This is a genomic window from Dactylosporangium sp. McL0621 (genome assembly GCF_049995355.1).
Lineage (GTDB): Bacteria > Actinomycetota > Actinomycetes > Mycobacteriales > Micromonosporaceae > Dactylosporangium.
Genome location: NZ_CP188259.1, coordinates 4,350,295 through 4,462,241, shown reverse-complemented (window position 1 = coordinate 4,462,241; position 111,947 = coordinate 4,350,295). Strand labels below are relative to the sequence as shown.

Annotated in this window: 108 protein-coding genes and 1 pseudogene (1 of these 109 running past the window's edge); 48 read left to right on the top strand and 61 right to left on the bottom strand. The window is 72.2% G+C overall.

Going from position 1 to position 111,947, the window contains the following annotated elements; all coding sequences use genetic code 11:
- Positions 1-97: 97 nt before the first annotated feature.
- The gene (locus ACPPVO_RS21230) at positions 98-352 is read right to left on the bottom strand and encodes a hypothetical protein (protein ID WP_426512942.1); all 255 of its coding nucleotides are present in this window, start codon (positions 350-352) and stop codon (positions 98-100) included.
- A 153-nt stretch (positions 353-505) separates the two neighbouring features.
- On the opposite strand from ACPPVO_RS21230, the gene ACPPVO_RS21225 reads away from it, so the two are divergent.
- The gene (locus ACPPVO_RS21225) at positions 506-1,330 is read left to right on the top strand and encodes a class I SAM-dependent methyltransferase (RefSeq protein ID WP_426512941.1); all 825 of its coding nucleotides are present in this window, start codon (positions 506-508) and stop codon (positions 1,328-1,330) included.
- On the opposite strand, the gene ACPPVO_RS21220 is transcribed toward ACPPVO_RS21225, so the two are convergent.
- The 3 genes from ACPPVO_RS21220 to ACPPVO_RS21210 form a co-directional block, all read right to left on the bottom strand.
- Entirely contained in the window at positions 1,312-1,812 is a 501-nt protein-coding gene (locus ACPPVO_RS21220; protein WP_426512940.1) for an SRPBCC family protein, read from the bottom strand. The genes ACPPVO_RS21225 and ACPPVO_RS21220 overlap by 19 nt on opposite strands.
- Positions 1,809-2,135, bottom strand: coding sequence for an ArsR/SmtB family transcription factor (locus tag ACPPVO_RS21215; RefSeq protein WP_426512939.1), 327 nt, complete (start codon positions 2,133-2,135; stop codon positions 1,809-1,811). Before ACPPVO_RS21215 ends, ACPPVO_RS21220 begins: the two co-directional genes overlap by 4 nt.
- A 120-nt stretch (positions 2,136-2,255) precedes the next feature.
- Entirely contained in the window at positions 2,256-2,969 is a 714-nt protein-coding gene (locus ACPPVO_RS21210; protein WP_426512938.1) for a TetR/AcrR family transcriptional regulator, read from the bottom strand.
- A gap of 100 nt (positions 2,970-3,069) precedes the next feature.
- Here ACPPVO_RS21210 and ACPPVO_RS21205 point away from each other — a divergent pair, with 100 nt between their 5' ends.
- The 5 genes from ACPPVO_RS21205 (at position 3,070) to ACPPVO_RS21185 (ending at position 6,777) form a co-directional block, all read left to right on the top strand.
- Positions 3,070-3,990: an NADP-dependent oxidoreductase gene (locus ACPPVO_RS21205; RefSeq protein ID WP_426512937.1), complete on the top strand. Its 921-nt coding sequence runs from the start codon at positions 3,070-3,072 to the stop codon at positions 3,988-3,990.
- Positions 3,991-4,025: 35 nt separating this feature from the next.
- Positions 4,026-4,397, top strand: a complete 372-nt coding sequence (locus tag ACPPVO_RS21200; RefSeq protein WP_426512936.1) for a DoxX family protein — start codon at positions 4,026-4,028, stop codon at positions 4,395-4,397.
- Between the two features lie 219 nt (positions 4,398-4,616).
- Positions 4,617-4,961 (top strand): hypothetical protein, encoded by a 345-nt coding sequence (locus ACPPVO_RS21195; protein ID WP_426512935.1) that lies wholly within the window; start codon positions 4,617-4,619, stop codon positions 4,959-4,961.
- Positions 4,958-5,827, top strand: a complete 870-nt coding sequence (locus ACPPVO_RS21190; RefSeq protein WP_426512934.1) for an NAD(P)-dependent oxidoreductase — start codon at positions 4,958-4,960, stop codon at positions 5,825-5,827. The genes ACPPVO_RS21195 and ACPPVO_RS21190 overlap by 4 nt, the downstream gene beginning before the upstream one ends.
- Positions 5,743-6,777: a Clp protease N-terminal domain-containing protein gene (locus ACPPVO_RS21185; RefSeq protein ID WP_426512933.1), complete on the top strand. Its 1,035-nt coding sequence runs from the start codon at positions 5,743-5,745 to the stop codon at positions 6,775-6,777. The genes ACPPVO_RS21190 and ACPPVO_RS21185 overlap by 85 nt, the downstream gene beginning before the upstream one ends.
- Positions 6,778-6,808: 31 nt before the next feature.
- Here the strand turns inward: ACPPVO_RS21185 and ACPPVO_RS21180 are convergent, their stop codons facing one another.
- Genes ACPPVO_RS21180 through ACPPVO_RS21165 form a run of 4 tightly spaced genes read right to left on the bottom strand, consistent with a single transcriptional unit; the run spans position 6,809 to position 11,813 of the window.
- Positions 6,809-10,531 (bottom strand): FtsK/SpoIIIE domain-containing protein, encoded by a 3,723-nt coding sequence (locus ACPPVO_RS21180; protein ID WP_426512932.1) that lies wholly within the window; start codon positions 10,529-10,531, stop codon positions 6,809-6,811.
- Between the two features lie 7 nt (positions 10,532-10,538).
- Positions 10,539-11,216: a WXG100 family type VII secretion target gene (locus ACPPVO_RS21175; protein WP_426512931.1), complete on the bottom strand. Its 678-nt coding sequence runs from the start codon at positions 11,214-11,216 to the stop codon at positions 10,539-10,541.
- Positions 11,206-11,526, bottom strand: a complete 321-nt coding sequence (locus ACPPVO_RS21170; protein ID WP_426512930.1) for a hypothetical protein — start codon at positions 11,524-11,526, stop codon at positions 11,206-11,208. Before ACPPVO_RS21170 ends, ACPPVO_RS21175 begins: the two co-directional genes overlap by 11 nt.
- Entirely contained in the window at positions 11,523-11,813 is a 291-nt protein-coding gene (locus ACPPVO_RS21165) for a WXG100 family type VII secretion target (RefSeq protein ID WP_426512929.1), read from the bottom strand. The genes ACPPVO_RS21170 and ACPPVO_RS21165 overlap by 4 nt, the downstream gene beginning before the upstream one ends.
- 188 nt (positions 11,814-12,001) lie before the next feature.
- Between ACPPVO_RS21165 and ACPPVO_RS21160 the strand changes: the two genes are divergently transcribed.
- From ACPPVO_RS21160 to ACPPVO_RS21140, 5 genes are all read left to right on the top strand, one after another.
- Complete coding sequence (locus ACPPVO_RS21160) at positions 12,002-12,910, top strand: vWA domain-containing protein (protein ID WP_426512928.1); 909 nt, start codon at positions 12,002-12,004, stop codon at positions 12,908-12,910.
- Entirely contained in the window at positions 12,907-13,758 is an 852-nt protein-coding gene (locus ACPPVO_RS21155; protein WP_426512927.1) for a protein phosphatase 2C domain-containing protein, read from the top strand. Before ACPPVO_RS21160 ends, ACPPVO_RS21155 begins: the two co-directional genes overlap by 4 nt.
- The gene (locus tag ACPPVO_RS21150; protein ID WP_426512926.1) at positions 13,755-15,287 is read left to right on the top strand and encodes a hypothetical protein; all 1,533 of its coding nucleotides are present in this window, start codon (positions 13,755-13,757) and stop codon (positions 15,285-15,287) included. Before ACPPVO_RS21155 ends, ACPPVO_RS21150 begins: the two co-directional genes overlap by 4 nt.
- A 98-nt stretch (positions 15,288-15,385) precedes the next feature.
- Positions 15,386-15,772, top strand: coding sequence for a hypothetical protein (locus ACPPVO_RS21145; protein WP_426512925.1), 387 nt, complete (start codon positions 15,386-15,388; stop codon positions 15,770-15,772).
- Positions 15,773-15,873: 101 nt separating this feature from the next.
- Positions 15,874-16,335 (top strand): hypothetical protein, encoded by a 462-nt coding sequence (locus ACPPVO_RS21140; protein ID WP_426512924.1) that lies wholly within the window; start codon positions 15,874-15,876, stop codon positions 16,333-16,335.
- A gap of 63 nt (positions 16,336-16,398) precedes the next feature.
- On the opposite strand, the gene ACPPVO_RS21135 is transcribed toward ACPPVO_RS21140, so the two are convergent.
- Together ACPPVO_RS21135 and ACPPVO_RS21130 are read right to left on the bottom strand one after the other, a co-directional pair.
- Complete coding sequence (locus ACPPVO_RS21135; RefSeq protein ID WP_426512923.1) at positions 16,399-16,911, bottom strand: hypothetical protein; 513 nt, start codon at positions 16,909-16,911, stop codon at positions 16,399-16,401.
- A 145-nt stretch (positions 16,912-17,056) separates the two neighbouring features.
- Positions 17,057-17,239: a hypothetical protein gene (locus tag ACPPVO_RS21130; protein WP_426512922.1), complete on the bottom strand. Its 183-nt coding sequence runs from the start codon at positions 17,237-17,239 to the stop codon at positions 17,057-17,059.
- A gap of 193 nt (positions 17,240-17,432) precedes the next feature.
- Between ACPPVO_RS21130 and ACPPVO_RS21125 the strand changes: the two genes are divergently transcribed.
- Positions 17,433-18,008, top strand: a complete 576-nt coding sequence (locus ACPPVO_RS21125; protein ID WP_426512921.1) for a dihydrofolate reductase family protein — start codon at positions 17,433-17,435, stop codon at positions 18,006-18,008.
- Here the strand turns inward: ACPPVO_RS21125 and ACPPVO_RS21120 are convergent.
- The 3 genes from ACPPVO_RS21120 to ACPPVO_RS21110 are packed head-to-tail and all read right to left on the bottom strand — an operon-like array spanning position 17,989 to position 24,034.
- Complete coding sequence (locus tag ACPPVO_RS21120; protein WP_426512920.1) at positions 17,989-19,155, bottom strand: ROK family protein; 1,167 nt, start codon at positions 19,153-19,155, stop codon at positions 17,989-17,991. The two genes, ACPPVO_RS21125 and ACPPVO_RS21120, sit on opposite strands and share 20 nt — an antisense overlap.
- 47 nt (positions 19,156-19,202) lie before the next feature.
- Positions 19,203-21,416, bottom strand: coding sequence for a DUF4832 domain-containing protein (locus ACPPVO_RS21115; protein WP_426512919.1), 2,214 nt, complete (start codon positions 21,414-21,416; stop codon positions 19,203-19,205).
- A complete protein-coding gene (locus tag ACPPVO_RS21110; protein WP_426512918.1) occupies positions 21,416-24,034 on the bottom strand; it encodes a fibronectin type III domain-containing protein in 2,619 nt (872 codons plus the stop codon). The genes ACPPVO_RS21115 and ACPPVO_RS21110 overlap by 1 nt, the downstream gene beginning before the upstream one ends.
- 172 nt (positions 24,035-24,206) lie before the next feature.
- Between ACPPVO_RS21110 and ACPPVO_RS21105 the strand changes: the two genes are divergently transcribed.
- Genes ACPPVO_RS21105 through ACPPVO_RS21085 form a run of 5 tightly spaced genes read left to right on the top strand, consistent with a single transcriptional unit; the run spans position 24,207 to position 29,327 of the window.
- Positions 24,207-25,151: a carbohydrate ABC transporter permease gene (locus ACPPVO_RS21105; protein WP_426514663.1), complete on the top strand. Its 945-nt coding sequence runs from the start codon at positions 24,207-24,209 to the stop codon at positions 25,149-25,151.
- Positions 25,152-25,177: 26 nt separating this feature from the next.
- A complete protein-coding gene (locus ACPPVO_RS21100; RefSeq protein ID WP_426512917.1) occupies positions 25,178-26,059 on the top strand; it encodes a carbohydrate ABC transporter permease in 882 nt (293 codons plus the stop codon).
- Between the two features lie 36 nt (positions 26,060-26,095).
- Complete coding sequence (locus ACPPVO_RS21095; RefSeq protein ID WP_426512916.1) at positions 26,096-27,436, top strand: ABC transporter substrate-binding protein; 1,341 nt, start codon at positions 26,096-26,098, stop codon at positions 27,434-27,436.
- A gap of 29 nt (positions 27,437-27,465) precedes the next feature.
- Complete coding sequence (locus tag ACPPVO_RS21090; RefSeq protein WP_426512915.1) at positions 27,466-28,953, top strand: glycoside hydrolase family 36 protein; 1,488 nt, start codon at positions 27,466-27,468, stop codon at positions 28,951-28,953.
- 35 nt (positions 28,954-28,988) lie between these two features.
- Positions 28,989-29,327 (top strand): DeoR family transcriptional regulator, encoded by a 339-nt coding sequence (locus ACPPVO_RS21085; RefSeq protein WP_426512914.1) that lies wholly within the window; start codon positions 28,989-28,991, stop codon positions 29,325-29,327.
- 268 nt (positions 29,328-29,595) lie between these two features.
- Here the strand turns inward: ACPPVO_RS21085 and ACPPVO_RS21080 are convergent.
- Both ACPPVO_RS21080 and ACPPVO_RS21075 read right to left on the bottom strand, forming a co-directional pair.
- Positions 29,596-30,102: pseudogene (locus tag ACPPVO_RS21080) on the bottom strand (GAF domain-containing protein); the annotation flags it as partial.
- Positions 30,103-30,675: 573 nt separating this feature from the next.
- Complete coding sequence (locus ACPPVO_RS21075; protein ID WP_426512913.1) at positions 30,676-31,779, bottom strand: glycosyltransferase; 1,104 nt, start codon at positions 31,777-31,779, stop codon at positions 30,676-30,678.
- Positions 31,780-32,198: 419 nt separating this feature from the next.
- Between ACPPVO_RS21075 and ACPPVO_RS21070 the strand changes: the two genes are divergently transcribed.
- A complete protein-coding gene (locus ACPPVO_RS21070; protein WP_426512912.1) occupies positions 32,199-32,999 on the top strand; it encodes a slipin family protein in 801 nt (266 codons plus the stop codon).
- 433 nt (positions 33,000-33,432) lie between these two features.
- Here ACPPVO_RS21070 and groL read toward each other — a convergent pair whose 3' ends face one another.
- Together groL and ACPPVO_RS21060 are read right to left on the bottom strand one after the other, a co-directional pair.
- Positions 33,433-35,004, bottom strand: a complete 1,572-nt coding sequence (gene groL / locus ACPPVO_RS21065; RefSeq protein WP_426512911.1) for a chaperonin GroEL — start codon at positions 35,002-35,004, stop codon at positions 33,433-33,435.
- 195 nt (positions 35,005-35,199) lie between these two features.
- Positions 35,200-35,769, bottom strand: a complete 570-nt coding sequence (locus tag ACPPVO_RS21060) for a DUF5994 family protein (protein ID WP_426512910.1) — start codon at positions 35,767-35,769, stop codon at positions 35,200-35,202.
- A 653-nt stretch (positions 35,770-36,422) separates the two neighbouring features.
- Between ACPPVO_RS21060 and ACPPVO_RS21055 the strand changes: the two genes are divergently transcribed.
- A complete protein-coding gene (locus tag ACPPVO_RS21055; RefSeq protein WP_426512909.1) occupies positions 36,423-37,166 on the top strand; it encodes a GAF and ANTAR domain-containing protein in 744 nt (247 codons plus the stop codon).
- Between the two features lie 84 nt (positions 37,167-37,250).
- Positions 37,251-37,997, top strand: a complete 747-nt coding sequence (locus ACPPVO_RS21050; RefSeq protein WP_426512908.1) for a GAF and ANTAR domain-containing protein — start codon at positions 37,251-37,253, stop codon at positions 37,995-37,997.
- Between the two features lie 104 nt (positions 37,998-38,101).
- On the opposite strand, the gene ACPPVO_RS21045 is transcribed toward ACPPVO_RS21050, so the two are convergent.
- The 3 genes from ACPPVO_RS21045 to ACPPVO_RS21035 form a co-directional block, all read right to left on the bottom strand.
- Entirely contained in the window at positions 38,102-38,992 is an 891-nt protein-coding gene (locus tag ACPPVO_RS21045; protein ID WP_426512907.1) for a sigma-70 family RNA polymerase sigma factor, read from the bottom strand.
- 288 nt (positions 38,993-39,280) lie between these two features.
- The gene (locus ACPPVO_RS21040) at positions 39,281-39,928 is read right to left on the bottom strand and encodes a hypothetical protein (protein WP_426512906.1); all 648 of its coding nucleotides are present in this window, start codon (positions 39,926-39,928) and stop codon (positions 39,281-39,283) included.
- Entirely contained in the window at positions 39,925-40,911 is a 987-nt protein-coding gene (locus tag ACPPVO_RS21035) for an MBL fold metallo-hydrolase (protein ID WP_426512905.1), read from the bottom strand. The genes ACPPVO_RS21040 and ACPPVO_RS21035 overlap by 4 nt, the downstream gene beginning before the upstream one ends.
- Positions 40,912-40,982: 71 nt before the next feature.
- On the opposite strand from ACPPVO_RS21035, the gene ACPPVO_RS21030 reads away from it, so the two are divergent.
- Positions 40,983-41,888: a helix-turn-helix domain-containing protein gene (locus tag ACPPVO_RS21030; protein WP_426512904.1), complete on the top strand. Its 906-nt coding sequence runs from the start codon at positions 40,983-40,985 to the stop codon at positions 41,886-41,888.
- Positions 41,889-42,260: 372 nt separating this feature from the next.
- Positions 42,261-42,416 carry a hypothetical protein gene (locus tag ACPPVO_RS21025; RefSeq protein WP_426512903.1) on the top strand — a complete coding sequence of 52 codons (156 nt, stop codon included), beginning with the start codon at positions 42,261-42,263 and terminating at the stop codon, positions 42,414-42,416.
- Positions 42,417-42,429: 13 nt separating this feature from the next.
- On the opposite strand, the gene ACPPVO_RS21020 is transcribed toward ACPPVO_RS21025, so the two are convergent.
- The 7 genes from ACPPVO_RS21020 to ACPPVO_RS20990 form a co-directional block, all read right to left on the bottom strand.
- Complete coding sequence (locus tag ACPPVO_RS21020) at positions 42,430-43,071, bottom strand: response regulator (RefSeq protein ID WP_426512902.1); 642 nt, start codon at positions 43,069-43,071, stop codon at positions 42,430-42,432.
- Complete coding sequence (locus ACPPVO_RS21015; protein ID WP_426512901.1) at positions 43,068-44,219, bottom strand: sensor histidine kinase; 1,152 nt, start codon at positions 44,217-44,219, stop codon at positions 43,068-43,070. Before ACPPVO_RS21015 ends, ACPPVO_RS21020 begins: the two co-directional genes overlap by 4 nt.
- A gap of 16 nt (positions 44,220-44,235) precedes the next feature.
- Positions 44,236-45,195, bottom strand: coding sequence for an ABC transporter permease subunit (locus ACPPVO_RS21010; protein ID WP_426512900.1), 960 nt, complete (start codon positions 45,193-45,195; stop codon positions 44,236-44,238).
- Positions 45,192-45,920: an ABC transporter ATP-binding protein gene (locus tag ACPPVO_RS21005; protein WP_426512899.1), complete on the bottom strand. Its 729-nt coding sequence runs from the start codon at positions 45,918-45,920 to the stop codon at positions 45,192-45,194. The genes ACPPVO_RS21010 and ACPPVO_RS21005 overlap by 4 nt, the downstream gene beginning before the upstream one ends.
- Before the next feature lie 123 nt (positions 45,921-46,043).
- Positions 46,044-47,057 carry a hypothetical protein gene (locus tag ACPPVO_RS21000; protein WP_426512898.1) on the bottom strand — a complete coding sequence of 338 codons (1,014 nt, stop codon included), beginning with the start codon at positions 47,055-47,057 and terminating at the stop codon, positions 46,044-46,046.
- Positions 47,058-47,345: 288 nt separating this feature from the next.
- Entirely contained in the window at positions 47,346-48,533 is a 1,188-nt protein-coding gene (locus ACPPVO_RS20995) for a SpoIIE family protein phosphatase (protein ID WP_426512897.1), read from the bottom strand.
- 71 nt (positions 48,534-48,604) lie between these two features.
- Positions 48,605-48,769, bottom strand: coding sequence for a hypothetical protein (locus ACPPVO_RS20990; protein WP_426512896.1), 165 nt, complete (start codon positions 48,767-48,769; stop codon positions 48,605-48,607).
- A 251-nt stretch (positions 48,770-49,020) separates the two neighbouring features.
- Between ACPPVO_RS20990 and ACPPVO_RS20985 the strand changes: the two genes are divergently transcribed.
- A complete protein-coding gene (locus ACPPVO_RS20985; protein ID WP_426512895.1) occupies positions 49,021-49,524 on the top strand; it encodes an ATP-binding protein in 504 nt (167 codons plus the stop codon).
- Between the two features lie 213 nt (positions 49,525-49,737).
- Here ACPPVO_RS20985 and ACPPVO_RS20980 read toward each other — a convergent pair whose 3' ends face one another.
- Positions 49,738-51,057, bottom strand: a complete 1,320-nt coding sequence (locus ACPPVO_RS20980; RefSeq protein WP_426512894.1) for a diaminopimelate decarboxylase family protein — start codon at positions 51,055-51,057, stop codon at positions 49,738-49,740.
- Between the two features lie 162 nt (positions 51,058-51,219).
- On the opposite strand from ACPPVO_RS20980, the gene ACPPVO_RS20975 reads away from it, so the two are divergent.
- Positions 51,220-51,663 carry a hypothetical protein gene (locus tag ACPPVO_RS20975; RefSeq protein ID WP_426512893.1) on the top strand — a complete coding sequence of 148 codons (444 nt, stop codon included), beginning with the start codon at positions 51,220-51,222 and terminating at the stop codon, positions 51,661-51,663.
- A 6-nt stretch (positions 51,664-51,669) separates the two neighbouring features.
- On the opposite strand, the gene ACPPVO_RS20970 is transcribed toward ACPPVO_RS20975, so the two are convergent.
- The 7 genes from ACPPVO_RS20970 to ACPPVO_RS20940 all read right to left on the bottom strand — a co-directional run bounded on the left by ACPPVO_RS20970 (position 51,670) and on the right by ACPPVO_RS20940 (position 60,199).
- A complete protein-coding gene (locus tag ACPPVO_RS20970; protein ID WP_426512892.1) occupies positions 51,670-52,359 on the bottom strand; it encodes a response regulator in 690 nt (229 codons plus the stop codon).
- Positions 52,356-54,932, bottom strand: a complete 2,577-nt coding sequence (locus ACPPVO_RS20965; RefSeq protein WP_426512891.1) for an ATP-binding protein — start codon at positions 54,930-54,932, stop codon at positions 52,356-52,358. The genes ACPPVO_RS20970 and ACPPVO_RS20965 overlap by 4 nt, the downstream gene beginning before the upstream one ends.
- 54 nt (positions 54,933-54,986) lie before the next feature.
- The gene (locus ACPPVO_RS20960) at positions 54,987-55,850 is read right to left on the bottom strand and encodes a potassium-transporting ATPase subunit C (protein ID WP_426512890.1); all 864 of its coding nucleotides are present in this window, start codon (positions 55,848-55,850) and stop codon (positions 54,987-54,989) included.
- 1 nt (position 55,851) lies between these two features.
- Complete coding sequence (kdpB, locus tag ACPPVO_RS20955) at positions 55,852-57,924, bottom strand: potassium-transporting ATPase subunit KdpB (protein WP_426512889.1); 2,073 nt, start codon at positions 57,922-57,924, stop codon at positions 55,852-55,854.
- Positions 57,921-59,582, bottom strand: a complete 1,662-nt coding sequence (gene kdpA / locus ACPPVO_RS20950) for a potassium-transporting ATPase subunit KdpA (RefSeq protein ID WP_426512888.1) — start codon at positions 59,580-59,582, stop codon at positions 57,921-57,923. The genes kdpB and kdpA overlap by 4 nt, the downstream gene beginning before the upstream one ends.
- Positions 59,582-59,671, bottom strand: coding sequence for a K(+)-transporting ATPase subunit F (gene kdpF / locus ACPPVO_RS20945; protein ID WP_260723139.1), 90 nt, complete (start codon positions 59,669-59,671; stop codon positions 59,582-59,584). The genes kdpA and kdpF overlap by 1 nt, the downstream gene beginning before the upstream one ends.
- Before the next feature lie 72 nt (positions 59,672-59,743).
- Entirely contained in the window at positions 59,744-60,199 is a 456-nt protein-coding gene (locus ACPPVO_RS20940; RefSeq protein WP_426512887.1) for a hypothetical protein, read from the bottom strand.
- Positions 60,200-60,369: 170 nt separating this feature from the next.
- On the opposite strand from ACPPVO_RS20940, the gene ACPPVO_RS20935 reads away from it, so the two are divergent.
- Positions 60,370-60,900 (top strand): universal stress protein, encoded by a 531-nt coding sequence (locus ACPPVO_RS20935; RefSeq protein WP_426512886.1) that lies wholly within the window; start codon positions 60,370-60,372, stop codon positions 60,898-60,900.
- A 161-nt stretch (positions 60,901-61,061) separates the two neighbouring features.
- Here ACPPVO_RS20935 and ACPPVO_RS20930 read toward each other — a convergent pair whose 3' ends face one another.
- The 4 genes from ACPPVO_RS20930 to ACPPVO_RS20915 all read right to left on the bottom strand — a co-directional run bounded on the left by ACPPVO_RS20930 (position 61,062) and on the right by ACPPVO_RS20915 (position 65,821).
- Entirely contained in the window at positions 61,062-63,080 is a 2,019-nt protein-coding gene (locus ACPPVO_RS20930; protein ID WP_426512885.1) for an APC family permease, read from the bottom strand.
- Positions 63,077-63,559 (bottom strand): hypothetical protein, encoded by a 483-nt coding sequence (locus tag ACPPVO_RS20925; protein ID WP_426512884.1) that lies wholly within the window; start codon positions 63,557-63,559, stop codon positions 63,077-63,079. Before ACPPVO_RS20925 ends, ACPPVO_RS20930 begins: the two co-directional genes overlap by 4 nt.
- Positions 63,560-63,660: 101 nt before the next feature.
- Positions 63,661-64,341 carry a response regulator gene (locus ACPPVO_RS20920; RefSeq protein ID WP_426512883.1) on the bottom strand — a complete coding sequence of 227 codons (681 nt, stop codon included), beginning with the start codon at positions 64,339-64,341 and terminating at the stop codon, positions 63,661-63,663.
- Between the two features lies 1 nt (position 64,342).
- Positions 64,343-65,821, bottom strand: coding sequence for a sensor histidine kinase (locus tag ACPPVO_RS20915; RefSeq protein ID WP_426514662.1), 1,479 nt, complete (start codon positions 65,819-65,821; stop codon positions 64,343-64,345).
- A gap of 229 nt (positions 65,822-66,050) precedes the next feature.
- Between ACPPVO_RS20915 and ACPPVO_RS20910 the strand changes: the two genes are divergently transcribed.
- Positions 66,051-68,024: a potassium transporter Kup gene (locus tag ACPPVO_RS20910; protein WP_426512882.1), complete on the top strand. Its 1,974-nt coding sequence runs from the start codon at positions 66,051-66,053 to the stop codon at positions 68,022-68,024.
- A 254-nt stretch (positions 68,025-68,278) separates the two neighbouring features.
- Positions 68,279-69,445, top strand: coding sequence for a D-alanyl-D-alanine carboxypeptidase family protein (locus ACPPVO_RS20905; protein ID WP_426512881.1), 1,167 nt, complete (start codon positions 68,279-68,281; stop codon positions 69,443-69,445).
- Between the two features lie 74 nt (positions 69,446-69,519).
- Here the strand turns inward: ACPPVO_RS20905 and ACPPVO_RS20900 are convergent, their stop codons facing one another.
- The gene (locus ACPPVO_RS20900) at positions 69,520-74,406 is read right to left on the bottom strand and encodes an NAD-glutamate dehydrogenase (RefSeq protein WP_426512880.1); all 4,887 of its coding nucleotides are present in this window, start codon (positions 74,404-74,406) and stop codon (positions 69,520-69,522) included.
- Positions 74,407-74,724: 318 nt separating this feature from the next.
- On the opposite strand from ACPPVO_RS20900, the gene ACPPVO_RS20895 reads away from it, so the two are divergent.
- Complete coding sequence (locus tag ACPPVO_RS20895) at positions 74,725-75,165, top strand: hypothetical protein (RefSeq protein ID WP_426512879.1); 441 nt, start codon at positions 74,725-74,727, stop codon at positions 75,163-75,165.
- Positions 75,166-75,180: 15 nt separating this feature from the next.
- Complete coding sequence (locus ACPPVO_RS20890; protein ID WP_426512878.1) at positions 75,181-75,528, top strand: hypothetical protein; 348 nt, start codon at positions 75,181-75,183, stop codon at positions 75,526-75,528.
- 69 nt (positions 75,529-75,597) lie between these two features.
- On the opposite strand, the gene ACPPVO_RS20885 is transcribed toward ACPPVO_RS20890, so the two are convergent.
- Positions 75,598-76,437: a helix-turn-helix transcriptional regulator gene (locus tag ACPPVO_RS20885; RefSeq protein WP_426512877.1), complete on the bottom strand. Its 840-nt coding sequence runs from the start codon at positions 76,435-76,437 to the stop codon at positions 75,598-75,600.
- Between the two features lie 85 nt (positions 76,438-76,522).
- Between ACPPVO_RS20885 and ACPPVO_RS20880 the strand changes: the two genes are divergently transcribed.
- Positions 76,523-77,461: an SDR family oxidoreductase gene (locus tag ACPPVO_RS20880; protein ID WP_426512876.1), complete on the top strand. Its 939-nt coding sequence runs from the start codon at positions 76,523-76,525 to the stop codon at positions 77,459-77,461.
- Positions 77,462-77,466: 5 nt separating this feature from the next.
- Here ACPPVO_RS20880 and ACPPVO_RS20875 read toward each other — a convergent pair whose 3' ends face one another.
- The 3 genes from ACPPVO_RS20875 to ACPPVO_RS20865 all read right to left on the bottom strand — a co-directional run bounded on the left by ACPPVO_RS20875 (position 77,467) and on the right by ACPPVO_RS20865 (position 80,250).
- Positions 77,467-77,748 carry a hypothetical protein gene (locus tag ACPPVO_RS20875; RefSeq protein ID WP_426512875.1) on the bottom strand — a complete coding sequence of 94 codons (282 nt, stop codon included), beginning with the start codon at positions 77,746-77,748 and terminating at the stop codon, positions 77,467-77,469.
- Between the two features lie 140 nt (positions 77,749-77,888).
- A complete protein-coding gene (locus ACPPVO_RS20870) occupies positions 77,889-79,373 on the bottom strand; it encodes a S8 family serine peptidase (protein ID WP_426512874.1) in 1,485 nt (494 codons plus the stop codon).
- A gap of 283 nt (positions 79,374-79,656) precedes the next feature.
- Entirely contained in the window at positions 79,657-80,250 is a 594-nt protein-coding gene (locus tag ACPPVO_RS20865; RefSeq protein WP_426512873.1) for a TetR/AcrR family transcriptional regulator, read from the bottom strand.
- A 68-nt stretch (positions 80,251-80,318) separates the two neighbouring features.
- Here ACPPVO_RS20865 and ACPPVO_RS20860 point away from each other — a divergent pair, with 68 nt between their 5' ends.
- Positions 80,319-80,723, top strand: a complete 405-nt coding sequence (locus tag ACPPVO_RS20860) for a hypothetical protein (RefSeq protein ID WP_426512872.1) — start codon at positions 80,319-80,321, stop codon at positions 80,721-80,723.
- A 203-nt stretch (positions 80,724-80,926) separates the two neighbouring features.
- On the opposite strand, the gene ACPPVO_RS20855 is transcribed toward ACPPVO_RS20860, so the two are convergent.
- The 3 genes from ACPPVO_RS20855 to ACPPVO_RS20845 form a co-directional block, all read right to left on the bottom strand.
- Positions 80,927-81,784, bottom strand: coding sequence for a cytochrome c biogenesis CcdA family protein (locus tag ACPPVO_RS20855; RefSeq protein WP_426512871.1), 858 nt, complete (start codon positions 81,782-81,784; stop codon positions 80,927-80,929).
- A 39-nt stretch (positions 81,785-81,823) separates the two neighbouring features.
- Positions 81,824-82,348 (bottom strand): TlpA family protein disulfide reductase, encoded by a 525-nt coding sequence (locus tag ACPPVO_RS20850; protein WP_426512870.1) that lies wholly within the window; start codon positions 82,346-82,348, stop codon positions 81,824-81,826.
- Positions 82,349-82,529: 181 nt separating this feature from the next.
- Positions 82,530-83,252, bottom strand: coding sequence for an SDR family oxidoreductase (locus tag ACPPVO_RS20845; RefSeq protein ID WP_426512869.1), 723 nt, complete (start codon positions 83,250-83,252; stop codon positions 82,530-82,532).
- 154 nt (positions 83,253-83,406) lie between these two features.
- On the opposite strand from ACPPVO_RS20845, the gene ACPPVO_RS20840 reads away from it, so the two are divergent.
- Positions 83,407-84,255: a helix-turn-helix transcriptional regulator gene (locus ACPPVO_RS20840; protein ID WP_426512868.1), complete on the top strand. Its 849-nt coding sequence runs from the start codon at positions 83,407-83,409 to the stop codon at positions 84,253-84,255.
- 264 nt (positions 84,256-84,519) lie between these two features.
- Positions 84,520-86,010, top strand: coding sequence for a pectinesterase family protein (locus ACPPVO_RS20835; protein WP_426512867.1), 1,491 nt, complete (start codon positions 84,520-84,522; stop codon positions 86,008-86,010).
- Positions 86,011-86,152: 142 nt separating this feature from the next.
- Here the strand turns inward: ACPPVO_RS20835 and ACPPVO_RS20830 are convergent, their stop codons facing one another.
- Both ACPPVO_RS20830 and ACPPVO_RS20825 read right to left on the bottom strand, forming a co-directional pair.
- Positions 86,153-86,983 carry a cytochrome c biogenesis CcdA family protein gene (locus ACPPVO_RS20830; RefSeq protein WP_426512866.1) on the bottom strand — a complete coding sequence of 277 codons (831 nt, stop codon included), beginning with the start codon at positions 86,981-86,983 and terminating at the stop codon, positions 86,153-86,155.
- A 2-nt stretch (positions 86,984-86,985) separates the two neighbouring features.
- Positions 86,986-87,564: a redoxin family protein gene (locus ACPPVO_RS20825; RefSeq protein WP_426512865.1), complete on the bottom strand. Its 579-nt coding sequence runs from the start codon at positions 87,562-87,564 to the stop codon at positions 86,986-86,988.
- Positions 87,565-87,740: 176 nt separating this feature from the next.
- On the opposite strand from ACPPVO_RS20825, the gene ACPPVO_RS20820 reads away from it, so the two are divergent.
- Positions 87,741-88,535, top strand: coding sequence for a polysaccharide deacetylase family protein (locus tag ACPPVO_RS20820; RefSeq protein WP_360383044.1), 795 nt, complete (start codon positions 87,741-87,743; stop codon positions 88,533-88,535).
- A gap of 16 nt (positions 88,536-88,551) precedes the next feature.
- Here the strand turns inward: ACPPVO_RS20820 and ACPPVO_RS20815 are convergent, their stop codons facing one another.
- Genes ACPPVO_RS20815 through ACPPVO_RS20805 form a run of 3 tightly spaced genes read right to left on the bottom strand, consistent with a single transcriptional unit; the run spans position 88,552 to position 90,500 of the window.
- A complete protein-coding gene (locus ACPPVO_RS20815; protein WP_426512864.1) occupies positions 88,552-89,148 on the bottom strand; it encodes a hypothetical protein in 597 nt (198 codons plus the stop codon).
- Between the two features lie 42 nt (positions 89,149-89,190).
- Entirely contained in the window at positions 89,191-89,511 is a 321-nt protein-coding gene (locus tag ACPPVO_RS20810) for a hypothetical protein (protein ID WP_426512863.1), read from the bottom strand.
- The gene (locus tag ACPPVO_RS20805) at positions 89,511-90,500 is read right to left on the bottom strand and encodes a hypothetical protein (protein ID WP_426512862.1); all 990 of its coding nucleotides are present in this window, start codon (positions 90,498-90,500) and stop codon (positions 89,511-89,513) included. The genes ACPPVO_RS20810 and ACPPVO_RS20805 overlap by 1 nt, the downstream gene beginning before the upstream one ends.
- Positions 90,501-90,643: 143 nt before the next feature.
- Between ACPPVO_RS20805 and ACPPVO_RS20800 the strand changes: the two genes are divergently transcribed.
- The gene (locus tag ACPPVO_RS20800; protein ID WP_426514661.1) at positions 90,644-91,432 is read left to right on the top strand and encodes an NPP1 family protein; all 789 of its coding nucleotides are present in this window, start codon (positions 90,644-90,646) and stop codon (positions 91,430-91,432) included.
- A 491-nt stretch (positions 91,433-91,923) separates the two neighbouring features.
- On the opposite strand, the gene ACPPVO_RS20795 is transcribed toward ACPPVO_RS20800, so the two are convergent.
- Genes ACPPVO_RS20795 through ACPPVO_RS20785 form a run of 3 tightly spaced genes read right to left on the bottom strand, consistent with a single transcriptional unit; the run spans position 91,924 to position 94,561 of the window.
- A complete protein-coding gene (locus ACPPVO_RS20795; protein WP_426512861.1) occupies positions 91,924-92,706 on the bottom strand; it encodes an ABC transporter permease in 783 nt (260 codons plus the stop codon).
- Entirely contained in the window at positions 92,703-93,644 is a 942-nt protein-coding gene (locus ACPPVO_RS20790) for an ATP-binding cassette domain-containing protein (protein WP_426512860.1), read from the bottom strand. Before ACPPVO_RS20790 ends, ACPPVO_RS20795 begins: the two co-directional genes overlap by 4 nt.
- A 23-nt stretch (positions 93,645-93,667) precedes the next feature.
- The gene (locus tag ACPPVO_RS20785) at positions 93,668-94,561 is read right to left on the bottom strand and encodes a DUF4097 family beta strand repeat-containing protein (RefSeq protein WP_426512859.1); all 894 of its coding nucleotides are present in this window, start codon (positions 94,559-94,561) and stop codon (positions 93,668-93,670) included.
- A gap of 66 nt (positions 94,562-94,627) precedes the next feature.
- Between ACPPVO_RS20785 and ACPPVO_RS20780 the strand changes: the two genes are divergently transcribed.
- Positions 94,628-97,720 (top strand): BTAD domain-containing putative transcriptional regulator, encoded by a 3,093-nt coding sequence (locus ACPPVO_RS20780; protein WP_426512858.1) that lies wholly within the window; start codon positions 94,628-94,630, stop codon positions 97,718-97,720.
- Here the strand turns inward: ACPPVO_RS20780 and ACPPVO_RS20775 are convergent.
- From ACPPVO_RS20775 to ACPPVO_RS20765, 3 genes are all read right to left on the bottom strand, one after another.
- Entirely contained in the window at positions 97,666-98,226 is a 561-nt protein-coding gene (locus tag ACPPVO_RS20775) for a cysteine hydrolase family protein (protein WP_426512857.1), read from the bottom strand. The genes ACPPVO_RS20780 and ACPPVO_RS20775 overlap by 55 nt on opposite strands.
- 62 nt (positions 98,227-98,288) lie before the next feature.
- Complete coding sequence (locus ACPPVO_RS20770) at positions 98,289-98,642, bottom strand: ankyrin repeat domain-containing protein (RefSeq protein WP_426514660.1); 354 nt, start codon at positions 98,640-98,642, stop codon at positions 98,289-98,291.
- A gap of 152 nt (positions 98,643-98,794) precedes the next feature.
- Positions 98,795-99,700: a helix-turn-helix domain-containing protein gene (locus ACPPVO_RS20765; RefSeq protein ID WP_426512856.1), complete on the bottom strand. Its 906-nt coding sequence runs from the start codon at positions 99,698-99,700 to the stop codon at positions 98,795-98,797.
- 139 nt (positions 99,701-99,839) lie between these two features.
- Between ACPPVO_RS20765 and ACPPVO_RS20760 the strand changes: the two genes are divergently transcribed.
- Complete coding sequence (locus tag ACPPVO_RS20760; protein WP_426512855.1) at positions 99,840-101,078, top strand: MFS transporter; 1,239 nt, start codon at positions 99,840-99,842, stop codon at positions 101,076-101,078.
- A 24-nt stretch (positions 101,079-101,102) separates the two neighbouring features.
- Positions 101,103-102,146 carry an alcohol dehydrogenase catalytic domain-containing protein gene (locus ACPPVO_RS20755; RefSeq protein ID WP_426512854.1) on the top strand — a complete coding sequence of 348 codons (1,044 nt, stop codon included), beginning with the start codon at positions 101,103-101,105 and terminating at the stop codon, positions 102,144-102,146.
- 8 nt (positions 102,147-102,154) lie between these two features.
- Here the strand turns inward: ACPPVO_RS20755 and ACPPVO_RS20750 are convergent, their stop codons facing one another.
- A complete protein-coding gene (locus tag ACPPVO_RS20750; RefSeq protein WP_426512853.1) occupies positions 102,155-102,493 on the bottom strand; it encodes an Imm51 family immunity protein in 339 nt (112 codons plus the stop codon).
- A gap of 46 nt (positions 102,494-102,539) precedes the next feature.
- Between ACPPVO_RS20750 and ACPPVO_RS20745 the strand changes: the two genes are divergently transcribed.
- The 6 genes from ACPPVO_RS20745 (at position 102,540) to ACPPVO_RS20720 (ending at position 106,896) form a co-directional block, all read left to right on the top strand.
- Positions 102,540-103,094, top strand: coding sequence for a hypothetical protein (locus ACPPVO_RS20745; protein ID WP_426512852.1), 555 nt, complete (start codon positions 102,540-102,542; stop codon positions 103,092-103,094).
- Positions 103,095-103,099: 5 nt separating this feature from the next.
- Entirely contained in the window at positions 103,100-104,131 is a 1,032-nt protein-coding gene (locus ACPPVO_RS20740) for a sensor histidine kinase (protein ID WP_426512851.1), read from the top strand.
- Positions 104,128-104,772 carry a response regulator gene (locus ACPPVO_RS20735; protein ID WP_426512850.1) on the top strand — a complete coding sequence of 215 codons (645 nt, stop codon included), beginning with the start codon at positions 104,128-104,130 and terminating at the stop codon, positions 104,770-104,772. Before ACPPVO_RS20740 ends, ACPPVO_RS20735 begins: the two co-directional genes overlap by 4 nt.
- A gap of 82 nt (positions 104,773-104,854) precedes the next feature.
- A complete protein-coding gene (locus tag ACPPVO_RS20730; RefSeq protein WP_426514659.1) occupies positions 104,855-105,547 on the top strand; it encodes an ABC transporter ATP-binding protein in 693 nt (230 codons plus the stop codon).
- A 153-nt stretch (positions 105,548-105,700) separates the two neighbouring features.
- On the top strand, positions 105,701-106,420 hold the full coding sequence (locus ACPPVO_RS20725; protein WP_426512849.1) for a hypothetical protein: 720 nt from the start codon (positions 105,701-105,703) through the stop codon (positions 106,418-106,420).
- The gene (locus ACPPVO_RS20720; protein WP_426512848.1) at positions 106,417-106,896 is read left to right on the top strand and encodes a hypothetical protein; all 480 of its coding nucleotides are present in this window, start codon (positions 106,417-106,419) and stop codon (positions 106,894-106,896) included. Before ACPPVO_RS20725 ends, ACPPVO_RS20720 begins: the two co-directional genes overlap by 4 nt.
- A gap of 202 nt (positions 106,897-107,098) precedes the next feature.
- Here ACPPVO_RS20720 and ACPPVO_RS20715 read toward each other — a convergent pair whose 3' ends face one another.
- Positions 107,099-108,583: a hypothetical protein gene (locus ACPPVO_RS20715; RefSeq protein WP_426512847.1), complete on the bottom strand. Its 1,485-nt coding sequence runs from the start codon at positions 108,581-108,583 to the stop codon at positions 107,099-107,101.
- Positions 108,584-108,739: 156 nt separating this feature from the next.
- On the opposite strand from ACPPVO_RS20715, the gene ACPPVO_RS20710 reads away from it, so the two are divergent.
- On the top strand, positions 108,740-109,135 hold the full coding sequence (locus ACPPVO_RS20710; protein ID WP_426512846.1) for a hypothetical protein: 396 nt from the start codon (positions 108,740-108,742) through the stop codon (positions 109,133-109,135).
- 221 nt (positions 109,136-109,356) lie between these two features.
- Here ACPPVO_RS20710 and ACPPVO_RS20705 read toward each other — a convergent pair whose 3' ends face one another.
- Positions 109,357-110,175: a hypothetical protein gene (locus tag ACPPVO_RS20705; RefSeq protein ID WP_426512845.1), complete on the bottom strand. Its 819-nt coding sequence runs from the start codon at positions 110,173-110,175 to the stop codon at positions 109,357-109,359.
- A 128-nt stretch (positions 110,176-110,303) separates the two neighbouring features.
- On the opposite strand from ACPPVO_RS20705, the gene ACPPVO_RS20700 reads away from it, so the two are divergent.
- The 3 genes from ACPPVO_RS20700 to ACPPVO_RS20690 form a co-directional block, all read left to right on the top strand.
- Positions 110,304-110,972: an RNA polymerase sigma factor gene (locus ACPPVO_RS20700; RefSeq protein ID WP_426512844.1), complete on the top strand. Its 669-nt coding sequence runs from the start codon at positions 110,304-110,306 to the stop codon at positions 110,970-110,972.
- Positions 110,969-111,682, top strand: coding sequence for a hypothetical protein (locus ACPPVO_RS20695; RefSeq protein WP_426512843.1), 714 nt, complete (start codon positions 110,969-110,971; stop codon positions 111,680-111,682). Before ACPPVO_RS20700 ends, ACPPVO_RS20695 begins: the two co-directional genes overlap by 4 nt.
- Positions 111,683-111,843: 161 nt before the next feature.
- On the top strand, positions 111,844-111,947 hold the 5' end (the start) of the coding sequence (locus ACPPVO_RS20690; protein WP_426512842.1) for an ArsR family transcriptional regulator. The gene runs 610 nt beyond the window's last position; only the first 104 of its 714 coding nucleotides appear in the window; it begins with the start codon at positions 111,844-111,846; its stop codon lies beyond the right edge, outside the window.

Below are 111,947 nucleotides of genomic sequence, written 5' to 3'. Positions count from 1 at the left end.
CCCAGGTTGCTACGTGGGACGTAGCATCGCAGGACGTAGCAACCACGTCAACCGTGAACCCATCGCACAGTCATCCGCTGCAGTTACCCGGCCTACGTCAGGTCGCCCACCAGAGCTTCGACGTCGCCAGGGCGTCCCCCTCAGGAACGGATTGATCCGCGCGCTTGAGATCATCACCGTTGGCCGGCTCAACGCTCGCCACCGGAGCAAGCGGACCGGACCAGTCTTGCGCAGGCGGGGCGTCATAGGAGTCGAGGCCGCCGTCGCGCACGAGAGCGGTGGGCCGCCCGTCTGAGAACCAACGATCGTCGTGCGACTCGAACGGGTCGCGGTACCAACCCTCAGCTCGCATGAGCCAAATTCTATGCGGAGGCCCACCCGACGGGTGCCCCGCAAGGCGGGGCGCGGCAAAGGGGACCACTGCTCTTCCCGGCAGATCCGGTCACCGTCTGACTGTTCGCGGCCTTCGGCGGTACCCGCCGGCTCGTGGGGTTGAATTGCGGTCATGACGGCACCTGAGCGCTACGGTGAATCGGTTCTCAGCCCTGAGTGGCACGGCGAGCGGGAACGGCTCGTCGCCATGGCCGAGGTGGCCGACGCCACGACCCTGCGAATCCTGCAGGACCTCGGGCTCGGCCCGGACTGGGACTGTCTCGAAGTCGGCGCCGGGGCCGGCACGGTCGCGGCCTGGCTGGCCGGCCGGGTGCCCGACGGCAGCGTCCTGGCGACCGACATCGACACCCGATGGCTGCAGGCGATCGGCGCGCCCACCCTGCGCGTCGCTGAGCACGACATCGTCTCGGACCCGTTGCCGGAGTCGGCGTTCCACCTCGTCCACGCCAGGTTCGTGCTGGAACACCTGCCCGAACGCGACGCGGTCCTGGCCAAGTTGTGCCGGTCCCTGCGCCCCGGAGGCGTGCTGATGATCGAGTCGATCGCGAGCTTCCCGATCGCCTCCGGTGCCACCCCGGCGTTTCGCGACGCCATGCATGCGGTCGAGTCGACGCTGGCCGCGACCATCGGCACGGACGCGAGATGGCCGCGGACCTTTCCCTCACCCCTGCTGGCGCACGGCCTGACCGGGGTGTCGGCCTCGGTGCATGTCCCGGCGACCGGGGGCCGGAACGCATCGGCGCGATGCTGGTCGTACACCCTCACGCAATTGCGCCCCCGCATCCTCGACCACATGCCCGAGGCCCGGCCGGCGGTCGACGAGGCCCTGCGTCTCCTGGACCGTCAGGAGTTCTTCGAGCTGGCATTCGCCACCGCGGTCTGCTGGGGCCGCAAGCCGGCGCCCCATCAGCAACAGACTTACGCCGCCAGCTTCTGATAGGAGGGCATGAGCTCCTCCCAGCGTGTCTTCGCGTCGCAGCGCTCACGACCGGCGAGGTGGGCGGCGAGATCCTCGACGTGGACCTGGACTCCGGCGCCGTACGCGGCGAGCTGGTCCACGGGCATCCCCCGCTCCTCCCAGGCCAGGATGGTCTGGTCGCCGGCGGCGGTCAGTGTGACCTCGATGAAGTGCTCGTCGGCCTGGCCGGGCTGCATGGTCTGCAGCAGCAGCCGGTGCGGGGGCTCGCACGCCTGCACCCGCCCGGTGCCTTCCCAGCCGCTGGCGAAGAAGCGGGCGCGGAACTCACCGCCGAGGCGGAGGTCGCCGTCTATCTCGCCCATCCAGCGGGCGAGGCGGCCCGGATCGGTGAGGGCTGACCACAGGTCGTCGATGTCGGTGTCGAAGCGGTCTTCGACTCGCACGACGCCCTTGTCCAGACTGCCCAGGATGCGGACGTCCTGGCGTGAGTTGCTGGTCATCTGCTGCTCCTTCGTTCGCGTTTGCCCCGGGCGACTTCGGTGTGCAGGGCGTCGAGCCGCTGCGTCCACAGGGCCCGGTACTGCGCCAGCCAGTCGTCGATCTCGGCCAGCGGTTCCGGGCGGAGGCTGTAGATGCGTCGTTGCGCCTCCTGGCGGACGTCGACCAGCCCCGCCTCCCGCAGGACCCGCAGGTGGCGCGAGACGCCGGGACGGGCGATCGGCAGCAGCGCCGCCAGCTCGCCCACGGTTGCCGGACCGCGAGCCAAGGTGTCGAGCATTTTCCGCCGGCTCTCGTCGGCCAGCGCCTGCAACACCGCTTCCACGCAGATGAATGTAACAGGTCGGGTACGTAACCGACAAGGTACATACGCACGGGCCGGGCGTCGTCGCTCGAAGCTCTGGTGCCGGCCCGATCGCAGGTGTCCGGCTCCGAGGGCGCCGGCCTACCCGCGAGTCTCGTGGGATGAGGTGCCTTTCGCCGGGCGTCGCTCACGCTGGTGCCGGGTGGCGCGGAGCATCGCCCGGTACATCTGCCGGGGCTGGGGCGGGTCGGGCAGCGCCTCGGCGGCGTGCGCGGCGCACGCCTGGATCAAGTACGCGACGAGCCTGCGCCAGGTGTCGGGGGCGGCGTCGACGGTGGCGGTGAGCACGCCGGCGTTGGCCATGAGGAACATCGGCATGTCCTCGGTGACGAAGTCCGCGCGAAGCTTCCCGGCGGCCTTGGCCCGGTCGACGAGGGTGGAGAAGTCCTTGTAGGCGCGGTCGCGGTCGGCCTCGAACTGCTTCGCCGTCGGGAACGTCATGGTGAGCACGGTGGTGAAGCCGCGGTCCCCGGCCTGCATGCCGCAGATCCGCTCGACATAGCCACAGAACCCGCGCCACGGGTCCGGGTCCGCGAGGGCCTGGCGCGCGGCGGCGGCGTAGGCGTGCATCTTCTCCTCGAACGCGGCGGCGATGAGGTCCCCACGGGTGGGGTAGCGCCGATAGAGGGTGCCGACCCCGACGCCGGCACGGCGGGCGATGTCCTCCATCGGCACCTCGAGCCCGAGTTCGGCGAACACCTCCCGGGCGGCGGCAATGACGCGCTGCCGGTTGCGTTCCGCGTCGACCCGAAGTCCGGCGACGGGCGGGGTGCGGGGCGCTGGCGGCGAGGTCACGCACATCACTGTACGTCAAGTGGAAGGCAGCGTCCACTTGCGTGCTACGGTGAGTGAGGTTAGTGGAGGGTAGCTTCCACTTCTTGCCTGGAGGTTTGTCATGCGTGCAGTCGTTCTTGCCGAGCAGAGTGCCCAGCCGGCGCTGACCGAGGTCCCCGCCCCCACCCCGGGCGCCGGTGAGGTCCTGGTCAAGGTGCAGGCGTCGTCGGTGAACGGCTTCGACCTGTCGGTCGCCGCCGGGCACGTGGCCGCGATGATGGAGCACCGCTACCCGGTCGTGCTCGGCAAGGACTTCGCCGGCACCGTCGAGGCGGTCGGCGAGGGCGTAACCCGCTTCGCGCCCGGTGACGCCGTGTACGGCGTGGTCACCAAGCCGCACCTCGGCGAGGGCGGCTTCGGCGAGTACGTCACGGTGCTCGAGGAGATCGGCATCACCGCGCTGCCCGCCGGCGTCGGCCCCGCCGCCGCGGGTGCGCTGGGCCTGGCCGGCACGGCCGCCGCCGACTCCCTCACTGCGACGTCCCCGCAGACCGGCGAGACGGTCGTCGTGTCCGGCGCGACCGGTGGGGTCGGCGCGATCGCGGTCCAGTACGCCGCCGCGGCCGGCGCCCGCGTGATCGCCACCGCCCGCCCCGGCGAGGAGGCCGACTTCGTCCGCGGGCTCGGCGCCACCCACGTCGTGGACTACACCGGCGACGTCGAGGCACAGATCCGCGAGATCAGCCCCGACGGGGTGGACGTGGTGCTGCACTTCGCCGGCGACGGCGCCGCCCTGGCCGCCCTCCTGACCGAGAAGGGCCGCCTGGCCAGCACCCTCGGCTACGGTGCCGACCAGCACCCGGCCGCCACGTTCATCATGGCCAACCCGACCGCGGACACCCTGGACCGGCTCGCCGCCGACGTCGCCGCCGGACGGCTGAACGTGCCGGTCGAGCGCACCTACCCCCTCGCCGAGGTCCCGGCCGCGTTTGCCGCGTTCGGCACCGGCACCCGCGGCAAGATCGTCATCTCGGTCGCCTGAACCGCCAACCCCTCGGTTCGGAGACCACGCTGCTCATGAACGTAACCCTGTGGATCGTCCAGATCCTGTTGGGCGCCGCCTTCGTCGTGGCCGGCGTCATGAAATCGACCCAGCCGAAGGAGAAACTGCAGCCCAACCTGCCGTGGGTGGAGGACTTCTCGCCCGGCACCGTGCGGCTCATCGGCGTCGCGGAGCTGCTCGGCGGCCTCGGCCTGATCCTGCCCGCCGCGACCGGCATCCTGCCGGTGCTCACCCCGATCGCCGCGACGTGCCTGGCCGTGGTCATGGTCATGGCCGCCGCCGCGCACGTGCGCCGCAAGGAGCCGTCCGGGGTCGTCATCAACGCGGTCCTGTTCGCGCTCGCCGCGGTCGTGGCGTGGGGCCGGTTCGGCCCGTACAGCTGGTGAACACGGTGCGGGTCACCGGCCCCGGCGGCACCTGCTGGGTCGGCACGCCGGGCACCGCGTCGTAGCAGTCCGTCCGGACCGCCAGGCCCGCGCCTGCAGCACGCAGACCTGGCGGTCCGCGGCAGCGCCCTTACCCGTGCCCAGCATCGCTTCCCCCACCCCCTCAACCAGAACCGGCAACCTGGACACCCGGACGAGCAGGCCGACATCGCCGTCGCGGTGCACGGCTACGTCGCCGGCACCACCGCCCAGGCCCACACCACCTACCTGGAGCACGAGCACCGGATGATGGCGGACGGCCTCGCCGAGCTCGGCCGGCCCGCCCCCAGCCGCACCGACCGGTCCGCCGCCTACGGCCCCGGCGGCATGGTCTTCGCCGGCCACCCCGACCAGGTCGCCGACCGCATCCTGCACCTGCATGCCCTGCTCGGCCACAGCCGCCAGATCCTGCAGATGGACGTCGGCGGCCTGCCGCACCGCGACTTCCTGCACGCCATCGAGCTGCTCGGCACCAAGGTGCTCCCGCAGCTGCACGCCGAACTGGGCAAGGACGAATCCGCATGAACGTCACCGTCTTCGGCGCCACCGGCGCCATCGGATCCCTGACCGTCGCCGAACTGCTGGAACGCGGCCACGAGGTCACCGCGTACGCCCGCAACCCGCAGAAGATCCCCGCAGCCTGGGCCGGCCGGGTGCGGGTCGTGATCGGCGAGATGTCCGACACCGGGGCCATCGACACCGCCGTCGCCGGAGCCGACGCCGTCGTCAGCGCGCTCGGCCCGAGCATGGACCGCAAGGCCGTCGGCCTGCCGCTGGTCGCCGGGACCGGGCACATCATCGACGCCATGCAACACCACGGCGTGCGCCGCTACATCGGTCACGCCACCCCCGCCGTCCTCGACCCACACGAGAAGCCGACCCCGGTCACCCGTCTCATCGGCTTCATGCCCCGCACCTTCATGCGCCGCGCCTACGACGAGATCACCGGCATGACGGGCCTGGTCACCGGCTCCGGCCTGGACTGGACTGGACCATCATCCGGTTCATCGCCCCGAAGAACACCCCGAAGCAGCCGAACGTCCGCACCGGGTTCTTCGGCACCGACAACCTCGGCTTCGCCGTCAGCCGCGCCGACATCGCCGCGTTCACCGCCGCGCAGGTCGACGACACCACCTACATCCGCCGCGCCCCCGCCATCAGCAACTGAACCCCGACCCCAACCATGGCGTTCCGCAGGCCGACGCCGGATACCACCGAGAGGTCGCGCGACGGGGAATGTCCAACTCCTGAACCCGCCTTCGGCCCCCGTGCAGGAGTGCCGGCTCGGTCGGGTAGACAATGCCTCGTGTTCGAACGGTTCACGGCCGAGGCGCGGCAGGTGGTGGCGCTCGTGCCCCACTACGCCGTCGCCGCCGGCCGGTCGGAGATGACCCCGGCCGATCTCGCCGCCGCGCTGGCCGCCCGGCCGGTCGGCAACACCGCCGGCATCTGGACATCGCCCCGGCCCGCGCCCACGAGCACCCAGGGTGGGCGCCTGCCGCCGGAGGCGCCGCACCGGTTCGATGCGGCGGCGCGAGCCGTCCTGACGCAGTCGTTGTATGTCGCGATGGCCGGGGCCGCCGCGCACATCGGCACCGAGCACCTGCTCGCCGCGCTCGTGCGCAGCGGGCCGCCGGACGTTGTGGCGGGGCTCGGCGCGCGGGGTGCGACGGCCGGGGCCGTTGATGCGCTGCTCGCCCGGCTGGCCGGAGGGCCGGGCACCGAAGGGCCGCCGGAGGAGCCGCGGGCCGCCGAGGGGGCGGGCTCGGCCCTGAGCTACACGCGCCTGACGGTCGACGCGCGCGCGGTCGTGCGGGAAGGTGCCGCGCTGGGCCGGGCCGCCGGGCGCGCCAACGTGACGCCGGTCGACCTGGCCATGGCGCTCGCCCTCTACGACGGCGGCAACGTGGCCCGGGTGTGGACCGCGCCGCCGGTACCGCCGCCGGAGCCCGCCGCGCCGATCGAGGACGTGGCCTCGCTGGCCGGGCCGGCCGAACGGGTACTCGCGGCGGCGGCGGTGATCGCGCGGGAAGCGGGCTCCGCGCAGGTGGGCACCGAGCACCTGCTCGTGGCGCTGATCCGGTACGACCATCCCGACGTCGTGACGCTGCTGGCCGAGCGGGGCGGCACCGCGGAGGCCGCCGACGCCCTGCTCGCCGAGCTGGCCGGCGGTCCCGGTGCCGAGACGCCGCCGGAGCCCGCAGCGGGCCCTCCGCCGACAGCCCGGCGGACCGCGCTGCGCCCGGTGACCGGACGGCAGGCGACCCTCGCGCTGGCCGCCCTGCTCGCGCTCCTCCTCGTCGTGGTGGTCTGCGTCCTGGGCCCCATTTTCGGCCCGTGATCAGGCCTCCGAGGCGTCCGGAGGCCCGTGATCAGGCCTCCGGACGCCTCGGCGGCAGGGTCTGGATGAGCGCCTCGCGCTCGCCGGGCCGCACGAGCCGGGCCACCGCGGGCGGCAGCAGCCGGCCGGTCGCCCCGGGCGGCGCCTCCGTGCGCAGCGCGGCCGAGAACACGACCTGCGCCGCCTCGGCCTCCACGGCGCGGGCGGTCAGCGTCTCGCGCATCGACGTGGGCACGGTCTGGTTGAGCACGAGGCTGAACCGCAGTTCCCGCCCCATCCGCAGCAGCGGCGCCAGGCTGTCGAGCGGGCCGTTGCGGGCCCCGGCCAGCGCCAGAACCAGGTCGTAGTCGTCGACGACGAGCAGCACCGGGCGGTCGTCGCCGCCGCCGTTGAGGCGCGGGTCGAGCCGGTCCTGGACCTTCCTGGCCAAGCTGCCGACGTCGGCGGGGGTGCGGGCCGCCCCTTCCGGCTTCGGGATCGCGGCGAGCAGGCCGCCGCGCAGGTCCACGACGTAGGCGTCGGCCAGGTCGCCGTCGTGGGCGAGGGTCAGCAGGCGGGCCAGGGAGCGGGTGCGGGCGGTGTGCTGGTCGCCGAGGTACAACAGGTGCCCGTCCTTCCCCGGCCGGAACGGCACGGGCGAGAACGCGGCCTCGTCGATGCCGAGGACGAGCGCACCGGCGGCGGGCGACGTGCGTTCGGCGGCGGCGAACCGGTCCGGGGTCAGGTCGTCGAGCAGCAGCAGCGGCTCGGCGCGGGCACCGTCGTGGCGGGCCGCCAGGTCGGCCCCGACCCGGTCGACGGTCTCGGCGAGCGCCTGCGGGCCGGACGGCGTGGCGCCGGCCAGGACCGGCGCGGCGAACTGGGCGACCAGCCCGCCGGGGGCGAGTGCGCGGCCAGGGCCGGCGGCGGCGAGCAGGGCGCCGCGGGCGCGGCCGTGCCGGGACTCGGCCGGGTCGTGCAGACGCAGCTCGAAGCGTTCGCCGACGGCGTCGAGGCGGCGCAGGCCGAGGTCGTTCCAGCGGGGCGTGCTCACGTGCAGGTGCAGACCGTGGGCGGCGCCCTCGGCGAGCAGCCGGTCGATCACCGGCAGATGCTCGGGGCAGCGGGCGGCGAACACGGCGAAGTTGTCGATGACGAGCACGATGTCGCCGCGGCGGCCGTCGCGGGCCCGGCGGTCGAGCTGGATCGGGATCTCGGCGACGATCCGGCCGACGCGGCGGGCATCCACCGGCGTCGCGTACGCGGCCACGTTCGGCAGCCCGCGGACCGGCGACAGCGCTCCGCCGCCGAAGTCAAGGACAAGATATTGCAGTTGGTACGCCGGGTGCGCCCGCGCCGCCCGCAGGATCTCGGTGGCCAGCAGCGCCGACTTGCCGGTCTGCGGAGCGCCGACGACGGCCAGGTGCCCACCGCCGGCGGCAACGTCGACCGTCAGCGGCCGCTGGGCCCGCCGGAGCGGGTCGTCGAGGAGCCCGACGGCGACCGGCAGCCCGTTCCCGGCGGCCGGTGAATCGGCGTCGAGGCGCGGGTCGTCGAGGCGCAGGTACTCCATCCGCCGCGGGTCGGGCAGCGGCTCGAGCCACAGCTTCGGCGCGGCCGGCAGCGGCCGGGTCCACGCCACGATCCGGGCCAGGTCGGCCGGGCCGCCGGGGTCCTGGGCCTGGAACACCTGGGCGGCCCGGAAACGCTGCAGCGTCCCGCCCGCCCGCACGAAGCCGTGGCCGGGCACGATCGGCAGGTCGGCGGCGACCCGCGAGCCGATCACCGCGACGCTGTCCTCGGGGGTGAACGTGCGGAGCGCGATACGGTACCCGAGATGGCCCTCCAGGCCGCGCAGCCGCCCGCTCTCGAGGCGCTGCCCGGCGAGCAGCAGGTGCATGCCGACGCTGCGGCCGAGGCGGGCGATGGAGACCAGGGTGTCGGAGAAGCCGGGGTCGGCCTCCATCAGCTCGGCGAACTCGTCGATGACGATGAGCAGGTACGGCAGCGGCTCCTGCGCCCCCGAACGCTCCCAGTAGGCGCGGATGTCGCCGATGTCGGGCCCGGCCGCGGCCAGCCGCCGCTGCCGGGCCACGAGCTCGCCCTCCAGCGCGGCCCGGACGCGGGCGACGAGCGCCGGATCGTCGAGGTTGGTGACGAGCCCGGCGCAGTGCGGCAGGCCGGTGAGCGCGTCGAAGGCGGCGCCGCCCTTGAAGTCCACGAACGCGACCCGCAGCCAGTCCGGGCTGTGGGTGAGGGCCAGGGAGGCGACAAGCGAGCGCAGCAGCTCGCTCTTGCCGGAGCCGGTCGCGCCGATGAGCAGCCCGTGCGGGCCGACGCCGCCCTGGCCGCTCTCCTTGAGGTCGAGCACGAGGCGGGTGCCGTCGGCGAGCACCCCGATGGTCGCGGCGAGCAGCCCGGCCGGCGGCGGCCACGCCCACCCGGGCGGGCCGGCCAGGGCGGCGCGGGCGCCGATCAGGTCGAGCAGCGGCTCGTCGCCGCGCTCGCCGGCGAAGGACAGGTCGGTGACGGGCCATTGCCCGTGGATCCGCGCGGCGATGGCCCCCGCAGCCTTGGCCGGGACGAGGTTCGGGGTGAACGGCGTCTCCGGTTCGGGGCTGCGGACGGGGCGCAGGACGCCGCGGCCGTGCGCGTCGAGGGTCAGCAGGACCGTGGACTCGGCCGGGCCGGTCACGCCCGGGCGTGCGGCGGCGAGCACGGTGACGCCGAGGGTGACGGCGTCGGCGAGGACTTCACGCAGCAGCGGTACCCCCTCCAGCACCGACAGCGGGCGGTAGTCGGCGACGACGACGAGCAGCAGCGGCAGCCCGGCTTCGCGGGCGGTGGTGCGGCTCTCGTCGCGCAGCCGGATACGGGGCGTGACCGCCCGGGCCAGCGCCGCGGCGAACGCCGCCGGGTCGGTCGCGACCCCGGCGACCGGCGCGCCGTCACCGGGCCGGGTCCAGCGCAGCGCATGCGGGAGCTCGGCGGCCCACGCCCAGTCGCCCGCGTGCGACTCGGGGGCGGCGACGAGCAGGGTCAGCTCGTCGGGGCCGCAGCACACGAGCGCCTCGAGCAGCATCGCGCGGGCCAGCCCGGCGACGGCGGCCCAGGGCCCCTCCAGACCGACGACGCCGGCCTCGCGCAGCGGCACGACGAGCGGCGCGCCGCCCAGCGCCGTCGCCGCCGCGGTGACGGCGCGGGCCTCGGCCTCGAGGTCCGGGTGGGGGTCGGCGTCGGCGGTGGTCGCGGCCACGGTCAGCGCCAGCCCGGACGGGATCCGGCCGGTGCCGGCGGCGACCGCGGCGAAGTCGTCGTCGGTGGCGCGGCGCTCCCACAGCCGGTCGGAGGCGGCCCACGCGTCGAACCGGTCCGGGGCGGGGTGGGCGTCGTCGAGGGCGGCGCGGACCGCGTCGCCGGCGGCGCGGACGTCGGCGGCGACGACGGCGAGCCGCGCCACGTACCGCCGGCGGCGCCGCTCGTCGCGCCGGCGGGCGGCCCGGATGTTGGCCCAGTAGGTGACGAAGGGCGTGACGACCGCGCCGAGGCTGACGAGCAGCCCGGTCCAGATGAGGTACTTCTGACCGGTGGCCAGCCCGATGAAGGCGACCGAGCCCGTGGTGAGGGCGGGCACGAACACGGTCGCCCACTGCGGCGGCCGCACGACCTCGGGGGCGGGTACCGCCGGCAGGTCGTAGGCGGTGGCGGCCGGGCGGGCCTTGAGCAGGCGAGGCCGGCGGTGGACGGGCCGGCGGTGCGGCTCCGGGGGCGTCACGGGTCCCCTAAGGCTTCCGGCCGGGGGACCGGCGGCGGCCGATCATGGCCCCGCCCAGCGCGGTCGCGAGGGCGTCGCCCGGCTGGAGGTGCCCGACCGGGTTGTGGTCGTCGTACACGACCATGCTCATCGCGGCCTGCCCGGCGAGGTCGGTGGCGAAGTTGATGGCGAGCAGGCGCACGGCCTGCATGGCGGTCTCGAGCGCCGCGGCGGCGATCGCGGCGGTCTCCTCGGCGATGCCGATGGCGACCATGAGCTCCTCGATGAGGCGTGCGAGGACGGCGACCTCGGACGCGCCGAAGCTGGCGACCGCGCTGAACAGCGCGAACACGCCCATGGTGGCGGCGCCGGCGATCGCGACGTCGTAGGCGAGCCGGGCGGCCTCGATGCCGTCGGCGGCCCCGCGCAGCGCCGTGGCCACGTCGGCGAGCTGCCCGGTGCCGTGCTCGACGGCGTTGGTCAGCTCGTCCCACCGCTGGTCGAACAGCACCCGGGCGTCGTGGTCCCAGGTGCCGCGGGCCGCGTCGACGCGGGCGCGGGCGGTGTCGAGGTGCTCCTGCAGCTGGTGGCCGGCGTAGTCCCACTGTGTCGCGGCCGCCCGCAGCTGCTCCGGGTCGCCGCCCGGGTAGTCCGGCAGGCGCCCGATGAGCTCCTCGGCGAGCCCGGCGACGCCCTCAGCGCCCATGGTTGCGATCCTTGGCCGGCGTGACGGCGGCGGCGCTGCCGGCCTCGCCCCGCTCGTAGTCGGTCGCGACGTCGGCGACGGCCACGGCCAGGGCGGCGAGGCCGGCGGCGAGCCGGTCGAGGCCCGAGACCCAGTCGTCGTGCAGCGAGGCGTAGCCGGCGGCGACGCGAGCGTCGCCGGACACGCCCGGGTGCTCCGGCTCGGTGATCGCGGCGACGATGCCCCGCACGGCGGCGACGTCGTCGCCGAACGCGGCGACGGCGGCCGACACGGCGTGGACGTCGGCGGTGGCGGTCCGGATGGTGGTCATCCGGTCACGCGCAGGACGGCGTCGTGACCCGCCGTCTCGTAGATGTCGGCGACCTCCCGCATCCGGGCGACGATCGCGGTGAGCGTCTCGTGCAGGTTGCGGGCGTCGTTGTCCCACTGCGCGTAGAGGTCCTGGAAGCGCTGCGAGGCGTCGCCCTCCCAGCTGTCGACCAGGCCGGCGACCTCGTTGCGCAGCGACTGCAGCCGCTGCTCGATGTCGGCGGCGCCGTTGTCGACCCGCGTGGCGGAGTCCCTGACGGCCTCGACGGATACCCGGATATCCACCATTGTGCGGCTCCTTCGGAAAGGCTTGCGCGACTGGCTACAGTCTACGTATACAACGGGCCGTCAAGCGCACGCCGAGGCATTCCGGAAAATGAGCCGGAATGGCATCCCCCGAAATGCCGACACGCCCGACCTACGGTGGAGTTGGAATGTTGCTACTCGCTCCTGGTGGAACGTCCGCAAAGGTCGACATGGCCCAGCATGTCCGGATCTCCACGCTCCGGGCGGAGATCGCCCGGGCGGTCGGTTTCCCGCCCGAGGCCAAATTCACGCTCCGGAAACGCGACGGCAGCCCGATCGACCAGCGCATTTCATTCGCCGAGTCCGGGATCGGCCGCGACGGGATCGTGCTGGTCGAGCAGAATGGCACCGGACCGCACTTCCCGGCCAATCTCCCGTGGCGCCGAAACACATTCCGGGGCCCGTCCGCCTATCGCGTTCTGCCGATCTACCTGGCCATTGACACGTCGTGGACGATGAACGTCGACATCATGGACCGGATCAACGAGGAGCTGGCCGAGCTGCGGCTCACCATGCTGCGCGAGCCCCGCCTCTGCGAGATCTGCCACGTGTCGGTGCTCACGTTCGACGACACCGCCCGGGTCGCGCTGCCGCTCACCGACGTCTCCCGGGTCGCGATGCCGCCCCTGCAGGCCGACGGGCGGGGCACCGCCTACGGCCCGCTCTTCGAACTGCTCCGCACCACGATCGCCGCCGACCTGTACGACCTGATGCGCTCCGGCCGCCGCCCGTACCGCCCCGCCGTGTTCTTCCTCAGCGACGGCCAGCCGACCGACGACGACCGCGCCTGGCGCGCCCGGCACAGCGCCCTCACCGACCCCCGCGGATTCCACGGCGCGCCCCACATCGTCGCGTTCGGCTTCGGCGAGGCCACCGCCGCCACCATCCGCGCCGTCGGCACGCTGCGGGCGTACCGGCGGCCGGCCGCCGAAATCACCTCGTTCATGGACGTGCTGCTCACGTCGCTGCTGCACTCGACCCGCCGCGCCGGCCCCGGCGACGACCCGTTCGAGCTCGACGACGACGCACCCCCGGGCTGGGAACGGCTCCCGGACGCCCCGCCCGAGGAGGACACGTGAGCGTATGGCGGCGCCGCCCGGCCCCGCCCGCCACGGTCGGCGCGGCGGTCCAGCCCGGCCGGGCCGCCGACTCGCTCGGCAACACGGCGTGGACGACCCAGCCCCGGCTCAGCGCCGACGGCGGCACCACCGGCGCGCTCACCGTCCGCGCCGCATCGGTGATCGGCCGCGCCCACGCCGCGGCCGGCCACACCCGCGAGGACGCGTTCGCGCTCGGGCGCACCGCCGACGGTACCGCCGTCATGGCCGTCGCCGACGGCCTCGGCGACCCCGCCGCCCACTGCTCGGCCCTCGGCGCCCAGCTGGCCGCCATGGAGGCCTGCCGGCTGGTCCGGGCCCGCCTCGACGGCGACGCCGCGATCGACGCCGTCGCGCTGTGCGCCCAGGTCGGCGCGGCGGTGCTGGCCGCGGCCGCGCGGATCGCCGGCACGTCCCTGCCCCCGCGGGCCCTGTCCACCACCCTCACGGTCGCCTGGGTCGCGCAGGACGGCCGCTACACCGGCGTGACGCTCGGCGACGGCGGCGCCTACGTCCTCGGCCGGCGCGGCCTCGACCGGGTCGGCGGCGAAGAAGACGGCTTCGACGGTACCGTCGCGCTGCCCGGCGGCCACGCGGCCGCGGCCGGGTTCACCGGACGGCTCGACCCCGGCGCCGCCCTGCTGCTCGCCACCGACGGCCTCGCCGGACCCGCCGCCGCACCCGACGTCCGCCACTACCTGAGGCGCAGGTGGCGCCGCCCGCCCGCGATCGCCGAGTTCCTCGGCGACCTGTCGTTCCACCGCCGCGGCGAGACCGACGACCGCACCGCCGCCGGCGTGTGGTTCCAACCCCGGGAGGACCCGCGATGACCGCACCCGAGCGCCGCCCGATCGGCCGCGGCGCCTCCGGCACCGTCTACCCGGTCGACGACCGCACGGTCTACAAGCAGTACCGCCGCCCGGTTCGTCCCGATCCTCTCGCCGAGCTCATCGCGTGGCGCGAATCCATGCCGCGCGGGGCTCGCGAGTTCCTCGACGCGCACTGCGCCTGGCCGATCCGGCTGCGCCTGGAGCACGGCCTCGCCACCGGCTACGAGATGCACCGGGCGCCGGGCGAGTTCTGGGCCGACATGCAGGGCGAGGCGCACACCGTCGAGCTGCAGCACCTGCTGCACCCGCGGCTGCCCGGCCTGACCGTGCCGCCGCCACAGTCCCCGCCGCGGCTCGCCCTGCTGCACAGCCTCGCCGGGCTGATGGAGCTCTTCGAAGAGAACGGCCTGGTGTACGGCGACGTCGGCGTCAAGAACGTCCTGTGGACCCTGCGCGGCCGGCCCCGCGTGTACCTCCTCGACTGCGACAACGCCCGCTTCACCGCCTCGTCCGCCCCGCCCGGCGACGTGGCCGCCCCCCGCGACGACTGGGCCGACCCGCGGCTGGGCCCCGGCGAACGCCCCGGCCCGGACAGTGACCGCTGGGCCCTGGCCCTGTTCTGCCACCGCGTGTACTACGGTGCCACCGACGCCCTCGACCCCGACCGCCCGCCCGCACCCCCGCGCGGCGAGGGCCGCCACCCCGAGCTGTACCGGCTCATGCTGCGGGGCCTGACCGGCGCGGACCGCCCCACCGCCCGCGAGTGGAAGGACACCGTCGACGGCATCCTGCACCCCGCGCCCCCTCCCCCGCCGGCGGCGCCCGCACCCGGCCCGTGGTGGCGCCGCCGACGGGTCGCGGTCGCCGCGGGCGCGGCCGCCGCGGCGCTGCTGGCCGGCGGCGTCGCCGTGGCCGTGAGCGGCCCGGACTACGAGACCCAGCCCGCGATTCCACTGGTGCTGCCCGGCACCTTGCAGTCGTGGGCGGCCGGCGGCGTACAGATCACGGTCCGGCACTACTTCGCCGCCGTCGACAGCCCCATGACCGTCACGAAGGTCGCCGGCTGGGTCGCCCTGCGCGTGCAGATCCGCAACGGCACGGCCGGACGGCTGGACCTGTCCGCCGCCCCGGACCACCTCGTCCTGCTCGCCGACACCGACCCGCGCGGCTTCAACGCCCCCGGCGTCGCCGCCGAGGGCGAAATCTCCGGACCGTCGGGCTTGAAGCTGTACACCATCGGCTTCATCGCCCGCCGCCAGAAACTCACCCACGACCAGCAGCACTACGACGCCGGCTGGGACGCCTACACCCTCGGCGCCGGCGCCGTCTTCAGCGCCTACGACAAGGGCCGCGACAGCGCGATCTACCTCGTCCCTCCACCCGCCACCCCGCCACCGGACGGCACCCTGACCCCCGGCGCCCTGCACATCCTCGGCGTCGCCTGGGTCGAACACGGCCAGGTCCTCGGCTTCACCCCGGTCTCGGCCTGGACGGGCCCGAACAGCTTCGGCGCCTTCATGCAGGCGTAACCTTTTCGGACCTGCGGCGTTGCCAAAGCCGTTCACGACTCTCCAAGGAACTGCCCCGAATTACGCGGTACCGCCCCGGCGCCTCCCGGTTCACCGTCATGGACCCGTCGGGAAACTCCATCATCTTCATCCAGCGCGACGAGCCGACGGACCTGGAGTACGGCGGCTCCAAACAGCTCCAAGGCCTCGCCCGGGTCCTGGACAACGCGCGAATCCTGCGCGAGTTCAAACATGACGACCGCGCCGCCTACCGGGCCCTGAACTCAGGCCTGCGCCGCCACGGCGACAGCGCGCCGGCAGTAGAACGCGCGCTGGCGCTGGCCGTACTCATCGAGGTGTCAACGGCACTGGAGGAGCTGGAACGGGTACCGGAATGGGGAGCCGGCCTCCGGCAACTGACCCTCACCAACGAGGAACGCCGTCAGGTCGAGTCCGCCGTCGCCGACCCCACGCTGATCGAGCCGTGGATGCCCACCGCGCCCTGACGCGCCATCCCCCTCTTGCGAACGTCGTCCGGCCGGTGATGTCCACCCTCGACAGCCGCCCCGGCGCCTTCCGCGTTCCGCCCGCCCGGCGTGGTGCAATAGTGGGCGTGTTGATCAGCGGAGCCGACGGTTGGCCACGGGGCGACGACCTCGATGACTTGTGCGCGTATGCGGCGGCCGAAGGCGCTCGAGGTTACGACGTCCATGAGGTGCGGTTGTGCCGGTGCGCAGGGTGCGGCGGCGACGTCTTCGGCATCCACGGCAATCTTGAGGAGCACGCCGCGAAGCGCGTTTGCCGCGGCTGCGACGCGGAGCATTTCATCGCAGACAGCGGCGAGTACTGGGACGACAGCCGGTCAGGCATCATGGTCTGCGAATGCGACGGTGACCGCGACACCGACAGCGAGGACTTCAACGTCGCGGTGGGCTACTCGCTCTACGACGGCGGCGACGGAGTCCGGGCGCTCGCCATCACCAGCCGCTGTGTCACATGCGGGCGCCTCGGCTACTGGGACGACTGGATGATCCGCGGCGGCGACATGCATCTACTGGATCTCGCCTAGGTACGGCCGAACCCCGTGCGGCAGCCGGCGGCGCGACTACGGCGGCGCTGAGCTACGGCGGTATCAGCGCGCATCATCCAGTCGGGCGGTGTTTGCGGCTGACCTGCGGCGCCGGACGGCGTTTTCCCATTTGATCGCCACCGGCATGACGAGGAAGATCGAGACGATCAACGTCATGAGCGCGACTACCAGCACGAGCAGGTAGGTCAAGACGGCCGTGCTCAAGGCGTCGGTGAGTCGCCATTGCTCCTCGGTGTGGCCTCGGGGAGGGTAGTGCACTGCCAATGTCGCGCCGAGAAACGCGATGACCCAGACGGCGGCAACCCGCCGACACCACTTGTTCACCGTGGAATCCCTGTCGTAGCGCCCGGCCCTCTCGGCCCGTTTGGCACTGGTGAGCCACCATGCGATGAGGCCGACGCTGGAGACGCCGAGCACGACACCGACAACTGTTGCTGCGGCCATCGGCCGTCCGAACGTCGACACGGCCACGACCAGCCGGCCGACATCGCCGTACGCCAACACTCCCGGCAACACCAGCAGGAACAGCCCGCAGAACATCGGATGCCGGTCCACAACGCTGCCTGAGCGAGCCCTCGCTGACACCAGCCGAGTATGTGCGCCGAGGTCAAGGTCCGGAACGGGCCGCGCCGGAACCGCGTGTCGTACGGTGAGGTCATGAGGGCCTGGCGGTAACGCCACGACCACAGTTCCGGGCCGCTCAGGCCGCTGTTGTACCCGCGGCTGCGAAGTCTTCCGGGCGCTCCAGCGGTACGAAGTGTCCACAGTCGACAGACGGGACCCGGACGCCGGCGAAGAACTGGTCCTTGCCGGGCACGGCCTCGTCCGTGTCGGCACTCTTGCCGTCGAGCGAGACGTACGAACTCAGCATCAACTTCCGCATTCCCGATTTCTCCATGTTTCACACCCTATGGAAGCGGCCCGCCCGGCGCCTCCAACCGCAGACCGATATTTCGTCTCCGCCTTCAGAGTGAGAAGTGCAGGTGTCGAGAACGTGATGCCGGCTCCGTCCCAGGGGCACGAGCGACCCCGACCGGCCGTTCGCGCACGTAACGAGACGAGGAGTGGTTGACGTCATGCGCAAGCTCATCGCCCAGCAGTGGGTCACCGTCGACAACATCGCCGCCGAGGAGGACGGCGGGCTCAGCTTCGTGTCCGGGGAGCCCATTTCCGAGAAGACCGATCCCGCGTTCAAGACCAGCGTGATGGCCCTCATCGAATCGGTCGACACGATGCTGCTCGGCGCGAACACCTACGTCCAGCACCGGGACTACTGGCCGCACGCCACCGAACAGGGCGAGTACGGCCAGTGGCTCAACGATCTCACCAAGTTCGTCGCCTCGACGACGCTGCACGACGCGCCCTGGGGTCACTTCCCCGCCGCGACTGTGACGCGCGACCCGGCCGCCACCGTCCGGGAGCTCAAGGCGCAGGACGGCCAGGACATCTGGCTGTGGGGCAGCCTGACGCTCATGCACTTCCTGCTCGACGCCGGGCTCGTCGACGAAGTCCGGATGATGGTCTGCCCGGTGTCGCGCGGCAAGGGGACGCGCGTCTTCGCGGATCGGCAGGACCTGAAGCCGGTCGAGGCCACCCTGTTCGAGAACGGGATCGCGCTGCTGCGGTACGAGATCAGCGGCGCGGGGCGATAGGGGCGCTCAGGCCCGCGGTGAACAGGCGGCGGTCGACCTCGTTCAGGGCCAGCCGCAGCGCGCCGAGAGCGACGGAGTCCGCGCCCAGGGTCGAGGCGCGTACCTCCGGCATGCGCAGGCACAGCTTGGCCAGCTCGCGCCGCAGGGTGTCCAGGACCAGGTCGGACGAGCGGGAGAAGCCGCCGCCGAAGATGACGACCTGCGGGTCCAGGGCCAGGACGAGGGCCGCGGTGCCGATCGCCAGGTCCTTCACGTACCGGTTCACGGCCGTGCGGGCGTCGCGGTTGCCGGCCCGCGCCGCGTTGAAGACCCACGCCGCGGCGTCGTCCGGGCCGACCGATGCCGGGACGCCCGGGCAGCGCTGCAGGTGCTCGGGGGCGGTCAGCCAGCGCACCGCGCGCAGGGCGCCGATCTCGCCCGCGGCGCCGCCGTAACCGCGGCGCAGGATGCCGTCGATGATGAGGCCCGCGCCGGTGCGCATGCCGGCCAGGACGTACACGATGTCGTTGGCGTCGTTGGCCGCGCCCTGCCAGCGCTCGGCCAAGGCGGCGAGCTTGCAGTCGTTCTCGACCACGATCGGGCAGGTGAAGCGGTCGCTCAGGTGGGCCGCGAGGTCGACGGTCTGCCAGCCGGGCAGCGGGGTGAACAGGGTCGTCTTGCCGGAGGCGTCGACCGGGCCGGTGACACCGACGGACACGGCCCAGATGTCGTCGGCGCTCTTCTCCCCCTCCTGCAGCACGTCGGCGAGCACGTGGTCGAGGGCGGCCAGGCGCTCGGCCGGGTCCGCGTCGGCCGCCACCGAACGGCGGGCGGTGTACACGACGTTGCCGTCGAGGTCGGCGAGCAGGGCGAGCACCTTGTGGGCGCCGACGTCGACGCCGATCACGTGGCCCGCCGTGGCGCGGAACCGGTAGCGGCGGGCCGGGCGGCCCACGACGCTGCTGCCGCCCGGCTCGACGATGGTGGCCCATCCCCCGGTGACGAGCCCCTGGGCGATCACGTCGACCGCGGGGCGTGACAGGCCGGTCAGCTTGGCGAGCTCGGTGACGGTGGCCGGGGGCTGGTCCCGCAGCGCCCGGACCACCGACAACGAGTTGAGCTCACGCAGCCGCGACAGGTCGGTACCGGTGATGACCTGATCTGTCACGGTTCTGCCCCTCCGCTCGCCAATATTGCTATGGACTTTACAAACTACTATTGGAAACTGATGCTGTCGACGGTGACCGTGCTGTTGCCGCCGTACCAGAAGCCGAGCGCGAGCTGGGACGGGCTCGCCCGGTTGATGCCGTTCGCGACCATCGGGAGCCTGATGTCCTGATACGCCGTCGTGATCGCCGGGTGGCCGCCGCCGTCGAGCGTGAAGTCGCCGAAGACCTTGGTGGTACCGCCGACGCTCAGGCTGAAGTGCGCCTGCTCCCCGCCGCTCGCGCCCTTGATGCGCAGGACGAGGTAGGTGTACCCGGACACGTCCTGGCCGACGTCGGAGCCGAACCAGCCGCAGTTGTTGTACTGCAGTGCCAGGGACCCGCCCGCCACGACGCCGTTGCCGCTCCCGTTGAGGAAGCAGTTGCCGCCGGTCCACCGCCCCAGGTCGTTCTTGGCCGCGGACGGGTAGGCGGGCGTGCCGTCGAAGTCGTCCAGGACCAGGCCCACCGGCGGCGGCTGGGTGGGAGCGTTCACGGTGACCGTGACCGGGTTGCTGGCCGGTGACTCGTACCCGGCCGCGTCCCGGGCCGTGACCGTGTACGTGTGCGACCCGGCGGGCACGTTCGTGTCCGTGTACGACGTCCCGGTCGGAGTCGCCACCGCCGTGCCGTCCCGGTACACGCGGTACCCCGTGACGCCCACGTTGTCCGTCGCACCGCTCCAGGACAGCGGCACGGACTGGCCGTTCACCGTGCCGGCGGACAGCGTCGGCACGGTCGGCGCCGTGCAGTCGCCCGTGCACGCCCCGACGCTCACGGCGCCGGCGAGCACGTTGTACCCCTTGGCCGCGTCCCACGTGCCGGTGTTGGCCAGCCGCACGGAGTACGCCGGGTTGGCCCGCAGCCCGGCGGCCTGGTCCGGCAGCCACAGCGCCAGCTTGTACGACCCGGACACCATGGCCGGGAGCGTCACGGTCTGCGTGGGCACCGTGAGCGCTCCCGGCTTCCACGTGCGCGGGTCGACGCCGGGCAGCGCCACGTTGTACCGGTGCGTGCCGTCGTCGAACACGAGGTACACGGGCCGCGGTTTGATGATCCCGGCGTAACCGTCGTTCGACAGGTGCGCCGAGAACGTGAACGCGGCCCCGGGCGCGGCCGGGCTGCTGAACGTCGCATCGGTGAGCCGCAGCCGGTAGCCGAGCTTGCGCTTGATGCGCGTGAACAGCGTCTCGGCCGGGTCGCTGCCCGCCGCCGCCACCGCCGTGCTCTTCCACAGGTCGGTGTTGACGGCCGCGTAGTCCTCGTTGATCTCGGTCCAGTGCTGGTGGCCGAGCTCGTACTGCGCGTTGACGCCGGCCGCGTCGTTGCCGCCGCTGGCGTTGCAGGTCTCCCCGCCGACGATCTTGTTGCCGCCGGTGGAGGTCGCGTAGTCGTACACCCACTGCTTCTTCTGGGCCACGTCGAACCAGCCGAGCCAGGAGTTCTGGTCGTACGTGCCCATGTCGGCCGAGTCGGCCAGGAAGCAGTCGTCGTGGAAGCCCAGCCGGTCGAGGTCCTGCGTCGTCATGGTCGTGCCGTGCGCGAACTCGTAGTTGAAGATGGGGTACCGGATGGCGACCGGCATCGAGGCCGGGGTGCTGGTCAGCAGCTTCTTCACCAGGGCCGCCCGGACCGGGGCCTGGCTCTCCTCGGATGAAGCGGTGTACGGGCTCGAGTGCCACTCGCCCCAGGCGCCGAAGAATCCGGCCTCCAGGTGCATGATGACGTCGGCGTTCGCGGACAGTACCGGCGCCAGCTGGTCGATGTGCCGCTCCATCTGCGGCTCGGTGACCGCCGAGTAGCCGTCCCAGACGTAGGCGACCCGCAGCACGATCTTCAGCCCCTGGGCCCGGATCGCGGCCAGGCCGGTGGTCAGGTTGTCGAGCAGGGGCTGCGGAAGGTCGCTGGTCTGGTACTTGTCGAGGTGGACGTAGGAGTGGATGAGCGTGTCGCCGTCGGCCTTGGCCCGGGCGAACGTCCGGTCGAGCATGTCCGGGTTGAAGCCCGGGATGGTGTTGCTGGCGTAGTCGTTGACGGCCGGGTCGTTGATGATCTCGTACCGGTTGTGGAAGCCCCGCTCGGGGTTCGTGAACACGGTGGCGTAGTCGCCGGTGAAGGCGACGGTGGCGGTGGCTGCGGCGGCCGGGCGGACCGGGCCGATCAGGGAGAGGGCCAGGACGGCCGCCGCCACGGCGGCCGCCCGGACCCGAAGGGTGTGCTGCATCAGTTGCTGAAGGAGAAGCTGTCGATGGTGATGGCGCTGTTGCCGCCGTACCAGAAGCCCATCGCGAGCTGCGCGGGGCTGGTGCGGCTGATCCCGTTGGCGGTCATCGGGATCTTGATGTCCTGGTAGGCGGTGGTGATGGCGGGGTGGCCGCCGCCGTCGAGGGTGTAGTCGCCGAACACCTTGGTGGTACCGCCGAGGCTCAGGTTGAACTGCGACTGTTCGCCGCCGCTGGTGCCCTTGACGCGCACGACGAGGTACTTGTACGCGGACACGTCGGTGTTGACGTCGGAGCCGAACCAGCCGCAGTTGTTGTACTGCAGCACCAGAGCACCGCCCGTCACGACGCCGTTGCCGCCGCCGTTGAGGAAGCAGTTGCCGCCGGTCCACTTGCCGAGGTCGTTCTGGGCCGAGGACGGGTAGGCGGGTGTGCCGTCGAAGTCGTCCAGCACGAGGCCGGCCGGCGTGGTGGAGGCCTGCGTCGTCACGGTGATCGACGACGAGTCCGCGGACGTGTTGCCGGCGGCGTCGTAGGCCCGCACGGTGTACGTGTAGGCCGTGGACGCGTTCAGCCCGGAGTCGGTGTACGCGGTCGTCGCCGAGGTGCCGACCTGGGTCCCGCCGCGCATGACCTTGTACCCGGCCACGCCGACGTTGTCGGTCGCCGCGTTCCAGGTCAGCGACACGCTGCTGGACGTCTTGGCCGGGGACGCGAGCCCGTTCGGGACGGTGGGCGGCGCGGTGTCGGCCGTGCCGCCGGTGGAGGTCGTCACGGTCAGGGCGGTCGAGGCCGCCGAGGTGTTCCCGGCGGCGTCGTAGGCCTGCACGGTGTACGTGTAGGCCGTGGACGCGTTCAGCCCGGAGTCGGTGTAGGCGGTGGTCGAGGTCGTGCCGACCTGGGTTCCGCCGCGCAGCACCTTGTACCCGGCCACGCCGACGTTGTCCGTGGACGCGTTCCAGCCGAGGGTGACGCTGCTCGACGTCTTCGCGGGCGAGGTGAGCCCGGTCGGGGCCGACGGCGGGGTGGTGTCGGCCGTGCCGCCGCCGACGCCGATGCCGCCCAGGCCCAGCCACCCGTCGGCGTTCTGGGTGGCGTTGCCGAAGCGCAGCTTCTTCGCGGCCGGGCTGAGCGCCTCGAGCGGGTTCTTGACCCGCAGGACGAGCTGGTAGGAGCCGCTGGCGACGCCGGCGAGGCTGACGTTGGACTGGAAGTACTGCGGGTAGCCGTAGTCGCGGTAGGTCGGGTCGGCGCCGACGTTCCAGTCGGGGAAGGCCCGGATCTTCAGCGGCTGGACCGTGCGCAGGTCCCAGGGGGTGTCCCAGGTCTTCACGACGGTACCGGCGGCGTCCTTGAGCCCGAGCGTGACCGTCCACGGGTAGTAGAACGGGGCGACGCCGTTGTTGGCGAGCGTGACGCCGACGGTGGCGCTGCCGGTCACGCTGTTGGTGTAGTACGCGTGGGTCGCGCTGAGGTCGTAGCCCATGAGGCGTACGGCCGCGGCGACGTTGGGGTCGGTGGGCGAGTAGCTCTGGCTGGTCTGGTTGATCTTCCAGGTGGTGTGCTCGAGCTCGATGCAGGCCTTCATGTTGTCGACCTGGCCGGAGCCGCCGGGCCACGACGTGAACGCCGAGCTCTGGATCTCGGGGCGCACCTCGCCGCCCATCGAGTCGGTGACCCACTTGTTCTCCACGCCCATGTTCAGCGCGCGCTGCAGCTGGGCGTAGTCGGCGCCGCCGAGGGACTGGGGCAGGGTCACGCCCTTGAGCGGTGAGCCTTCCTTGTAGCAGAAGGAGTCGTCGTGGTACCCGATGTCGCGGGCGTTGGCGGCGCCGCCGGCCGAGTCCGGGTACCGGATCTCGAGCTTGGTGGTGTTGAAGGCGTTGTCGAACGCGGTGACGATCTGGGCCGCGTGGGCGTCGGTCGGCATCAGGTTCGGGTAGCCGTCGGCGGTGTCGGTGTCGAACGGCCACGTGTGCCACTCGCCCCAGAGGCCGACGAGGCCGAGGTTGATGAAGCCGATGCGCGGGTCGCCGTCGTAGCGGGCGCCGAACGCGGCGATGAAGTTCGTGACGGCGCTGAGCAGGTAGGCGCTGTCGTAGTCGGGGCTGACAGTGCCCCAGTAGGTGTTGTTGCGGTAGGTGACGTGCCCGTCGAAGCAGTGCGGGATGGCGTTGCCGGGGTGGCTGCCGGTGCCGCCGGGGTACTCCATGTAGAAGCGGATGGCGGCCTGGTTGCCGTACGAGGCGATCTCGTTGAGCGCGTTGTCCACAATGGACCAGTTGTACGAGCCGCAGTCGGTCGCGCTGGTCATGACCTCGGAGAGGCCGAAGTAGCTCCAGGCGAGCGAGCGCGGATAGCCGGAGTTCTGGTTGTCGCCGGGGAAGTAGAAGCGGGCGAAGCCCTTGAGCGGGTTGTCCAGCGGGCTCGGGGCGGCGGTGAGCGGGTGGTCGGTCAGGCCGGGGCTCGGCGTGCCCGGCGGGGCCGGTCGGGCGGGGGCGCCGGCGGGCACCGGGGTGAACGCGGCCGCGTTGTGCGGGGCGAACACGAGCACGGCACTGGCGGCGACCGTGCAGAGTGCGACGGCGCGAGCGAGGCGCCGCCGCAGGGGTGTGCGCATGGATGAACCTCCGGTTCAAGGGGGCGGAGTCTCCTCGTTCGCCATATCGATACGAGGAGCTGTTGACAAACTTTCCATGAGCTTCATCATTATTAACGGCCACACACCCCCCGCCGCAAGACGCTAAATCTTGAAGATCTTCGATCAATGGAAACGAGGTCGGATCGTGACGATGCGTGATGCCGTTGCGGTACCCGCCGCGACGGCGCCCGATCCCCCCGCCGGGCCGGGCCCGCTCCGGCCGCGCCGCGCACGAGACGACCGCCGGGTCGCCTGGCTGTTCCTGCTGCCGGTGCTCCTCGGCTTCGCGGTGTTCTACCTGTACCCGACCGTGCGCGGGGTCTGGTACTCGCTCACCGACTACAGCCTGCTCAACACCCCGAAGTTCGTCGGCGCCGACAACTACGCCGAGCTCGTCTCCGACGGGCAGTTCTGGGACTCGCTGAAGGTGACCGCCTACTACGTCGTCATCAACATCGGCTCGCAGACCCTGCTGGCGCTCGGCCTGGCCGCGCTCATGCACCGGCTGACCCGCTCGGTTCTCGTGCGGGCGATGATGCTGCTGCCGTGGCTGGTGCCCAACGTGACCGTCGCCCTGCTGTGGATGTGGCTGCTGGACGCCGATCTGGGCTTCTTCAACCACCTGCTGGGCCTGGTCGGCGTCGAGCACCGCACCTACCTCAACTCGCCGCTCTGGGCCATGCCCGCCGTCGCGCTCGTCAACACGTGGGCGTACACCGGGTACACGGCGCTACTGCTCTACGCCGGCATGCTGCAGATCCCGTCGCACCTCTACGAGAGCGCGGCCCTGGACGGCGCCGGCGAGTGGCGGATGTTCCGGCGGATCACGCTGCCGCTGCTGCGCCCGATCCTGGCCCTGGTGCTCGTGGTGTCGCTGATCGGCTCGTTCCAGATCTTCGACACCGTCGCGGTGACCACGAAGGGCGGCCCGATGGGGGCGACCCGGGTCATCTACTTCTACATCTACCAGCAGGCGTTCACGTACTTCCACATGGGCTACGCCTCCGCCGTCGCGATGGCGCTCGTGCTGATCCTGGGCGTGCTCACCTTCGTGCAGATGCGCCTGCTGCGCGCCTCCCGATCCGACCTGACGTAACCCGACCTGATGCGAAAGGCGTCGCGATGAACCGCCGCTACACGCCGGGCCGGATCCTGGCCTGGTTCGCCCTGATCGCGTTCCTGGTGCTCACGATCGCGCCGTTCTACTGGATGGTCCGCACGGCCCTCACCCCCGCCGGCGACATCTACAGCGAGTCCGGGGCCCTGTTCCCGTCCCACCCCACGATGATCAATTTCTGGCGGATCCTCGGCCTCGTCGACGCGCAGACCGCGCGTGATGCCGGGGGCTCCGGGGCACAGATCAACTTCCTGCGGTACACCCTCAACTCCATCATCTACTGCGCACTCATCGCCGGCGTGCAGACGTTCTGCTGCGCCATGGCCGGGTACGCCTTCGCGCGCCTGCGCTTCCCGGGCCGCGACCTGCTCTTCGGGGTCATGGTCGCGGCGCTGATGGTCCCGCCCATCTTCACGCTGCTGCCCAACTTCACGCTCGTGAAGAGCCTCGGCGCCATCGACACGTTCGCCGGCATGGTCGCCCCCAACCTGCTCATGACCCCGTTCGCGGTGTTCTTCCTCCGCCAGTTCTTCCTGTCCATCCCGCGCGAGGTGGAGGAGGCGGCGACCATCGACGGGGCCGGCCGGTGGGGCGTCTTCTGGCGGGTCATCGTGCCGATGAGCCGCGGGCCGCTCATCACCATCGCCCTGACCACGTCCGTGTGGGCGTGGAAGGACTTCCTGTGGCCGCTGCTCGTCGGCCGCGGGGAGCAGACCCGGGTGCTCACCGTGGCCCTCGGGGTGTTTCTCCAGCAGTCCCCGAACACCCAGCCGGACTGGACCGGGCTCATGGCCGCCTCCACGCTGTCCGTCCTGCCGGTCCTCGCCCTGCTCATCTTCCTGGGCAAGCGGCTGGTGCAGTCCCTCAGTTTTACCGGCCTCAAGTGATTCTACCGGCATCAAGTGATCGTGAAAGGGAAACCGATGTCCAAACGATCCCGCACGGCGGCGGCGATGGTCACCGTCGCGGCGCTCGCCTTACCGCTGCTGGTCGCGTGCTCGGACGAGTCCGGCTCCGACGGCGGCAAGGTCACCCTCGAGTACTGGCTGTGGGACGACAAGCAGCAGCCCGCCTACCAGGCCTGCGCCGACGAGTTCACGAAGGCCAACCCGAACGTCACCGTCAAGATCTCGCAGACCGCGTGGGCGCAGTACTGGCAGAACCTCACCACCCAGCTGGCCAGCGGCAGCGCGCCCGACGTGTGGACCGACCACGCCTCGTACTACCCGCAGTTCGTGACGAGCAACCAGATCCTCGACATCCAGCCGTTCGTCGACAAGGACAAGGTCGACCTGGGCCAGTACCAGGCGGGCCTGGCCGACCTGTTCGTCAAGGACGGCAAGCGCTACGGGCTGCCGAAGGACTGGGACACGATGGCCCTGGTCTACAACAGCAAGTACGTCACCAACACCAGCGGCCTGGACAAGCTCACCTGGAACCCGGCCGACGGCGGCACCTTCGAGCAGGCGATCGCCAAGGCCACTGTGGACGCCAACGGCAAGAACGGGCTCGACCCGGCCTTCGACAAGACCAAGGTGAAGGTGTACGGCTTCCTGCCCGAGTGGGCCGACGGCTCGCAGGGCCAGAACGGCTGGGGCGACCTGGCGGTCTCGAACGGCTTCACGTACCTGGACAAGAACCCGTGGGGCACGAAGTACAAGTACGACGACCCCAAGCTCGCCGAGACCATCGCCTGGTTCAAGCACCTCACCGACGCCGGCTACGCGCCGAAGTTCGACAAGCAGTCCACCCTCGGCCGTGACGCCGTGATGGACGCCGGGCAGGGCGCGTTCACCATCGTCGGCTCCTGGACGATCAGCTCCTACCTGGGCACCGGGGCCAAGCAGCAGTACGCGTTCGCGCCGCTGCCCACCGGCCCGAACGGCCGCAAGACCGCCATCAACGGCCTCTCCGACGCCATCTACGCCGGCAGCAAGCACCCCAACGAGGCGTGGGCATGGGTGAAGTTCCTGGGCTCGTCGGCCTGCCAGGACATCGTCGGCGACAAGGCCGTCGTCTTCCCCGCCATCAAGTCCGCCGCCGACAAGGCCCTCGCCGCCCACAAGGCCGCGGGCCGCGACGTGCACGTCTTCACCGACGAGGCCGCAGCCTCCGGCGGCACGTTCTTCCTGCCGATCACCGACCACGGCAACGAGGTCAGCCAGATCGTGCAGGACACCCTGCAGGGCGTGATCCTCGGCCAGACCGGCCCGGCCGACGGCCTGAAGAAGGCCAACGACCAGGTCAACGCGCTCTTCAAGTAACCCTCGACGTTCTTCAGGTAAGGAGCACCATGGCACAGGTCGTCGAGCTCGGCGGTCGTCACTTCGCCCTTCAGCACACCGGCGACGGGACGCCCCGGCCCGTACCAGGAGGCATGCTGCTGCCGCCCGGCCGGGTCGCGATCCTGCACGGGCTCGGCGACGCCTCCTTCTACCGGCACGGCCACAACTCGTGGAGCCCGTGCGGCTGGCGGCGGCTCAGCGAGCCGCCGCTGCGCATCCCCAACCCGACCCGGCTCGTCACCGCGGACGACCCCGCGTTCGACGACCCCGCCCGCCACCACGGCTCCGCGGTCGCCGCCCTCCAGGGCCCCGACGGCGGCACACTGCTGCTCGGCGCCCTGGGCCTGGACACCCCGCGGCTCACCGCCGACCACGACACCCTCACCGGCTGGTACGCCACCGGCGGCGCCGAGTGGTTCCTCGCCTACGGCCCCGAGGAGGAGGTGTTCCGCGCCTACACCGACCAGCTCGCCCAGCGCTTCGGCACGGGCCGCCGCCGGGCCGGCAACGTCTGGTGCAGCTGGTACGCGTACTACGAGACCGTCACCGAGACCCAGCTGCACAAGGACATCCAGGACCTCGAGGGCCTGCCGTTCGACGTGGTCCAGATCGACGACGGCTGGGAGGAGCGGGTCGGCGACTGGCAGCCCAACGCCAAGTTCCCCAGCGGCATGCGCAGCCTCGCCGAGCGCATCACCGACGCCGGCTTCGTCGCCGGGCTGTGGCTGGCCCCGTTCATCGCCCTGCCCGGGTCCCGCGTGGTCGCCGAGCACCCCGAGCTCCTGCTGCGCGACGCCTCCGACCGGCTCGTCGTGGCCGGCTACAACTGGGGCGGCCCGTACTACGCCCTGGACCTGGCCCGCGCCGACGCCCGCGAGCACGTGGCCGCGCTCGTCCGCACCGTCGTGCACGAGTGGGGCTTCAAGTACCTCAAGCTCGACTTCATCAACGCCGCCGCGGCCTTCCTCCCCGGCCGCGACCGCGAACGCATCTACCGCGAGGCCCTGCACGTCATCCGCGAGGCCGCGGGCGAGGACGTGTACCTGCTGGGCTCCGGCGCCATCCTGCTGCCCTCCCTGGGCCTGCTCGACGGCCTGCGCAGCGGCCCCGACGTGGCCCCGATGTGGGACAACTACGCCTCGGTCGACCCGTCGGACGCGACCGCCCGCAACGCCGTCGTCAACAGCGTGCACCGGCTGTGGCAGACCCCGCTCGCCGAGGTCGACCCGGACGTCGTCTACTTCCGCAGCAAGCTGAACCTGCTCACCCCGCAGCAGCTGCAGTGGCTGCGCGACCTGGCCGACGTCTGCGGCTTCCGCGCCGTGTCCGACCCGCCGGCCTGGCTGACCCCGGCCGAGCTCGAGGAGCTGCGAACCTACCTCGAGGCGTCCCCGACGATCCGGCGGCTGAGTCGGTACCGTTTCAGCCTCGACGGCCGCGAGGTCGACTTCGCCCCCGCCGTCGCAACGGACGGGCAGCTCTACCCGATCTCGTGAAAGCTATCCCGTCTCATGAAAGGCCACCCGCTCTCATGACCGCCCCGCCGCCGTTGCTGCCGGCCGTGCGCCGGCACCGGATCGTGGAACTGGTGACCCAGCGCGAGTACGTCACCGTCGACGACATCCGCGCGGCGACCGGCGCCAGCCTGGCCACCACGCACCGCGACCTGCACGTGCTGGCCCGGACCGGCGCCGTGACCCGCATCCGCGGCGGCGCGACCCGGCCCCCGGACGCACGCGGCGAGGAGCGCCTCCTCGCCGCGTGCCTGACCCGGGTGCGGCAGGCCCTGGAGCGCAAGGACCTGACGACGGTGGAGACGGCGCTGCAGCAGGCGTTGGACGCCTGCACCCGCCTGCGCCGCGCATCCTGACCGGGTCAAGTGCCGATGAGGTCGACCAGCGACGGCGGATCGGTTCTTCGCGTATGACCGCTCGCGGGCGGTTCTGCTTCGGCACTGTTCCGGTACCGTCGATTGCCTCGCGTGAACCTGCGGCGGGTGTCGGGTTTGCCGGTGCCTTGATGTCCGTCCCACTGATCGGCAGACGGCCGGTGCTGTCGTCGAACCGCAGCCGACGGGCAACCACCTCGGCCGCGATCTCTTCCAAACCGTGTCCGGCTGCGAATGCGTAGGCCCGCAGCCGCACGAACGCCTCCTCCGCCGAGACGCCGAGCTGCACGCTGGCCATTCCGGTGGCCTGATGCACCACAGCGCGTTGCAGCCTGGAGTTGCGGTCAATGACGGCACGCTCGTCGCCGACACCACCCGATCCCGCTTCGATGTCCGACATCGATTCGGCCAGCAGAAGGTCGGTGATCGCCTCGGCGAACACCATTGCATCGGCCAGATCCTGCCCGGCCAGCATTCCCGGGCTGACCCGATACAGGTCCAGCACCCCCACCGCTGTCCCGTCGGCCCGCAGCGGCAGCGCGAACACCGCTGCAGCGTCGGCCTGCATTGCAGCTCCGGCAAACGCCGGCCATCGTCGCTGCCAGTGCGCATCGCGCAAGTCCTCGGCAAGTACCGGCCGGCCGGTGACGGTAGCGTCGCGGCACGGCCCCTCGCCCAGCAGCAGTTGCAGCTGCTCCACCTGGTCGCTTACCGCGTCGCTGGCACAGCGCTGCTGCTGGGCGGCAGTGGCTGCCATCATCGTCACACCGGCACCTGCGATGCCGGGCAGGTGCGCCACGCACGCAAGGCACAACGGCTCGACGTCCGGACCATGCACGGCGACCAGCCGCTCAATCCGACGCGGTCCGCGACCGCTAACCACAGCGGTCGCAGCTGGCCCGAGCATGCCCGCACACCGGTCGCCCACAATTGAGGGGCCCCCGTCCTGCCCCGGGGCCATCGATCGGATTCAGATCCGGCACCACAACCGTCGACATCAGACCGACCGGCACCGACCGGTTGCTCAGCAGATCTGCCTACACCCTACGCCCAGCGCCCGACCGGCGGACAGCCCTGTCACCCGGGAGCACCGGCCATGCCCGTCGAGGGCGATGAGGCCGATGGTCCCGCCGTCGCTGCGGCTTGGCGCGAGGTGCCGTGCCGGGCCACAGCACCCGCTGCTGCAGCAGGCTGTCGGCGGGAAAGGCGGTCGCATAGCTGTCGGCGTTGGAGCAGCACGGCGTCCTCGCCGGGCATGAACAGCTTGACGATCACACGCCGGGGGTCGTTACGAGCTCCAGATGGTTCCGCGTGGCCAGAACCGCCCGGCTCACCGCCGAGACCCGGCGGGCCGGGGCAAACGGCCGTGACCTGTCGCCGGTGCGGCCAGGAGTTCGGCCGCGAGCGCTGCGTATTGTGCCGCGACTGCCGGCCACCGCACGGCGGGCGTGCGGGACCGGGACAGCCGGGTGGCCATGGCAGGGTCTGTGAGGACCCGCCGGATCGCGGTCGCCAGGGCGGCCGGGTTTCGGTGGGGTACGAGCAGCCCGCGTCCGTCGCCGAGCAGCTCAACAGCGTGCGGGAACGTGGTTGCGACGACGGGGACGCCGGCAGCGACCGCCTCGGTGAGCACGCCGGACGTGACCTGTTCGGTCGAGTCGTAGGGCAGGACCACCACGTTGGCCGAGCGGATGAGGCGGCCCAGCGTCTCCTCGTCAAGGTACTCCGGCCGGTACTCCACGGCGTGCGCGATCCCGAGCTGTGCGCCGAGGCGGTGCAGACCGGCCCGGTACACCTCGCCGTGCCGTGCGATGACCTTGGGGTGGGTCTGCCCGGCGACGGTGAAGCGCAGCGGCGGGTCGAGGTCCTGCAGCAGCGCGACGGCCCGCAGCGCCCATTCGACGCCTTTGCCCGGTCCGAGCAGGCCCCAGGTGAGCAGGTGTGGCCCGGCCCGACGGGGAGCCGGGAGGTCGCCGTGTGCGGCGCTGCCGTGCGGGATGACCACGACCTTGCCCGGGTCGACGGCGTAGCCGTGCAGCAGCCGGGCGCGGGCGGTGCCGGTCATGGTGACGATCGCCCCGGCGGTGCGGGCGATGGCCTCCAGCAGCGACCGCTGGCCTGGGGTCGGAGTGCTCAGTACGGTGTGCAGGACGACGATGCTGGGCACCGTGAGCCGGCGCAACAGCGGCAGGATGTCTCCGCCGTCGGGGCCTGGGTAGATGCCGAACTCGTGCTGCACAACAACGATGTCGAAGGTCTGCAGTGTCTCCGCCGCATGCAGCCAGCCGGCTTCGCTGCCGGCCCGCCAGGTGTGCACCACGCCCGGGCCGGGGCGCAGGTCTTCGCCGGCGGCGACAACCCGCACGATCCCGCCGGACCCTCCGACGACGGTCAGCTGTTCGGCCAGGGCAGCGTTGAAGGTGCCAACCCGCATCGGGTCGGCGGGTGGGTACTGAGGAGTCCATACGTCACTGCCATTGCGAGTTCCGATCATCGTTCAATCGATGGGGAGCGAAGTCGGACAGGCGACGAGTCATACGCGCGGGGCGTCAGAGACCCCTCGACGGTGGGGACGAGTCAATGGATGACAGGTCAGCAGCCACCGGGGTCTGGAGCAGCGCACTGAGTGTACGCGTCGTGCCGAGCGACGCGGACACTCGATCGTGCCCCGTTCGACGCTGCAGCAGCGCGCTGTCCGCGTCCGGGCACCCGGATGGAGATTCGTGGCGATCCGGGTGAACCGGTGTAGCGTGACAGTGCTGCTCTGGACCCCGGTGGCTGACAATCCGTTACTCGAGGACGCGTCCCCCCGATCGAGGTCATCGCATGCCGTACGTGTGGATCGTCATCGCTGTGATCCTGCTGCTGCTCCTGCTGTTCTCACTCGCCGTACGGGTCGTCAAGCAGTACGAGCGCGGCGTGCTCTTCCGGTTCGGCCGAGTTATCGGTGTCCGGGAACCGGGCCTGACCGTCATCATCCCGCTGGTCGACGTCCTGCAGCGTGTGAGCCTGCGGATCGTCACGATGCCGATCCAGTCACAGGGCATCATCACCAAGGACAACGTGAGCGTCGACGTGTCCGCCGTGGCGTACTTCAGGGTCGCTGACGCGGTGAAGTCGGTCGTGGCCATTGAGAATGTCGGCGCAGCGATCAACCAGATCGCCCAGACCACCCTGCGAAAGGTCGTCGGGCAGCACACCCTCGACGAGACGCTGTCGGAGACCGACCGGATCAACGTCGATATCCGCCAGATCCTCGATGTGGCCACCGAGGAATGGGGCGTCGTGGTGACGCTGGTCGAGCTCAAGGACATCCAGCTGCCGGAGAGCATGAAGCGGGCGATGGCCCGGCAGGCCGAGGCGGAGCGGGAGAAGCGGGCCAAGATCATTGCCGCCGAGGGGGAGGCGATGGCCGCGGACGCGCTCGGCGCCGCCGCGGACGTCATGATGGCCCATCCGCTCGCGCTGCAGCTCAGGAATCTGCAGAGCCTGGTCGAGATCGGCGTCGACCGGAACACCACCGTGGTGTTCCCGGCCCCGTTGATGAGCACGATCGGCGAGCTCGGCGCGTTCCTGGCGCGTGAAGCTTCATCCGCGACAGCACCGGGGCCGGTGCCGCCCAATGGCAGGCCACTCCCGGCGAGCGCGCCCTGAAGCCGGTTCCTCCCGGATCATCGGGTTCGCTCAGCCGGCGCGTAGGCGATGGCGGATGAGCACGCCGACTGCCGGCGGCGGCATCGCCGGTGCTGTCTGCGCGCACAGCGGCCCATGAGCGGCAAGAGGCGAACATGACAATGCAGCCGTTCGCCATCCCCAGCTCTGCAGCGCCTGCCGACGTCAAGGCGTCACGGGCTCGCCGCCGCCGCGGCCCCGCCTGTCACACCCGGTCGGCGCGCCCGCCCTCACGCCGCCCAGTCGTCCGGCCCCGTCGGGCCGGCAACGCCAGTCCCGCAGCTTTAGTGAGACCGGATCAGGTTGGCCGGCACCACGGCCCACCGTGGGCCCGCCCGCCGCCCGCCCCGAGCGGGCCGGACGGGGCCGCCCAGCCGGCGACGGTGACGAGGCGGCATCCACTCGCCGCACACTGTCACGGCATGTCAGCGACAAGTACCTCGGTGGTCAGGAACAGCGCGGCGATCGACGCGGCGTTCTGCAGCGCGCAGCGCGTGACCTTCGTCGGCTCGACGATACCGGCTTCGATCATGTCGACGTACTCCCCGGTTTCAGCGTTGAGGCCGTGGCCCGGCGGCAGGGAGTTGACCTTCTCCACCACCACACCGCCCTCGAGGCCGGCGTTGATCGCGATCTGCCGCAGCGGCGCGGTGATAGCGGCCCGCACGATGTTCGCACCGGTGGCCTCGTCACCGGTCAGGTCAAGCTTGCCGAACGCGCTGGCCGCGGCGTTGACCAAAGCGACCCCGCCGCCCGGCAGCAGCCCCTCTTCGACGGCCGCCTTGGCGTTGCGGACGGCGTCCTCGATGCGGCGCTGACGCTCCTTGAGCTCGACCTCGGTCGCCGCGCCGATCTTGATGACCGCGACACCACCGGCCAGCTTGGCCAGCCGCTCCTGCAGCTTCTCCCGATCGTAGTCCGAGTCGCTCTCGTCGATCTCGGCGCGGAGCTGCTTCATCCGGCCCTGGATCTGCTCCGGGTCACCGCCACCGTCCACAATGGTGGTGGTATCGACGGTCACGACCACCTTGCGGGCCCGGCCGAGCATGTCGAGCGTGACGTTCTCCAGCGTGAGGCCGACCGCATCGCTGATCACCTCGGCGCCGGCGAGCGTGGCGAGGTCGGCCAGCATGGCCTTGCGGCGGTCACCGAACCCGGGCGCCTTGACCGCGACCGAGGTGAAGGTACGGCGCAAGTTGTTGACGACGAGGGTGCTCAGCGCCTCACCGTCCACGTCCTCGGCGATGATCAGCAGCGGCTTGCCCGCCTGCATGACCTTCTCCAGGATGGGGAGCAGGCCGTCCAGCTTCGAGATCCTGTTCTCGACGAGGAGCACGTACGGATCCTCGAGAACGGCCTCCATCCGCTCCGGATCCGTCATGAAGTACCCGGAGATATATCCCTTGTCGAAGCGCATGCCCTCGGTGAGCTCGAGCTCGAGGCCGAAGGTGTTGCTCTGCTCGACCGTGATGACGCCGTCCTTGCCGACCTTGTCCATCGCCTCGGCGATCATCTCGCCGATCACCGGGTCGGCGGCCGAGATCGACGCCGTAGCGGCGATCTGCTGCCTGGTCTCGACGTCCCGGGCCTGGTGGACCAACGCCTCCGTCACCGCGACCACGGCCTGCTCGATGCCGCGCTTGAGCGCGATCGGGTTCGCGCCGGCGGCCACGTTGCGCAGCCCTTCCCGCACCAGCGCCTGGGCGAGGACAGTGGCCGTCGTGGTGCCGTCACCGGCCACGTCGTCGGTTTTGCTGGCGACTTCCTTGACCAGTTGGGCGCCGAGCTTCTCGTAAGGGTCGTCGAGCTCGATCTGCTTGGCGATGCTGACGCCGTCGTTGGTGATGGTGGGGACGCCCCACGTCGAGTCCAGCACGACGTTGCGGCCTTTCGGGCCCAGCGTCACCTTCACCGTGTCGGCGAGGACATTCATGCCCCGCTCCAGGCCGCGACGGGCCTCTTCCCCGAAAACGATCAACTTGGCCATCTGCGTCGTCCTCTTCATCGTCGTGCCGGAATTGGCACCGCTCGGACCGACCTGCGATGACCGCGTCACACGGTCCCCATCCAGGGGTTTCATCTCATCCGGTTAGCACTCACACAGGGCGAGTGCTAACGCAAGTGCACCATCTACGCCCGCGGAATACAAGAGACGGCCTGACCGGTCCTCTCGCTTGGCTCCTCAGCTGGAGGCGGCGAGCGGATGAGGGCTGATCGGCGGCTGCTCGAACGCTTCGACCGGGTGACCCCCCTCGTTGTCCCACATCGGTATCGGGTCGGCATCGTCAGCTGCCGCGACGTCGGACGTGGGCATGGCGGTGAGGATGGCCGGCGCCCCCATGGTGTTGGCCGGGTCGGACGCGCACGCCATCACGGCGCGGGCTGCCGCCTCGGCCGTGCCGGGCGGCACGACGAGCACGTCGACCCGGTGGCCCCGATCGGTCGTCGCGATCAACAGCGCTGGGTCGAGGCTGGCGAACCAGCCGACGCGCACTACCTGTGGACCCACCGCCAGCCGGCGGAATCGGCTCTGCCAGGCGAGGCCATTGAGCATGATCTGGCGGACCGGGCCGTAGCGGGCGGACAGGGCCAGCACAAGACCGGGCAGTTCGGCCACCGGGTCCCACGAGCGCGGCCACCACGCCCCGTCCAGGACCGTGCGGCCGCCCGACGCCGGCGCCAGCGCTACCCGGGGCGTCGACGGCGGTAATGGCGCCACAACCGTGGCGCGTTGGACTGTGGTGGTGGGCATAGCAACCGTCCTTGGGTTGGGCTGGTGGCCGGAGCGTGGAGGTGGTCGGTGTGTTTACCCTGCCGGCTCGTCCGGCGGGGCGGCCGGCCTGTTCGGCTCAGCGGTCGGGGAACGGCCACCGTTACCGTGCCGGCGGCTCAACATCCGTAGCTGGAACCACCACCGCGCGGCGGTCCGGGAACTGTCGGCGGCGCCCGCGCTCCTCGCGCCGGCCTGCTGGCGGCTGCCTGGTGTCGGGGCCCGTCGAACCGACCTCGTGCGGAGGCGACGCTCCACCGGCGACGGACTGTCAGCCACCGGGGTCTGGGGTGACAATGTCACCTTACGCCTGATCGCATGCGATTACCCGCGCCGATATCACCACATACAGCGACGTACGACGGCGTGGAGGGCACTGCAGCGTCGATCTGCTCCTGTCGACCGGGCATGCGGAGACCAGCCTGTCCGGCTCGCAACGGCCCGTCGGGCCCGCGCCGCCGGGCCGTAGCGGGGGCGTAGGGTCGAAGGTGACCAGCCGCCGAGGAGTCGGGCGCGTTCGATCCGGACCCTGTCCTGCGCTGCCGCCCGTCGCGGCCGCACGAAACCGTTCGGGTATCGGAGGCGGCTCCTATGACCGCATCGTTGGCACGCGGACGTCCGGTTCGGACAGTCCGGTGAGCTCCGCCCGGCGGATGCGGCTCTGGCGGATGATCGCCGCGCAGGCGGGACCGCGGCCAGTGGCCCTCGAGCATGTCTGTGCCTCGGCGATTGCCGCGACCCGAACGGACGGAGCGGCCGTTGCCGTCGCGCTCGTGGCCAGCCCGCGTGAGACGTTGTACAGCAGTAGCCGGATCGCCTCGGAGGCGGAGGACCTCAGTTTGTCCGTCGGCGAAGGACCGTGCATCGACGCCCTCAGCGGCGCTCCGGCTCTGGCCCCTGATCTGCGCTCCAGCCAAAGCCTGGCGCGGTGGCCCGTCTTCGCACCCGCAGCCGTGCAGGCCGGCATCCACGCGGTCTTCGCGCTGCCGTTGCGGATAGGCGCGGTCCGCCTCGGAGTCTTGGACCTCTACCGAACCGAACCAGGTGAGCTGCATCGGGATCGGCTGCTCGATGCGCTGGTCCTGGCGGACACGGCCTGCGCGGTCCTGCTCGACACGGCCGAGCATGACCTGCCGGGGCCTGCCTCTGAGCCGATCGGCCTGCAACATCCTGAGGTACACCAGGCCACAGGCATGGTCAGCGTCCAGCTGGGGGTGACGGTGGCCCTTGCCTCGGCCCGGCTTCGGGCCCACGCGTACGCTCATGAACGGCGTCTGCAGGACGTTGCCCGTGACGTGGTCGCGCGCCGGCTGCGGTTCCATCGCGATGACACGGCCCACGGCAGTCGATTCGAAGGCGATGGACCCGATGAGGATTGACTGCTCATGTCGACCGTTCGCGGTCGGTTCGACACCGTATCGGGCCGAGAGCCGACGGCTCTATGCTTGACGAGGATGCGTGAGATGGCCAAGACCGCGCTAGCCGATGTCCTCGTCGAGATGGCGGACACGCTCGTCGACGACTTCGACGTGATCGATTTCCTGCACGTGCTGACCGAACGATGCGTGCAGTTGCTGGAGGTCTCGGCCGCCGGCATCCTGCTCACCGATCAGCTGGACACCCTGCAGCTCGTCGCGGCCTCGTCGGAGCGGACGCGACTGCTGGAGCTGTTCCAGCTGCAGACGGACCAGGGACCATGCGTCGACTGCTTCAAGACCGGACAGCCGGTGTCGGTGCCGGACATCCGTTCCGCAAGCCGCTGGCCCCGATTCACCGCCGCCGCGGCCGAGGTCGGGTTCGTCTCGGTTCATGCGCTGCCGATGCGCCTGCGCGCACAGGTCATCGGGGCGTTGAACCTCTTCGGCGTCGAACCGGGCGCGCTGGACGACGACCGGTTGCGGGCCGGAAAGGCCCTCGCCGACATCGCCACCATCGGGCTGCTCCAACAACGCGCCATCCGCCAGGGCGATATCGTCACCCTCCAACTACAAACGGCGCTGAACAGCCGGGTCGTGATCGAGCAGGCAAAGGGCGTCCTCGCCGAGCGCCTCCGGGTGGACCTCGACCAGGCGTTCACCCTGCTCCGTCACACCGCCCGCGACCGCAACCGTCGCCTCTCCGACCTCGCACAAGCCGTCGTCGATGGTACCGAACAGCTCCCCCGCCCAAGCCGAAACCCGCTCGCTGACGCCAGCGGTGAGCGACCGTAGTTCATCGCCACTTCATACCGAACGGCTGTCGCCGCGTCGCTGCGCGGCGCCCTGCCCTGCCGTGGCCCCGCGCACACGCTGCACGCGGCTGGCCGCAGTCCAGATCATGCCCGGGCGCTGACGGTCACCGGGGCGTCGGACGGGGCCGCGATGCCGGCCCGGAGCTGGTGCAGGGAGTGCCGCAGCAGGCGCGAGACATGCATCTGCGAGATACCCAGCTCGCCCGCGATGGACGCCTGAGTCATCTCGTCGGTGAACCGCATGGCCAGGATGCGCCGCTCGCGGGCGGGCAGGGCCGCGACGAGCCGGCCGAGCTGTCCGTGCGAAAGCCGCTCGTCCACGCCGGCGAACCGCGGGTCGACGACCCCCACCAGGTCGTTGAGTTCGATGCCGTCGCTGGCGGCCAGGCCCGCGTCGAGGGACTTGAGCCGGTACACGTGCGAGGCGCCGATCGCCTCGGTGAGCCTGGAGATGTTGACGTCCAAGTGTGTGGCCAGTTCGGCCAGCGTAGGGGTACGACCGCGCAGCTGTTCGAGGTCGCCGGTCGCTGTCCGCAGCTCGACCGTGAGCTGCTGGGTGGCACGCGGCACCCGCATGACCCACATGGTGTCCCGGAAGTGTCGCTTGAGTGCGCCGACGATGGTCGGAACCGCGTAGGCGACGAAGGACCCGGGCCGCGTGGTGTCGTATCCGTCGGCGGCCTTGACCAAAGCCAGGGCGGCGACCTGGACGAGGTCCTCGATGCGTTCTCCGCGTCCGGCATAACGGCACGCCAGCCGCCTGGCCAGCGGCAGCATTCCGACGATCGCCTGGGTGCGCAGTGATACCCGGACCGGATCGCCGACGGGAAGGCGATCACGGGCGCGTAGCAGCCGCTCGGTCGCCAGCGACGCGTCGGCCGAATGGGTTCGTCGGGTGAGCGCGGTGGTGGGTGTTACGAGACGTATCCCCGGCGAAGGGATCGTGGAGGGGACATCGGCAGGGATGCTCGACATGCGACAACCTCGGTCGGTGGGCGCTCGTCCATCGCGGATGGACCGCCGGCCACCGGGGTCCGGAGCAGCGTGGCCTACCCTACGCCTGTCCGGCCCGACCACACACGCCACGCCGGACAGGCGAGCGCGTCGAATGTTCGGCCTTCAGATGCACAATCCTGTCCGAGAGGCCCGCACCAGGTCCGCCTACCTCGTCGTCGAGGGCGGCGGACCTGGTGCCGCTGGCTGAGTCGCGACCGTCCCGACGGCCACGACGAGCCAGCGACTGGTCATCGTTCCTGACGAGGCTCAGCGCAGATCCAGCCGGGCAGTGAGCAGGTTGGGGTCGGTCTGGGTGTTGTACGCGGCACTCGCCACCCAGACGCGATTGCCGTGTACCGCGACAGCGGTCGGGCCCTGCAGCCCGTCCGCCGCGGTCAGCACGGTCCTCGCCGCGCGGCCGGGCGCCACCAGCGCAACCGTGTTCGGCTGGTTCAGGGCGGCGAGCACAGTGTCGCCCTGACCGGTGAGGGAGGCGCTGCCGGCGGCGTACAACGCGTACAGCACGCCAGAGCCTGACCGGACGAGACCGGTAGCGAGCGGGAAGTGCAGCACCGGTGTGTGCGCTCCCTCCTCCTCGGTCGGGGCGGGCAGCGTTGCCAGCACTCGTGTACGGCCGGTGGTGTCGACGCGGGCAAGCTGCCGGCTGGCAGCGAAAGTCACCACGACGCTGCCGCCGGGCTCGTCGACGATGTTCTCTGGCAGCTGGCCCTGCCCGAGGTCGAAGTGGGCGATCAGCGCCGGGCCGGACAGCGGCGGGCTGGCGGCGTACCCGGCCGCAACAGAGCCCGTCGTGACCGTCAACGCGACGACGAGCACGCCCGACGCGATGCGAATGGTCTTGAGCATGGATGCAGTCCCTTCGGCGATCAAGGCGCTGGGGCGGGGCCGGATCATCCGGTGACCGTGCTGGTCCGAATCGGCTCCCAACCGTCGATGGCCGGACGGCCATCACGGCGGGTGATCCGGGGCGCGCCGGTACCTCGGAAGTGCGCCGGCAGGATCAGGGAACGGCGGTCGGCCGCGTCTGCAAGGAAGCGTTCACGGGTGGCGGAGGCGCGCGCCGGGTCCTCACAGAAGCAGCTCGCGAGGTGCGGCTGGGACACCTGCAGCGGGCTGTGCAGCAGGTCTCCGGCAAACAGCGCGGACTCCTCCGCCGACTGCAGCGTCACCACGGCGGAGCCGGGGGTGTGCCCCGCGGCGAGGCACAGGGTGAGCGAGGCGTCGATGCGATGACGCTCGCCGTCCCACACTTGCAGCTGCCCGGCCGCGGCTACCGGGGCCACGCTGTCCTCGAAAGCGTTCTGATTGCCCCGCCCGAAGCCCGGGACGTGCGGACCCTGCGGGTCCCAGAACTCGTAGTCCGCCCGATGGACGTAGTACGTCGCGTTCGGGAACGTCGGCACCCAGTCGCGTCCGTCCAGTCGGGTGTTCCAGCCCACATGATCGAGGTGGAGGTGCGTGTTGACGACGACGTCCACGTCCGCAACGGCCACACCGAGCGCGGCCAGCCGTTCGATGTAGTCGCTGGAGTACCTGGACCACACCGGCACGTACGGACGTTCCTTGTCGTTGCCGAGCCCGGTGTCGATGAGCACCACCTTGCCCTCGCTGCGCACCACCCAGGTCTGCACGGCGGTACGCACCTGACCGTCGGGCCCCACGAAATCCGGCACCAGCCAATCGCTCGCCTCCTGCCACAGCGCCGGGTCCGAGCCGGGAAAGAACTCCCCTGTGCTGAGCCCTACCGGCGCGGAGAACTCGACGAGGCGGGCTACCCGCGCGTCACCGACCTGCAACTCATCCATCTGTCCACTGCCTCCGATCCGGCCGCCGCGGCGCGCGGCGACGGCTCCGAGGCTGCCCGGCTCGTCAGGCAACGGCCACGCCCCGCCGTGGCTATCCCTGCCCGGGGTTGGCTCCCACAGGCGTTGTGTCACACACTCGGGGAGTGAGTGATCCAGGACCCCTCGGCGCCTTCCTGGCCAGCCGACGCGCGCAACTGCAGCCGCCGGATGTCGGGCTGCTCACCTACGGTGAGCGCCGCAGGGTGCCCGGGCTCCGGCGGGAGGAGGTCGCGCAGCTCGCCGGGGTCGGATTCTCGTACTACTCACGGCTGGAGCAGGGACAGTCGCTCAACGCCTCCCCTGAGGTCCTCGACGCGATCGCCCGGGCGTTGTACCTCACCGAAACGGAGCGGCGTCATCTCCATGCGCTCGCCCGGCCGCCGCGGCCGGCGCCGGCACCGTCCCGCGGCGCGCCGGAGCGTGTGACCGAGGAGACACTGCACCTGCTCGCCGCGATCGGCGACGCACCGGCCCTGGTGCTCGGCCGCCGCAACGACGTGCTGGCCTGGAACCGGTGCGGCCATGCCTTCTTTGCCGGTCATCTACCGGTCGAGGCGCCGGGCCACGCCGGAAGCCGCCCGAACATGACGAGCCTGGTGTTCCTCGACCAGCACCTGCGCGACCTGTACGTCGACTGGCCCACCAAGGCGCGAGCAGTCGTCGGCAATCTCCGTCTTCTGATCGGGCAGGACCCGCAAGACCCGGCCCTGCGCAACCTCGTGGGCACGCTGTCGATCGAGAGCGCCGAGTTCGCGCAGCTATGGGCCGACCACCGCGTCCGCGACTGCGACATCGCCGACTACACCATGCGCCACCCGCTCGTCGGCGAGCTCACCGTCACCCAGCAGACCCTGCCCGTCCCGCTCGCGCCCGGCCAGCGCCTCGTCGTCGCGACCGCGGCCATCGGCAGCGACGCTGCGGTGAGCCTGTCTCTGCTCGCGCACCTCGTATCCAACCCGCCCGAGCGCCCGGTCGCTCCGGACAAGATGGCCGGCCGTGGCCGGGGTTGAACGGCCGATGGACGGCGTTACCCACGGCGCCAGACCCGGAGCGCGGATGAGCGATCGCCGCCCTCCGGACACCCGCCAGCTCGAGATCGGTCGTGAGCTGCCGTACGCGACCGGCTCTCCTGCGCCGGGACGGGTCGAGGTCCGCCGGCCGAAGCGACCTGGCTGCTGATCCGACGGCGGCCGTCCCGGTGCTGGTTCACTTCTTGCGACGAGCGGCTGGAGTGGTCCTGGGACACACGGACCGGCCCGCCGGCCTGACCCTCACCCGGCAGAACCTCCCCGTGCTGGACCGCGGACCGGACGGCTACGCCCCGGCCGACGCCGCCCGCGGGGGCTACATTCTCGCCGATACCGCCGGCGTCACCCCCGGACGTGATCCTGGTCGCCACCGGCTCCGAGGTGCAGATCGCGCTCGACGCGCGGGAGCTTCTGGCCGGCGACGGTATCGCGGCCCGGCGGCGTGCAGCAGCAGGCCACCCCGACGACCGGCGGGCACCGGCCACACCACGCCGTCCCTGTATCCAATGACGTCGGCGCAGCACTACACGAGCCGCGCCTGATACGCGGCGATCACCGCCTGGACCCGATCGCGCAGTCCGAGCTTGGCAAAGATGTGCCCGACGTGGGTCTTCACCGTCGCCTCGCCGAGCACCAGATGGGCCGCGATCTCGGCGTTGGACAGCCCCTGGCCGATGAGGGTGAGCACCTCGCGTTCCCGGGCGGTGAGCTGGTCGACGCCGCCGGCCCGCGCACGGCCAGGGGCCGCGCGGTTGTGCCGGGCGACCAGCCTGGTGGTAATGGCCGGGGCCAGCAGCACGTCGCCGGTCAGCACATGCCGGACGGCCGAGACCAGCCGCTCGGGCGGTACGTCCTTGAGCAGGAAGCCGCTCGCCCCGGCCTGCAGGGCCGCGTAGACGTACTGGTCGAGGTCGAAGGTGGTCAACATCAGGATCTTCCACGGCGCCGAGCCGGCCAGCAGTTCCCGGGCCGCGCTCAGGCCGTCGGTGCCCGGCATGCGGATGTCAAGCAGGGCGACGTCGGGCCGTTCCCGGCGTACCACCTCGACTCCCGCGGCGCCGTCGGCCGCATCGGCGACGACCGTGATGTCCGGCGCCGCGTTGAGGATGATGCCGAGGCCCGTGCGCACCAGCGGGTCGTCGTCGACGATCACGACACGGATCACGACTGCCCCGTGGGCCGCAGGGGCAGCGCGGCCCGGATCGCGTACGGCCGGCCCGGCCCATCGCTGATCGTGACCGTCCCGCCGTAGAGACCGACCCGCTCGCGGATGCCGATGAGCCCGCGGCCGTCGGCGGCCGCAACCTCGGCCCCGCCGTGGGGCGCCGGCGCGGTGTCCGCGATGTCCAGCGCGAGCCGGTCGGCGTGGAACCCGACGGTCACCGTGGTGCCCGCCCGGGTGGAGTGCCGCAGCGAGTTGGTGAGGGACTCCTGGACGATGCGGTACGCGGTCAGCTCGACACCCGGCGGCAGGTCCCGCGGTACACCTTCGACCCGGTAGGTGACCGGCAGGCCCGCGTCGGTGACGGCGGCGACGAGCGCGGGCAGCGCGGCGAGGCCGGGCTGCGGGTGCGGGCCGGCGTCGTCGTCGCCACTCGCGAGCAGGCTCAGCAGGCCGCGCAGCTCGGCCAGTGCGTCGCGACCGCCGGCCTCGACGGTCCGCAGTTGCTCGACGGCTCGGCCGGGCTCGCCGGGCAGCAACGTCCGGGCCGCGCCGGCCGCGATCACCATGACGCTGACCCGGTGCGTCACGACGTCGTGCAGCTCACGGGCGATCCGAGCGCGTTCGTCGCGCACGGCGTCGGCGTAGGCCGTGTCGCGCTCGTGGGCGGTGCGGGCCGCCTCGGCCCGCCACGCCTGCGCGGTGCGGGCCCGGGAGCGCACCGCGGCGCCGGCGAACCAGGCGGCGCCGAGAATCAGGAACGGCACTGCGAGCTGCGGTACGGGCAACCGGCTGCTCCGGGCGAACGGCGCGACCGCGGCGGCGAGCAGCAGCGGGCCGGGCCACGAAGGCCGGGCGTGGACGGCGGCGCTGTAGCAGGCCAGCACCAGGCAGGCCACCGTCACCAGCACGAGGCTGTCGGAGATCGGGCCCCAGAACGCCACGACGGTCCCGAGGCCGACCGTGGCGCACACCGCGGTCGGCCAGCCACGCCGCCATGCCGTCGCCGCCGCAGCGGCGAGGACCCCGAACGGGAAGGGATCGGTTCCAACGGCGCCCAGCACGGCCGCGACGACGAGCAGCACGCCGGCGGTGCTCGCGTCCGGCGGCGCGGACCCCGCCCGGCGGATCAGCCTCGCCAGTCGTGCCATCGCCGCGAGCATAGACTCAGCCGACCCGCCGTACGACCCGGATCGCCGCCATCGCCAGCAGGACCGCGGCGGCGGCGCCGAAGACTGCGGCGTCGAGCGCCTGCAGCTGCCAGAAGCGATCGGCCGGCACGAACCAGTCGACCTGCTGCACGCCGTGCGTGGCGAGGCACTCGCCGAGCCCGCCCTTGCCCGGCGGGACGGCGGCGCACCACTGCCGGATCTGGCCGTCGGGGACCGGCTGCCCGTCCGGGCCGGCGGTGCCGGTCAGGTCGAGCCGCCAATCCTGCCGGGCGACCGTGGCCGGACGGGCGGCGCCGATCGGGTACACGACCCGGACCGGCGACAGCAGCCGGTAGCGCAGCTGCTCCCAGCCGAGGCGCAGCGGTACGAAGACCGCCAGCGTGGCGACCATCGCGGGCAAGCTCCGGCGGGCGTAGGTGCCGGCCAGTACGCCCACCGCAAACGCGAACACCGCGAACACCGCCGGCCCCACCCCCAGCAGCCCGACCCAGTTGCGCTGCACCGGGCTGACGGCACCGGCCCGGAAGTACGGCTCCAGGAACCAGCGGTCGAGCGCGCCGACGGCCAGGCCCGCCGCGAGGCAGCCGGTGCCCAGCAGCGCCACCTTGGTCCACAGCCAGCGCCGCCGGCTGACCGCCTGCGTCCAGGCGAGGCGGTGCGTGCCGTGCTCGACCTCGCCGGCGACCAGCGGCGCGCCCCAGAACAGGCCGGCGAGCACCGGCGCGAACGTGAGGTACGGGAAGGCGTCGAGCAGGCCCGGGTACTGCTGTCGCAGCCCGCCGATGAGGTTGCCGCAGCCCTCCGCCGGCTGGGCCAGACACACGGCGAGCCCGCTGTCGCGCAGATACGTCATCAACGCACCACGCATCCCCAGGAAAGCGGCCGCGACCACCACGGCCACGGCCGCCGCGGCGAGCAGATGCAGACGGTGCTGCCGCCAGGCCATCCAGATCATGCCGCACCCCCGCCGCCGAGCACGGACAGCACGAAGGCCTCGAGGCCCTGCCCGGCGGGCACGAGCTCCGCGATCGCCCCGGCCCGCACCACCGTGCCGTCCTTGACGATCAGCAGGTGGTCGCAGGCCCGGTCCAGCTCGGCCACGTCGTGCGACGAGTGCAGCACGGTGATCCCCTGCGTGCGGGCCTCGTCGGCGATGCCGTCGAGAAACGCCCGGCGGGCCACCGGGTCCAGCGCGGCGGCAGGCTCGTCCAGCAGCAGCAGGCGTGGCCGTTTGGCCAGGGCGAGCGTGAGGGCCACCTGCGCCTGCGCGCCGCCGGACAACGTGTCCGCGCGCCGGCGCGGGTCGATGCCAAGCCCGGTGAGCCGGCCCGCGGCGTAGCGCTGGTCCCACCGGGCGTTCAGTGCGGCGCCCATGCGTAACAGCTCACCGACCCGGAACCGGCGGTACAGCGGCTTGTCCTGGGCCACGAACCCGACATCGCCGCGCGCGGTCGCGGCGACCGGCGACCGGCCGAGGACAGTCACCCGACCCGCGTCGGGTCGCGCCAGCCCGACCGCCAGGTGCAGCAGGGTCGTCTTGCCGGCCCCGTTGGGCCCGACGAGGGCCACCACGCTGTTCGCCGGGACGCGCACCGTCGCCGCCGACAGTGCCCACCGGCGCCCGTACCGCTTGCCGGCGTCGCAGGTCGCCAGCACCGCCGCTTCGTCATCCAGATCCATGCCGGCGACGCTACGAACCCCGCGGGGCGGCCGCGTCCGGCCCGGGTGGGAACTCCGTCCATCCGTGGGCGGATCTGCCCGCCGGCCTCCCCCGGCGGGCGGATACGACGACGAACCGCCGCCCTAGCCGAGGTCGATCGGGAAGTCCTGGGCCGCGGGCGCCTTCGCCCAGTTCGACGGGTACCGCACGTCGCGCTGGACGGCCTCGACCGTGCCGCTCGGCGCAATGTGCAGGGTCGCGGTGCGCAGCGAGTCGGGAACGTCGAACATCACGGGCGTCGCGGACGAGTAGGTACCCCCGAAGGTGGTTGTCGAGTCCTTGCCGGCGCGGGCCCGGATCTGCTGGCCGCCCGGCAGCACGAGGGTGTAGGTCGACGAGTTCTGGATGTCGAAGAACACGCCCAGGGTGCCGCCCTTGGTGTACCCGTCGAAGCCGTCGGAGGTCGCGGTCACGCCGAGAATCAGCCAGGCCCGGCCCGGTTTGGCCCAGCCGACCCCGGGCGCCCACGCCTCGAAGACCATCCGCCCCGCGCTGATCTTCACGTTGACCTGCACCGTCGCGCCGCCACGGGTGACCGTGCCCGTGCCTGCATAGCCGACGCTCGGGCGGTTGATGTCGCCGTGATACAGCACCGCACTGCCGGCGTGGACGGTCGCGCCCGTGCGCAGGTCCATCTGCTGGGTGATGCCCTGGTCGGTCAGCTCCAGGCGCACCGGCACGCCGTCGGCCGCGCTGACCAGGAAGATGGTGCCGATAGTGGGGCGGGGCGTCAGCAACTGCCGACGGTCGCCGACGACCAGGCGGACCTCCGCCTTGTCGGTGCCGCCCTCCATCATCGGGTCCTTGCTCCAGGAGCCGTTCATGCTCTGCGGACCGGTGTCGAGCTGAGCGACGACCAGCCGATGACCGGGCGCGGCCACCAGCGCCCGGTTGGCCGTGTCCTCATCGCTGACCCGCAGGTGCTCGTGCTCCAGCGGCTCGAGCCGGTCGGTGACCCGGGTCCGCTTCAGCTTCAGCTGCATGAACGGGCTGCGCAGCACGCCGTCGGCCGGCTGAGTCCCGCTGAGGTCCACGCCGCCGCCGTTGAGCGACTGGGCGTAATCGGCCGGCATCGCGAACGGCGGCCCGGTCGGCACCGTACTCGCCCCCGCGCTCGCGCTCGCATCGCCCGCGCCGCCACTCGACCCGGCCGTCGGTGCGGCAGCGGATCCACAGCCCGCGGCCAGCAACACCACGACAGAAAACACAGCAGCGAAGCGCACGCATGGAATGTACTCGATACCGCGCTGCTGACCGCCCGGGAAGCGACGCATCAGCGTTCTACGAGAGGAACGGCTTCAGGCCGGCCGGACGGATGGCGGTGTACATCCGCCCATGAGTACGGCGTGCCGAAGCCTCAGGTCTCGTGGCGTCCGTCGCCCGGTTCAGGCCGCGTCCGGTGGCGCCTCGTCGTTGGCGTGTCGTGGTCGCACGGACAGGGCCATGAGGGCAACGTCGTCGTCCAGACCATCGCCCAGGGTGGCCAGCAGTTCCACGAGGCGGCCGATGAGGTCCGTGGCGCTGCCGGCGGGCTGCCCGGTGGCGAAGGTCCGCAGGGCGCTGGGGCCGAAGCGGGTACGGCGGCCGGTTCGGGCCTCCGTCAGGCCGTCGGTGTACAGCAGGAGCGTGTCGCCCGGCTCGAGCCGGACGGTCCGGCTGGCGAAGCGGGCGTCGGGGAGCATGCCGACCACGGTGCCGCCGGGGGTGGGCTGGTATTCGGCGGTGCCGTCGGCGCGGATGAGCAGGGCGGGCGGATGGCCGCCGCTGGCCAGGGTGGCGGTGTAGCCGGTCCCGGTTGCGGTGAGGATGCCGAAGATGGCGGTGCAGTACCGGTGGGCGCTGCTGAGGTAGTCCTGGTACAGCACCTGGTTGAGGTTGGCCAGCGCCACCGCCGGGGTCGGGTCGTAGACCGCCGCCGCTCGCAGGGTGTAGCGCGCGGCGGCGGTGACCGCGGCCGCGTCGACGCCTTTGCCGCAGACGTCGCCGAGGAAGAACTCCCAGCGGCCGTCGGCGAGCGGGACGAGGTCGTAGAAGTCGCCGCCGACCTCGTCGGCGGAGGCCATGTGGTAGTACGCGGCGGTGTCCATGCCCGGCGGCGTGGGCAGGGCGGCCGGCAGCAGGCTGCGCTGCAGGTCCGCAACGAGCCGGCGGAGACGTTCCCGGTCGCGGTCGGCCTCCTGCCGGGCCCGCAGCAGTTCCTGCTCGTAGGCGCGGCGGTCGCGGGCGTCGAAGATGGTGGTGCGGATCAGCAGCGGCTGGCCTTCGGCGCCGGTCTTGACGGTCGAGGTGGCCAGGACCGGGAGCCGGCCGCCGTCGGCGGTGCGCAGCTCCAGGGCGATGCCGCGGATCTCGCCCTGCAGGTGCAGCAGCGGCGCGTAGTGCGTCTCGTGGTAGAGCCGGCCGCCGACGGTGAGCAGGTCGCTGAACCGGCGCCGGCCGACGAGGTCGTCGCGGTGGTAGCCGAGCCAGCCGAGCAGGGTGGCGTTGACCTTGGCGATGGTGCCATCGAGCAGCGTCGAGAGGTAGCCGCACGGCGCGTTGTCGTAGAGATCGTCCGTGTTGTCCTCCAGCATCGCCGTGAACGTGGCGTCCGGCGACGGGGAAGCCGGCTCGCATGCCGTCGGGGTGGTTCCGTCCGCCTCGCTCACAGGAGCGTGCCGGCGAACACCGCGACGGCGTGAGCGGTGGCCGGCGGGGGGCTGACCAGCGCGGAGTGGCCGGTCGCGTCGGTGGCGCGCGGCCCGACGAGGGCCGGCGTGCTGAACGTGGCGAGATCGGCCCCGTTATCGGAACCCGTCGTGGCCGCCATCACCACCGGACCGGCGGGGCGACCGCGAACGCGAACGCGATGTGATGCTGGGTACGCAGGTCCATCCGGCCATCCTCGCAGCATTACCGCCCGGCGTCACCAGCAGATGATCAGCCGCCCGCGATCCGACGCACGATGATGTGGCCATGCCTCCGGCCCTCGCCGTTGCCGTACACCGCCACGGCCCGTATGCGTGGCGGCCGATGATCCGGGTACCCCTACCAGCACAGCGAGCAGCGGAAGGGAGTGCCGTGGACGCCGAGCCCGACCTACCGGACACCCACCAGCAGGCCCATCCCTCGGACACGGCCGGCCGGTCTGCGCCGCGGGCGCGGCGCTCGGGTCGTTCGGCACGCTGGCAGCCGCAGCTCAGCACCGACATCGCGGGGACCGCAGCGGCCCGCACCTGGGTCCGGGAGGCCCTGCCCGGCCTGCTCGATCACCCGGCCGGCGCGGACCTCGCCGGCGACGTGGAGCTCCTGCTCAGCGAGCTGTGCACCAATGCGGTCCGGCACGGCGGCGGCCTCGAAGGGGTACACCTGGACTGCACCTCCACCACGCTGCGGGTCACCGTCCACGACGCCGGCGCGGGCGCCCTCGTCATCCGCAACAGCGGTGCCGAGCTCGACCACGGCCGGGGCCTTATCCTGGTCGAGGCGATCGCGGCGGGGTGGGGCGTCCAACTACACCCGGACGACGGCAAAGACGTCTGGTTCGAAGTCAACCTCACCGGCGCCGGCCGAGCCCCGCACTGATCCCCCCGCCGGCGGCCCGCCGCCACCGGCACGCCCGGCAGCGCCGGCGGTGGCGCTCAGGCGGCGCGCAGACTGATCAGCCGTGCAGGCATCCGCTGGCCCGAGCCGCGTCGGAGGTTCGGCGACCACCACCTCGCCGTCTCAGCCGAGGACGAAATACTGCTTCGTCACACGTGCCGCCGCCGATGCCACGACCAGCGTGCGCCGCAGGGCTCATCGAAGGTCGCGGGCGAGCAGGTCGTCGAGGGACTCGCGGCGGACCAGCACCCGGGCCCGGCCGTCGGCGGCAGCGAGCAGGGCGGGGCGCGCGACGAGGTGGAAGTTGCTCGCCAGGGCGTGGTGGTAGGCGCCGGTACCGGCGACGGCGAGCAGGTCGCCCGGGTGGACGTCGGACGGCAGCTCGGCATCGGGGACGACCACGTCGTCGGTGTCGTTGTGCCGCCCGACCACGGTTGCCGGGCCGACGTCGGCGCGGGCGGCGCGGCCGATGAGCACCGCGCTGTGCCGGCTGCCGCACAGCGCGGTGGCCGGGCAGTCGGACATGCCGCCGTCGACGGCCACGAGCCGCTCGCCGCCCTGCGTGCGGGCGATGGCCAGCACGCGGTAGACGGTGACGCCCGCGCGGGCGACGACGGCGCGGCCGGGCGAGACGGTCAGTCGCGGGGCGGGCAGGCGGTGCCGGCCGGCCTCGAGGTGCAGCACTGCGCGCATTCGGGTGGCGAACGCGTCGAGGGCCAGGTCGAGTTCGGCCGGGCGGTAGGCGACGGCGTGCCCGCCGCCGAGGTTGAGCTGCTCGAAGCCGGCGCCGTGCGCACGGTGCATCGCGGCGGCGAACTCGCACAGCCGGCCGATCTCGCGCTCGTAGCGGCCGAAGCGGTTGAGCTGGTGGCCGATCGAGCAGTCGAACCCGGCCAGCCGCAGCCGGGGCTGGGCCGCGATCCGGGCGACGGCCGCCGCGGCCTCCCCGCCGGCGACGCGCAGGCCGAAGCGGCGATCGTGGCCGCCGGCGGGCTCCGGCCCGGCCAGCACCCGCAGCAGCACCCGCTGGCCTTCCGGAGCGGCCGCGGCGAGCCGGGTGATCTCTCCCAGCGACTCCACCACGATGGTGCCGACGCCGGCGCGGTACGCGGCTTCGAGGTCCTCGGGGGCCTTCGCGCTGCCGTAGAGCGTCACGCGGGTCATGTCGAAGCCGGCGAGCTCGGCGACGCGGACCTCGCCGGCCGAGCCCGCGTACAGCGCCAGCCCTTCCTCGGCGACCCAACGGGCGACCTCGCAGCTGAGCAGCGCCTTGGCGGTGTAGGCGACAGCATCGGGACCGAACGCCGCGGCGTAGGCGCGGCACCGGTCCCGGACCGCGGCCTCGTCCACGACGTAGCCGGGAGTGCCGTGCTCGGCGGCGAGCGCGGCGAGGCTGACGCCGCCGACCTGCAGATCCCCGTCGGCGCCCCAGCGAGCGGTCGGCGGCCAGACACCGGCGTCGAGATGGGCAGGCAGCGACGAGCGCAGGGACGGCATGATGTGGGTGAGCGTCATGCCGGCAACGGTGGCACCGCCCCGCTGCCCCGCCAAGGGTCCTGACACAATCTCTACGCCGAAACGGTTGCGCCGTCAGGATTTCGTGAAGATCTGGGCGCGGGCATATGGATTCCGTCAGGACCGGTAGGCAAGGCGGCGGCCCGGTGGCACCGTGCGGGCGTGCCCTACCGTGCCTTCCTCTCCCCCGCCGCCCGGCTGCTGCTCGACGAGGCGGCCGACGCCCGGCCGCTGTGGATCGTGCTGCAGGACGGGGCAGCGACGCGTTCGCATTCGGCGCTGGACCACGCCCTGCGGCTCGTCGTGGACCCGGGGCCGCCCGCCGGCGTCGTGCCGGGGCGCGTCAACGGCGAGATCCGTGACGGGCGGCGGGTGCTGCGCACGGCGGACCGGGACGTTCCGGCGGCCGTCGTCGGCGTGCTGCTCGCCGCCCGCGACCACACGGGAGTGGTGCCGCGGCTGTCTTGCCCCTGGCCCGAACGGCACCTCGTCGCGGAGCTGGCCGGGCTGGCCAACCCGGCGGTCCTGTCGGTCCCGAGGCTGCGGCTGATGCTACGCCGCGCCGAGCCGGACGCGGCCCGGCGGCCGGTGGTGCACGTCTGGTGAGCCCGGTCAGGGCTGGAAGCGGTAGCCCATCGCCGGTTCGGTCAGCAGGTGTCGCGGCCGCGCCGGGTCGGCCTCGAGCTTGCGGCGCAGCTGGGCCATGTACTGCCGCAGGTAGTGGTGCTCCTCCACGTACGTCGGGCCCCACACGTGCGCGAGCAGCTCCCGGTGGCCGACCAGCCGGCCGGGGTTGCGCAGCAGCAGCTCGAGCAGCCGCCATTCGGTGCGGGTCAGGTGCTGCCGCCGGCTCGGGTCGTCGGTGCGGTGCACATCGTGCGCGGCAAGGTCGACCGTGTAGTCGGCGATGCGCACGGCCGATACCGGCTCGGACTCGATGCGGCGGCGGGACACGGCGCGCAGCCTCGCCAGGAGCTCGTCGACGCTGAAGGGCTTGGTCACGTAGTCGTCCGCTCCGGCGTCGAGGGCGGCGACCTTCTCGCTGCTGCCGAGCCGGCCGGACAGCACGACGACGGGCACGGGCGTCCAGGCTCGCAACGTCCGCAGCACCTCGATGCCGTCGAGGTCGGGCAGGCCGAGGTCCAGGACGACGACGTCGGGGTGCTCGTCGGCGGCCAGGCGCAGTGCGGTGGTTCCGTCGCCGGCGGTCACCACGTCGTACTGGCGGGCCTGCAGGTTGATCCGCAGCGCACGCAGCAGTTGCGGCTCGTCGTCGACGATGAGGATCCGGGTGCGGTTCATCGCTCGGCCTTTCCAGCGCGCCGGGTGTCGAGGTGTGTGAGCAGCGCGGGGTCGGCGCGGTCGGAGCCGGCGACGTCGGCGCTGGGCAGGGTCAGGGTCATGGTGAGGCCGCCGCCCGGCGTGTGCTCCGGTTGCAGTGAGCCACCCATCGCCTCGGCGAGGCCACGGGACAGGGCCAGGCCGAGGCCGACGCCGGTGGCGTTGTCGCGGTCACCGAGGCGTTGGAAGGGCTGGAAGACGCGGTCGCGGTCGGCGGCGGGGATGCCGGGTCCGTGGTCGATGATGCGGATGTCGACGAGGCCGGCGTGCTCACTGACACCGATCATCGGTGGGTGGCCGGGTGGGCTGTGCCGCACGGCATTGGCCAGAACGTTGACGAGCACCCGTTCGAGCAGGGCGGGGTCGGCGTAGACCTCGGGGAGGTCGTCGGCGACGCTGATGCGCACTCCGACGGCCAACGGCCCGAGGTCGTCGACGGCCCGCGGTATCGCCTCGCCGACGCCGACCGGTTCCAGCGTCATGGCGAGCGCGCCGGCCTGCAGCCTGGACATGTCGAGCAGGTTCTCCACCAGGCGGGTGAGTCTGTCCAGGGACTCCTCGGCGGTGGCCAGGAGTTCCTCGGTGTCCTCGGGCGAGAAGTCGATGTCGGGACTGCGGAGGCTGCCGACGGCGGCCTTGGCGGAGGCGAGCGGGGTGCGCAGGTCGTGGCTGACCGCGGAGAGCAGCGCGGTGCGCAGCTTGTCGACCTCTTCGAGGGTCTGCGCGGCGGCGGCCTGATGACCGAGGCGCTGATGGCGCAGGGCGATCGCGGCATGGGCGGCGAACGCCTCGATCAGGCGCCGGTCCGCGGCCTGCAGCGGGTGTCCGCGCAGGACCAGCGCGGCGTCGTCGTCGATGGGGACCTCGGTGTCGCCGTCGGAGGGGGCGGTGCAGGGTGGGCCGCCGACGGTGGCGGCGATGCGCCAGGGGTCGTGTTCGCCGCCGCGTTCCAGGAGCGTGACGCTGGTGAGGGCGAAGGACTCGCGGACCCGGTCCAGCAGGGCCTGGAGTGGATTGTCGCCGTGCAGGACGCTGCCGGCCAGGGTGGCCAGGGTCTGCGCCTCCGCGGACGCGCGGGCGGCATCACGGGCGCGGCGGGCGGCCTGGTCGACGACGGTGGCGACGGCGGCGGCCACGAAGACGAACGCGATGAGGGCGAGGACGTTCTCCCGCTCGGCGATCGTGAACTGGTACAGCGGGGGCGTGAAGAACCAGTTGAGCAGCAGGAACCCGCCGACCGCGCAGATCAGCGCCGGGATGAGGCCGCCGACGAGCGCGGCCGCGACGGCGAGGACCAGGTAGGCCAGGATGTCGCTGGGCAGCGCCATCTCGCCCCGCAGGCCGGCGAGGGCGGCGGTCAGGCCGGGCAGTCCGGCCAGTGCGACGCCGAACCCCAGCAGCCGGCGGCGCGGCGCCAGTCCCCCGCCGGGCCGGCCCAGGCGTAACCGGACGCGGTGGGCCTGCTCGTGGGTCACGAGATGCACGTCGATGGTGCCGGACTCGGCGGTGGTGGTCACGCCGACGCCGGGCGAGAACATCTGGGCGAGGCGGCCGCGGCGGCTGGCCCCCAGGACGAGCTGGGTGGCGTTGACGCCACGGGCGAAGTCGAGCAGCGCGCGGGGCACATCACCCCCGAGGACCTGGTGGTACGTGCCGCCGAGGGACTCCACGAGCAGGTGCTGGCGGGTGAGGCTGGCCGGATCGGCGCCGGCCAGGCCGTCGCCGCGGACGACGTGGACGGCGAGCAGGTCCGCGCCCTTGGTCCGGGCGGCGATCCGGGCGGCCCGGCGGATCAGGGTGTCGCCCTCGGGGCCGCCGGTCAGCGCCACGACGACGCGTTCGCGGGTTTCCCAGGTCGTGTCGATGCCGTGGTCGGTGCGGTACCGGTCGAGCTGCTCGTCGACCTTGTCGGCCAGCCACAGCAGGGCCAGTTCCCGCAGGGCGGTGAGGTTGCCGACCCGGAAGTAGTTGCCGAGCGCGGCGTCGATCTTCTCCGGCTTGTAGATGTTGCCGTGCGCCATCCGGCGGCGCAGCGCCTCCGGGGTCATGTCGACGAGCTCGATCTGCTCGGCCCGCCGGACCACGGCGTCGGGGACGGTCTCGCGCTGCGGTACCCCGGTGATGGCCTCGACAACGTCGTTGAGCGACTCCAGGTGTTGCACGTTGACGGTGGTCAGCACGTCGATGCCCGCGTCGAGGAGGGCGTCGACATCCTGCCAGCGCTTGGCGTTGCCGCTGCCCGGGACGTTGGTGTGGGCGAGCTCGTCGACCAGCACCACGTCGGGCCGGCGGGCCAGCACCGCGTCCAGGTCCAGCTCGGTGAAGTCACTGCCCCGGTACGGCATCGTCATGCGGGGCACGACCTCGAGGCCGTCGAGCATCGCTTCGGTGAAGGGCCGGCCGTGGGTCTCGACGAACCCGACGACGACGTCGGTGCCGCGCTCGCGGCGGCGGCGTCCCTCTTCGAGCATCTTGTACGTCTTGCCGACGCCGGGCGCCGCGCCCAGATACACCCGCAAGTGTCCTCGTGTCATCCGTGCTCCGTCCTGGTCGTGCGGCCCGCCGCCGGCGGCGGGCCGCACGGTTGATCAGCCGTGGACCGGGTGGTCGGCGTCCAGAGCAAGGTTCAGCCGCAGGACGTTCACGCCCGGCTCGCCGATGAAGCCGAGGGTACGACCGTCGGTGTACATGTCGATGAGCCGCTCGACGTCGGCGGTGGCCATGCCGCGGGCGGTGGCGACCCGCTTGGCCTGCAGCCGCGCATAGGCGACGCTGATGTGCGGGTCGAGCCCGCTACCGCTGGCCGTGACCGCGTCGGCCGGCACCGCCGGGCGGTCGGGGGCGTTGCCTCGGACCGGGGTCACGACAGCCCCGCTGTAGTCCTCGCCGGGCTCGGCGCAGGCGACAGGCCGGTTCTGGTACTGCTGGACAAACGGCGCGGCCGGGCAGGCCTCGTTGAGGCTGACGGCGTGGTCCGGGTAGACGGCCAGGACCGCGCCGACGCCGCCCGGCGTGCAGTACGGCCGGGACCCGTCCACGCCTTCGAGCTCGCCGACCGCCCGGCTGCGGGCGCAGACCTGCGTGAGCAGGCTTTGCTTGCCCTCGTCATCCTTGACGTTCGGGTCGGGCAGGGTGTCCACGACGTTCTCGGGGCCGAGGTTGCTGGCGCCGGTCGAGGTCGGGTCGTAGCCGTCGCCGGCGGCCGACGGGCGGGACTGGAAGTACTGCTTGAGCGGGATGCCGTTCCCGTCGGTGAAGGACTGCCCGATGAGGGCGCTGCCGACCAGTTTGCCGTCGCGGTCGACCATCGAGCCGTCGGCGTGGCCGGACAGGCCCGGAATCCGGGCCACGGCGACCATGAGCAGGGGGTAGGCGAGGCCGAGGACGATGGTCAGCAGGGCCAGGGTGCGCAGGGCGGCGAGGTGCTGGGCGAGCCAGGCTGGGAGGCGCATGTCAGATTCCTGGGATGGTCATGACGATGAGGTCGATGAGTTTGATGCCGATGAACGGCACGATGATGCCGCCGGCGCCGTAGATGAGCAGGTTGCGGCGGAGCATGGCGGCGGCGGAGCCGGGCCGGTACCGCACGCCGCGCAGGGCGAGGGGGATCAGCGCGATGATGACGAGGGCGTTGAAGATGACGGCGGAGAGGATTGCTGATTGCGGTGAGTGCAGCCGCATGATGTTGAGCCGGTCCAGGCCGGGGTATACGGCGGCGAACATTGCCGGGATGATCGCGAAGTATTTGGCGATGTCGTTGGCGATGGAGAAGGTGGTCAGTGCGCCGCGGGTGATGAGCAGCTGTTTGCCGATCTCGACGATCTCGATGAGTTTTGTCGGGTCGGAGTCGAGGTCGACCATGTTGCCGGCTTCTTTTGCGGCTGATGTGCCGGTGTTCATGGCTACGCCGACGTCGGCCTGGGCCAGTGCGGGGGCGTCGTTGGTGCCGTCGCCGGTCATCGCGACGAGTTTGCCGCCCTGTTGTTCCTGTTTGATGAGGGCCATCTTGTCCTCGGGGGTGGCTTCGGCGAGGAAGTCGTCGACGCCGGCCTCCTCGGCGATGGCTTTGGCCGTCAGCGGGTTGTCCCCGGTGATCATCACGGTGCGGATGCCCATGCGGCGCATCTCCTCGAACCGTTCCCGCATGCCTTGTTTGACGACGTCCTTGAGGTGGATGACGCCGAGGGTGCGGGCCGGTCGGCCGTCGACGCGCTCGGCGACGACCAGCGGCGTGCCGCCCGACGTCGACACCGCGTCCACAATGGACCCAACCTCTTCCGTCGGCCGGCCGCCGTTCTCCCGCACCCACTTCATCACGGCCGTGGCCGCGCCCTTGCGGACCTCGCGCCCGCCGACGTCGACGCCGGACATCCGGGTCTGTGCGGTGAACGGCACCCACACGGCGCCGGCGACGTCGCGCTCGCGCAGTCCGTGGTGCTCCTTGGCGTACACGACGATGGAACGGCCCTCGGGCGTCTCGTCGGCGAGCGATGACAGCTGCGCGGCCTCCGCGAGCTCGTCCGGTGTCACCCCGTCGACCGGCAGTAGGTCGCCCGCCTGGCGGTTGCCGAGTGTGATCGTGCCTGTCTTGTCCAGCAGCAGCGTGTTCACGTCGCCGGCCGCCTCGACGGCCCGGCCGGACATGGCCAGGACGTTGCGCTGCACGAGCCGGTCCATGCCGGCGATGCCGATCGCGGAGAGCAGCGCCCCGATCGTGGTCGGGATCAGGCAGACCAGCAGCGACACCAGGACGACGCCGGTGACACCGTTGACGTCCAGCGCGGCACTGTCCGGGGCGAACGCCTGCACGGCCTTCGAGTAGATCGCGAGCGGCTGCAGCGTCGCGACGGCGAGCAGGAAGATGATCGTCAGCGACGCCAGGAGGATGTTCAGGGCAATCTCGTTGGGCGTCTTCTGCCGGTTCGCGCCCTCGACGAGAGCGATCATCCGGTCGATGAACGACTCGCCGGGCTTCTGCGTGATCCGCACGACGATCCGGTCCGACAGCACCTTCGTGCCGCCGGTGACCGCCGAACGGTCGCCGCCGGACTCGCGGATGACCGGCGCGGACTCGCCGGTGATCGCGGACTCGTCCACGGAGGCGATGCCCTCGATGACGTCACCGTCGCCCGGGATGACCTGGCCGGCCTCGACGACCACGATGTCGCCCTGCTTGAGGTCGCCGGCCTTGATGGTCGTGCCGTCCTGCAGGTACGCCATGGTGTCCTGCTTGGCCCGGCGCAGGGTGTCCGCCTGCGCCTTGCCGCGGCCCTCGGCGACGGCCTCGGCCAGGTTCGCGAAGAGGACCGTGAGCCACAGCCACACGGTGATCGCCCAGGCGAACCCGCTCGGGTGGAAGACGGCCAGCACGGTCGTGAAGACCGAGCCCACCTCCACGATGAACATGACGGGGTTACGCCACAGGGTCGCGGGGTTGAGCTTGCGCAGGGCGTCCGGGGTGGACCGCCACAGCTGAGCCGGGTCGAGCAGGCCGCCGGCGATACTGCGTGGCGTCGGGGTGGTCATTGGATGCCTTCCGCGAGGGGGCCGAGTGCGACGGCTGGGAGGTAGGTGAGGAGGACGACGACGACGGTGACGGCGACGACCATGCCGATGAAGAGGGGTTGGTACGTTTTGAGGGTTCCGGCGGAGGCGGGGACCGGTTGTTGCCGGGCGAGGGAGCCGGCGAGGCCGAGGACGAAGATGATGGGCAGGAACCGGCCCAGGAGCATGCACAGGCCGAGTGTCGTGTTGTAGAAGGTGGTGTTGACGCTGATCCCGGCGAACGCGGAGCCGTTGTTGTTCGACGCCGATGTGTAGGCGTAGAGGACCTCGGACAGGCCGTGCGGGCCGGGGTTGGCCATCGCGGAACGCGCCGACGCCGAGCTCATCGCGGTCGCGGTGCCGACGAGGACCAGGGCCGGGGTCGTCAGCAGGTACAGCGACGCGAACTTGATCTCCCGTGCCCCGATCTTCTTGCCCAGGTACTCCGGTGTCCGCCCGACCATGAGCCCGGCCACGAACACGGTGATGACGGCGAGGATGAGCATCCCGTACAGGCCGGAGCCGACCCCGCCGGGCGCGACCTCGCCGAGCATCATGTTCAGCATCGTCACCATCCCGCCCAGCGCGGTGTAGGAGTCGTGGAACGAGTTCACGGCGCCGGTCGAGGTCAGGGTGGTGGCCGCGGCGAACGTCGCCGACTGCGCCACCCCGAACCGGGTCTCCACCCCTTCGGTTGCTGCCCCGGCCGCGGCCGGCACGGTACCGGCGTGGTGCAGCTGCAGGACGGTGAGCGCGATGGTGCTGCCGATCGCCAGGACCGCCATGATGCCCGCGATCGCCAGGCCCTGACGCCGGTCGCCGACCATCCGCCCGAACACCCGCGGCAGACTGAACGGAATCACCAGGATCAGCAAAATCTGCAGCCAGTTGGTCCAGCCGGTCGGGTTCTCGAACGGGTGGGAGCTGTTGGCGTTGTAGAAACCACCACCGTTGGTCCCGAGTTCCTTGATCGCCTCCTGCGACGCGACCGGACCCCCGGTCACGTGCTGACCCGCGCCGGCCAGGGTCGTCACCTCGGTCCCGGCCGACAGGTTCTGCACCACACCACCAGCGATGAGCACCAGCGCGGCCAGGACCGCGACCGGCAGCAGCACCCGCAGGCTGACCCGGACCAGATCGACCCAGAAGTTGCCGAGCTGATCGGTCCTCGACCGGGCGAACCCGCGGACCAGCGCCACCGCAACCGACACACCAACCGCCGCGGACACGAAGTTCTGCACCGCCAGCCCGGACATCTGCACCAGATGACCCATCGTCGACTCACCCGAGTACGACTGCCAGTTCGTGTTCGTCACGAAACTCACCGCCGTGTTCCACGCCTGACCCGGCCGGACCGGACCGAACCCGAGACTGAGCCACAACCGGTCCTGCAACCGCTGGAACACATACAGGAACAGCACCGACACCGCCGAAAACGCGAGCACACTGCGGGCGTAGACACCCCACGACTGCTCACCGTCCGGGTTGACACCGACCACCCGGTACACGAACCGCTCAGCACGCAGATGACGCGGGGCCGTGATCGCCCGGTGCATGTAGTCACCGAACGGCCGGTACAGCAGCACCAGGACCGCGACCAGCGACACGATGAACAACACACCCGCCACCGTGGGACTCATCAGAACCGCTCCGGAAACAACAGGGCCGCGACCAGGAACGCGGTCAGAGCGACCGCCAGGACCAGACCGACAAGGTTCTCGGCACTCACAGCCGCTCCACCGCCCGCACCGCCAGGCCGAGGACCACGAACACCGCGATCGTCAGCAACACAAACCACACATCAGCCACTGGGGCTCGCCTCCTTGTATGCACCAACCGACGACGCGAACCCGCCGCCATAGAGCCAGACGCGCATCCGGACCACGTCCCGCCGATTCCTGGCCACCCGGTACGACATGACACTCAGCCAGCCGGCCAGCGCCGCGGCGCACAGCACGGACAGGCGCACCGCATCCGCCCGGCCGTGCCAGGTCAGCTCGCCCAGCCGGTTCACCAGGAACCCGTTGAGCACCGCCCACGCGATCCCAGCCGTGGCCATGGCCGCGACCAGGTCGCCGCCCACCGCGCCCACCGACGCCACGCACACGGCCATCGCCGCGAGCCGGGCCATCGACTCCGAGGGTGCGATCACGGCCGCGGCGGGCAGTGCCGTGGCCACCACGGCGGCCGTTCCGGCGGCGAGGGTGATGCCGGTCGGTGCGGATCTCGGCCGCGCCAACCACCATGTCCCGTCCATCACTACCCCCTTCGAGGTCACGTCGTGGGCCCTCCGTCGGGCCCCGGTGCAAGTGAAATCCGGCTGGTTCGGCCTGCCCAGGTCCCTTGACGGAATCCATACGCCCCCTACCGGTTTTTTGACGCTTCCTTGATGCCGTCGGGGCCACGACGGCCGCTACCGTCGCAGCTGTGGTCGTACGCGAACGCCGCATCGTCGTCGGCGTATCCCAGTCCCTGGCCGGCCTGGCCGCCCTGCGGCACGCCGTCCGCGAAGCCCGCCACCGCGAGGCACCGCTGTACGCGGTCCGCGCATGGGCCCTGCCGTCGCACTGGCGCGGGCCCGCCGCGACCGCGTGGCAGCGGGAGCTGCGGGCCGAGGCCCGCCGTTACGTCGTCGAGGCGTTCCACGCCGCCGGCGCCGGCCCATCCGATCTCGACGTCCTCGTCGCGACGCCGAACGGGCGCGCCGACGAGGTGCTGGTCGAGGCCGCCGACCACGAGCGCGACCTGCTGGTGCTCGGCGGACCCGGCGGCCGGCTGGGCCGATGGCCGGGCTGGATCGTTCGCGGCTGCCTCGCCACCGCCGCCTGTCCCGTGATCGTCGTGCCGCCGCCCCACGTCCTGCGGTCGACCCGCCGCTTGACCCGGCGGCGGCTGGCCCGCGAACTCGACGGTCTGGGCGCCGACACCGGCCCGGCCCGCGGATCGCCGAACCGCTAGGGGCTGTATCGAAGTGGGGGTCGGAGCGAGGCGAGGCTCAGGCGTCGGCTGGGGCCGCGCCGGGCGCGCCCCGATACCAGGGTTGTATCGGGGTGTGACCGCTACGGTTCCCGGCGGCGTCTGAGTCCGCCGCAGCCCGGCCATCCACTTCGATACAGCCCCTAAACGTGCTCCGGATCGACTACGGCACCGTGCCGGAGCGAGCCGCGCGCGGCCTGTTGCCGACCCGCCCGGCCGAGCCGTTCGCCGCGGACTTCGGCGGAGGCGAGCTGCCAGGGCACGCTGGTGACCATGACGCCCGGCTCGAACAGCAGCCGCAGTTTGAGCCGCAGCGCGCTCTGGTTGTGCAGGAACTGCTCCCACCAGCGGCCGACGACATATTCCGGGATGTAGACGGCGATGATGTCACGGGGGGCGGCCGTGCGCAGGTCGCGGATGTGGTCCAGGATCGGGCGGGTGATCTCGCGGTACGGGGAGTCGATGAGGGTGAGCGGGATGCTGATGTCCCACTGGCGCCAGTCTTCTTGGAGTCGGCGCGTGTCCTCCTCGTCGATGCTCACGGCGATCGCGGTGAGGGTGTCGGGGCGGGTGGCTCGGGCGTAGGTCAGCGCCCGGACGGCGGGGCGGTGCAGCCGGCCGACCAAAACGAGGGCGTGGACCCGGGAGGGCAGGATCATGTCGGCGCGCTGCGGCAGCAGCTCCCGGCCGACCCGGTCGTAGTGGCGACGGATGGCGGACATCAGCAGCACCAGGACGGGTACCGCGATGACCACCAGGTAGGCGCCCTCGGTGAACTTGGTGAGCAGGACGACGCCCAGTACGACGCCGGTGAGAACTCCGCCGACGGCGTTGATGGTCTGTGAGCGGCGAGCCCGGCGGCGGGCGACGGGGTCGCGTTCGGCGGCCAGGGTCCGCTGCCAGTGGCGCACCATGCCGAACTGCGACAGAGTGAAGGCGGTGAAGACGCCCAGCACGTACAGGTGGATGAGCGCGTCGACGGAGGCCTTGTAGGCCAGCAGCAGCCCGGCCGCGGCCAGCGCCAGGGCAAGGATGCCGTTGCTGAAGGCGAGCCGGTCACCGCGGGTGTGCAGCTGGCGGGGCAGGTAGCGGCGCTGGGCCAGCAGCGCGCCGAGTTGGGGGAATCCGTTGAAGGCCGTGTTGGCCGCCAGGACGAGGATCAGCGCGGTGGCCGCCTGGATGGCGTAGAACGGGATCGAGCCGGCCCCGAAGACGGCGGCGGCGAGTTGGGCGATGACGGTGCGCTGCGGCGTGGCGGCGCAGTTGCCGGCGAAGCCGACGAGGTCGCAGGTGTTGTCGGCGTAGCGCACGTGCGCGCCGATGGCCAGCAGGGTGATGCCGCCGAACATGACGATCGCGATGACGCCGATGAGGCCGAGGGTGATCGACGCGTTGCGGCTGTTGGGTCGGCGGAAGGCCGGTACGCCGTTGGAGACGGCCTCGATGCCGGTCAGGGCGGTACAGCCGGAGGAGAACGCGCGCAGGGTGACGAACACCAGGGCGAGTCCGGCAAGGCCGGCGGCGTGGGGCGCGATCGTGTACCGCGCACTTTCGGCGACCGGCGGGTGCCCGTTCAGGTAACGCAGGGCGCCGACGACGATGGTGGCGACGATGCCGGCGATGAACGCGTAGGTGGGAACGGCGAAGGCCTTGCCGGACTCCTTGACCCCGCGCAGGTTCACCGAGGCCAGAACGAGGACGGTGGCCAGGGCGATCGGCACGCGGTACGGGTTGAGCGCCGGCGCGGCCGAGATGACGTTGTCGATGCCGGAGGCGACCGAGACCGCGACGGTGAGGGTGTAGTCGACCATGAGGGCGCCGGCGACGACCAGACCGGCGAGCGGGCCGAGGTTGCGCGAGGCCACCTCATATGAGCCGCCGCCGCCCGGGTAGGCGTGCACGACCTGCTGGTAAGAGATGGCGACGACGCCGAGCAGTACGACGACGCCCAGGGCGACCCAGGGGGTGAGGTAGAGCAGCGCGAGCCCACCGACGGCGAGGACCCGCAGAATCTCCTGGGTGGCGTAGGCGACGCTGGACAGCGCGTCGGAGGCGAAGATCGGCAGGGCCAGCCACTTGGGCAGCAGGGTGTGGCCGAGCCGGTCGCTGCGCACGGGACGGCCGACGATGAGGCGCTTGGTCAGCCCCGGCACGGAGGTCACGCCCGTCCGCCGGGGTCGCGACGGCCGGTCGGCGTGTACTCCCGACGACTCCTCGACGCGCGATCAGCGCCGGGCGCCGGGACGTCGTCGAGCAGCATGCGGAACGGATGCATGAGCCGACGTCGGCGCCAGGCCAGCCGGGCCTGGCCCAGCGACAGACCGAGGGCGGCCCCGCCGAACAGCGCGAGGGTGAACGGGTAGTCGATGGATGCGCTCCACACCAGGTTGCCGGTGTGGTTCTGCAGGAAGCCGTTGCCGAGCGCGAACGCGAGTGCGGCGCAGCCGAGGGCCGTCCGCGCGTCGACGGTGCGTTCGGCGACGACGGTGACCGCCACGGCGAGCAGCGCCAGTCTCGTGCCGGTCGTGTCGACCAGCCACGAGTCGAGGCAGATGAACGCCGTCAGGGTCAACGCGGCGGTAAAGAGGTTGATGGCCCACGCCGCGTCGTCGGGGGTGGTGTCGGGCGTGCTGGTGCTCACACGCCAAGCGCAACACCCCGGGCCCGCCACCCGGCGGTTCCTAACGCCGTCTTGACGGCGGCGGCCCGGATTTTGACACTTTCTTAATGCCGGTCTCGCGATCAGGGTTCGAAGCGGTACCCCATGCCCGGCTCGGTGACCAGGTGCCGGGGCCGGGCCGGGTCGGCCTCGAGCTTGCCGCGCAGCTGAGCCAGGTACACGCGTAGGTAGTTGACCTCGGTCTCGTACTGTGGCCCCCACACCTCGCGCAGGAGCTCACGGTGGGTGACGATCTTGCCGGCGTTACGCACGAGGACCTCCAGAAGGTGCCACTCGGTCGGAGTCAGGCGGACCGGCGCGCCGTCGCGCTGCACCCGCTTGGCCGCCAGATCGACGGTGAACGCGTCGGTGCGCACGACCGGCTCGTCGGCGTCGACGACGGGAGCGCCGCGGCGCAGCGCGGCCCGGACGCGGGCGAGCAGTTCGTCGATGCCGAACGGCTTGGTGACGTAGTCGTCGGCGCCGGCGTCCAGCGCGTTGACCTTGGCTTGTTCGGCATGCCGGGCGGACAGCACGACGATCGGGACGCCGGACCAGCCGCGGATGCCGGTGACGACGTCGATGCCGTCCAGGTCGGGCAGCCCGAGATCGACGATGACGAGGTCGGGGCGGTGCTGGCCGGCCATCGCGAGGCCGGAGCGGCCGTCGGGGGCCAGCAGCACCTTGTAGCCGCGGGCGGTGAGGTTGACCCGCAGCGCACGCAGCAGCTGCCGGTCGTCGTCGACGATCAGGACGGTGCTCAACTCACGCCTCGCCGGTGGCGGCGAGGGGCAGTTCGATGGTCATGGTCAGGCCTCCGCCCGGGGTGTCCGAGGGGTACAGCCGGCCGCCCATGGCGTCGGTGAAGCCGCGGGCGATGGCCAGCCCGAGACCGAGCCGCCCGTCGGCGGACTGGTCACCGAGGCGCTGGAACGGCGCGAAGATCCGCTCCCGCTCCTCGGCGGGAATGCCCGGGCCGTGGTCGACGACGGCGAGGCGCACGGTGTCGTCGTGGACGGCGGCGCGCAGCGCGATCCGGTCTTCGGCGCGCAGCGCGATCCGGTCTTCGCCGCCGATGGGGTCTTCGCCGCCGATCCGGTGTTCGCCGCCGATCCGCACCGCGTTGTCGACCAGGTTGGCGATCACCCGCTCCAGCAGGCCGGGATCGGCGCGGACCCACGGCAGGTCATCAGGGACGTCGACGGCGAGCCGGCCGGGGCCGACGCTCAGCGCCGCGCGGGCGACGATCTCGTCGAGCGCCACGGGGCGCGGCTGCGCGGACAGGACCCCGGCCTGCAGCCGCGACAGGGCAAGCAGGTTCTCGATCAGATCGTCGAGCCGGTCGGCGGACTCCACGACGGTGGCCACGAGCTCGGCCCGATCCCCCTCGGTGAACGTCACGTCCGGGCTGGCCAGGCTCGACGCCGCCGCCTTGATCGCGGCGAGCGGGGTGCGCAGGTCGTGCCCGACCGCCCGCAGGATCGCCGTGCGCAGCCGATCGACCTCGGCGAGCTGCTCGGCCCGGGCCGCCCGCACGGCGAGGCGCTGAGCTTCCAGGGTGCGGGCCGCGCCGGCGGCCAGGCGGGCCAGCAGCGCCCGGTCCTCCCCGATCGTCGCCGGGGACTCCGCGACCAGCAGCAACCGGTTGCCGGCGCCGACCCGCAGCGTCGGCGGCCCGGTGAACGCCGGCCCCGCGTGCGCGACCGGTTCATCGCCCTCCCACAACGCCAGGGCCGTGAACCCGAACGTGGCGCGCAGTCGCTCCAGCAGCCGCTGCAGCGACTGCTCCTCGACCGGCTCGGCGGTGATCCGGGCCAGCAGCCGGGCCTCAAGGCCGCTGCGCACCGCCGCGGCCCGCTGGGCGGCGGCCAGGTTGACCAGCACGCTGACCGTGACCGCGACCAGCACGTAGACGACCAGCGCGGTGACGTTCTCCCGGTGGGCGACGGTCAGGGTGTGGTACGGCGGCGTGAAGTACCAGTTGATCAAGGCGTCGCTGGCGACGGCGGCCGCGATCGCCGGCCATGTCCCCCCGACGACCGCGACGACCACGACCGCGACCAGGTACACCAGCACCGCGGAGGGCAGCGCGACACCGGCGCTGTCGCGCAGCCGCAGGCCGATGACGGTCACCACGCTGAGCATGACCGCAGCCGCGAGCAGGCCCCAGCCGGGCCGCGGCCGCCAGATGAACCCCGCCGACGGCCAGGTGGCGGCTTCGCGCAGACTCCCCTCCGCCAGCATCACGGTGCACTCCCTCCCCGGGCCGCCACGACCCCTGTCCACGATCCTACGAAGCGGCCCTCAACCCCCGACTGTTGCTTACCGTCCTCCTGGACGCGCCCACCGCGGAGCACGGTGGACGTTAAGAAGTCGTCAAGATCCGACCGCGGCCCGCTTCGGCCAGGCAAGGTGATTGGAGCAGCCCCCGCACCAGGCGGGGCGGAACTGCCGCATGGAACGTGGACGGAGCGTGTCGAAGCTGACCAGCACCAGGCAGGGCAGGCCCACCACTGCGGATCGCGCCGAATCCACGCCACGCCCGGCGCGCTGGGCCTCGACCCGCCGCGGCGCCGGGCTGGCATTGACGCTGGGCGCGCTGGGTGTGGTCTACGGCGACATCGGCACCAGCCCGCTGTATGCGATGCAGACCGTCTTCGCCCTCGACGGCGGCATCGTGCGCCCGACCGCGGCGGACGTCTACGGCGTGGTGTCGCTCGTGTTCTGGTCCATCACCCTCATCGTGTCGATCAAGTACGTGGTGTTCATCCTGCGCGCCGACAACGACGGCGAGGGCGGGGTGATGGCCCTGGCGGCCCTCGCCCGTGACGTACTGCACAGCGCCAAGGGGCGGCGCCTGACGGCGGTGATGACGCTCGGCGTTCTCGGCGCGGCCCTGTTCTACGGCGACAGTGTCATCACCCCCGCGATCTCGGTGCTGTCGGCGGTCGAGGGGCTGGAGGTCACCTCATCCGGGCTCGAGGTCGTAGTGCTGCCGGCCGCCGCGGTGATCCTGACCGTGCTGTTCGCCGGTCAGCGCTGGGGCACCGGGCGGGTCGGTGCCGTGTTCGGGCCCATCATGGTGATCTGGTTCGGCTGCCTCGGGCTGACCGGCGCCGTGGAGGTGCTGCGCCACCCCCGCATCCTCGCCGGGCTGTCGCCCAGCTATGCGGTCCTGTTCATCGTCGACCGGCCGTTCATCGCGTTCGTCGCCGCCGGAGCCGTGGTACTGGCGATCACCGGCGCGGAGGCGCTCTACGCCGACATGGGCCACTTCGGCCGCGCCCCGATCCGCCGGGCCTGGTTCGCCGTGGTCTTCCCCGCCCTGACCCTGAACTACCTCGCCCAGGCCGCGCTGATCCTGCGCGCCCCGGACAGCCGCAGCAACCCGTTCTTCCTGCTGCTGCCCGTCTGGGCCCGGCTGCCGATGGTCCTGCTCGCCACCGCCGCCACCGTGATCGCCTCCCAGGCGGTCATCTCCGGAGCGTTCTCCGTCTCCCGCGAGGCGATGCGCCTGGGCTTCCTGCCGCACCTGCGCATCCGGCAGACGTCACGGCGCGAGTACGGCCAGATCTATGTGCCCGGCGTCAACTGGGGCCTGTTCGTGGCGGTCCTGGTCGTCGTGTTCGCGTTCGGCTCGTCCACCCGGCTCGCCACCGCCTACGGCGTCGCGGTCACCGGCACGTTCCTGATCACCACCACCCTGTTCCTCGTCGTCGCCCGGGCCCGCTGGCGGTGGCCCAAGTGGCGGGTCGCCCTCATCGGGGTGGTGTTCGGCAGCATCGAACTGACCTACTTCGTCGCCAACCTCACCAAGGTGGCCCACGGCGGCTGGCTCACGCTGCTGCTCGGCGCGATCGTCTTCACCGCGATGGTCACCTGGCAGCGCGGCCGGCAGCTCGTCACCGCCCGCCGCGTCGAGCTCGAAGGCCCGCTGCCGGAGTTCATCGACCAGCTCCACGAGGCAAACGTGGTCCGCGTCCCGGGTACCGCGGTGTTCCCGCACCCGAACAAGGACACCACCCCGCTGGCGCTGCGGGCCAACGTCGCCCACAACCACGTCCTGCACGAACGCGTGGTGATCATTTCCGGGCGTACGGCGAACGTCCCGCACATCCCGTGGGACGAGCGACTGGTCATCGACGACCTCGGCGACCCCCACGACGGGATCATCCACATCGCGGCCACCTTCGGATTCCAGGACCCCACGGACTTCCCCGAGGTGCTGCGCCGCGCCGCCGGCCACCCCCTCGCCGAGGGCCTCGACCCCGAGCGGCCGTCCTGGTTCGTCTCGAAGATCACGCTGCGGCGCACCGCCCGGAAAGGGCTGGCCACCTGGCGCAAGCGGCTGTTCATCGCCCTGGCCCACAACGCCTCGAGCCAGGCCGAGTTCCTGCATCTGCCCGAGGAGCTCACCGTCATCCTCAGCACGGAGGTTCCCGTCTAGGCAGACCCTTCGGCCTCCAATGCGTGTCACGCCGCCAGCTTCCGGAGAGCCGGGAGCCGACGGCTCGCTCAAGACGTTAGCCAGCGGTCAGATCGGGTAGGGCGCATCGCCGCCTTCGTGCGCGGCTTGCCTGTTTGAGCGATCGTCCGTGGGAGTTCGGGTTGACCAGTAGTACCGAAGTGGGGCCTGAGGCGGTCGTGGTGCCGCCGCCCGCTCGTCGTCAAAGGCTGTGGTTGTGGCTGTCCGTCACTGCGGTGGTCACGGTCCTGGCCGCCGGCGGGTTCGTCGCGTTCATGCTCAGCCGCCCGGTGCCGGCGCCGCGGGTGGTGCAGACCGTTCCGCAGATGTACGCGATCCCCGGCGCCACGCCGGCGTTGCCGTGGCCACAGGCCGGGCAGGCCGCGCTCGAGGTCGCCGGGCTCGGCCGGCTTGGCGGCTCCGGCGGTTCGCGGCCCGTGCCGATCGCCAGTGTCGCCAAGGTGATGACCGCGTATGTCGTCCTGCGTGACCATCCACTGCGCGTGGACGAGGACGGCCCTACGCTGACCGTCACGGCCGCGGAGGCCGCCGCCTACCCGGCCCAGCTCGCCGGCGGGGAGTCGCTGATCCCGGTGGCGGCCGGCGAGGAATTCACCGAACGCCAAGCGCTCCAGGCCTTGCTGCTGCCCTCGGCCAACAACATCGCCCACATCCTCGCCCGCTGGGACGCCGGCAGCGATACCACGTTCGTGACCGAGATGAACCAGGCCGCGGCCAAGCTCGGGATGGCCGACACGCACTACACCGACCCGGCCGGGCTCGACCCGGCCACGGTCAGCACCGCCGCCGATCAGGTCACCCTCGCCCACGCCGCCATGCAACTGCCGGTGCTGGGCCAGATCGTGGCGATGCCGCAGGCCACACTCCCCGGAGTCGGCCCGGTCAAGAACGTCAACACCCAGCTCGGCAAGGACGGGATCGTCGGCATCAAGACCGGCTCCACCGATCAGGCCGGCGGCTGCCTGCTCTTCGCGGCCGAGATCACCGTCGAAGGGCAGCGGCTGAGGATCCTCGGCGCCGTGCTCGCACCCGGCCCGAACATGGCCGACGCGTTCGACGCCAGCCGCCACCTGATCCAGGCCGTCACCGGCCTGCTGCACAAGTACCAGGTGGTGCGGGCCGGCGAGGTCGTGGCGACCGTCCAGGGACTGAGGAACAGACGCACCGCACTCGCGGCGACCGGCGATGTGGACGTGCTCGGCTGGCCCGGCCTGACCTACCGGATCGAGACCCCGACGGCGGTACCGGGCCGGATCGCCGCGGGCGCCGGTGTCGGCACGCTCAAGCTCACCGCCTCGGACACGACCGTAACCGGCGCCCTGCGGGCCACCAACGCGCTCACATCACCCAGCCGGTGGGAGCGAATCGCCTACGGAAGGTGATGAACGCCGGAACGTCCCGGCGCAGGGATCCTCAGCGACCATCACGAACGAGACGAGCGAAGGATCAGGGACCGTCAGGCGGCGGACGTGCGGACCAGGGTGCGGATCTGGTGGAGCAGCACCGAGGTGGCGGCCAGGTCGCCCCGGGACTCGCCGAACTCGCCGATCGCGTTACTGGTGCGGGCGATCGACGCGGCGTTGCTCTGCTCCCACTCGTGGACCCGGGCCTCGGCGTCGTCGTCCGGCGCCGTCGCCTTGAGGACCTCCGCCGTCAGGGCGGCCAGCGCGGCGTAGAGGTCGTAGCGCAGCGCCATGCGGGCCAGCGTCTGCCAGCGGTCCTCGCGCGGCAGGTTGGAGATCCGCGACAGCAGGTCGTCGACGCGGAACCGGTCCGACAGCACGTAGTAGACCGCGGCGACCTCGCCGACCTCCCAGCCCGTCTGCAACGCGACCTCGACGATGTCGAGGAGACCGAAGCCGTACATGATCCGGGTTGTCGCGTCCGCGATCTCCGCCGGCAGGCCCAGCCCGCGCAGCATGGCCGCGTTGGCGTGCAGCGCGTCGCGCTCCTGCCCGCGGAACAGCGTCTCCAGCTGCGGCAGCAGGCGCGAGATGCCGGGGCCCAGCCGGGCGATCTCACCCGGGACGTCGATCGGCAACCGCCGGTTGGAGACCAGCCAGCGGACCGCCCGGTCGAGCAGCCGCCGGGTCTCCAGATAGACCGCCGTCTCCACCTCCGGCGGGACCTGGTTGTCGAGGGACTCGACGGCGCGGCGCAGCCCGCCCAGGCCGTACACCTCCTGGATCACCACGTAGGCCCGGAGGATGTCCGCGGCGCCGGCCCCCGTCTCCTCGGCGGCGCGGTAGAAGAACGACGTGCCGCCGCGGTTGACGGCCTGGTTGACCACCTGCGTGGTGACGATCTCCCGGCGGAGCGGGTGTTCGGCCATCGCCTCCACGAAGCGCTCCCGCAGCGGAGTCGGGAAGTAGTCGACGAGCACCTCGTTGGTCCAGTCCTCGTCGGGCAGGTTGGACTCGAGGATCCGGTGCTCGATGACGATCTTCACGTAGGACAGCAGGACCGCGAACTCGGGTGAGGTCAGGCCGACCCCCGCCTCGGCGCGCGCGTCGAGCTCCTCGTCGGTCGGCAGGTCCTCCAGCGCGCGGTCGAGCTGGCCGCGGCGCTCCAGGTCGGCGATGAGCCGCTTGTGGACCGGCAGCAGCGAGCGGGACTGCGCGCGGGCGTTGCCCAGGGCCGTGGCCTGGTCGTGGTTGTCCTTCAGGACCAGCTCGCCGACCTCGTCGGTCATCCCGGCGAGTAGCGGGTTGCGGTCCTTCGGGTCGAGCACGCCGTCGAGGACCGCGCGGTCGAGCAGGATCTTGATGTTGACCTCGCGGTCGGAGCAGTCGACGCCGGCGGAGTTGTCGATGAAGTCCGTCGAGATGCGGCCGCCGTTGAGCGCGTACTCGATCCGGCCCCGCTGGGTCAGGCCCAGGTTACCGCCCTCGCCGACGACTTTGGCCCGCAGCTCACGGCCGTTGACCCGGATGTGGTTGTTGGCCTTGTCGCCGACGTCGGCGTGGGACTCGCCGGTGGCCTTGACGTATGTGCCGATGCCGCCGTTCCAGAGCAGGTCGACGGGGGCCGACAGGATCGCGTGCATCAGCTCGTTGGGCGTGAGTGCAGTGACCGACGCCGGGATCCCCAACGCGGCCCTCGCCTCCGGCGAGATCGGGATCGACTTCGCCGCCCGCGAGTAGACACCGCCGCCGGCCGAGATCAGCGACTCGTCGTAGTCGTCCCAGGAGGACCGGGGCAGCGCGAAGAGCCGGGCCCTCTCCTCGAACGATGTCGCGGCGTCGGGACGGGGGTCGATGAAGATGCGCCGGTGGTCGAACGCGGCCACGAGCCGGATGTGCGGCGAGAGCAGCATCCCGTTGCCGAAGACGTCGCCGGACATGTCGCCGACGCCGACGACGGTGAACTCGGTCGTCCGGGTGTCGACGCCGAGCTCGCGGAAGTGCCGCTTCACGGACTCCCAAGCGCCCTTGGCGGTGATGCCCATCTTCTTGTGGTCGTACCCGGCCGACCCGCCGGAGGCGAAGGCGTCGCCGAGCCAGAAGCCGTACCGCATCGAGATCTCGTTGGCGATGTCGGAGAACGTCGCGGTGCCCTTGTCGGCGGCGACCACCAGGTAGGGGTCGTCGGGGTCGTGGCGCACCACCTCGGGCGGCGCGACGACCTTGCCGCCGTCGAGGTTGTCGGTGACGTCGAGCAGGGCCGGGATGAACAGCTGATAGCAGGCCACGGCCTCGTCGCGGTCGCCCGGCTTCTCCTTGAGGACGAACCCGCCCTTGGCGCCGGTCGGCACGATGACGGCGTTCTTCACCATCTGGGCCTTGACCAGGCCGAGGATCTCGGTGCGGAAGTCCTCGCGCCGGTCGGACCAGCGCAGCCCGCCGCGGGCCACGGAGCCGAAGCGCAGGTGTACGCCCTCGAAGCGGGGCGAGTAGACGAAGATCTCGAACCGCGGCCGGGGCGCCGGCAGATCGGGGATCGACTGCGGGTCGAGCTTGAAGGCCGTGTACGACTTCGGGCGCCCGGTCTCGCCGCGCTGGAAGAACGACGTGCGCAGGGTGGCCTGGATCAGGTGCAGGAAGGAGCGCAGGATGCGGTCCTGGTCGAGGCTGGTGACCGTGTCGAGGTCCTCGTTGATCGCCGCGACCATCTCCTTCGACCACTCCGACCGCGCCGTCTCGGACAGGTGCAGCCGCGGGTCGAAGCGAGCCGTGAACAGGTCCACGAGTTTCGCGGCGATCGCGGGATAGGCCAGGAGCGTCGTCTCCATGTAGTCCTGCGAGAACACCGTGCTGGCCTGGCGCAGGTACTTCGCATAGGCCCGCAGGATAACGACCTCGCGCCAGGTGAACCTGGCCTTGAGCACGAGGGTGTTGAAGTTGTCGACCTCGGCCTCACCGTGCCAGGTGGCGGAGAAGGCGTTCTCCAGGTTGGGGCGGACCTCGACGATCGCCCGCGAGTCTGGCGGCAGTTGCAGGCCGAAGTCGTAAAGGTAGATGGTGCCATCGGAGCGGACGATCTCGTAGGGCCGCTCGTCGGTGACCGTCACGCCGAGGGAGTGCAGCACCGGCAGGACGGCGGAGAGGATCATCGGCTCGCCGTAGCGGAACACCTTCAACCGGATGTCGCTTTCGGCCTGACGGCGCAGGTAGACGTGCATCACGAGCTGGCCCGGCTCGTCGAGCAGCTCCAGCTTGGCGACGTCCTTCACCGCTTCGTTCGGCGTGTGCTCGTCCTTGTACGTGTCCGAGAGCGCGGCGCCGTAGCGCTGGTGGAGTTGCTTGGCCTGGTGCTCGTCGTTGAGGTTGCGCTCCAGCACCAGGCGGAAGTCGTCGTCCCACAGCCGGGTGGCGTCGGCGAGGCGCTCGGTGAGACGGTCGACGTTGATGTGACCGGGCGGGTTGCCGGGCTCGGTGCGGACGATGAGGTGTACGCGGGCGAACTTCGACTCGCTCACCCGGACGGTGTAGTCGACCCCGATGCCGTTGAGCTCCGCCAGCAGGATCTGCTGGATGCGCAGCCGGTTGGCGCTGGTGAACCGGTCACGGGGCAGGTAGACCAGGCAGGAGATGAACCGGCCGTAACCGTCCCGGCGCAGGAACAGCCGCAGCTGGCGACGGCCGGCCAGACGCAGGACACCCATGACGGCCCGGTAAAGCTCGTCGGTGGTGGTCTGGAACAGCTCGTCGCGCGGGTACGTCTCCAGCGTCTCCAGCAGGTCCCGGCCGGAATGGCTGCGCGGCGACAGCCCGGAACGCTCGACCACCTCGGCGACCTTGCGCTTGACGACGGGGAGGTCGCGGACGCTGGTGCGGTACGCCGAGGAGGAGAACAGCCCGAGGAAGCGCCGCTCGCCGATCACGTTGCCGTCGGCGTCGAACATCTTGAAGCCGATGTAGTCCAGGTAGGCCGAGCGGTGCACGGTGGCCCGGGAGTTGGCCTTGGTGATGATCAGCAGCCGCTTCTCCAGCGCCTTGGCGTAGGCCTCCGCGGTCATCGAGCTCAGCACGAGCGGACGGGTCTGGTCGGACCGCAGGATGCCCAGGCCCGAGCCGAGCACCGCCTGCAGCAGCTCCTCCCCGTCGTCGCCCCTCGTCAACCGGTACTCCCGGTAGCCCAGGAACGTGAAGTGGTCGTCCACCAGCCAGCGCAGCAGCTCGACAGAGTCGGTGATGTCCTTGTCCGGCACCGGCAGCTGCGCGGAGCCGAGCTCGTCGGCCAGGGTGAGCGCCTGCGTGCGCATCCTGGGCCAGTCCTCGACCGCCTCGCGCACGTCGTTGAGCACCCGGGCCAGGTCGTCGCGCAGCCCCTCGACATCGGCCTCGTCCCGGACCCGGTCGACCTCAATGCGGATCCAACTCTCGACGATGTCACCCGGCGCGGCGTCCTCCGGCTCCAGGCCGACGCAGACCTCCTCCAGCGCGCCCAGCGGCGCCCGCCGCACGACGATTAGCGGGTGCACCAGCATGTTCACGTCAAGATTGCGCGCCGACAGCGCACTCGTGACGGAGTCGACAAGGAACGGCATCTCGTCGGTGACGATCTCCAGCGACGTGCCGCCGGCAACACTCATGCCCAGGCGCACCTTCAGCTCGCCGGGCACCCGCTGCTGGGTCAGCTCCAAATGCGACCGCGTGGCGGCAACCATGTTCGCCACCTCGCAGCCGGCGAGCTCCTCGTCCGGCACGAGGCGCCAGTAGCGCGCGACCAGCTCGGGGTCGGCGTCCTGGGCTGTCGCCGCGACCACCGCCTCCGCGACCAGACGCTCCGCATCGGGCACGTGCTGCATGGCTAACCCGTCGTCCTCGACCGCAGGTCGGCGGGGCTGTCGCTCACCCGGGTAGCCGCAGGCCGGTTCATCGGTTGTTCTCCCCTCACCCACGACGCTGTCGGTGGTCCATGGACAGCCTCAGTAGCACACCGATTACCCGGCCAAAGTCGGGGTAATCCGGGGTGACGGATCTGTACTCAAACATCTGTTCGAGATCGAAGGTAACTGTTTCACGAGAATGCGATGCGGCGCGGAGCCGCTGGCGGCAAGGAAATGTAGTTGACGTCCCTGGTGCCGAATTCCCGTCGCCACATCCCCGATGGCGTCCTGCGGTGTTCACGTGTTCGTAAGCGAGCCTGGTCGGGACAGCCGCGCACGATTCCCGAATCCGGGGAAACGTCGCCGCAGATAGGGCTCACCATGCCCGAGATGATCTTCCCGTTGGGCGAGGTCCTCGTCCTTGTCGAACACGCCGCGGCCGCCCCGGCCAACGCCGAGCCCGTCGCCGACGAGGCCCCCGGCCCGGCGCTGCTGCTGGTTGCCGAAGACGGCATCTATCTGCTGTCCAACGGCCTGCCACAGCTCGACGCCGCACCCGGACAGCCGCAGGTGTACGGCATGCGCGCCGTCTACGCCGAAGGTTGCGGCCCCGGCACCCCGGCCGCCGTCCGTACCGCCGCGATCGGCTTCGCCGGCGCGACCCTCACCGGAGTTCCCATCCCGCTGGCCGTCCTGTTCCGTCTGCGTGCCGCCACAGCCGACTACGACCTGTTCACCATCACGCTGTCCGCTACCCGCGCCACGATCTGCGCAGCGCGCCGCCGTCCCGGCGGCGCCGCGCACACCACGCCGGCCGACGGAGGCGGTTAGCCGGACAGACCTTTCGTGCGTCTCAGGTGCCGGGCCGTTCCTCGACGAAGACCCGCACGTCCCACTCGGACAGGTCGGTCGTCGTGCCGGCCGGGATCTCCTTGCCCGTGCGGGGCCCGCGGCTGCCTGCAGGCGTACGCCGGGCTGCCGGCCGTCCTGGGCGACCACCCGGCGCCGGCCGGCACCACGCCGGAGGCGGCGATCGCCGAGCGGGCCGACGCCGGCGACGTGGCCACGCTCGCCGCGCTGGACTCGGCGGGCACCGTGCTGCTGGGCGGCAGCCTCTCGCTCCTGTCCTCGTGGCTGACGGCTGGGCCCCGTTCACCCTGCGCCCGGCGCTGCTCGGGCCGGACGGCGCCGTGATCGGGGCCGCGCTGACCTCCGTCGACCACGTCCGGCCGACTGGCTGCTGCGGCCCGGCCGGTAGCCCGCTCAGCCGACGCGCTGCGCCCCGATGACCGCCAGCAGCTGGAGCTTCTCGTGGCTCTCGCTGCCGGGCACCGCCGTGTACACCAGCAGGGAGTGCGACTGGTCGGGGTCGACCAGGGCCTGGCAGCTCAGCTCGAGCAGGCCGACCTCGGGGTGGATGAAGCGTTTGACGTCGTTGTAGCGCACGCCGATCTCGTGCTCGTTCCACACGGCCCGGAACTCCTCGCTGTGCGCGAGCAGGAGCCGCTGGAGGTGGGCGGCGTACGAGTCGGGCCCGCGCAGCGTGACCCGCGCCCGCAGCCCGGCGGCGAAGACGCGCGAGTGCAGCGGGTGGTCGTCGGGGTGGTACAGCGCCCGGCAGGCCGGGTCGGTGAACCACCGATAGCCGATGCTGCGGGCCGGCCCGGTGTACCGCGTCAGGTCGCCGGTGAGCGCGACGCCCAGCGGGGTCTGCCGCAGCGTCTCCCCGACCTCGGTGACGACCTCGGCCGGGGTGTCGGCGAGCCGGTCGAGGATGCGCAGCAGGCCCGGGCTGATGTGCGCGCTCGTCGTCCCCCGCGCCGGGGGCCGGTGCCCGGCGAGGCGGAACAGGTGGTCCCGCTCGTCGAGCGACAGGTGCAGGCCCTGCGCGATCGAGGCGATCATCTGCTCGGACGGGTGCGGCCCGCGCTCCCGCTCCAGCCGGCTGTAGTAGTCGGCGGAGATGTGGCAGAGCGTGGCCACCTCCTCCCGGCGCAGCCCGGCGGTCCGGCGTCGCTGCCCCCGCGGCAGGCCCACGTCCTCGGGCTGCAGCGACTCGCGACGCCGGCGGAGGAACTCGGCCAGCCCGGCACGGTCGATCATGTGTCGGTTCTACCACCGCCGCCGGCGCGCAGCCTGGGATTGACAGGCCGTGGATGCCGCCGCGGATCGGGTCCACCGTGGTGGCATGACACGCCAACGACCGGACATCACCGTTCCCGACCTCACCGGCAAGCTCGCCGTCGTGACCGGCGCCAGCGACGGCGTCGGGCTCGGCCTGGCCGCCCGGCTCGCCGCCGCCGGCGCCGAGGTCCTCATGCCGGTGCGCAACCGCCGGAAGGGCGAGGCCGCGGTGGCGCAAATCCGGCAGCGGTACCCGAACGCCGCCCTCTCGCTCCGCGAACTCGACCTGTCGTCGTTGCGCTCGGTCGCCGCGCTCGGCACCGCGCTGCGCGACGAGGGCCGCCCGATCCACATCCTCGTCAACAACGCCGGCGTGATGACCCCGCCGGACCGGCAGACCACCGCCGACGGGTTCGAGCTGCAGTTCGGCACCAACCACCTGGGCCACTTCGCCCTCGTCGGCCACCTGCTGCCCCTGCTGCGCGCCGGACGCGCCCGCGTGACGTCCCAGATCAGCATCGCCGCCAACCAGAACGCCATCAACTGGGACGACCTCAACTGGGAGCGGTCCTACGACGGGATGCGCGCGTACAGCCAGTCGAAGATCGCCTTCGGCCTGTTCGGGCTCGAGCTCGACCGGCGCAGCCGGGCCGGCGACTGGGGCATCACCAGCAACCTCGCGCACCCCGGCGTCGCCGCCACCAGCCTCCTGCAGGCCCGGCCCGAGGTCGGACGGGCCCGGCCCACCGCCGGCGGCCGCCTCATCCGCGCCCTCGGCCGCCGCGGCATCCTCTTCGGTACTGTCGACACCGCGCTCCTGCCGGCCTTGTACGCGGCCACGTCCCCGGACGCCCGCGGCGGCCGCCTCTACGGCCCCGGCGGCTTCCAGCACATCTCCGGCGCCCCGGCCGAGCAGGAGCTCTACTCCCGCCTGCGCGGCGAGGACGAGGCCGGCCGCGTCTGGCGCGCCTCCGAGCAGCTCACGCAGCCGATCGCGGCCTGAAACCCTCAGTACCGGAACCGCTGGACGGTGCGGCGGAGGTCCCCGGACAGCTCGGCAAGGGTGGCGACGGAGCCGTGACTCGCGTCGACCGTCGCCTTGCCGGCGCTGGCGGCGTCCGCGATCGCGGTGACGTTGACGGCGATCTCGGCGGCGCTGGCCGCCGTGTCGTCGACGTTGCGCTGCATCTCGGCGGTCGTCGCGGACCGTGCCGCGGCGATCCCGGTCCACGACACGACCCCGGTGCCCACGACGGCCACCGCGACCGGAAGCAGGATCTTGGTTCGCAAGCGTCGGTCCCGCAACCATTTCGCCATTGGTACCTTCCCACGCCGGAATGGCTGCCCACGATCAGTAGGCAGCCATTCCCATCGGCGGTGCGGTCGCGGATCTGCGACAACACGGTCACCGCGACCACCACCCTGGTCGTTCAGCCCCAGGCGGTCGCCGACCACCCGTCGCTGGACCAGGTGCGACCCGACCAGGTGCCGGCCGACCACGTCCGGCCCGACCAGGTGCGCCCGGACCAGGCGGGGTCGCTCCAGCCGGCGGCGGCGCTGCCGGCCCACGGGGCCGCGGTCCAGGTGCCCGCCGCCCGCGTCCGGGCCGCCCACGAGGTGCCGGTCCAGTCGTCGCCGGCGAGGCGGTAGCCCAGCCACAGGCCACCGCTCCAGGCCGGCGTGGTCGACTTCGCCCACTGCGAGGTGCTGAAGCTGCCCCAGATCGTCCTCTCGCCGGTGAGCTTCACGCCGTCGAGGGTCAGGCTCGCGGTACCGCGGGCGCCCTGCAGCGACCCGATCCCGCTGGACAGCTGCACCGTCGGCGCGGCGACGGCGGTACCGGTGCGGGCGAGCGCGCCGTTGACGTTGAGCGCCGCCAGGCCGAGCGTCTTCTCGGTACCGGTGGTCAGCCCGGTGCCGCCCTTGACCAGCCAGTCCTTGGCCTGGTCGGGGGTGGCGGCGGGCTTGGCCTGCAGCAGCAGCGCCGCGGCGGCGCTGACCACGGCGGTGGCCTGGGACGTTCCGCTGCCCTTGAACAGGGTGGTGCCGACCCGCGCGTCCGGGTACAGGTTGTCGACGTTCGAGCCGGGGTCGCGCAGCGACGCGATGGACGTGCCCGGAGCGAGCAGGTCGACCTGTCCGGTGGTGCCGGTGGCGAGGTTGGTGAACGGGGCGAGGGTGTCGTCGGCGGTGGTCGCGGTGCCGTTGGTGGCGGTCGCGCCGACGGCGAGGATCGAGTCGTCCAGCGCCGGGTTGGTCAGCGCGCCGGCCGCGTTGCCGTTGTTGCCCGCGGCCGCGACGACCACGATGCCGGCCTTCCACGCCTTCTGCACCGCGAACAGCAGCGGGTCGGTCCACGTCTGGGTGCTGCCGCCCGAGCCGTAGGACAGGTTCAGCACCCGGATCGGGTTCGCCGGGTCGTCGCCCTTGTGCTGCACCACCCAGTCGATCGCCGCGATCATCTGCGACACGTCGACCGCGCCGGTCGCGGTCCCGATCTTCACCGAGGTGAGCTTCACGTCCGGCGCGATGCCCTTGCTGCCGGAGGTCGTGTCGTTGCCGACGATGATGCCGGCCATGTGCGTGCCGTGCCCGTACGTGTCGAGGTAGCGCAGATTCGCCGCCTGCGACTCGAACGACAGGTCCGGCCCGTTGGCGATCTGGGCCGCCGGCAGCCCGGGCACGGCCGCGACACCGGTGTCGATGAGCGCGACGCCGACCCCCTTGCCGGTCAGGCCCGCCGCTGTGCCGGTGTCCGCGCCGATGCTCGAGCGGACCTGGGCCAGCGTCGTCGCCGATGTCGCGGTACCCGCCGGCGACACGACCGCGCCCGCCGTACCGCCGGTGCCGGCAAGCGCGGCGGGCACGGCGAGCGCGCCGGCCACGACCGCCCGCAGTCTCTTAGCTCTGGTCACGAATGGTGCTCCGTCCCTGGAACAACTGGATCAACAAACCAACCGTGACCCCTCGCCGCCCGCCCGTCACCGTCCGCGACGCGAAACCGTCCGGTCACCCGACACGAACCATCCGGGTGGTGTCCGCCGTCCGGGCAGGCGCTGACCGGCCCGCAACCGGCCGGCACCCGGTCCTCCTGTTACCACGGACATTTCGCGGGTTCGGCGGTCAACCAGGGTGACCGTGCCGAGCGGTTCTCCCGCTGTGTTGCAGGCACGGCCCGGGAGGTGCAACGGGGCCGCGTCACGGCCGTCGGGTGCCCGCGGTCACCCGCAAGGCGGCCTCGCTGAACGCCGCACCGGCGTCGACCGTGTTCATCCGGCCGGCGATCACCTCGGCCCCGGCGGCGTGGCCGAGGGCGATGATCGCGCTCACCTGCCACTGCACCGGCGGCCCGGCCTGGAACTCACCGCTGCAGCGCCCGCGGTCCAGGATTCGCCGCAGCGAATCCATGATCGGTACGTGTCGCTCGTAGTCGCCGGCGTCGCTGGCGGCCGCGATGACGCTGGTCAGCAGGATCGGGTACCGGTGGATGAGTTGCCAGCTGCGGGTAAGCCACGCGCCCAGGGCGTCTGTAGCCGCGCCGGCGTCGACGTCCACCGACTGGAGCTCCGCGACGGTCTCGGCGGTGAGCCGGTCGACAATGGCGGCGATCAGCGCATGCCGGGCGGGGTAATGGGCGTAAACGGTCTGCCGCGCCACCCCGGCGGCCGCGGCGATGTCATCCATGCTCGCCTCGGGCTGGCGTCCGAGCAGCTCGATGGCGGCGTCGAGAACCTTGGCCTGGCTACGTTCCGCGTCGGCACGTCGGCGGCGCCGGGCCGGTTTCTCTGACACGGTTGTCAAGGATAACGGATGCCGTTATGTTGGACGCAGTTGTCAGAGTTATGAACGGGGAGGTCCGGATGGATCTGGTGGAGTACCTGACGCGGTACCCGCAGGACGTCACGCTCGGCGACGAGGCGCCGGAGACGGTGTTCGACCGCTACCATGCGCCGGAAGTCGTGGTGCGCAGCGACGGCATCGACCTGGATCGTGAGCGACTACTGCAGCACGTGCGGCCCGCGCGTAAACGCGTCTCCAGCGTCCACACCGAGGTCCGCGACGCGCTGAACGCGGGCAAACGGATCGCCGCCCGGTACACGCTGACGGCCGTCATGCGCAAAGGGCAAACGGTGACGACGGAGATCTTCATGTTCGGCGAGCTGGCCGACGACGGCCGGCTGCTACGCGTCGAGCAGGTCACGCGGACGGCCCAACCTGCCGGCGCAGCAGATCAATCCGGCCGTCCGGCAGAAGGTATCCAGTAGGCGGGGAGGTCGACGTCCGCCTGCAGACAGTCGAGCGCCGGCGGAGCGCAGCAGGTTGGTGAAGTCGCGCAGGACTCCGAAGAGGCGTGAATCCTGCAGCCGGGCACGCAGGTCCCACGGCGCGATGTCGACCGCGGACAGGGCCATCGAACCGGTCGCCTCGTTGCCGGCCAGTTACGCGGCCGGTTCGGTCGCGGCGACGCTCACTGCTGTGGGCGCCGTCGGGTCCGGGACCACCACATCGCGGCGCCGGCGCCGAGGACGACGACGGCGAACGCGGCAACGACAGCGCCGACCCCCAGCCCGGCGATCGTGCCGGAGAGCCGGGCCTGGACCGCGAGGCCAGCGCCGACAACGGGGTCGCTCACCGATCCGCCGCGCAGAATCCGCAGTTCGTACCAGCCGTAGTAGGCGACATAGGCACCGGCGACGGCCACCAATCCCCCGCCGGCCCGCGAGATCACCGGGGCGAGCCGGCGCATCCGGCCGATCGCCGACACGCGTGCCAGCGCCAGCGCCAGCGCCGCGGTGCCGACAACCATCCCCATGCCCGCGGCGTAGCCCAGGAACAACAGCACGCCCGCCGGGACGGAGCCGGCGCGGAAGCTCGACACCACTATCGCCAGGAACGGCCCCACCGTACAGCCGAGGGACGCGAGCGCGTACCCGGCGCCGAAGACGATCATCGACGGCACGGTACGGGTCACCGCCGGACCCCGGACCGCCAGCCACCTGATACCCGGCACGTGCCGCCCGGCGATCATCCAAGCGCCGAGACCGGCCAGCGCCAGCCCGAGCACGATCGTGAACCAGGGCAGGCGCGCCTGCACCAGTCCGGCCACCGGGGTAAGCGCGAGGCCGAACAGCGCGAACACCGCCACGAACCCCGTGACGATGGCCGCCGTGCTGGCCAGCGCCCGGGCCACGGCGTCCGTTCGCGAGCGGTGCTCGTCCCCGGCGACGAGCACCGTCAGATACACCGGCAGGAGCGCGAACCCGCACGGGTTCAGCGCCGCGAGGGTTCCCGCGGCCACGGCGAGCGCGAAAGGCACGTCGTCCATGTCAGCCGCCGACGGTCGGCGAGCGGGCCCCGGCCGGCATCACCGGCCCTCCAACAGGGCCGCGACCTTGTCCGGTATCGCGTCGGCGGCCAACGGCCCGTGGCCGGTGACCCGGCCGGAGGCGTCGACGAGGACGAACGTGCTCTGTTCGGTGATCCCGAAGTGCTTCCACACCACGCCGGGCTCGTCGGCGAGATGGGTGATCGATCCGACCTTCGCCAGCTGGACGAACTCCGGCATCGCCTGGGTCTTGTCGAGCCCGGCGACGCCGATGAAGTTGACCCGGTCGCCGAATCGTTCGGCGGCGGCCCGTACCCCCGGCGCCTGCTGCAGGCACACCGGGCACCACGGCGCCCAGAACCACAGCACCGCCGGCTTACCCGCCAGCGAGTGCCCGTCGAAGGCCTTGCCGTCGAGCGTGGTGCCGGTGAAATCCAGCGGCGAACCGCCCGGGCTCGACGCCCGGGCGGAGGCCCCGGCATCGATGTGGCCGCTGCCGGCGTCGCAGCCGCCCACCAGCAACACCACGAGGACGAGCAGCCGACTCAGTCCACGCCCCACCATCGCCACTCCATCCGTCGCGGTCGACAGACGATACGCCCGATCGCCGGTCATCGACCCTTACAGGATGGTGAAGGCTCACCGGGCGGCGTCCGTGGCCGGCTCGATCTCGGCATAGCGGCGGGGTCGTAGAGCCGCCGGCCGAGCCCTCGGGCACCGCCCTGAGCCGGATCGGCCGTGCCTGCTACATGAAGCCCATCTGGCGTTCGAACGCCGCCGGGTCCTCGCACCACGCCCGGTGGCCCTGCTGCGCCATCGGGTCGGGGTAGATGTACTCGTCCCCCGCCTCGACCCCGTCGAGGATCGCCGCGGCGACGTCGGCCGGGCTGGTCTTCGGGATCGGGAAGTCCCGGATCATGTCGGTGTCGACGGCCCCCGGGAAGACCCCGTGCACCGTGATCTTCCGGTCGACGAGCTGCGCGCGCAGCGCCTGGGTCGCCGACGCCGACGCGGCCTTCGACGCGGCGTAGCCGCCCATCGCCGGCACCGATCCGAGCACGACCAGGCTGAGCACGTTGACGATCGCGCCGCCGCCGTTGCCCTCCAGCACCGGCACGAACGCCCGGGTCAACGCGAGCGGGCCGACGAAGTTCGTCCGCAGGTCCACGTCGATCGCGGCGAGGTCGCCGGCCAGCGGGTCGGCGAAGTTCAGCGAACCGCCGTTGTTGATCAGCAGGGTGGCGTCGCCGGCCACCGAAGCCGCCCCCGCGACCTGCTCGAGGTCGGTCAGGTCCAGCTGGACCGGGACCACACGCCGGTCGGTACCGGCCAGATCCGCCACGGTCTCCACCCGGCGGGCGGCCGCGTAGACCTTCTCCGCGCCCCCGGCGAGCAGCGCCGTGACGAGCGCGCGGCCGAGGCCCCGGTTCGCCCCGGTCACGAGCGCGATAGTGCCATTGACCTGCATTCGGGTCTCCCGTTTCGATGAGTGTTCGCGTCCGGGAACCACCATTGCCCGGTCGGCGGTCGGCGCCCATTGCCCTGTTCGACCCTGGTCGCGCCCGAAGGTAGGTCTGGCAGAACCAGGCGGCCGCGATTCCGGCCCGGCCATACTTGGCGACATGGACCGACGATCGGAGCTGGCCGAGTTCCTCCGCTCGCGCCGCGCCCGGATCGACCCGGTGACCGCCGGCGTCCCGCCGTACCACGGCCGCCGGCGTGTCAGCGGGCTCCGGCGCGAGGAGGTCGCCCAGCTCGCCGGCGTCAGCGTCGACTACTACGTGCGCCTCGAGCAGGGCCGCGCCACAAACGTCTCCGAGGCGGTCCTCGACGCGGTCGCCCGCGCGCTGGGCCTCGACGCCGAGGAGCGCGCGCACCTGCGCCGGCTGCTCCGGCCGGCCCGCGGCGTGAGACGTCCGCCTCAGCGGGTCCGTCCCCAGGTACAACATCTGCTGGAGGCCATGACCGACGCCGCCGCGTACATCGTCGGCCGCCGCACCGACGTGCTCGCCTGGAACCGGCTCGGCGCCGCCCTGATCGCCGGCCTCGACACCGCGCCGCCCCGGCAGCGCAACTTCGCCCGGCTCATGTTCGGCGACGAGCCCTCCGCGCGGGCGCTGTTCGCCGACTGGCCGGCCAAGGCCCGCGACCTGGTCTCGTTCCTGCACGTCGACGCCGGCCGCCACCCGGACGACCCGGCCCTGGCCGAACTGATCGGCGACCTGTCCCGGCACAGCGAGCTGTTCCGGCGGCTCTGGGCGGAGCACCCGGTCCACGACAAGGGCCACACCACCGCCACGCTCCGGCACCCGCTGGTCGGCACGGTCGAGCTGGCGTACGAGGCGCTGCGGCTGCCCGACGACCCGGAGCAGATGCTCGTCACCTACAGCGCCCCACCGGAGTCCGACGCCGCCGCCGCGCTGCGCCTGCTCGCCTCCTGGCACGCCACCCCGCCGGCGAAGCGCACCTGATCCCCCGTGCCGCGCCTCCCGAATGGGACCGCAACGTTGTGAGCGCCACCCGGGCGTGCTCGGCTCGCCCGAGGGCCGGCCGCGACTCCACACCCGCCCGTAGGGCCTCGACACCTGATCCCACTGGGCGATTTGACGAGCCCCACCTGAAAGTTTCCCGGCGCGCTGAGACCCCGGACATCCGTCGCGAACTATTCGTTATGCCGACACCGAAGGAGGCACCTACCTATCGACCGAACTCCACACCCCCTCGGGAGGATCCCCGTGCAACCACCAGAACCGGCGCGGCGACGCCGGCTCGCCGTCCGCATCGGCGGCGCCGTCGCGGCGATGCTGGCCGTACCCGCCGCGGTGCTCGCCCTGTCGGCGTGGCCCTCGGAAGCCGCGAGCACCCCCGCGGCCGGGGGCGTGTACACGCTGGCCAGCGGGGCCAGCGGCAAGTGCGTCGACGTCGCCGGCGCGTCCACGTCCAACAGCGCGCTGCTCGTGCAGATCGCCTGCAACAGCGCGGCCACCGACCAGCAGTTCTCGGTGATCACGCAGGGCAGCGCGTTCAACCTGGTGAACACCAACAGCGGTAAGTGCGTCGACGTGCCGTCCGCGAGCACCACGTCCGGGACGCAGCTGTGGCAGTACACCTGCGGGGTCAGCACCAATCAGCAGTGGACCTTCACCGCGTCCGGGGCCGCCGCCGGGAAGTTCGTCTTGAAGAGCGTCTCGTCCGGGCTCTGCCTGAGCGACAAGGACGGCTCCACGGCCGGGAACAACCCGATCGTGCAGGAGACCTGCTCGGACATCGCGCGCATGCAGTGGTCGTTCAACTACGTCTCCGGCGCGACCACCGGGCCGCCCCCGACGACCGGTGGCGGCGGCACGCCCACGGTCGCGGCGGACGGCAGCGGGAAGTACAAGACGGTGCAGGCGGCCATCAACGCGGTACCGGCGAACAACACCAGCCGGGTCACCATCACCATCAAGGCGGGCACGTACCGGGAGATCGTCACCATCCCGGCCAACAAGCCCTACATCACCCTGCAGGGCCTCGGCTCCGCACCGGCCAGCACCGTCATCGTGTTCAACCACTGGGCCGGGGGCGGCTTCCCCGGGGGCAGCGCCACGATGTTCGTCAACGGTCACGACAGCGTGCTGACGAACCTGACGGTCAGCAACGACTTCGACGAGAGCACGCAGACCAGCGGCCAGCAGGCGGTGGCGCTGCAGCTGGACGCCGACCGCTCGATCCTGCGCAACGTGCGGCTGCTCGGTGACCAGGACACGTTCCAGATCAACGACAATGCCCGGCTGTACGTGGTGAGCTCCTACATCGAGGGCACCGTGGACTTCATCTACAGCGGCGGCACCGCGGTCTTCAACGCCTGCTCGATCTTCGAGAAGCGCAGCACCGGCGGACCGATCACGGCCGCCAGCACGGACCCGGGCAAGATGTACGGGTTCCTGTTCTACAAGTCGACGATCACCGGCGCCTCGAACAACGTCACGCAGCTGGGCCGGCCCTGGCGGCAGGGCGCCCAGGTGCTGTACCGGGAGTCGAGCCTCAGCGCCACCATCAAGCTCGCCCAGCCCTGGAACGACATGGGCGACGCGACGTGGAAGAAGGCCCGGTTCTTCGAGTACAAGAACACCGGGGCCGGGGCCACCGTCAACGGCAACCGGCCCCAGATGAGCGACTCGCAGGCCGCGAGCTACACCCCGCAGAAGTACCTGGCCGGCTCCGACGGCTGGAACCCGATCTGACGCACTGAGGTTCGCGCCCGCCGGTCGGGAGGCCGGCGGGCGCGGGGCTCAGGGATCGAACCGCAGGGGGTCGTCGTCCACCCGGCCGCGGAACAGCGGACGGTCCTCGGCGTAGTGCTGGCGCAGCCGCCACGGTGCCCGGTCAGCCCGGGCGGCGGCGGGTCAGGGCCAGGCCGGCCACCAGCAGCGCCGCGAACACGACCGACACCGCCGTCATCCCCGCGGCGTCGAGGCCGCCGGCCAGCCACTGCTGGACGGTGCCGGCCGCGCGCACGACCGGGTCCCGCAGCGCGCGCGGGCCGTCGCTCGCGAGCCGGAGCTCGTACCAGCCGTAGTAGGTGACGTACGCGCCGGCGAGCAGGGTCAGGACGCCGGCGGCGCGGGCGAGCGCCGGACCGGACCGGCGGACCCGGGTGAGCAGCGACGTGCGCAGCAGCGCCACGGCCAGGGCGGCGGCGCCGACGACCAGACCCATGCCCGCGGCGTACGCCAGGAAGAGCGCGATCCCGCCGAGCGCCGACGACGCCTGCAGGCTCGACCCGACGATGGCCAGGAACGGGCCGATCGTGCAGCTCAGCGACGCGAGGGCGTACGCGGCGCCGAAGAGCACCATCGACGGTAGCGTTCGGGTCAGCGTGGGCGCCCGCGCCGGGCGCCAGGGCAGCGCGGGCGGGCGCCGGCCGGCCGCGAGCCAGCCGCCGAGCCCCACGAGCACCAGCCCGAGGCCCATCGTGAACCAGGGCAGCCGCGCCGGCAGCCAGGCGACCGTCGAGGCGAGGACCACGCCGACCAGCCCGAAGACGCCGGCGAACCCGGCGGTCAGGCCTAGCGTCGCCAGCAGCGCCCGGCCGATCGCCCGGCGCCGGCCCGCGTCGTCGTCCACGACCAGCAGCGAGAGGTACGCCGGCAACAGCGCGAAACCGCAGGGGTTGACCGCGGCGAGCGCACCGGCCGCAAGCGCCAGGACCAGCATGCTCAATGCTCGTCCAGGTAGGCGACCCACTTACCGAGCGTGACCGTGTCCTGGTACCCGTTCTGCATCACCTTGCCGGACCGGTCGATCATCACGAAGACGCTCTGCTCCTTGATCCCGAACTTCCGCCAGACCACGCCGGCCTGGTCGTTGAGGTGTGTGACGTTGCCGACCTCGCCCTGCGCGACGAACTCGTTCATCGCATTCGTGCTCTGGTCGAGCCCGGCGACGCCGATCATGGCGACCTTGCCGTCGTACTGCTTGGCCAGGTCGCCGACCGTCGACGCCTGCCCGAGGCACACCGCGCACCAGGGTGCCCAGAACCACAGCACGACCGGGCCGCCGGCGAACTTCGCCGCGTCGAACGCCTTGCCGTCGAGCGTGGTACCCGTGAATTTGAGCGAGTCGGGAACGACCGCGGGTACGACCGGCTGGGCCCGCGAAGCCGACACAGCGGGCAAAGCGGACGCCGTGGCCGGCGCGGCGGCCGCCGGCACGGCCGGCCCGGCAACGCCGCCACAGCCGGCGGGCAACAGCGCCAGCAGGGCGAGGAACGGAACCATCATTCGCCTGACCCGCATGCGAGCCCCCTTCGATGAGCCTCCACGGACTCGTACGGAGCACCGCTCGCGAGGGTTCAGCACCGTACGATTGCGGATCTTCGGATGAATTCGAGGCGAATGACGGGTGTCTGGAAACGCCGCCCACGTGATCGAATACGGCGGTCGGAGACGTTGAGGCAACGGGGGATCAGATCTTGAACAGGCGTGCACTGTTCCGACGCGGCCTACTGCTGGGCGCCGGCGCTGCCCTCGGGGCGTCCGCCGTGACGGTCCCGCAGGTGTGGCCCCGGCGTCACCTACCGTTGGACGGCGGCTACGCACCGGCCGCCGACCGCGCCGAGTACGACGTCCACGGGCGCGTGTCGGTAACCTGGCACGTGGAGACGACCGAACCGGTGGTCGCGTTCACGTTCGACGACGGCCCGGGCCCGAAGTGGACCTCCGAGGTGCTCGACACGCTCGAACACTTCCAGGTGCCGGCGACCTTCTTCCTGGTCGGCCAGAACGTCGCGGCCCACGGCGACCTGCTGCGCGGCCGGCTCGACCGGCACGAGGTCGGCAACCACACCTGGTCGCACCCGGACCTGGCGACGATGGACGCCCCGGCGATCGGCAAGGAGCTGACCCGCGCCCACGACACCATCCGGGCCGCGACCGGCCGCGAGCCGAAGCTCCTCCGCCCGCCGTACGGCCACCTCGGCGGCTCGACCCTCATGGGCGCCGACCAGGCGGGCTACGACGTGGTGCTCTGGTCGACGAAGATGAACGAGGACCTGTACGTGAAGAACCCGCCCGGGCAGGCGCAGGACATCATCGAGCACGCCCGGCCCGGCCAGATCATCCTGGCCCACGACGTCGGCTCGGCCAACCGGCACGTGGCGCTCAGTCAGCTCGGCGCCATGTTCACGGGGCTGCGCCAGCGGGGCTACCGGTTCGTCACCGTGTCCGAGCTGATGGCCCTCAGCCAGCCGACCCCGCCGAAGGGCTGACCGGGCGGTCGAGGACCTACGGCAGGCGGTGGCCGCTGAACGACGCGATCGGGGCGGTGTCCCGATCGATGCCGCGCAAGAGCCTGAGGTGGTCGCCGTACCAGCTGTCGTCACCGTCGAGCACCGGGACGGCGAACCGCAGCCGGTCGCCCTCCGGCGCGAACGCCAGGGCCTCCGGCTGGTACAGCCCGTTCCCGGCCCGGACGGACAGCCCGGCGAAGAACGCGCGGACGGCGGCCTCCACGCCTTCCCGGGCCGCGGCCGGCAGCGGCGCCTCGAACACGATGAGGTGCCACTGGAGGTACCGCGGCTGCTCCCGCTCACGCCGCAGCGTCGCGGCGACGTCCACCGCGGCGACGCCCGGCCAGGCGGCCACCGCGGTGGGACCGGACCGGGCGTCGACGATCGCGCGTACGACCGGCCGCCCGAGGGCGTGCGCGACCGCCAGGTACTTGTGCGCGCGCACGACCACGAGCATGCCGCCGCGCACCGTCGCGTGCACGGGCGGAATGGTCCCGGCGACGCGGTAGTGGTCGATCAGATGATCCAGCACGTAGGTCCGGTCGCGGTCCGGATGCCGCGCCTCGTCCACGACCACGCGCTCAATCGGCACGTCGAACACTTCGAACTCGATATCGCACCTCCCTCGCGGCAGTCACTTGGGGCGGCCGGCGGAGCAGAGCGGGCAGGTTTCGGCCGGGCCGCCGAGGCGTTGCCTGTGGTGCAGTACCGCCTCCGTCCCGTCCGGGGCGATGACCTCGACGTGCGCGGCGCCGGGATGGTCGACGTACCACCAGCGCTCCTGCTGCCCGTAGTACGAGAACCCGCCCGGGCCCTCCGGGGCGGCCAGGATGCGGGTGCCGTCCGCCTTCACGACGACGATCGTCCAGCCGTCGGCGGTCCCGCCCGGGGGCAGGACCACGTGCAGGTCGGCGTCGAGGTCGTGCCTGAACTGCAGGTCGTCCGGGGTCGTCATCAGTCGTCCGCCCAGTTCAGGCCCAGTCCGAAGGCGTCGAGCCGGTAGCCGTTGTGGGAGCCGGCGCGGTAGCGCAGCTCGTCCGGGCCGATCAGGTTCCACGAGTGGATCTCGGCCAGGGCCAGCTCGGCGATGTGCAGGCCGTCCTGGGCCGTGGGGTTGAGGATCTGGACGCCGGCCTGTTCTTCGCCGCGCTCGCTCGCGCGGCGCCAGTCGTTGCGCGTCTCGATCACCGCCAGGCGGTCGCCCTGCTGGGTGCCGAAGTGGCCCTGCACGTACTCGTCGCGGCCGTCGGCCGGCTCGATGACCCAGGTGACCTCCCAGGCGTACCCGTCCAGCACGGGCAGGTCGACGGGCAGCGTGGCGAGCAGCTCCGACAGGTTGCGCTCGAACTCGCTCCAGTCCTCGGCCGGGCGGTGCGCGTACGTCATCATCCCGAGCAGCGTCCCGTGGGCGGGGTTGGGGTGCGGCGCCGTGGAGCGCCAGCTGTAGAACGGCGCCCAGTGCTCGGCGTACTCCCCGTTCTGCCGGTCGTCGCTCTCGGTGCCCTCGCGCGGCATGACCGTCAGTGCCAGGCGCGAGCGCGGGTAGGCGGCGACCCGGGCCGGCTCGGCCCCGCTGAGCTCCACGATCGTCTGCGGCAGCCGCCAGCGCGCCCAGGGGCCGGGGCCGCCGACCAGGCCGGGGTCGCCGAGGACCGCTACGACGTCGGCGAGCGCGGCCCGGTACGCGTCCGCGTGCTCCTCCGCCGCCACCTCCCGGCGCACCTCCAGCGACGTGTACTCGCCGAAGTACCCGCGGTCGTCCCACGATCTCCGGCGGTCGGCGCGCACCTGGTACGGCCCGTCGGTCTCGACCAGCGTCGTGCGCCACTTGTCGTCGGCGCCGAGCCACCAGCCCAGCCCGGTCGCCACGCGGTCGACGTCGTCGCGGCCCCAGGCGCCGAGGTCCGCCTGCAGCAGGGCGCTCAGTTGCTCCGTCGGTATCACACCGCAATCTTGGCAGCCGCCGGTCACGGGATGTTCACACCGGGGCGGTCGCGCCGCATACTCGTATCCGTCGATATTTGCGGTGGCCGCCGCGATCCGGGGGCCGACGAACGTCGATCATCGAAAGGGAAGCCTTGGAACACGTGTCCTCGCCGCCGGTTCGCCGGCGTCGCCGCGCCGCGTCCTACGTCGTGGCCGGGCTGGCCGCGCTCGCCGTCCTGCTGCCCGCGACCGCGGCCTACGCCGAGTCGCTGCCCAACCTGCCGCAGAACGCGGGCGGCCTCGAGCAGTCGTTCTCCCCCGCGTACGACTACGACACCGACGGTTGCTATGCCGTCGCCGCCATCAGCCCGACCGGCACCCTCAACGCGGGGCTCAACCCGACCGGGGCGCTCAACGGCAACTGCCGGGACCAGTCCGACCTGGACAAGTCGCAGACGTACGCCCGGTCGAAGTGCAACAACGGCTGGTGCGCGATCGTGTACGCCAGCTACTTCGAGAAGGACCAGGCCCTCCCGGGCATCAGCCTCGGCGGCCACCGGCACGACTGGGAGCACGTCATCTCCTGGGTCAACCAGTCGACCAACCAGGTCGAGTACGTGACCACGACACAGCACAGCAGCCAGGTGACGTACGCGCGTGCCCAGGTGCGTTTCGACGGTACCCACCCCAAGACCGTCTACCACAAGGACGGCGCGTCGACGCACTTCTTCCGGCTCGCGAACTCCAACGACGAGCCGCCGGAGAACCACTACCACAACTGGCGGTACCCCCCGCTTGTCGACTGGAACGGCTGGCCCACCACGGCGCTGCGCGACCGGCTGATGACCGCCGACTTCGGCTCGGCCACCATCAAGATCAACGATGGCCGGTTCGTGCCGCTGCTCACCGCGTCGAAGCCCACCGGCATCCCGTTCGACCCGAACGCCTGACCTGAACCCGGTGCCGCGCGGCCCGCGCCGGGCGGCACCGGCGGATCAGCGCCCCGACCAGGCCAGGCCGGCCCCGAAGTCGTCGAGCCGGTAGCCGTCGTCCGACCAGGCCTGGTAGCGCAGGCCGTCCGGCCCGGACAGCTCCCAGGAGCGGATCTCGGCCAGCGCCAGCTCGGCGACGCGCAGCCCGTCGTGCCCGGTCGGCGTGCTCCGTTGCGCTCGCGGCCTCGGGCGCGCCCCGGTGAACCGTCAGGGACGTGTACTCCCCGAACCACCCCGGTCGTCCCACGCCGGCCGCGGACGGGCCGTCACTCGCAACGGCCCGTCCGCCTCGTCCGGGTCGAGCCGCCAACCCAGCCCGGACTCACCCGCTCCACGTCGTCACGGCTCCAGGCGCCGAAGTCCGCCTGCAGCAGTGCGGTCAACTGACCGGTCGATATCACGCCGGCAATCTTGACAGCCGGCCATCGCCAACCGGCTCGGCCCGGTGTTCAACGCGTGGACTCGCGGTTGAAGAGCTTCTTCGACCACAGGTAGCCGCCGAGGGCGATCGCGGCGCACCAGGCGACCGCGATGATCGCGCTGTTACCGATCGGCGTGCCCATCAGCAGGCCGCGGATGGTCTCGATGAGCGGGGTGAACGGCTGGTACTCGGCGAACCAGCGCAGCGCGGTCGGCATCGAGTCGGTCGGGACGAAGCCGCTGCCCAGGAACGGCAGCAGGATCAGCGGCATGCCGACGTTGCTCGACGACTCCACGGTCTTGCTGGCCAGGCCGAGCGCGACCGCCAGCCAGATGAAGGCGAACGCCATCAGCGCCAGGACCCCGAACAGGGCGAGCCAGTCGAGCGGGCCGGCCGTGGGCCGGAAACCGATCAGCAGCGCGACACCGGTGACCACCGCCATGCCCAGCATCGCCTGCACGAGGCTGCCGACGACGTGCCCGGTGAGGACCGAGACCCGGGCGATGGCCATGGTGCGGAACCGGTCCACGATGCCCTCGGTCATGTCCATGGCGACCGAGATGGTCGTGCCCTGCACCACGGCGGTGATCGTCATCAGGATGATCGCGGGGGTGACGTAGTTGACGTACTCCGAGCGCCCGCCCGACGGGCCGCCGAGCCCGGCGCCGAGCGTCCCGCCGAAGACGTAGACGAACAGCAGCAGGAACACGATCGGCATGCCGACGAGCGTGATGGTCATTCCGGGGTACCGCAGCATGCGCTTGAGGTTGCGGCGCACCATCGTCGCCGAGTCGGTCAGTGCGTAGCTCATCGCGAGGCCACCTTGTCGTTGTCGGGGTTGCCCGTCAGGGCGAGGAAGACGTCGTCGAGGTCGGGGGTGTGCACGCTCAGCGAGTCGACGGCGACGACGTCCTCGTCGATCCGGTTGAGCAGGGCCTTCAGGGCGCGGAGGCTGCCGTCGTGCGGCACCCGCAGCGTGAGCGCCTCGCTGTCGCGGGACGCCTGTCCCACGGCGCGCGCGGCGGACTCGAGGCCGGCGGGGTCGGCGAAGCGCAGCTCGACGTGGCCGCCGGGGATGCGCCGCTTGAGCTCGTCCGCGGTGCCCTCGGCGACGATCCGGCCGCGGTCGAGCACGGCGATGCGGTCGGCGAGCTCGTCGGCCTCCTCCAGGTACTGCGTGGTGAGCAGGATCGTGACGCCGCCCGCGACCAGGTCCCGCACGATCTGCCACATGGCGCGGCGGCTGCGCGGGTCCAGACCCGTCGTGGGCTCGTCGAGGAAGATGACCTCGGGCGAGCCGACCAGGGTCATCGCCAGGTCGAGCCGCCGGCGCATGCCGCCGGAGTAGGTCGAAGCCGGCTTGCCGGCCGCCTCGACCAGGTCGAACTGCTCGAGCAGCTCGGTGACCCGGCGCCGGCCGGCCGCGCGGCCCAGGTGGTGCAGGTCGGCCATCAGGGCCAGGTTCTCGCGGCCGTTGAGCAGGTTGTCGACCGCGGAGAACTGGCCGGTGACGCCGATCGCGGCACGGACCGCGTCGGGCTCGGTGGCCACGTCGTGGCCCGCGACCCGCACGGTGCCGCCGTCGGCCCGGATCAGCGTGGACAGGATCTTGACCGTGGTGGTCTTGCCGGCGCCGTTCGCGCCGAGCAGCGCGAAGATCGTGCCCTTCGGGACGTTCAGGTCGATGCCGTCGAGCACGACGTGGTCGCCGAACGACCGCTGCAGCCCGGTGGCGGAGATGCTCATCATGGTGTTTCCCCTTCTGGCGGAGGTCAGGCGCGGTGGATGGTGATGTCGCCGAACCCGGTGTGGGCCCGGACCTCGACGGTGTGCACCGGCTCGGCCGGCAGGCCGTTGCTGACCCGGCCGTGGCCGGTCTTCAGGTCGAGCCGCGCGGCGGCGCCGGCGGCGACGCCGACCTCGAGGTCGCCGGCCGAGGTCTGCACGCTTACCGAGTCGCGGGCCACCTCGCCGATGCGGATGTTGCCGTTGGAGGTCTTCGCGTCCACGCCGGCCTCGGCCCGCTCGACGCTGATGTCGCCGTTGGCCGTGCGCACCCGCAGCGCGCCCGTGACGGTGCCGAGGTCGGTGGGGCCGTTGGAGTTCTTCACGGCCGCGGCCCCGTCGACCTCGCCGATGCGCACCCGGCCGCTGCCGGTGCTGACCTCGGCGTCGCCGACGACCGCGTCGACCGTGACGTGCCCGGTGGTGTCCAGGCGCAGCCGGCCGGTCCGGGCCAGGCGGAAGTGCCCGACCGAGGTCTTGAAGCGGTACTCGCCCAGCACGCCCGTGCTGTCGATGTACCCGACCGCCATGTCGCCGTGCACCGCGGAACCGGTGGGCAGCTCGACGTGCACGGCGACCGAGCGCGTCTTGCGGGAGAAGTCGAAGATCGGCGACCGCGGACCGCGCACGGTCAGCGTGCCGTCGGCGAACCCGACCTGGGTCTGCGCCGCGGCCTCGACGTCGGAGTCGTCGGCGGCGTTGCTCGGCCGCACCTCGATGACGGTGTCGGTGCGGTCGCTGGCGACGAGCGTCACGTCGCCGACGGACAGGTCGATGGTGAGGGAGATGGGCTCGGGGGTGGTGAAGGTCGGCACCGGGTGCTCCTCGGGTTCGGCGGGCTCGTTCGGGTACACAAGGAAGATGACCGGCGCCGCGGACACGGCTCTGACAGCCGGCCAACACGGCGGCGGACACCGTGTCAGCGGACGGTCTGCGATCATGCATCGGTGCAGGTTGTGTTGCTTGGTCCGGTGTCGGTGGTGGCGGTCGACGTGCCGGGTGTGCGGTTGAAGATGCTGCTGGCGCGGCTCGCCCTCGAGGCGGGCCGGCCGGTGCACGCCGACACGCTCATCGACGACCTGTGGGGCGAGGAGGTGCCGGCGGGGGCCGCCGCGGCGCTGCAGACGCTGGTGTCGCGGCTGCGGCGGGCGCTGGGCGGCACCGGCTCGGTGGAGCTGGCCGCGGGCGGCTACCGGCTGCCGGTGAGCGCCGCCGACGTGGACGCCCACCGGTTCGAGGAGCTGGCCGGGCGGGGCCGCCGGGAGCTGGCCGCGGGCCGGGCCGCCGAGGCCGCGTCCGTGCTCCGGGCGGCGCTGGAGCTGTGGCACGGCCCGGCCCTGGCCGACGTGCTCGAGGCGCCGTTCGCCCGCAACGCCGCCACCCGCCTGCAGGAGCTGCGGGCCGGCGTCGCCGAGGACCGTTTCGAGGCCGAGCTGCAGCTGGGCCGGCACGCGGAGGTGCTGGCCGACCTGGGCGCGGCGGCGGTGGAGCGCCCGCTCGGCGAGCGGCTGGCGGTGCTGCGCATGCGGGCGCTGTCGGCGGCCGGGCGGCAGTCGGACGCACTGGCCGTCTTCGAGGAGATGCGGGGCCGGCTCGGCGAGGAGCTGGGCGTCGACCCGTCGCCGGAGCTGCGGGAGGTGTACCTGTCCCTGCTGCGCGGCGAGCTGGACCACCCCGCGGAGCAGCCGGCGCAGGCCCCGCCCAGCCGCCTCCCGGCCGGCGTGACCAGCTTCGTCGGCCGCGAGGACGAGCTCGGCGCGCTGGCCCGGCTGATGACCGCGGCCCGCCTGGTCACCATCGTCGGGCCCGGCGGCGCCGGCAAGACGAGGCTCGCGCTGGAGGTGGCGGCGCGGGAGCCGGCCTACCAGCGGGGCCGGCTGTGGTACGTGCCGCTGGCCGGGCTGAGCGAGCCGGACCGGCTGGCCGACGCCGTCCTCGGCGTGGTCGGCGCCTCGGACGGGCGGCTCTACGACGGCGGGCAGCCGCGGCTGGGCGCGGTCGACCGCGTGGCCGAGCTGCTCGACGTCGGCGACGCGGTGCTCCTGCTCGACAACTGTGAGCACCTCGTCGACGCCGCCGCCGAGCTGGCCGACGCGCTGCTGGCCCGGCTGCCGCAGCTGCGGATCCTGGCCACGAGCCGGGAGCCGCTGGCGATCAACGGCGAGGCGCTGTGCCACCTCGGCCCGCTGGCGCTGCCGACCGGCTTCGCGCTCGAGGAGGCGGCCGGGGCCGCGGCGGTGCGGCTGTTCGTCGAGCGGGCCGCCGACGTCCGCCCCGGCTTCGCGCTCGACGAGTCGACCGTGGACGCCGTGGTGGAGATCTGCCGCCGGCTCGACGGCATGCCGCTGGCGATGGAGCTCGCCGCGGCGAAGCTGCGCTCGATGCGGGTCGAGCAGGTCGAACGCCGCCTCGACGACCGGTTCCGCCTGCTGACCTCGGGCAGCCGCGCCGCCCTGCCGCGCCAGCGCACCCTGCTGGCGATGGTCGAGTGGAGCTGGGACCTGCTCGACGAGGCCGAGCGGACCCTGGCCCGCCGCCTGTCGGTGTTCCCCGGCGGGGCGGACCTGGCCGCGCTGGAGGACGTCTGCTCAGACGCGGCGCTGCCGGCCGCGGACGTGCTCTACGTCGTGGACTCGCTGGTGGAGAAGTCCATCGTGCAGCAGGCCGGCGACCGGTACCGCATGCTGGAGACCGTCCGCGCCTACATGGCCGACCGGCTGGCCGAGGCCGGCGAGGACGTCGCCCCGCGGTTCGCCGGCTACTACCTGGCCCTGGCCGAGCGGCACGAGCCGCGGCTGCGCACCCGGGAGCAGCTGCAGGCCATCGCCGTGTTCGACGCCGAGCAGGACAACCTCGTCGCCGCGCTGCACGCCACCCTCGACGCCGGCGACGCGGCCCGGGCCTATCGGCTCGTGCGGGCCCTGTTCTGGTACTGGGCCAACCGCGGCCTGAACACCCAGCTGGAGACGTTCATGGGCGCGCTGCTCGAGCTCGGCGACGCCGTACCCCCCGAGGCCCGCCGCGCGTTCGACCTGCTGCACTCCGCGTCGGGCGCTCGTGAGGTACACCCGGCGCGTCTGCTCTTCATTTCCCAGCGGGCCTTCTCCGCCGAGGCCACCGACGTCCTGGGCGCCCTGGCCGCGGCGGACCCCTGGGTGCGCGCCACGGCCAACTGGGCGCACAACTTCACCCTGGTCGAGGCCGGCGACCTCGACGGCGGCGCCAAGGCCCGCGACGTGGCCCTGCGCGGCTTCGAGGAGGTCGGCGACCGCTGGGGCCTGGTGATGAGCCTGCTCGCCCTCGGCCGCGGCCCGTCACTGCGCGGCGACTTCGCCACCTCGATCGCCGCGTTCGAACGCGCCGTCGCGATCAGCGCCGAGCTGGGCACCGAGGAGTACCTGTACTGGACCCGCAACCGCCTCGCCCGCGAGCGCATGCGCGCCGGCGACCTGGAGGGCGCGGGCCGCGACCTGCACGCGATGCGTGAGCGGGCCGCAACTCTGGGCCACCGCCGCCGCGCGGCGAGCCTGCAGTTCAGCCTGGCCAACTGGCACCGCCGCGCGGGCCGGCTGGACGAGTCCGAGGAGACCCTCGACTCGCTGGAGGGTCAGGTGCAGCGCCTGCCGTACCCCGAGCAGATGGCCCGGGACCTGATCGCCGGCACGAGGATGATGAACCGCCTCATGGCCCGCTCGGCCGCCGAGGCGCGCGCCCTGCTGCCCGGGGCGGTCCGCCCGAACTTCACGCGCGCCCAGAGCAACGGCCTGGCGTGGGCCGCCGAGCAGGTGGGCGAGCTGCTCGCGCTGGAGGACCGCCCGCGGGATGCGGCCACGGCCCTGGGCCTGAGCGAGGCGATCCGCGGCGCCTTCGACCACGGCGAGCCGGTGCTGCGCACGCTGGTCTCCGCGCTCGTCGCCGACCTCGGCGAGGACGCCTACCGCTCGGCGTACGCCGAGGGAGCCCGGCGGCCCCGGCCGGATGCCCTTCAGCGGCTGGCCGAGCTGACCGCCCAGTCCGCGACCGAGGTCACGTCGGCCTGACGGGGGAAGACCTTCTCGGTCAGGACGCGGTGGACCTCGGGGTCGTCGTCCAGGCAACCGTCGGCCAGCACCGTCAGCCCGAGGTCGAGGTCGGCGGCCTGGCGCAGCGTCGAGAGCACCACCCCGCTCGTCGCGATCCCGGTCAGCACCAGGTGCTCGATCCCGCCCGCGCGCAGCACCACGTCCAGGTCACTGCCCGCGAAGGCGCTCACCCGGCGCTTGGTGACCAGGATGTCGCCCGGCTCCGGGGCCACCTCCGGCTGGATCTCCATCGCCGCGGTCTCGGCCGGCGACACCGGGGCGCCGGCCAGACGGCCGAACATCTTGTTGCGCGGGCTGATCTCCGGGCGACCGGGGCGGAACCCGACCACGACGTAGATCACCGGGGTCCCGCCGGTGCGGGCCGCGTCGATCGCGGTGCGCAGGCGGGGCAGGTAGGCGGGGTCGGGGTAGCGCGCGACGACGGCGCGCTGGACGTCCATCACGAGCAGAGCACTGGTGGGCACGGCATCTCCTACAAGTCATCACGTGATTACTTGTGTACCGTAGCCGCCGTGGCCGTCCCGAGTTACTGATGCGTCCCGCGCAGCAGCGCGGCCATCTCGGGAAGCTTGAAGTAGTCCGCGGTGGCCGCCGCTGATGGCGTTCCACCGTCCGGGTCGGCGCCGGCGGCGAGCAATGCCCCGACCGTCTCGGCGTTCTGCCGGAACACCGCGGCCGAGAGGGCGGACTGGCCCCGGTCGTTCACCCGGTTCGGGTCCGCGCCCCGCTGCAGCAGCTCCGTCACCGTTGCCGCATGGTTGTGGTACGCCGCGAGGATCAGCAGCGTGTCGCCCTTGTCGTTGGTGAGGTTGACCGGCAGGCCGGCCGCGACGTTGCCGGCGAGCTCCTCGGTGCCGCCGGAGCGGGCGAGGTCGAACATGCGATGCGCGAACGCGACCGTCTCGTCATCCAGCTCCGCCACACCGGAAGCCTACCCAGCCCAGGATGCCGGCGCTCAGGAGGCGAGCAGGGTGAGGGCGTGGGCGGTGGAGGAGCCGGGCTCGGCGCTGTCGCGCCTTCCGGCTCTGAGCGTCAGCGATGGTGGGGCGTGCGCTCCGGGGCGGGGGCCGGGGTCGCGGCCCAGCTGGCGAGCAGCTTGAGCCGTTCCTCCGCGGTCGTGCCCGGCTCGGCGGTGTAGACGGTGAGGTCGTGGACCGCCCGGCCGGCGATGGGCAGATCCAGCGACTGGTAGGTCAGCTCGAGCTCGCCGACGTCGGGGTGCCGCAGCCGTTTGCTGCCGTCATGGCGGATCCGGACGTCGTGGGCGGCCCACTGGCGGCGGAAGTCGGCGCTGAGCGTGGACAGCTCGCCGACGAGCTCGCGCAGGGCCCGGTCGTGCGGCTCGCGGCCGGCCTCGGCGCGCAGCAGCGCGGTGGTGGCGACGCCGGCGGCCTCCCAGTCGACGAAGAACTGCTCGGAGCCGGGGTCGAGGAAGATGTAGCGGGCGATGTTGGCGCGGCCCCGGTCCCGGGTCGTGACGCTGTCGAACATCGGTGCGTGCAGGGCCAGCGCGAGCGCGTTGGTGGCCACGACGTCCATCCGGCCGTTGCGCACGAACGCCGAGGACATCGTCATCGAGTCGAGCAGCCACTGCACCCGCGGCGGGATCTCGACGTCCCGGCGGCGCGAGGGCGCCTGCTGGGCCGGGCGGGACGCGCGGGCCAGGTCGAACAGGTAGGTACGTTCGTCCTGGTTCAGCTGCAGCGTCCGGGCGACCGCGTCGAGCACGTCGTCGGAGACGCCGGCGATGTGGCCCTTCTCCAGCCGGGTGTACCACTCGGTGCTCACGCCCGCGAGGACGGCGACCTCCTCGCGGCGCAGCCCCGGGACCCGGCGCCGGGCGCTGGTCGGCAGCCCCGCCTGCTCCGGGCTGATCTTGGCGCGCCGGGAGGCGAGGAAGTCCCGGATCTCGTCGCGGTTACCTGGCCGGCTGTCCATGCTCCCCACGGTATCCAGGTCACCGCACGGATGGGGGGTTGCGCTGGTACCCCCATAAACGCGACCTTCTCCCGCACCCGCGAAGCCCTTTTCCTGGAATCGGCGGCACGAACCCGACACCCGGTATGGAGATGAAAGCATGAGCGCGAGCGCAGCGGTCCTGGACAACCCGGGCGTCACCGGCACCGGACCCGCCGAGCGGCGGGCCGGCCGGCTCCCGTTCGTCGTCTACGCGCTGGCGCTCGGCACCTTCCTCATGATCATGACCGAGTTCGTGGTGGCCGGCCTGCTGCCGCAGATCGCGAACGATCTGCGGGTCAGCGTGGCCCGGGCCGGGCTGTCGATCACGGTGTTCGCGGCCGGGATGATCGTCGGCGCGCCGCTGATGGCGATGCTCACGCTGCGCCTGCCCCGGCGGCTGACGCTGATCCTGGCGCTGGCCGTCTTCGCGGCCGGGCACGTCGTGGCCGCGCTCGCGTCCGGCTTCACGCTGCTGCTGGCGGCCCGGTTCCTGACCGCGCTGGCGACCGGGGCGTTCTGGGCCGTGGCCAACGTGGTCGCGGCGCGGGCCGCGGGGCCGGCCGCCGGTTCCCGCGCGCTCGGTCTCGTGGGGGCCGGGGGCATGCTCGCCACCGTCATCGGTGTGCCGCTCGGCGCGCTGGCCGCGCAGGTGACGGGCTGGCGGGGGCCGTTCTGGGCGCTGGCCGCGCTCGCCGCGGCGGCCATGGCGCTGATCGCCCGTCACGTCCCGCACGACCGCCCGGCCGATCAGGTGGTGTCGACCCGGGCCGAGCTGGCCGGGCTCCGCTCGGGCCGGCTGTGGCTGACGCTGGCGGCCTGTGCCACCACCACCGGAGGCGTACTCGCGGCCTACTCCTACATCGCCCCGCTACTGACCGGCCGTACCGGGCTCGCCGCCGGCCTCGTGCCGCTCGTGCTCGCCGGCTTCGGCGCGGGCGCCCTGGTGGGCTCGCTCGTCGCCGGCCGCCTCGGCGACGTCCGGCCGTACACGACGACGATCGCGGCGGCCGCGGCGACCACGGTGGTGCTGCTGGCCATCTGCCTGCTCGCCGGGTTCGCCGCCCCGACCATCGTCCTGGTCACCCTGCTGGGACTGTTCGGGCTCGGCGCCAACCCGGTGCTGATCGCCCTGGTCGTCCGCTTCGCCGGCCGGGCGCCGACGCTCGGCTCCGCGCTGAGCGTCTCGGCCTTCAACGCCGGTACCGCCGCCGGGTCCTGGATCGCCGGCCTCGCGCTCGGCTCCACCCTCGGGGTCACCGGCCCCGCCGTGGTCGGCACGGTGATCGCCGCCCTGACCCTGATCCCCACGATCGCCATCGCCGGCACCCGGCACCGCAACCCGTCAACCGTCAGCTGACCAACCAACCTCGGGAGATCATCCATGCGAGCCACCATCATGTACGGCGCCGGCGACGTCCGCGTCGAGAACGTCCCCGACTCCGTCGTCAAGCTGCCCACCGACGCCCTCGTCCGCGTCACCGCCTCCTGCATCTGCGGCAGCGACCTCTGGCCGTACGCCTCGAGGTCCGCGCACGACACGCCGGCCCGGATGGGCCACGAGTTCGTCGGCGTCGTCGAGGCCGTCGGCGCCGACGTGACCACCGTCAGGCCCGGCGACCTGGTCGTCGCGCCGTTCGCCATCTCGGACGGCACCTGCGAGTTCTGCCGCGAGGGCCTGCACACGTCCTGCGCCCACGCCCAGGCCGGCTTCTGGGACGGCCTGAGCGACGAGGGCGGCCAGGCCGAGGCGGTCCGGGTCCCGCTCGCCGACGGAACCCTGGTCAGACTCCCCGTCCCCGCGGACTCGGCGCTCATGCCGTCGCTGCTGACCCTGTCCGACGTCCTCGGCACCGGCTACCACGCCGCGGTGGCCGGCGGCGTCAGCGAGCGCACCCGCGTCACCGTCATCGGCGACGGCGCCGTCGGCCTGCTCGCGGTCCTCTCGGCCAAGCTCCTCGGCGCCGAGCAGATCGTCCTCATGGGCCGACACAAGGCCCGCACCGACCTCGGCCGCGAGTTCGGCGCCACCGACGTCGTGGCCACCCGCGGCGAGGAGAGCATCGCCGCCGTACGCGAGCTCACCGGCGGCCACGGCACCCACGTGGTGCTCGAGGCAGTCGGCACCATGCCCGCCTACGAGCAGGCCGTCGGGGTCGTCCGCCCCGGCGGTGTCATCAGCCGGGTCGGCGTTCCGCAGTACGTGGAGGCGCCGATCGGGTTCGGCAGCCTGTTCCGCCACAACGTGCGCCTCGCCGGCGGCCCGGCGCCCGTCCGCGCCTACATCGAACGGCTGATGCCCGCCATCCTCGACGGCACCATCGAGCCGGGCAAGGTCTTCGACGCCACCACCGGCCTCGACGGCGTTCCCGCGGGCTACCGGGACATGGCCGGCCGCACCAGCCTCAAGGTCCTCATCCGATCCTGACCGCGCTGTCAGTCGTCGAACTCGACGCCGCGCTCCTCGGCCAGCACAACGACCTCACGCATCCGCGTGGGGTCGTTCGCCACGGCCGCCAGGAGGGTGCCGAGCCGTTCCAGGGCGGCCAGGTCCGTGCCGTAGGCGACGAACATGCCGCCCTCCGGGTCGTACCCGAAACGGCCCTCCAGCTCGGGCGCCTCGGTGGCGACGAGCAGCCGGGCGACCCCCTCCCAGAAGTACCCGTTGGGCTCGTGCCCGAGCTCCTCCACGACCTCGTCGACAGCGGTCGAGCCGGCGTTGAGCAGCAGCGAGTGATTCCCCGGGCGGGTCTCGACGATCTTCAACGGATTCACGCCCTCAGCATATGATCGGAGCCGCCCGAGTCACGGGGAGGTCGGCATGCCGCTCGAGGCGCTCGTGGACGGTCTTTCCGCCAACCCGGCATTGCCGTCGGCGATGGTCGAACGGCTGCTGCGGTACGGCCAGGGCTTCGGCCGTGTCGCCGGGCGGCCCGACCTCAGCGCCGGGCAGGTCGAGGCGATCCTGGGGTCCACGCACCCCTGGCTGCGGCGCACCCTCGCGCTCAACGAACACCTCGACGCGGCGGTACGCCTCCGGCTCGCCGCCGACGACGACCCCGCCATCCGCCGCGCGGTGGCGGGCCGCGCCCCGGCGTCGGCGCGCGAACTGTTCGAGCGCCTGATCCGCGACCCCGCGCCGGACGTGCGCCGCGAGCTCGCCCGGACCGACAGGGTGCCGCACGACCTGCGGGCCCGGCTGGCGCACGAACCCGACCCCGACGTGCGGGCCGAGCTCGCCAAGTGGTGGACGCAGGCCCCGGAACCGGCGCGCCGCACCCTGCTCACCGACCCGGAGAACCGCGTACGGGCGGCCGCCTCCCCGGCCCTTCCGGCCGCCGAGATGGAACGCATCCTGACGCTGGCGGGGGTCTGACGCCCATGGGCCGGCGTTTCCGGCTCGACCTGGCCGTCGCCGTCGTGGTGGTCGGCGGGTTCTGGGTGCCGCCGGCCCTGACCGCGGGCGGTGCGCGGGCCGTGGCCGGGCTCGCGCTCGGGGCGCTCGCGGGCGCGGCGGTGCTGCTGCGGCACCGGGCACCGGTGGCGGCCGTGCTCGTGGCGGCGGCCGTGACCGTGGCCGGCGGGGTGCTCGGCGTGAGCCAGGACCCGATGCTCGCCGCGGCCTGGTGCCTGTACCCGGTCGCGGCCGAGCGGGCCGGCCGCGCCCGTGGTGCGGCCGTCGGGGTTGTGTGCGGGATTGCGGTACTCGGGGCGACGGTCGCGATGCCGGAGGGCACCACGCGGCTGTTCGTGGCTGCGTTCGTGCTCGGCGGGGCGTGGCTCCTCGGGACCGCGGCCGGGCGGCAGGCGCGCGCGGCCGAGGCGCTGGAGCGGGCCCGGGTGCAGGCCGAGGTCGCGCGGGACGTGCACGACGTCGTCGGGCACGCCCTCGCGGTCATCGCGGCCGAGGCCGGGGTCGCGCGGATGCTGCCCGACGCCGACGAGGTTGAGCTGCGGCAGAGCCTCGCGGACGTTGAGGGGCATGCGCGGGGGGCGCTGCAGGAGGTACAAACCCTGGTGCGGGCGCTCAGAGATCTGCCCGCGCCCGTCGTGCCCGCCCGGGAGCGGCTGCTGGCCGTGCTCGCGGCGAGCCGGGCCGCGGGGATCACGGTCGACGAACGGATCGACGGGGACCTGCCCGAGCCGGCCGGAACCGTGGTGGTGCGGGTCGTGCAGGAGTCGCTGAGCAACGCGCTGCGGCACGCGCCCGGGGCGGTGTGCCGCGTCCAGGTGACGGCACGGGCGGACGCGGCGGTCGTCGAGGTGCACAGCGCCGGTGGTCTCCGGCCCGCGCCCGGCACCGGGGTCGGCCTCGAGGGGCTGCGCGAGCGCGTCGGGCTGGCCGGGGGCGAGGTGCGGTGGGAGGAGCCCGCGGCCGGGGAGTTCCGGGTGCTCGCGCGGGTGCCGTTGTGATAGGCGTGTTCCTGGCCGACGACGACGAAGCGTTCCGGCGGGTGTACCGCAAACTCTTCGACCGCACCGAAGGCTTCCGCGTCGCCGGGGAGGCCGCGGACGGCCCCGACGCGGTCCGGTTGGTACGCGCGCTCAGGCCGGCCGTCGCCCTGCTCGACGTGCAGATGCCGGGCGGCGACGGGCTCGCGGCGGCCGAGGCGATCCTGGCCGAGGGCGCGACCCGGGTCATCGTGCTCACGACGTTCGACCTCGACGAGTACGTGTACCGGGCGCTGTCGCTGGGCGCGTCCGGCTTCCTGCTGAAGAACGCCGCCCCGGCCGAGGTGCTGCGGGCCGTGCGCGCGGTGCACGACGGTCACGCGATGCTCGCCCCGGAGGTGACCGCGCGGCTCGTCCGGCAGTTCGCGCCGCCGGCGAAGGCCCACCCGTTCGCGACGACCGTACTGTCCACAAGGGAGCTGCAGGTGGCCCGGCTGGTGGCCCGCGGGCTGTCGAACCAGCAGATCGCGGACGAGCTGCGGTTGAGCCTGGAGACGGTGCGCACGTACCTGCGGCGCATGTTCGCCAAGCTCGGCGTCAACGACCGCACGCACCTGGCCGTGCTCGCACACGAGGCCGGTCTGCTGCACGATCCGCGCTGAGTTTCTTTGGGGTTTCCTCTCGGTCTCCTTTCGGGGGACGCGGGCCCGTTACGCCCACCGCCAGGCTGGGCCGGTGATCGAAGTGACGGGCTTGCGAAAACGCTACGGATCTCTGCAGGCGGTCGACGGCATCGGTTTCGTCGCCCGCCCGGGACGGGTGACCGGGTTCCTCGGGCCGAAAGGGGCCGGCAAGTCCACGACGCTGCGCGTGCTGCTCGGCCTGGCTCGCGGCGACGGTGGCCTGGCCACCATCCACGGCCGCCGTTACGCCGACCTGCGCCATCCATTGCGGACCGTCGGCGCCCTGCTCGACGAGGCGGGCCCGCTGCCCGAACGCCGCGCCGTCGACCACCTGCGGTGGCTGGCCCTGTCCAACAGCATCCCGCGGCGCCGGGTCCGCGAGGTGCTCGAGCTCGCCGGCCTCGCCGCGTCCGCCCGGCGGCGGACCGGCCGCTACTCCCTCGGCCTGCGCCGCCGGCTCGGCATCGCGGCCGCCCTGCTCGGCGACCCCGAGGTGCTGATCCTCGACGAGCCCGCGAACGGCCTCGACCCGGACGGCATCCGCTGGGTGCGGCGCCTCGCACGGGAGTCGGCCGCCGAGGGCCGTACGGTCCTGCTGTCCAGCCACGCCATGGCCGACGTGGCCGAGACCGCCGACGACGTCGTGATCATCCATCGTGGACGGATCGCGGCCGACGGTCCATTGGGGACGGTGGCGGCGGGGCACGGTACCCTGGAGGCCGCCTTCTTCGCACTGACCGGCGAGGCCCGGTGAACACGCTGCGCGCGGAGCTGGCGAAGCCGCGCACGAACGGCGTGGCGCGGGTCAACCTGCTGCGCGCCCCGCTCGCGAGGCTGCACACGCACGGCGAGGTCCGGTGAACACGCTGCGCGCGGAGTTCCTCAAGCTGCGCGCCTCCCGCAGCGCGTGATCGCGACCGGCGTCCTGCTCGCGCTGCACGTACTGGTGCAGTGGCAGGCGCTCGGCCTGACCCGCCACGCGGTCGACGCGATCGCGGCCGACGGCACCATCGAGGTGTTCATCGGCGAGCGGCAGCCGGCGGCCCGCGCGATCCTCGACCTCACCGCGGGCTCGTCGCTGCAGATGTGCCTGTTCCTGCCCGTGCTGGGCGCGATCCTCGGCGGCCACGAGGCCCGCCGCCTTGGCGCGGCGCTGCTGGCCGTGCCGCGGCGGACCGTGCTGTTCGCGGCCAAAACGGTGGCCGCCGCGGCCTGGCTGGCGTGCACCTGTGCGCTGGTGTCGCTCGGATCGCTGCTCTTCACCTGGCTGGCGATCCGCGGGTGGAGCCCGGGCCTGCTGCGGACGGCCGTGGTCCCGCAGCTCCAGTTCGTCGGCTACGCGCTGCTGTACTCCCTGCTCGGCTACGCATTCGCCCTCGCCGGCCGCGGCGTCCTGGCCGGCCTGCTCGGCATCGTCGCCGTCACCGCCGCGACGATGACCCAGGCCGCGCCGCACTGGCTCGACGCGCTGCTCCCCCTCAGCGCCGGCCGCAACCTCCTGCTCGACCCGCACGTCGACGGCACGCTGAGCTCCGGCCCGGCCGTGGCCGTGCTCGTCACGGTCGGGTGGGCCGTGCTGACACTCACCGCCGCCGGGCTGGTGCTGTACCGCCGGGACGTACCGTGACGGCGGAGTTCTACAAGCTCGCGACGCTGCCGGTGACGTGGGTGCTGCTCGCCGCGTACGCCGCACTGGAGCTGAGGTCCGCGCCCCTCCTGGCCGCGCACGCGATGGCGACCATCGCCGCGGTGGCGGGCGGGCGCGACAACGTGGCGGCGAGCCTGTGCGCGGTACCGTCGCGGCATCGGCTCTTCGCCTTCAAAGTGCTGACCGTGGCGCTGTTGAGCGCGGCGCTGTCGCTGTCGGCCCGGTGCCTGCTGCTCAGCCTGTTCGCGCTGGGCCTGGCCCTGCTGACCCGGGGAGTGATCTGGCCACTTGCCTTCTTGGCGGGTGTACCGATCCTGCTCACACCCATACTGCGGGCGGTCATACCCACGGTTGAGCCGTACCTGCCGCACGAGGCCACGGCGCCCGTGCTGGCCGGATGGGCCGCGACCGCCCTCGCCGCCGCGTGGCTGACCCTCGTGCGGCGCGACGCCTGACCGCATTCACGACCGCGTGCGTTCACTCTCGTGCGGCCGTGCGCCGACCCGGCCCGGGAACGCTCCCGGTGCCGCCGCTCGAGTGGACACCGTGCGCTGTATCCGTCCCGGGAACGCTCCCGGTGCCACCGATTGAGTGGACACCGTGCGCTGATCCTGTCCGGGAACGCTCCCGGTGTTCACTCAGCCGGCGGCCCAGTGACTACAGGCCGATCACGTCGATGTAGTCGAGCTTGTTGTTGCTGCCGCCCGGGGCGTTGGTCACGGTCAGACGGCCGTGGGCGACCGTAACGGTCGTGGTGCCCTCGACGAAGTGGTCGGCGGCGGTCGGGGTGCCGCTGATGGTCAGCGTGCCTTCGACCGAGATGCGGTACGTGCTGTCCGTGAACCCGGGATCGCCTGCGGCGATGTGCACGAGGTACCGGCCGTTCGGCACGGCGAGCTCCCACGTGTTCGCCGACGTCGGATGCTGGGAGTGGATCAGGGTCTGGTAGCGCAGGTCGGGCGCCCCCGCCTCGGGACGGAGCCGGGTGTATGCGGCGTCGTCGGCGCTCCAGCCGTAGGTGGCACCACCCGTGCGGGCCGCGTAGACGGCGCCGGCGTCGGCGGTGTAGCCCGCCGGGGTGGCCGACGAGGCCGGCTGGAAGTTCACGTTGGCGTGGAACCGCGGGACCAGCAGGAACGCGTGGGACCTGCCGCCCAGCACGCCGCGGCCCACGATCTCGCCGCGGTCGCTGATGCCGTTGGCTTGCTGCAGCTGCCATCCGGAGCCGGCCGGGATCAGGGTGTCGAGCGCGGCGATGGTGCCGCCGGGCTGCCACACCCAGGCCTTGGGCGCGGCGCACGGCTGGCACATCGGATCGGCGGTCCCGACCACCTGGCCGGCGGCGTTCACGGCGTTGCCCGTGCTGTACGCGATGCCGTCGACCGTGCCAATGTCCGTGCCGATGGGTGCGCCGTGCTCAATCACGTCGCGGGCGTTCCAGAACACGGCGTGCGAAAGGCCGTCACCGATCGGGGCGGAGCCGGTGACCTGGTCGCGGACGTTGATGGCGTTCACGGTGACGACGTCGCCGTCGAAGTACCGCAGACCGGGCATCTTGAACCGTGCCCCGTTGTCCCAGATGACATACCCAGGGTTGGCGGTGATGTGGCCGCGCGCGTTGATGCCGGTGGCGGCGTACAGCGCGTCGGGCGGGTCGGCGAGGTACCGGGAGCTGCCGTCGGGCTCGTAGATCGTGGCCAGCGGCGAGCCCTCGGAGTCGGCGGGGCGCTGGCCGCCGACGATCCGGCCGTGCCGCTCGATGGCGTTGGCGGCGCCGAGCCGGTTCGTCACGGGGCCGCCGAGGTCGGTGATCGCACCGGACGCGCTCCACTTGACCGGGTAGCCGTAGCCGCCGGACGAGCGGTCGGCGGTGCCGGCGACCTGTCCGGCGTCGTTTATCGCGTTGGCGACGCTGCTCGCGCCGCCGGGCAGGGTGCCGAGATCGGTCATGACGCCGCCGGCCCAGCGGAACGCGTGGCGGCCCGTCGGGGTGTCGCGGTAGCCGACGACCACATCGGCGTTGTTGATCCCGTTCGCGCCGCTGTCGGGCGAGCCGAGGTCGACGATCGTGTAGCGGGACGGGGTGGCGGCCGCGGCGACCTGCGGAACGGCCACGGCGACGGCCACCAGAAGCACGGTCACGGGGGCGGCACGGCTGATCAAAAGTCGCACGATGGCCTCTTCCCGGGGCGGCGAGAGAGCGCTTTCTTGACCCGGGTCGAGCGTAGGGCAACAACGACAAATGTCAATGCCGACCGTGGCCGGAATTGCGGACCGAAGCTGGCCGAGAGCACCGACGTGATCGCGAACCACCACCGCGACCTCGAGGCGGCCGTGGCCGCGGCGACCGACGACTGGACGGCGCTGCGCATCCTGTTCCCGGCCATCAACTCCCTGGCCTTCGCCCAGCAGCTCGCCCACGGGGATGTCATCCGCGCGCCGTACCCGGATTCGAGCACGGTCGCTGGGCACGAGCACGACGTCACCGAGGCCGCGGTGACCGCCCTGTCGCAGGACGGCCACCGCGGGAAGGCTTACGACGTGACCGGGCCGGCCGCGCTGACCCAGGCGGATCAGGTGGCCGTGCTCGGCACGGCGCTCGGCCGGGAACTGCACGTCGAGGGCGTCGACCCCGCCGCGTCCTCGAACAGCTCGCGCAGTTCATGGACCGCGGCTTCGCCGACGCCCTCCTGAGCACGATGGAGCGCGCCACCAAGGCCCCGGCCCCGGTCACGTCCACAGTGGAGGACCTGTCACTCTGCCCCGGCGAGAGGCCCGACCACCAGACCAGTAGTCCTCTTCAGCGCCGAGCGGTCAGGAGCCGCGGCGGTGAGCACCACGTCACCGCGCCGAGTCACATCGGATCGTGCGCGGCGCCCGGTCCGTCGTCCAGGCCGCCAGCGTCTCGCCCGGTGTCAGGGCGCCGAAACCACGATTCGGTCGAGTGACGGTGCGCGGCCGTCGGAGTTGCCGAACGTCAGGCTGTTCGGGCCCTTCGCCAGGTTGATCGTCGCCACGGTGCGGACGCAGCAGTCGGTACCACCGGTCGCGGTGACGCTCACCGACCCGCCCGCGACGGTGATCACGACGGTGCCCGCGGCGTCGGGGCCGGAGTTCACCAGGTACAGCGTGAGCGTGTACGCCCCGTCGGCCGGCACGGTGACGTCCGGGAAGGTCAGGGTGCCGTTCCGCTTGGCGCCCGGGCCCTGGCGGCCGAGGTTCTGCACGATCCGGCCGCCCGACGCGCCGGGGTAGGCGACGATCTCGGCTGGGCCGGCGAGCTCGGCCGAGGCCGTCTCGGCCTCGAGGCCGATCGGCGGGAACGCCGCGCGGCTCGGCGTGCGCGACGGCGTCAACGATGCGTATCGGTCAAGGTGGGCCTCGCCGCTCTCCGCTGGGGATTCGACCACGGCCGGGGCGTGGCTGGGGGCGACGGCGGCGTCCGGGCTCGCGATGCCGCCGCCGGGCGACCCCGCGCACGTGGTCACCGTCGCCGCGATCGCCGCGCACAGCGCCAGCCCGCCCGCGGCGGCCAGGAGCCGGCGACGACCGCCGCCGGTCGTCCGCCGGTGGCTCGGCGGCGGGGCCGGCGCATCCCCGTCGTCGTCCCCGGCGCCGGTTTCCCCGGGCGGAGCGGGCGGCGCGGTGGCGGTGCCGTGCGGGGGACGGACGGTGGGTTCGGGGAGCCAGCTGCCGATCCGCAGCCGGCTGCTGCCCTCGCCGTCACTGGTCACGAGGCGTGAATGTAGCCCATCCGGCCGGACGCGGCGACGGGGGCCGATCGGGCGGGGGGTGTAACAGCAGGAGCGGGTGCCGCGCCTTGTTGACGGGCGTTGGAACCGACCGTCCAGATGGGGTGCGTGTGGCGTTGCTGTCGTTTGGCGTGGCGCGGTCCGAACGGTCCGGCCGCGAACAGGAAGCGCGGGGTGCAGTGGATGACCTGGCCGTATCGGTGGTCGCAGCGCAACATGGGGACGAAACGGCGTTCGCGGCGCTCTACGTGGCGGTCCAGCCCGGGCTGCTGCGCTACCTGCGGGCGCTCGTCGGTGACGACGCCGAGGACGTCGCCTCCGAGGCTTGGCTGCACATCGCCCGCGACCTGCCCCGCCTGCGCGACACTGCGGGGTTTCGCGGGTGGGCGGCGACGATCGCCCGGCACCGGGCCCTTGACCATCTGCGCCATCACCGTTGCCGACCGGCCGTGGCCACCCCGATCGAAGAGCTGGCAGAGTTGCCCGCCGGCCTGCCGGACGTCGGCGACCAGGCCGTCGCGGCGATCTCCACCGATCAGGCGGTCGCGTTGATCGCGTCGCTGCCCCGCGATCAGGCCGAGGCGGTCCTGCTCCGGGTCGTCATTGGCCTCGACGCCGAAAGCGCCGCCCGGGTGCTGGGCAAACGGGCCGGCGCGGTCCGGGTCGCCGCGCACCGCGGGCTGCGCCGGCTCGCCGGGCTGCTCGACCAGCATCCACATGACCTCCGCCGGCCGGGTGTAACACCCGGCGCGGCATCGGCGCCGAACGAGGTGAGATGAGCATCCGCAGAACCCGCCGTGTCAACGCCGCCACCGCCGAGCGCCTTCTCGCCGGTGACAGCACCGACGACCAGCAGCACCGTCTGGCCGTCGTTCTCGCCGCCTCGACCGGCCCAGCCCGGCCAGCCGAGCTCACCGGCCTGCACAACGCCATGGTCGGGTTCCGCAGCGCTCAACTGCATCCCGTCCCACTTCCACGGAGACAATCAGTGGTTAAAACCGCACTGCTCAAACTGCTCACCGTCAAGGCCGCCATCGTCACCACCCTCGCCGTCGGCGCTGGCGGAGTGGCCCTGGCCGCCACCACCGGGACGCTTCCCAACCCCCTGAACAACCACGCCAACCCCGCCGCGTCGGCCCGCAGCGCGCTCGGAGCGGCCAGTTCCGCGGAGCCGGACCACAAGTCCAGCGCCAACCCGTCCCCGTCGCTGGTCGGCCTCTGCCACGCCTACATGGCCGGCGCCGGCGCCGAGCACGGCAAGGCCCTCGAGAACCCGGCCTTCGGCGCCCTGATCGCCGCCGCCGGCGGCCGGGACGCGAACAAGGTCGACGAATACTGCGCCAAGCTCCTCACCTCCGCCTCCGCGCAGCCCAGCATCCCGGCCGGCGGCCGGCCCAGCGAGCACCCGACCGGCGCACCCACCGAGCACCCGACCGGCAAGCCCAGCACGCACGAGACCGGCAAACCCAGCGAGCGACCCAGCCGCTGACCCGCCGCGCCGGGGGCGGGCGCCCAGGCCCGCCCCCGGCCGGTGTTGCCCGCATCATGTGAACGCGGCCCACGCCCCCGTTACTGCATCAAATGGATTTGATGTATTGCCAGGGCATGGGTCGCGTTCAGCGTGCGGGCGTCCGGGCAATGCCGGCGTTCATGCAGGCAGCGGGGCATCCGGTGCGGTGGCGGCTGCTCGGCGAGTTGGCCCGCAGCGACCGGCAGGTCCACGAGCTCACCGCGCTCGTGGACGAGCAGCAGAG

What these genes read in the sequence shown, in the direction of transcription:
- ACPPVO_RS21175 (WP_426512931.1), bottom strand. Translation starts at nt 11,216, where the DNA reads ATGGGCGCTGAGGGCGTCGCCGGGCTCGCCGAGGAGCTCATCGGGCGC.
- ACPPVO_RS21205 (WP_426512937.1), top strand. Translation starts at nt 3,070, where the DNA reads ATGCGTGCAGTCGTTCTTGCCGAGCAGAGTGCCCAGCCGGCGCTGACC.
- ACPPVO_RS20885 (WP_426512877.1), bottom strand. Translation starts at nt 76,437, where the DNA reads ATGATCGACCGTGCCGGGCTGGCCGAGTTCCTCCGCCGGCGTCGCGAG.
- ACPPVO_RS21200 (WP_426512936.1), top strand. Translation starts at nt 4,026, where the DNA reads ATGAACGTAACCCTGTGGATCGTCCAGATCCTGTTGGGCGCCGCCTTC.
- ACPPVO_RS21050 (WP_426512908.1), top strand. Translation starts at nt 37,251, where the DNA reads ATGGCCAAGACCGCGCTAGCCGATGTCCTCGTCGAGATGGCGGACACG.
- ACPPVO_RS20995 (WP_426512897.1), bottom strand. Translation starts at nt 48,533, where the DNA reads ATGCTGGAGGACAACACGGACGATCTCTACGACAACGCGCCGTGCGGC.
- ACPPVO_RS21115 (WP_426512919.1), bottom strand. Translation starts at nt 21,416, where the DNA reads ATGCAGCACACCCTTCGGGTCCGGGCGGCCGCCGTGGCGGCGGCCGTC.
- ACPPVO_RS20860 (WP_426512872.1), top strand. Translation starts at nt 80,319, where the DNA reads ATGGATCTGGTGGAGTACCTGACGCGGTACCCGCAGGACGTCACGCTC.
- ACPPVO_RS20895 (WP_426512879.1), top strand. Translation starts at nt 74,725, where the DNA reads ATGATCTTCCCGTTGGGCGAGGTCCTCGTCCTTGTCGAACACGCCGCG.
- groL (WP_426512911.1), bottom strand. Translation starts at nt 35,004, where the DNA reads ATGGCCAAGTTGATCGTTTTCGGGGAAGAGGCCCGTCGCGGCCTGGAG.
- ACPPVO_RS21230 (WP_426512942.1), bottom strand. Translation starts at nt 352, where the DNA reads ATGCGAGCTGAGGGTTGGTACCGCGACCCGTTCGAGTCGCACGACGAT.
- ACPPVO_RS20790 (WP_426512860.1), bottom strand. Translation starts at nt 93,644, where the DNA reads ATGATGAGCATCTCCGCCACCGGGCTGCAGCGGTCGTTCGGCGACCAC.
- ACPPVO_RS21130 (WP_426512922.1), bottom strand. Translation starts at nt 17,239, where the DNA reads ATGCGGAAGTTGATGCTGAGTTCGTACGTCTCGCTCGACGGCAAGAGT.
- ACPPVO_RS20845 (WP_426512869.1), bottom strand. Translation starts at nt 83,252, where the DNA reads ATGCAGGTCAATGGCACTATCGCGCTCGTGACCGGGGCGAACCGGGGC.
- ACPPVO_RS21005 (WP_426512899.1), bottom strand. Translation starts at nt 45,920, where the DNA reads ATGGATCTGGATGACGAAGCGGCGGTGCTGGCGACCTGCGACGCCGGC.
- ACPPVO_RS21060 (WP_426512910.1), bottom strand. Translation starts at nt 35,769, where the DNA reads ATGCCCACCACCACAGTCCAACGCGCCACGGTTGTGGCGCCATTACCG.
- ACPPVO_RS21105 (WP_426514663.1), top strand. Translation starts at nt 24,207, where the DNA reads ATGCGTGATGCCGTTGCGGTACCCGCCGCGACGGCGCCCGATCCCCCC.
- ACPPVO_RS21190 (WP_426512934.1), top strand. Translation starts at nt 4,958, where the DNA reads ATGAACGTCACCGTCTTCGGCGCCACCGGCGCCATCGGATCCCTGACC.
- ACPPVO_RS20915 (WP_426514662.1), bottom strand. Translation starts at nt 65,821, where the DNA reads ATGCTGGCGGAGGGGAGTCTGCGCGAAGCCGCCACCTGGCCGTCGGCG.
- ACPPVO_RS20745 (WP_426512852.1), top strand. Translation starts at nt 102,540, where the DNA reads ATGCCGCTCGAGGCGCTCGTGGACGGTCTTTCCGCCAACCCGGCATTG.
- ACPPVO_RS21040 (WP_426512906.1), bottom strand. Translation starts at nt 39,928, where the DNA reads ATGATCCGGCCCCGCCCCAGCGCCTTGATCGCCGAAGGGACTGCATCC.
- ACPPVO_RS20765 (WP_426512856.1), bottom strand. Translation starts at nt 99,700, where the DNA reads ATGGACAGCCGGCCAGGTAACCGCGACGAGATCCGGGACTTCCTCGCC.
- ACPPVO_RS21085 (WP_426512914.1), top strand. Translation starts at nt 28,989, where the DNA reads ATGACCGCCCCGCCGCCGTTGCTGCCGGCCGTGCGCCGGCACCGGATC.
- ACPPVO_RS20755 (WP_426512854.1), top strand. Translation starts at nt 101,103, where the DNA reads ATGCGAGCCACCATCATGTACGGCGCCGGCGACGTCCGCGTCGAGAAC.
- ACPPVO_RS21010 (WP_426512900.1), bottom strand. Translation starts at nt 45,195, where the DNA reads ATGATCTGGATGGCCTGGCGGCAGCACCGTCTGCATCTGCTCGCCGCG.
- ACPPVO_RS20810 (WP_426512863.1), bottom strand. Translation starts at nt 89,511, where the DNA reads ATGACGACCCCGGACGACCTGCAGTTCAGGCACGACCTCGACGCCGAC.
- ACPPVO_RS21170 (WP_426512930.1), bottom strand. Translation starts at nt 11,526, where the DNA reads ATGACCACCATCCGGACCGCCACCGCCGACGTCCACGCCGTGTCGGCC.
- ACPPVO_RS21220 (WP_426512940.1), bottom strand. Translation starts at nt 1,812, where the DNA reads ATGACCAGCAACTCACGCCAGGACGTCCGCATCCTGGGCAGTCTGGAC.
- ACPPVO_RS20850 (WP_426512870.1), bottom strand. Translation starts at nt 82,348, where the DNA reads ATGGTGGGGCGTGGACTGAGTCGGCTGCTCGTCCTCGTGGTGTTGCTG.
- ACPPVO_RS20980 (WP_426512894.1), bottom strand. Translation starts at nt 51,057, where the DNA reads ATGACGCTCACCCACATCATGCCGTCCCTGCGCTCGTCGCTGCCTGCC.
- ACPPVO_RS20760 (WP_426512855.1), top strand. Translation starts at nt 99,840, where the DNA reads ATGAGCGCGAGCGCAGCGGTCCTGGACAACCCGGGCGTCACCGGCACC.
- ACPPVO_RS20840 (WP_426512868.1), top strand. Translation starts at nt 83,407, where the DNA reads ATGGACCGACGATCGGAGCTGGCCGAGTTCCTCCGCTCGCGCCGCGCC.
- ACPPVO_RS20740 (WP_426512851.1), top strand. Translation starts at nt 103,100, where the DNA reads ATGGGCCGGCGTTTCCGGCTCGACCTGGCCGTCGCCGTCGTGGTGGTC.
- ACPPVO_RS21110 (WP_426512918.1), bottom strand. Translation starts at nt 24,034, where the DNA reads ATGCGCACACCCCTGCGGCGGCGCCTCGCTCGCGCCGTCGCACTCTGC.
- ACPPVO_RS21075 (WP_426512913.1), bottom strand. Translation starts at nt 31,779, where the DNA reads ATGCGGGTTGGCACCTTCAACGCTGCCCTGGCCGAACAGCTGACCGTC.
- ACPPVO_RS20965 (WP_426512891.1), bottom strand. Translation starts at nt 54,932, where the DNA reads ATGACACGAGGACACTTGCGGGTGTATCTGGGCGCGGCGCCCGGCGTC.
- ACPPVO_RS20970 (WP_426512892.1), bottom strand. Translation starts at nt 52,359, where the DNA reads ATGAACCGCACCCGGATCCTCATCGTCGACGACGAGCCGCAACTGCTG.
- ACPPVO_RS20880 (WP_426512876.1), top strand. Translation starts at nt 76,523, where the DNA reads ATGACACGCCAACGACCGGACATCACCGTTCCCGACCTCACCGGCAAG.
- ACPPVO_RS20695 (WP_426512843.1), top strand. Translation starts at nt 110,969, where the DNA reads ATGAGCATCCGCAGAACCCGCCGTGTCAACGCCGCCACCGCCGAGCGC.
- ACPPVO_RS20795 (WP_426512861.1), bottom strand. Translation starts at nt 92,706, where the DNA reads ATGAGCTACGCACTGACCGACTCGGCGACGATGGTGCGCCGCAACCTC.
- kdpB (WP_426512889.1), bottom strand. Translation starts at nt 57,924, where the DNA reads ATGACCACCCCGACGCCACGCAGTATCGCCGGCGGCCTGCTCGACCCG.
- ACPPVO_RS21160 (WP_426512928.1), top strand. Translation starts at nt 12,002, where the DNA reads ATGGCCCAGCATGTCCGGATCTCCACGCTCCGGGCGGAGATCGCCCGG.
- ACPPVO_RS20855 (WP_426512871.1), bottom strand. Translation starts at nt 81,784, where the DNA reads ATGGACGACGTGCCTTTCGCGCTCGCCGTGGCCGCGGGAACCCTCGCG.
- ACPPVO_RS21095 (WP_426512916.1), top strand. Translation starts at nt 26,096, where the DNA reads ATGTCCAAACGATCCCGCACGGCGGCGGCGATGGTCACCGTCGCGGCG.
- ACPPVO_RS21150 (WP_426512926.1), top strand. Translation starts at nt 13,755, where the DNA reads ATGACCGCACCCGAGCGCCGCCCGATCGGCCGCGGCGCCTCCGGCACC.
- ACPPVO_RS20960 (WP_426512890.1), bottom strand. Translation starts at nt 55,850, where the DNA reads ATGCGCCTCCCAGCCTGGCTCGCCCAGCACCTCGCCGCCCTGCGCACC.
- ACPPVO_RS20940 (WP_426512887.1), bottom strand. Translation starts at nt 60,199, where the DNA reads ATGGACGGGACATGGTGGTTGGCGCGGCCGAGATCCGCACCGACCGGC.
- ACPPVO_RS20830 (WP_426512866.1), bottom strand. Translation starts at nt 86,983, where the DNA reads ATGCTGGTCCTGGCGCTTGCGGCCGGTGCGCTCGCCGCGGTCAACCCC.
- ACPPVO_RS21145 (WP_426512925.1), top strand. Translation starts at nt 15,386, where the DNA reads ATGGACCCGTCGGGAAACTCCATCATCTTCATCCAGCGCGACGAGCCG.
- kdpA (WP_426512888.1), bottom strand. Translation starts at nt 59,582, where the DNA reads ATGAGTCCCACGGTGGCGGGTGTGTTGTTCATCGTGTCGCTGGTCGCG.
- ACPPVO_RS21015 (WP_426512901.1), bottom strand. Translation starts at nt 44,219, where the DNA reads ATGGCACGACTGGCGAGGCTGATCCGCCGGGCGGGGTCCGCGCCGCCG.
- ACPPVO_RS21100 (WP_426512917.1), top strand. Translation starts at nt 25,178, where the DNA reads ATGAACCGCCGCTACACGCCGGGCCGGATCCTGGCCTGGTTCGCCCTG.
- ACPPVO_RS20770 (WP_426514660.1), bottom strand. Translation starts at nt 98,642, where the DNA reads ATGTTCGACCTCGCCCGCTCCGGCGGCACCGAGGAGCTCGCCGGCAAC.
- ACPPVO_RS21165 (WP_426512929.1), bottom strand. Translation starts at nt 11,813, where the DNA reads ATGGTGGATATCCGGGTATCCGTCGAGGCCGTCAGGGACTCCGCCACG.
- ACPPVO_RS21125 (WP_426512921.1), top strand. Translation starts at nt 17,433, where the DNA reads ATGCGCAAGCTCATCGCCCAGCAGTGGGTCACCGTCGACAACATCGCC.
- ACPPVO_RS20990 (WP_426512896.1), bottom strand. Translation starts at nt 48,769, where the DNA reads ATGGCGGCCACGACGGGTTCCGATAACGGGGCCGATCTCGCCACGTTC.
- ACPPVO_RS21045 (WP_426512907.1), bottom strand. Translation starts at nt 38,992, where the DNA reads ATGTCGAGCATCCCTGCCGATGTCCCCTCCACGATCCCTTCGCCGGGG.
- ACPPVO_RS21225 (WP_426512941.1), top strand. Translation starts at nt 506, where the DNA reads ATGACGGCACCTGAGCGCTACGGTGAATCGGTTCTCAGCCCTGAGTGG.
- ACPPVO_RS20825 (WP_426512865.1), bottom strand. Translation starts at nt 87,564, where the DNA reads ATGCGGGTCAGGCGAATGATGGTTCCGTTCCTCGCCCTGCTGGCGCTG.
- ACPPVO_RS21090 (WP_426512915.1), top strand. Translation starts at nt 27,466, where the DNA reads ATGGCACAGGTCGTCGAGCTCGGCGGTCGTCACTTCGCCCTTCAGCAC.